Here is a 115,343-nt window from a genome sequence, read left to right as displayed (position 1 = left end):
TGCCGGGCTTCATCGTCGTGGGCGACGCGCTGAAGAACATTCCGAATCCGCTCGTCAACGCGGCGGTGTCGGTCAGCTCGCTCGCAGGGATCACGGGCTCCGCGTCGGGCGGGATGAGCATCGCGCTCGCGGCGATGTCCGATCTCTTCATCAAGGGCGCGCAGGCCGCGCAGATTCCGATGGACGTGCTGCACCGGGTCGTCGCGATGGCGAGCGGCGGCATGGACACGCTGCCGCACAACGGTGCGGTGATCACGCTGCTCGCGGTGACGGGCCTCACGCACCGCGAATCGTACCGGGACATCTTCGCCGTGACCGTCATCAAGACGCTCGCCGTGTTCTTCGTGATCGCCGTCTATTATCTGACGGGACTCGTCTGATCCGGCGGCGGGCGCGACACGCCCGTCTCGCGGCGGGCCGATCGCATCTTCACTCATACTTTTCGCCGTGACGCGCCGCCACAACATGCGGGTTTGCGCGAACGCCGAACGGCTGCCGCGCAACGCGCGGCGACGCTTCGGCAGGCCGCCCGCCCGCGCCGCTCGAACGCCTCGCGAAATTCTCATTGCTGCCGTCCGGTTCGGTTAAACTGCATTGAAGCAGTCCGCAAAGCAACATTTCCTACTTCACGACACGAGGACACGTTCAATGCGCACGACCGGTTCTTCCGGGGCCATGACCCTGCTGACCGAATTCGATCCGGCCGACGGCCGCGAGCTTCGCTCGCTGCGTCTTGCGGCCACCGAAGACGGTAAAAGCGTACTGCTCATCGAAGTCGACGAACGCAAGCCCGGCATCCATCGGGAAGTACGCTACGAAATCACCCCCGCCGAGTTGATCGCCGCGATTCGTTCGCACGGCGCGGAACTGCCCGGCGAAACGCACGGCACCATCCCGCTCGCCCGCACCACGACGCACTGATCCCGCCACGGTGAGGCCGCGCCCGCTCGCGCCCTCACCGTCCTCGCCGCGCGTCCATCCACGGCGTGATCCCCTTTCCGAAAATAGCCGATAATCGGCGCATCCACGCGCTCCATGCCGCGCGCTTTTCGCGGCGACCGTCCATTGTTTCGTCATGCTTCATGATCTCGTCGCCCGCTTCGGGCCGCTCATCGTGTTCGTCAACGTGCTCGCCGCCGCGATCGGCCTGCCTGTGCCGGCGATGCCGACGCTCGTGCTGTTCGGCGCGATGGCGACGCTGCATCCGGATGCGCTCGGCGCGCAGCTCGCGCCCGTGCTCGCACTCGCGGTGCTCGCGGCGCTGATCGGCGACACCGTGTGGTACGTCGCCGGCCGGCATTTCGGCGGCCGCGCGCTGAAAACCTTATGCAAGCTTTCGCTGTCGCGCGATAGCTGCGTGAAGAAGACCGAGCGCTTCTTCGGCCGCTGGGGCGTGCGCGTGCTCACGGTCGCGCGCTTCATTCCGGGGCTGTCGCTGATCTCGGTGCCGATGGCGGGCGCGCTCGGCACGCGCTACCGGACGTTCGTCGGCTACGACGGGCTCGGCGCGCTGCTGTGGGCGGGCTGCGGCGTTGCGATCGGATTCGCGTTCGCGAAACAGATCGACTGGCTGTTCACGGGCGCGAACCAGCTCGGCCGCGCGGTGCTCGTCGTGATCGGCGCGCTGCTCGCGCTCTATACGGCCGTGCGCTGGACGCGCCGGCGCGCGCTGATTCGCCAGCTCGCGAACGCGCGAATCGACGTCGACGAGCTCGACCGGCTGCTGCGAACCGATCCCGCGCCCGTCGTCTTCGATGCGCGCTCGCCCGAGCACCGCAAGCTCGATCCGTACGCGATCCCCGGCGCGCAATTCGCTGACGAACGCGATCTGCGCGACATCGTCGCGCGCTATCCGGCCACGCAGAAATTCGTGATCTATTGCTCGTGCCCGAACGAGGTGTCGGCGGCGCTGATGGCGCAGCGCCTCAAGCAGGCGGGCTTCGCCGATGCGCTCGCGCTGCGCGGCGGCCTCGACGCATGGCGCGACGCGGGCCGGCGATTGGCCGAGCTCGATCCGCAGCCGGTGGGCGAAGCGCCGGCGCTCGCGTCGGCGCCGAAGACCGCCTGATTCGTCCGATCGAACGGCGGCGCGCCCGCGCGCGAACGCGAACGCCGCGCGCGCGCAGCAACACCGACGCCGGACGGCGGCAGCCGAATCCTCGCCGCCGCCCGATTCGCTTCGGCATCCTCAGAACACCTTCACGGGGACGTTCACGACCAGCCGGTATTCCTGATTGGTGCTGTCCGAGTAGTGCGCCGAGCCGACGTGCCACATCGCGATGAACGTGATCTTCGTATCCTTGAGCTTGCCGCTCTGGATCGTGTACGACGGAATGAAGCCGAACTCGTGGTGACGGCCCTGCACCGGCGCGCCGTCCTTCCAGTAGATGCTCGAGCGCGTCGGATCGAGCGCCGCGCTCGCGGAGCCGTCCGCGCCCCAGCCCGTCACGCCCCACACCATCGCCTTGAAGCCGGGCAGCCCCGCCTCCTTGCCGTAGAACGTGTAGCGCAGTTGCAGCGATTTTTCGTGCGGCGCGTTGTAGTCGACGTCCATCGAATCGACGAGGAAGATGCCGTTCGTTTCATTCAGGTAATCGAAGAACTGGTCGCCGAGCACCTGCTGATAGCCGAGCAGCAGTTCGTGCGGGCCGTGCTGCGCGGCGAGCGACAGGCTGTATGCGTTGTTGTCGATCTTGCCCTGGCGCGCGTCGCCCGTATCGTGCGTCGAATAGAAGTTGCCGAAGCCCGTCCACTTGATCGCCTGCGGCGAACCGTAGCTCTGCTTGACCGAACCGTAGTACTGGCGCCAGACGTCGTCGGCCTGGCCCGCGTAGAACGACGCCGAGCCCGTCGACGAATAATCCCACGTGCCGCCAACGTACGTGAAGCGATCGACGCGCGTGCCGCCGTATTGCGTCGTCAGGTTCGTCAGCGTCGTATGACCGCGCGCGTTGGTCTTCGTGAAGCTGCCCGCTTCGAGCATCACGTTCTTGAATTCGTTGCTGACGATCGTCGCGCCGAGGAACGTCGGCGGCAGCGCGCGGTTGTCGTGCTGCTCCATGAACGGATTGTCGACCGCCTGCAGACCGTACTTGATCACCGTGTTCGAGATGCGCGCCTTCACGTCATAGATGCCGGGAAACGCCCACGCGAGCTGGTTCGAGCCGCCGCCGCCCTTCGCGATGTGCACCATGTTGCCGCCGCCCGCGCCGCCATCGAGCTTCAGCGCCGCATAGATCGACGCATCCACGCCGAAGCCGATCAGCCCGCCCGTGTAGCCGGACTCGAAGTTCGCCATCACGCCCTGAATCCAGGCATGGCGATGCGGTCCGCCCTTCGAATCGAGCACGTCCGCGTAGTTGCGCAACAGCACGTCGAAATGGCTGTCGGCAATGAAGCCGTTCGATTTCGCCTGGCTCGACACCGGCTCCGGCGGCATGACCGCCTGCGTGGCGTCGGCGTTGATGATGGCGTTCGGCGTCGTCGCCTGCTGCGCGAGCGTCGCGGCGGATGGCGCCTGAGCCGGCGCGGCAGGCGCCGCATCGTCCGCGCGCGCGGCGCCCGAAATCGACACGCCGGTGAGCATCGGCAGTCCCCACGCGAGCACGACTGCCCGCGCGACCCTCTTCATCGATCGATGTTGTGTCATTGCGCTTCTCTTTTTATGTTGACTACCCACTCGCCGGCCGCGCATCGCGGCCGGCGATACCCCGACGCGCCGCCGTGACGACGCGCCTTCCCACGGCGCGAAAATATTTCGCGCCGTCCACACCCCTGTTGGCTTGTTGTGTCTTTGTCGGTCCTGCTCAGTCCGGCGCGCCGCCCGTGCCCGCCCGGATGCACGCGACGCGCGCGGCCGTCGCCCCACGCACTTCGGGCTGCGGCACCTCGCGCGCGCACGCATCGATCGCGTCCGGGCAGCGCGTGCGAAAAGCGCAGCCCGACGGCGGATCGAGCGGCGAAGGCATCTCGCTTGCGAGCAACAACGGGCGCCGCGCGCGCTCGCGCGCGGGCTCCGGCGTCGGCGCGGCGGCGAGCAGCGCGCGCGTGTACGGATGCTGCGGCGCGCCGTACACGTCGCGGCGCGTGCCGAACTCCATCACGCGGCCGAGATACATCACGAGCACGCGCTGGCTGATCGCCTTGACGACGGCGAGATCGTGCGCGACGAACAGGTAGGACAGCGAAAGCTCGCGCTGCAGATCGCGCAGCAGATTGACGATCTGCGCCTGAATCGACACGTCGAGCGCGGACACGGGCTCGTCGCAGATCACGAGATGCGGCTCGCCGATCAACGCGCGCGCGATGCCTACGCGCTGGCACTGCCCGCCGGAAAATTCGTGCGGATAACGAAGCAGGTGGTGGGCGTTCAAGCCGACGCGCTCGAGCATCGTCAACACGCGGCGGCGCACTTCGTCGCGGCCGATGCCCGGCTGATGCGTGACGAGCGGCTCGGCGACGACCTGCTCGATCGTCATGCGCGGATCGAGCGACGCGAGCGGATCCTGAAAGATCATCTGCATTTCGCGGCGGATCTTGCGCGCGTCGCGGCGCACGCCGCTCACGATCGGCGCGCCGCGCCACTGCACGGTGCCCGCCGTCACCGGCGCGAGGCCGATCAGCGCGCGCGCGAGCGTCGACTTGCCGCAGCCCGATTCGCCGACGAGCCCGACGGTCTCGCCGCGCTTCACGTCGAACGACACGCCGTCTACCGCGCGCAGCGTGCCCTTCGGCGACCACGGATAGCCGCCGAGCGGCACGCGGAAATACACCTTGAGATCGCGCACCGACAGCAGCGCATCGATGCGCGATGACGCATCGACGCTTCGCGCCTCGACGCCGGAGGCAACGCCTGCGCCCGGCGCGCCCGGCGATGCCGATACGAATGACGAAGTGGAAGAAATGAGATCGGTCGCGGCGCTCATCGCAGCCCTCCCGTGATTTCCGCAATGGGTCGATGACACGCGCGCACGGCGCCCGCGTCCGAATAGGGGATCAGATCGGGGCGCTCGGCGCCGCATCGATCCGATGCGTGAGAACAGCGCTTCGCGAACGCGCAGCCGAGCAGCCCCTGGCCGGGCAGCGGCGGATTGCCGGGAATCGCGACGAGCGGCACGTCGTCGGGCGCGTCGAGGCGCGGCAGCGCGTTCAGCAGGCCGATCGTGTACGGGTGCGACGGCGCGGAGAAGATCGCGTCGGCGCTCGCGTATTCGACCGTGCGGCCCGCGTACATCACCATCACGTCGTCGGCGAGCCCCGCGACGACGCCCATGTCGTGCGTGATCAGCACGATCGACGTGCCGCGCTCGCGGTTCAACTCGCGCAGCAGCTCGATGATCTGCGCCTGCACGGTGACGTCGAGCGCGGTCGTCGGCTCGTCGGCGATCAGGACCTCCGGCTCGAGCAGCAGCGCCATCGCGATCATCACGCGCTGCCGCATGCCGCCCGAGAACTCGTGCGGATACATCCGGACCCGGCGCGCGGCGTCAGGAATCCTGACCGATTCGAGCGCCTCGATCGCACGCCTGACCGCGTCCTTGCGCGACATCTTCCGATGGAGCTGCAGGCTCTCGGTCATCTGCCGCTCGATCGTCAGGAACGGATTGAGCGACGTCATCGGGTCCTGGAAGATCATCCCGATCCGGTTGCCGCGCACCTCGTTCAACTGCCGCATGCTCATCCGCAGCAGGTTCTCGCCGTCGAACAGCGCCTCGCCGGACGTCGCCCCGTTTCCCGCGAGCAGGCCGAGCAGCGCCATCACCGTCTGGCTCTTGCCGGAGCCCGATTCACCGACGATGCCGAGCGTTCTGCCCGCTTCGAGCGAGAACGACACGCCCGACACAGCGTCGATCGGCTCGCCTTCCCTGCGCGTGAAGCGCACGCCGAGATTCTTGACTTCGAGCAGCGCCATCTCAGCGGTCCTTCGGATCGAGTGCGTCGCGCAAGCCATCGCCGACGAAGTTCACGCAATAGAGCGTCACGCACAGCATCACGGCGGGCGCGAGCAGCAGCCACGGCATCGCCTCGAGCTTCTGCGCGCCGTCCTGGATCAGCACGCCCCAGCTCGTCATCGGCTCCTGCACGCCGAGCCCGAGAAACGACAGCACCGATTCGGTCAGCACGATCGCCGGCACGCTGACGGTCGCGTAGACCACCACGACGCCGAGCAGATTCGGCACGATGTGGCGCCGCACGATCGCGGCCGGCGCGACGCCGATCGCGCGCGCCGCGTCGACGAACTCGCGCGTGCGCAGCGAAAGCGTCTGGCCGCGAACGACGCGCGCCATGTCGAGCCACGAGAACGCGCTGATCGTCAGCACGACGAGGATGAACGAGCGGCCGAACAGCGTCATCATCAGGATCGCGATCAGCAGATACGGAATCGCATACATCATGTCGACGACCCGCATCATCGCCGCGTCGACACGGCCGCCGGCAAAGCCCGCGACCGCGCCCCACGCGACGCCGAAGAGGCCCGACACGAACGTACCGAGCAGGCCGACCTCAAGCGACACGCGCCCGCCGATCAGCGTGCGCACGAGCAGATCGCGGCCGAGCTCGTCGGTGCCGAACCAATGCGCGTTCGCGGTGGTCGGCGCGAGACTGATCGACGACCAGTCGCTCGCGGCCGGATCGTTGGGCAACAGCAGCGGGCCGGCGAAGCACGCGAGCGCGATCAGCACGAGCACCGCGAGGCTCGCGAGCGCCGCGCGGTTGCGCACGAAGCGGCGCGCGGCGAGCTCGAGCGGCGTGCGCGAGCGCGGCGGCGCGGCGGCCGGCTCCGGCAGCTCGATCGAAGAGGTAACAGGCGTCATCGCGTCGCCCTCTCAATAGCGGATGCGCGGATCGAGCCACGCGTACGCGAGGTCGACCAGCAGGTTGAACAGCACCGCGCAGACGGTCGTCAGCACGACGAGGCCGAGCACGAGCGTGTAGTCGCGATTGATCGCGCCGTTGACGACGAGCTGGCCCAGGCCCGGCAGCGCGAACACCGATTCCGTCACGACGGCCGCGGTGATGGACGAGATGCAGACCGTGCCGAACAGCGACACGACGGGCATCAGCGCGGGCTTGAGCGCGTGGCGCAGCACGATCGTGTGACCAGGCAGCCCCTTCGCGCGCGCGGTGCGGATGTAGTTGCTCGACAGCGTCTCGATCATCGAGCCGCGCATCACGCGCGCGAGCAGCGATACGTTGATCAGCGTGAGCAGCGTGACGGGCAGCACGCGGTAGCGCCAGCCGCCGTCGCCCCAGCCGCCGGCGGGCAGCCAGCCGGCGCCCTCGGACGTCTTCAGCGCGATCGCGAAGATCAGCACGAGCACCGGGCCGAGCACGAACGGCGGAATCACGTTGCCGAAGTTGCCGATCAGCATCACGAAGCGATCGACGAAACTGTCGCGCCGCACCGCGGCGATCGTGCCGAGCAGCACGCCGAGCGCGATCGACAGCGGAATCGACACGCCGCCGACGCCGAGGCTCACCGGAAACGCCTTGCGCACCAGATCGTTGACGGACCAGTCCGTATAACGGAACGAAGGGCCGAGATCGCCGTGCAGCAGCGAGCCGAGATACAGCAGGTACTGCTTCCACAGCGGCTCGTCGAGGTGGTACTTCGCGTTCAGGTTCGCGAGCGTCGCGGCGGAGAGCTGCTTCTCACTGTCGAACGGCCCGCCGGGCGTGAAATGCAGCAGCAGGTAACAGACGGTGACGACGGCGAGGATCGTCGGCACCGCCCACAGCGTGCGTCGCAATGCGTAGGCCAGCATGATCGGCTCCGCTCCAGTCAGTGCTTGGTCAGGTACATGTCCTGCGAGGCGCGCATGTCGATGTAGTTCGTCAGCGTGTAGCCGCCGACGTACGACTTCACGAGGCGGTCCGCCGAATACTGGAAGAGCGGCACCATCGGATAGTCGTTCATCGCGAGATCGTGCGCCTGCGTGAGCAACGCCGCGCGCGCGCCGTCGTCGAGCTTCTGGTTCGCCTCGGCGACGATCGCATCGACCTTCGGGTTGCAGTAGCCGACCGTGTTCTGCGAGCTGCCGCAGCGGATCAGGTCGAAGAACGTCATCGCGTCGTTGTAGTCGGCGAACCAGCCGTCGCGCGCGACCTGCACCTTGCCGTCGTGGCGCTGCTTCATCAGCACCTTGAACTCGACGTTCTCGAGCTTCGCCGTCACGCCGAGCTTCGTGCGCCATTCGGACGCCGCGAACAGCGCGACCTTCTTGTGCAGATCGTTCGTGTTGTAGGTCAGCGTGAACGTGAGCGGATTCGCGTCGCTATAGCCCGCCTGCTTCAGCAGGTTCTTCGCGTAGTCGATGCGCCTGGCCATCGGCCACGACGCCCAGTCCGGCGTGAACGGCCGCTGCACGCCCTTCACGCCCTTCGGCATCAGCCCATACATCGGCACTTCGCCCGCCTGCGTGATCTTCGACGTGAGAATCTCGCGATCGAGCACCATCGCGAGCGCTTCGCGCACGCGCTTTTCCTTCAGCGCCGGATCGCTGTTCTTCAGGTAGTAGTAATACGTCGCTAGCTGCAGCCCCGGCCGCAGCTCCTTGCCGAACTGCTTGCTGACCTGGCCGAAGCCGCCCGCGGGAATCGAATACGTATAGTCGATCTGGCCCGCCTGGTACATCCGCAGCGCGGTCTCGTCGTTCTCGATCGGCAGGTACGTCACCTTGCGGACCACGACGTTGCGCGCGTTCCAGTACTTGTCGCTCTTCGCCATCACGATCCGGTTGTTCGGCTGCCAGTCGACGAGCGTGTACGGGCCGTTGCTCACGATGTTCTTCGGGCGCGTCCACGCATCGCCGAACTTCGCGACCGTGTCCTTGTTGACGGGCGCGAGCGGCGCCATCGCGGTGAGCTCGGGGAAGTACGACACCGGCACCTCGGTCGTCACCTCGATCGTGTACGGATCGACCGCGCGAATACCGAGATTGCCCGGCGGCTGCTTGCCCGCGATGATCGCCGACGCGTTCTTCACGAACTCGACGAGGATCGTGTATTTCGAGCCCGTCTTCGGATCGGCCAGACGCTGCCACGAATACACGAAATCCGCGGCCGTCACGGGCTGCCCGTTGCTCCACTTCGCGTCGCGGCGCAGCTTGAAGATCCACGTATCCGGCGCCTTGTGCTCCCACGCTTGCGCGACGCCCGGCACCACCGCCCCGCTCGCGTCGATGCGCGCGAGCCCCTCGAACAGATCGAGGCCGATCGTGTTGCCGGTCCACGATTCGATGTGTGCGGGATCGAGCGATTCGACCTCGGCGGGCACCTGCCGCGTCAGGTCCTGCTGATCGGCAAGAGCGACATTCGAGGGAACGGTGACGGCCGAAGCGGATTGCGCGGTCGTCAGGGCGAGCGCGGCCAGCACGGCCGCGAAGGCATGCGTGTGTTTCATCGTGTGCGATTGATAGCAGTAGCGGGTAGCGGAATGGCACGCGCGGCACGAGGCCGTGCGCGGCGCGAAGAACGCTTAGGGCTGCGGAGAAACGGGGGGCCCCTGGTGCCTGTATTTCATGTTAGTCATCCTTACGTTCCTTTCGGCAGGCACCCCATCCAGCACATGAAGGAATGCCCCGCCCTAGAACAATCTCGGCGTTCCCACCCAGACCACCACCGATTCGATCTTCGCGGTGTTGACCCAGCTATGCGGGACCGTCGACTGGTAGTGCGCGCTGTCGCCGGCATGCAGCGCGAACGACTTGCCTTCCAGCGTCAACGACACCTCACCCTCGATCACGTACAGGAATTCCTCGCCTGCATGCGTCGTAACCTCGGAGCGCTTCTGTCCCGGCGGCATCCGCACGAGAATCGCCTCGAGCTGACGCCCCTCCGGCACGTTCGTCAGCCGCGCGAACAGGTTCGCCGAGTCGGCGAAGCTGAAAAAGCGCAACTGTTCGCCGCGGCAGACCGAACGCTCTTCGCTCGGCGTCTCGACGAAGTACTGCACCGTAACGCCCAGCGCGTGCGCGATGCCGGCCAGCGACGTGATGGACGGCGACGCGAGCCCGCGTTCGACCTGCGACAAAAACGGCTTGGAAATACCCGCGGCGGTCGCTGTTTCGTCAAGCGTGCGCTTCAGCCTCTGCCGCAACGCCCGAATCTTGCTCCCGAGCGCCACACCCGCATTGGCTGGCCGCGTGTTTTCAGTGGAAGGAACCATAGCAGGCCGAAATCTGATCGTCAAAAAATGTTTGATGGAAAATAACGAAGTTTGATAGATATGACTTACTCTTCGTCGTCCCGAACTACGCCGCCGCCCTGACGCGGACACAGCGAACGGCGGCGGCAAGATCGGGACGGCACGCTATCTTGCCAGACTCGCCGCCTTCACAGGCAAGCTGCACGCGGGTTTGCGCGTGTTGCGACAGATCACGGCAACCGGCTTTCAATCAGCCCACGACCATGAGCAGCAAAGAAGACAGCCCTCTTTTTCGGGGATTACCCTGAGTGACGAAGAACAGACACGCCGCGCGAATCGCGGCCGCCTCGCTGGCCGCGACGATCTCGCGGCCCGCCCGTTTTTCACCGGCGACGTCGCACGGCCCATCCGCCGCGCGCCGCGCCTCGCCTTGCGCCCCGACCCGGGCGCTTGCCCGCTTGACGACATGACAACCACTTGCACTTTCCAGCGCGCCGCACGCGCATGCTTCGCCACCTCGCCACCTCCACCGCGCAATCCACGGGCAGGCGCCGATCCGCCGGGCCCCGCACGCCGCCACGCCACGGCCGGCGTCTCGCCCGCTATCCGTCGCGCCGTCGCGCGCGACGTTTCGTCTGTTCAATCCAGAGGTGCACAATGAATACTCACGTCTCCCAGACCCGCTCGTTCACGACGGTCTTCATGATCGAAATGTGGGAGCGTTTCGGCTACTACGGGATGGCGGCCCTGCTCGTCCTGTTCATGGTCGACAAGCTCGGCTTCACCGACGGCCAGGCGAACCTCACCTGGGGCGCGTTCACCGCGCTCGTCTACGCGTCGCCGTCGATCGGCGGCTGGATCGGCGACAAGGTGCTCGGCGCGCGCCGCTCGATGGTCATCGGCGCCGTCGTGCTGTGCGCAGGCTACCTGATGCTTGCGATTCCGAACGATCATCTCGCGTTCATGTACGCATCGCTCGGCGTGATCGTCGTCGGCAACGGGCTCTTCAAGTCAAATGCCGCGAATCTCGTGCGCCGCATCTACGAAGGCGACGACGCGCGCATCGACAGCGCGTTCACGATCTACTACATGGCGGTCAACATCGGCTCCACCGCGTCGATGCTCGCCACGCCGTGGATCAAGGATCACTGGGGCTGGCATGCCGCGTTCGCCGTCTGCTGCGCGGGGATGGCGCTCGGCATCCTCAACTTCGTGCTGATGCATCGCACGCTCGCGCACATCGGCTCGCAGCCCGATGCGCAACCCGTTCACTGGCGCCGCCTCGCGGCGGTCGCGGCGGGCGGCGTCGCGCTCGGCCTCGTGACGATGTACGTGCTCGGGCACAAGCGGCTCGCGGTCGCGAGCGTGTGGGTTGCCGCGTTCGCGATCCTCGCGATCTTCGCGTACATGATCGCGAAATCGAACCGCTCCGAGCGCTCGGGCCTCATCGCCGCGCTGCTCCTGATCGCGCAGGTGATTCTGTTCTTCATCTTCTACGTGCAGATGCAGACGTCGCTCACGCTGTTCGCGCTGCGCAACGTCGATCCGCGCTTCATGCTGTTCGGCACGACGCTCTTCACGTGGAGCCCCGCGCAGTTCCAGGCGCTCAACCCGATCTGGATCATGCTGCTGAGCCCCGTGCTCGTCGCGATCTACAACGGCCTCGGCAAGCGCGGCCGCGATCTGCCCGTCGCCGGCAAATACGCGCTCGGCTTCGGCGTCGTCGCGCTCGGCTACCTCGCGTTCGCGATCAGCGGGCACTTCGCGGTCGACGGCCGCGTGTCGTCGTGGTTCATGGTCGCGGGCTACGGCTTCTACTCGCTCGGCGAGCTGCTCGTGAGCGGCCTCGGCCTCGCGATGATCGCGCGCTACGTGCCGGCGCGGATGGGCGGCTTCATGATGGGCGCGTACTTCGTCGCGACGGGCGTATCTCAATATCTCGGCAGCGTCGTCGCGAACTTCGCGCAGATGCCGTCGAACGATCTGCCCGCAACCGCGTCGCTGCCGCTTTACATCGAGCTGTTCACGGGCCTCGGCTGGCTCGCGGCGGCCGGCATGGCGATCGGCCTGCTGATGCTGCCGCTGATGAACAGGCTCTCGCGCGAGCATCACCGCTGCGAAGCGCAGCGTCGCGGAGCGCAGGCCGCCGCCGCGCACTAGTGAAATCCCTCGACATGTAACTTGCGCGCCACATTCTCCCTACGGTTCGCCCGCAAGCGTCCTACACTGAAACCAATTCGCCGGCACGGGCGACATCGGCAGGGAGAGTGCGATGAAAAGCAAGACGACGAGGCTTTGGCGGATGCTGTCGGACATCCGCCGCGCGCAGCGGTGCGCGGCGCTGCGCGCGGCGGCTGCGGCGGCCGACGTCGACGCGCTCCTGACGGAGCGCGACGACGATCCCCGCGACGCGGACGAGGCAGCGCAGGACGACGCGTCGAGCGCGAAGCGCGCGAGGACCGACCTGCGCCATTGATGGCGCCACACCGTGCGCGCAGGCCATGCGCGCGCGGCTTCTTCGTCAGCCCGGCAACAGCATCAGCGTGTCGCCGGCGCCCCGCTCGCCCGTCGCATCGGACGGATGTCCGACCGCCTTCCCGCCGATCACCATGTTGCTCGATCCGCCACCGTCGAGATTGACGGCCGACATCGCGCCGAGCCACGCCATCACCGCCGCCGTTTCCGGAATGCTCGTGCCGACGCTCAGCGCGGGCAGCCGGCCGTCGATCTCGACGAGCAGGATCGTGCCGCCGGCCGCGACGCCGACCGCGGTGCGCCCGTTGCGCGCGACGTACCAGCCGTGTACCAGTTGCCGTTCGCTGTGCCGCCTTCGCCCGCTTCGACGCCGCCCACCGTCGGCGCGAAACCTTCCTGCGCGGCGCTTTGCGCGAGATTCGGCACGGACAGTGTCGGCCCCGCCTCGACGAGCGACGTGCCCGACGCGAGCGCGAGATCCGCGCCGTCGGCCGACAGCCGGCGCGATACCGCGAGGCGCGTGCCCGGCGTCGCGTGCGCCTGCAGCCACGCGGCGCTCGCGCCGAGCCCCTGCGGCACGTAGCCGTTCGGCGGCGGCGCCGCGCCGAGCGTCGCGTGGCCGGCGACGACGGCGCCGTTCGCATCGACTGCGAGCTCGTATCTCGCGCCCTGGTAGCCCGCGTCGACGAGTGTGTTCGACGCGCCGCCGCGCAGGTACAGCGAGTCATACATCACGAGGTCGTCATGGTTCGTGCACACCGTGTCCTGCGCCGGCGCGCTCGTCGGCGTGCGCGCCTGCACGCCGCAATTGACGACCGTGCCGAGGATCGGCCGGTTCAGCGTCTGGACCGCGATCGCGCTGCCTTGCGCGTCGGTCAGCGTGATCGTCGTCGCGAGATTGCGCACGACCGTCGCGCGCGAGCAGCAGGCCGGGGCGCTTGCCGATCGCCGCCGCGACGAGCCGCCCGTCGGCCACCGTCGCGCCGACAGGCGAGCGCGGCGGCAGCGCCGCGCCGCTCAACCCACCGCGCTCGCCTCTTCGAGCACGCCGCGCTGCTGGATCGCGTCGACGACATCCGTGATGCAGTTGCGCAGCCAATCGTGCGCGACGCTGTTGTCGTAGCGCCGGTGCCAGTACAGCGACCACGTCACCGGCTCGAGATCGAGCGGCAGTTCGCGAATCGCGAGGCGCGAGTCGCCGAGGCTCAGCGCGTGCCGCTCGGACATGATGACGGCGAGCGGCAGCGCGTCGAGCATGCTCGGCACGACGAGCCAGTGCGGCACGTTGAACGCGATGCGGCGCGTGAAGCGCATCTCCGCGAGCATGGTATCGATCAGGCTGCTGTCGACGGGATTGATCGATACGTTGAGAAAGTCGAGCGCCGCGAAGCGCTCGAGCGTGAGCGGCCTGTTCGCATCCGGATGGCGGCGGCTCAGCACGCAGACGAGCCGGTCCTGAAACAGCACGTGCGACGAAATCGAGCCCGGATGATCGAGCCCTGCGCAGACCGCCATGTCGAGCCGGCCGGAATCGAGCGCCTCGATGGTCTTGTCCGCATTCAGGTGCATCACGTTCATCCGGATGTGCGGAGCCGTCCCCCGAATATTGCGCAGCAGCGGCGGCAACAGCAGCAATTCGGTCAGGTCCGACATTCGGAGCGTAAAACGGCGATCTGACGTAAATGAATCGAATTGATTTTCCGGAACAAATAATTCTTCGATCTGTTGCAAGATCTGACGAATCGGGCAAGCGAGCGCTTTCGCCCGGGGCGTCAGCTCCATGCCGAGCGGCGTGCGCACCAGGATCTCGTCCTTGAACACGTAGCGCAGCCGCCCGAGCGCGTTGCTGACGGCCGGCTGCGTCAAGCCGACCCTTTGTCCGGCGCGGGTCACCTGCCGCTCCGCGAGCAGCGCATCCAGTATGACGAGCAGATTCAGGTCAATCGAACGTAGATTCATGATTGCGCCATTCCTTTTCCGAAATTGGCCGCCAAATGATCAGCCTTCGGAATTTTCGAAATACAAATAAAAATTGAATTTAGTAATTCGACGAAAAAGAATAGCCCAATTATTTAAATACCTCGCCTCAATTAGAATAAGAGCACGGTTTCCGTTACGGGCCGGAAAGGATCGTCATTTTTGTAAGCGTCCCGGATTCGCAAGCGGCGGCGCGCGAAAAAAACGCGCGGCGGCCGAAGCCGCCGCGCGTTCTCTCTCGGGTCGTCGCGATTCAGACGGTCGCGACCGGATTGACAGGAGAGCCGACCAGCCCGCGAATGTGCAGCGGCGGCGCCGTCAGCAGAAACCGGCTGCGCCCTTCCATACGCAACCACTCCGCCAGCGGCGTCAGCCTCCACAGCTCGCCCAGGTGAATCCCCAGCTTGAACAGGCACAGCTCATGCAACGGCATCAGCGCGCCGGGGACCTCCCGCGACTTCAACACCCCGGGCCGCTCTTCCACCGCGTGATTGTCCGCCGCCAGCACCGACAGCCCGCTCTCGTCCACCCACTTCAGCAGCCGCCCGTCCTCCCCGTCCAGCACGCAACACCCCGTCAACGCTCCCGCCTCCTCCCCCAGCAACCTCTCCGCGAACCCCGTGTGCACGCACACCATGTCCCCGCGCTCCACCTCCACACGGTCCGCCTCCAGCACCCGCATCAGCGCGTCGTAGCCCACCTTGCGCCGCCCGTCTCCGTAGTGGTGCCGCAGATCGATCAGCACTCCGCGTCCCTGTACCCCCGTCTGCGCCATCACCTCGATCCCCAGCGCATGCGCGCCGCCCTCGCTGTCCCCTTCCTTCGGCACCACCACGTGCTCCCCCAACCGGTAGCCGTTGTAGAACACCACCTCCGCATGCCCATCATCGTCCGCGTCGAACACCCCGCCCACGTGCGACAGCGCATCCCACTGCGTCGAGTACTGCGAGTGCACGCAGAACGCGTCGTCGCACACCACGTCCGTCGCGTTGCGCGCCGATTCGTCCGCCCTATACCCAAAGTACGGACGCCCCCCCAGTTGCGCCGCCATCACCCGCGGCGGCTGCCGCCGCGCGTTCAGCCCTCCACCCCGCGGCACGTCCAGCGGCAGGCTCAGCGAGAACACCTTCCCCACCTTCACCTCCAACAGCCCCTCCAGCACCTTCCCCTCCGTCAGCCAGTTCAGCCGCCCCTTCTGGTCCTCATCTCCAAATTCACCCCAGTTCGACCCAGCCGGGCGCCGTTTCCATCTTCGTTCAGTCAAGCGAGCCTCCCGTATCGGTCGACGACGCGCCGGCCGAGCCGGTCGTCAATTCCACGAGCGGCGCGAGCGACCCGCCGTCGACGAGCGCCGACACCGCATCGCGCAGCGCGAGCGCCAACGGCATGCCGAGCGTCGCGCCCGCGGCCAGCATGAACTTCGCCGTCAGCTCCTGCTCGGTCAGCGGCCGCGCATTGGTGCCCTTGCTCGATTCGATGCGCGCCTCGAGCGCATGCCCGTTCACGGTCGTCACGCGCATCACCGCCGGCAGCCCCGCCGGAAAGCGCGCATCGCACCACGGATCGGCGACGCAGCGCACCTTCGCGGCGAGCGCGCGCCGCGCGGGATCGTGCACGTGCGCATCGTCGAAGTCGTCGAACCAGACGCCGAGCCCGCCGCCGCCGAGCAGTGCGGCCGCGACCGTGTACGGCCCCGAGAACGCGGCCGCATAGCCGTTCGGCGGTCGCATCTTGATTTCGGCGGGCTCGCCGATCGTGCGCAACGTCGGGCCCGCGACGCTCAACTCGATCGACGCCACTTCGTCCGCGTGCAAGCCTCCGGCCTTCAGTTGCAGCGCGGCGTCGATGCCCGGGTGCGTGAAGTGGTTGCACGGATACGGCTTGAAGATGATCTGGCTCGTCTCCCATTCGTCGCCGAGATGGCTCAACACTTCGTTCGGATCGGCGAGATCGCCGCACCACGCATGGAAGAAGCCGAACCGGCCTTCGAGCGCGGTCGGCGGCGCGGTGACGCCCGCCGCCGCGAATTCCGCCGCGCTCACGCCCGCGTGCGCGGCCCAGCCGCAGTGAACGCGCTTGACCGAGCCGCCCGTGCGGTTCGCTTCGAGCAGACCGGCGCCCATGCTCGCGGCGATGCCGAGCGCCGACGCGATCCCCGCCGCATCGAGCCCGTACAGCATCGCCGCGGCCGCCGCGGCGCCGAGCGTGCCGCAGATCGAGGTCGCGTGCTGGCCGCGATCGAAGAACACCGAGTTGCCGAGCCGCTCGTTGTACGCGGCGACGCCGAGCCGGATGCAGATCTCGGTGCCGACCGTGATCGCGTCGAGAAGCGCCGCGCCCGAAGCGTTCGTTGCCTCGGCGACGGCGAGCGCCGCGGGAATCACCGACGCGCTCGGATGCAGCACCGACAGCATGTGCGAATCGTCGAAGTCCATCGCGTGCGCGAGCGTGCCGTTGACGAGCGCGGCGCCCGCCGCAGGCAGCCTGTCCCGCGCGCCGACGACGCCCGCCGGGCCGCGTGCCGCCCAGCCGCGCGCGACGCGCAGCACCGCCTGCGCGACGGACTCGCGATGCGCGATCAGGCTGTTGCCGAGCAGGTCGAGCACGCGCGCGGCGGCCTCTTCGCGCAGTTGCCGATCGAGCCCGTCGATGCGAACCGCGGCCGCGAAGCGGCCGAGCGCGCCGACGATGCCGTCGGCGGGCGGCGTGGCGACGGGCGCGGCGCGGCGCGCGGCCGCCCGTGTGATGGTCAGATCGGCTTCGTTCATGACAGGGCTCCGTTCGAACGCAGGTTGCCCGCGAGCGCGAGCGTGACGCGCGCATTCGCGATCAGCGGCGGCGCGACGACGCGCCCGTCGGGCAGCACGAACACCGACGACGCGGACGACGCGCCGGCGGCCGCCTCGACCGCGTCGAGAATCCGCTCGGCCGCCTCGATCTCGTCGGCGGACGGCGTGAACACCTCGTTGATCACCGGCACCTGCGACGGATGGATCGCGAAGCGGCCGACAAAGCCCATCGACTTCGCGCGCAGCGTCGATTCGCGCAGCCCGTCGAGATCGGTCAGCGTGTGATAGACGGTCTGAATCGGCCCGGCGAGCCCCGCCGCACGCGCCGCGACGACGCAACGCGCGCGGCACACTTCGAGCGTGAAGTTGTCGACGCCGATCTGCAGATCCGCGCGCAGATCGCTCTCGCCGAGCCCGATCCGCTCGAGCCGCGGCGAAGCGGTCGCGAGCTGATATGCGGTTTCGACGCCGTACGCGGATTCGATCAGGATCTGGATGCCGGCCGCGCTGCCGAGTGCGTCGAGCCACGCGGCCACTTCGCGGATCTCCCGCGGCTCGTCGCACTTCGGCAGGCGCAGCGCGGACAGCGCGGGCAGCGCGATCGCCGCGACGTCGTCGCGGCACCACGGGCTCGAATACGGATTGACCCGCACGTAGGTCGGCTTCGCCGGCCCCGCCGCGAGAATCTTCGCCGCGGCCTCGCGCGCGGCGGCCTTGTGGGTGGCCGGCACCGCGTCCTCGAGGTCGAGGACGATCGCATCGGCGTCGCTCGCATAGGCCTTGTCGACGACAGCCGCCTTGTGCGCCGGCACGTACAGGTAACTGCGGTGATTCGCGCTTCTCGTCATAGTGCGCCTCGTTGGGTCAAATCGGCGAGTTCGCCGGCATCGATGCCGAGCGCGCCGAACACTTCGTCGTTGTGCGCGCCGCGCCGCGGCCCGCCCCAGCGGATCGCGCCCGGCGTGTCGGACAGCCTGAACGGCACGTTGTGCGTGCGGAACGCGCCGAGCTCCTCGTCGCGCACCGTCACGATCGAGCCGAGCGCCGCGTACTGCGGATCGCGCAGCACGTCGGTCACGTCGTAGATCGGCGCGATCGCGGCCTCGGCGCGCTCGAACTCCGCGATCGCCTCATCGCGCGTGCGTTGCGCGATCCAGCCGCCCACCGCCGCATCGAGCTCGTCCGCGTGGCGCGCGCGCCCCGCGCCCGTCGCGAACCACGGCTCGTCGACGAGATCCGCGCGTCCGACGAGCCGCATCACGCGTTCCGCGATGCTCTGCGCGGACGTCGACAGCGCAACCCACTTGCCGTCCGAACTCCGGTACACGCCGCGCGGCGAATTGTTCGACGAGCGGTTGCCGGTGCGCGGCGGCACGACGCCCGTCTGGTCGTAGCTCGCGATCTGCGCGCCGAGCGCGGCGAGCATCGTCTCGATGATCGCGAGATCGACGACCTGGCCGCGCCCGGTGCGCTCGCGCGCCTTGAGCGCCGTGAGCGTCGCGAACGCGGCGTTCAGGCCCGCGATCGTGTCGGCGAGCGGAAACGACGGCAACAGCGGCGCGCCGCCCGCCTCGCCCGTGACCGACGCGAGCCCGCTCATCGCCTCGGCGAGCGTGCCGAAGCCCGGCCGGCTCGCATACGGGCCGAACTGCCCGAAGCCCGTCACGCGCACGAGCACGAGGCGCGGATTGACCGCCGACAGCACATCGTAGCCGAGCCCCCAGCGCTCGAGCGTGCCGGGCCGGAAGTTCTCGATGATGACGTCCGCCGTCGCCGCGAGCTCGCGGAACAGCCGCTGACCGTCGGCATGGCCGAGATTGAGCGTCACCGAGCGCTTGTTGCGCGCGATCACCTTCCACCAGAGCGGCACGTCGTCGCGCCGCGCGCCGTACTTGCGGGCGGGGTCGCCCGCCGGATGCTCGACCTTGATCACGTCGGCGCCGTAATCGGCGAGCATCGTCGCCGCGAGCGGGCCGGCGAACAGCGTCGCCGCGTCGATCACGCGGATGCCGTCGAGCGGCGGCGCATCGTGCGCGCGCGTTCGCGTCTCGGCTTGCCGCTCATCGATGTCCACGTTCGTCATCGTGTTCTCCAATCGGCTCGTCGGCCGGAGCGCGTCGCGCGATCCGGCCCGTTCATTTGGATGACTAATCGTCGTCCGGCGCGCTTCGCCCCGGACGGCGCCGTCCCGTCAGACGGGATTGACCCGATACAGCGGGAAATACGTCTTGATCTTCCCGTTGACGTAGTCGGAGGCGAGCGCCGGCACGTCGTCGAAATCGTAGATCTCGGTCGGCTCCGGCCCGACCCAGTCCGTCGATTCCTGGAAGTCGCGAATCGCCTCGCTGTCGTCGTATCGCCACGCGTGCGTGTGAATGTGCAGCCGGCGATTGATGCACTCGGTCGCGCGCAGGTTCCAGAGCCGCATGCCGGTCTTCCAGCCGACCGTCGCGACGATCCCGGTGCGGCCGATCACGCGCATCGTCGCGCGATAGAGCGCGCCGCCCAGATTGTCGAGGAAGATCGCGACGCCGCGTCCGCCGCTCAGCTCGCCGATGATCTCGGCGAACGCGCTCTCCGACGCGCGGTAGTTCGCCTGATAGTCCGGATCGCCGCGGTAGCGCTCCTCGTCGTACGCGAGATGCGGGAAACCGCGCCGGTCGACAGGCGTGATGCCGAGCGTCTCGATGTCGGCAAGGCGCTTGTCGCCGCTCGCCGTCATCGCGACGCGAAAGCCCTCGCGCTTCGCCAGTTGCAGCTCCGCGAGCGTCGTGCCGCCGCCCCAGCCGAACACCAGATAGTCGGCGGGATCGACGTCCGGCAGTTGCGCGCGCCAGCACTTCGACGCGACCTTCCAGTTGTCCCACGCGGTGAAGTAGCGGCCGTAGGTCGCCCATTGCAGCAGCGAATGGCGGCTGTCCTTCGGCACGGGCACGAGATTGTCCGCGCGGATCTTCGTGCGGCGCGCCATCACGCCGATCGTCCCCGGCGCGTCGTATGCGTAGACGAGCTCCGCGAAGCCGTTTTGATCGCGCTTGCCGAACGGCATCACCATGCAGATCTCGCCGATCTCCGGGCGCTTCGCGCCGCGACCGCGATCGACGACGCGCACGAGCGCGCCGTTGCCGAGCACGATCTTCTCTTCGCCGCGCTGGCGGCAGATGTCGACCGGATTGCGCGACAGCGCGTGGTCGAGATTCGCCTCCCACGAGCCGTACAGCGGCTCGACAAGCGCTTCGTCATCCTCAAGACCGGCGAACTGGAACGTCTCCCGGCGCAGCTCGCCGGGCACCGGCGCGTGCTTCTTCGTCTGTTCGGGGCCGGCATACAGCACCCATGCTTCAGTCGTGATCATCACTAGTCCTCGATGGATGGCAAACGTTGGGGAATGCGCGTTGCGCGGGCTGGCCGCTTCAGCGCGCCTGCTGCGTCTCCAGTGCCGCCTCGACGTCGGACGCCGTCGCGACTTGCCCGAGCTTCGGGAAGATCTGCGTGAGCGCGAAGGTCTGCGCGTCGGTCGACCAGGTGCTGACCGCGTCGCTGACGATGACGACGTTGTAGTTGTTTTCGTAAGCCTGGCGTGCGGTCGACTCGACGCCGATGTTCGTCGCGATGCCGGTCAGCACGATGTCGGTGATCCCGCGGCGGCGTAGCTGCACGTCGAGATCGGTGCCCGTGAACGCGCCCCACTGATGCTTCGTGACGACGACGTCGAGCGGCTGCACGCCGAGCGCCGGCGCGAACGCACTCCATTCGGGATCGAGGTTCGGCGGCGAAGGCGGCACGCCGGTCTTCACCTTCAGCGCGACGGCGCCGTCCGGCTGATAGCTCGTGTGCACGAAGATCACCGGCAGCTTGCGCGCACGGAACGCGCTCGCAAGCTCGGCCGTCTTCGCAACCACGTCGCCGCCCGATTGGGGCACCACGGGCAGCGAAACGATGCCGTTCTGCAGGTCGATCGCCACGAGGGCAACGGTCGGATTGAGCGTAGGAATGGACATGTCAATCGGTCTCACTTCTGTTGGGGAATGGGTTGAGAGGCCGCGTCGATGTGCGGGCTCGACGCCGCGTTGAACAGCAGCAGCGCGCTGACGGCGAGCAGCGCGAGCGCGAGCGCGTGCAGCCCGCGATCGCTCGCCGCATGGCCGAACGCGATGCCCACGAGCGCGAACGACAAGCCGCCGCCGACGTACTGCGCGGTCCGGTAGAGTCCCGCCGCCGCACCGATCCGCTCGCCCGGCGCGCTCCGGTAGAGCGTCGCCTGGTTGCCGAGATTGTTGAATCCGTTCGGAATCCCGAACACGATCGACAGCGGGACGATCACCCATACCGGCATGTCGGCCGACATCAGCGCCATCACGCCGCAGCCGACGCACAGCATCGCGGAGCCGAACACCAGCACCGGGCGCGAGCCGCGGCGATGCGTGAGCCGCGTCGCGACGAGCGTCGTGATCGTGCCGAACGCCGAGATCGGCAGCATCACGAGGCCGGCGTCGCGCGCGGCAAGGCCCTTGACGTCCTGCAGCCACATCGGCAGCGAATAGAAGATCGCGTAAAACACCATGTACGTGCCGATGCAGCGCAGATACGTCGCGACGAGCGGGCGATTGCCGGCGAGCATCCGGACGTCGACGAGCGGCTCGGCGACGCGGCGCTCGTGGCCGACGAGCAGCGCGCCGAACGCAATGCATGCGCCGAGCAGCAGCCAGTCGGGTGCATCGAACGCGGTTTGCAGGAACGACAGCAGGCTCGCGAGCGTCGCAACGAACAGCGCGGCGCCGAGCCAGTCCTGCTCGCGCAGCGTCGCACGGCGTTGCCCCGCGCGCGGAGCGTCGGCCGGCAGCCACCTCATGCCGAGCACGAACGCGACGACGACGAGCGGCACGTTGACCCAGAACACGCCGCGCCAGCCGGCGTACTGCACAAGCAGGCCGCCGAGCGGCGGGCCGAATGCGACGGCCACCTGCGCGGCGATCGAGATCGCGCCGAGGCTGCTCGTCGGCGTCGCGCCCTGCGCATGGCGCTGCGACCACGTGCGGATCATCGCGATGCCGGCCGGGTACGCAGCCGACGTGCCGATCCCGAGCATCACGCGCGCCGCGACGAGCCAGCCAAGCGACGGCGCCCACGGCGCCAGCGCGGCGGCGGCCAGCACGATCGCGAGCCCGGCGAGGAAGATCCGCTTCGCGCCGAAGCTGTCCGCAAGCCGGCCCATCATCGGCTGCCCGACCGCGGTCGCGAGATAGAGCCCTGACACGAGCCACATGACGTCGACATCGCCGCCGCCGGAAAACGCGCGCCGGATGTCGACGAGCGCGACCGCGATCATCGACGAATTCAGCGCGTTGAGCAGCGTGCCGAGCACGATCGGCAGCACGAGCGTGCGCGGCAGCGAGAGTCCGCTCTTGCCAGGCGCGCCGCCGTGCGCATCGGTCAGGGTATCACTTCGGTCCAGCTTCATGGTGGCTTCGCGTGGCGCCGCTTCGGACGCAATCGGAGTTGAACGTGGCGTTCACGATAGCGATTCGCACGCACCATTTGAAATGGATTGTTGCGATGCACACATTCATGCGGGGAATGCGCGCCCCGCGCCGGACCAGCGCCGCGCGCGGTTTAGTGCGTTTCCGGAACAGGCTTTCCGGGCCGCGCTGGCGCGCTGCAGCAGTGCATGCAGGCAACGAACGCGCGGCATGGACGCGCGTGATGAGGGGGCGTTCCGATCCCGAAACGCATGCCAAAAACGAAACAGGCGTGCGCAGGCATTACGCGAACGCTTCATCTATCGATCGCTGTGTCTCGCGTTTGCGCGCACTGCTCATGCATCGTTTTCGTGCATGACGATCGACGAACCCACCGAAGGAAACCGGTGCGATGCCGCGCAACGAACGGACCGCGGCCCCGCTTCGCGAGGCGTCGTCGCCGTGCCGTGTTGTGTTGTGCCGTGTCGCACACCGATGTGTTGCACATCGAGGTGCGACGGAGCCATTCGCCAGCCGGGCCAGCGCATCAACCGATCGTCTGCCGCGCATCGCCCGACGCCGCGCGGCGCTCGCCGCTCGCGGCGCGCCCGTCCGCGTGGCCGACGATGTCCTCGAGCGAGCGGTTGTTCGTCCGCGGCCCGAACGCGCCGATCGACAGCATCACGATCGCCATGCTCGCGCCGATCAGCACGAACACCGACGACACGCCGGCATGCTCGATCAGCAGCGCGACGAGAAAGCTGCTCGCGATGCCGGTGAGCCGCCCGATCGAATGGACGAAGCCGAGCGCGCGGCTGCGGATCCCGGTCGGGAACACCTCGGACTGGTATGCGGTCGCATTGCTCGCAAGCACCGTGTTGCACAGCGTGACGAGCACGCCGAACGCGATTACCGCGGCGGGATGCGCGGACATCGCAAAACCCGTGCCGAACAGCGCGACGCCGAACGCGCTCGCGACGATCAGCCATTTGCGCTCGATCCGGTCCGCAAGCACGGCGGCGGCGAACGGCGAGACCGGATACGCGAATGCGATCACGAACGCATACCAGAGGCTCTTCGTCACCGACGCGCCCTGCGCGGCGAGCAGCGTCGGCAGCCATTGGCTGAAGCCGAAGAAGCCGATGCTCAGGAATGCGTTGAACACGATCAGCATCGCCGTGCGGCCGCGATTGTCGGCGTCCCACATCGATGCGCGGCGCGACGATGCAATCGCGTGGCGCGGCACGTCGACGGGCGACAGCGGCCGGCCGGCCTCGCGCTCGACGGACGCTTCGAGCCGGCTCAGGATCGCATCGGCCTGCGCGGCGCGGCCGCGCTCCGCGAGCCAGCGCGGCGACTCGGGCAAGCGCGACTGCAGCCACCAGACGACGGCCGCGCCGCTGCCGCCGAGCAGCACGACCCAGCGCCAGCCGGAGATGCCGAGCGGCGCGTGCGGCACCCATAGCCACGACACGAACGCGAGCACCGGCATCGCGAGATAGCCGATCGCGAAGCACACGGCGAACGCGCGGCCGCGCACGGCTTTCGGCACGAGCTCCGACAGGAACGCGCCGATCGTGATCAGCTCCGCGCCGACCCCGCAACTCGCGACGAAGCGGCATACGAGCACGCCGAGCGCGGTCGACTGCACGCACATCGCGACGCTCGCGGCCGTGTAGAGCAGCAGCGAGCCCGTGAAGAGCGCGCGGCGGCCGAAGCGGTCGGCGAGCCGCGACACGAACATCTCGCCGACGAACAGGCCGGCGAACGTCACCGCGCCGAGCGCGCCCTGATCCGATATGCCGAACGCGCCGCGCGCGCCCGCATGAAAAATGCCGTCCCGTATCATGCCGGCGGGCAGGTAAGTCATCTGGAACAGGTCGTACACCTCGAAGAAGCCGCCGATGCTCAGCACCCAGACGAGCTTCCAGATCGTCGCGGTTGCGGGCAGGCGATCGATGCGCGCCGCGAGCGACGCAGCTTGAACGTCCGACATGGCGTCTCCTCCATGATCCGGCGTCGCCGAGCGCGCCGGGTTATTCGAAATCGAATGGGAATACTGACGATTCAGGCCGATGCCGCGAATTCAGACGGTCGCGACCGGATTGACAGGAGAGCCGACCAGCCCGCGAATGTGCAGCGGCGGCGCCGTCAGCAGAAACCGGCTGCGCCCTGCCATACGCAACCACTCCGCCAGCGGCGTCAGCCTCCACAGCTCGCCCAGGTGAATCCCCAGCTTGAACAGGCACAGCTCATGCAACGGCATCAGCGCGCCGGGGACCTCCCGCGACTTCAACACCCCGGGCCGCTCTTCCACCGCGTGATTGTCCGCCGCCAGCACCGACAGCCCGCTCTCGTCCACCCACTTCAGCAGCCGCCCGTCCTCTCCGTCCAGCACGCAACACCCCGTCAACGCTCCCGCCTCCTCCCCCAGCAACCTCTCCGCGAACCCCGTGTGCACGCACACCATGTCCCCGCGCTCCACCTCCACACGGTCCGCCTCCAGCACCCGCATCAGCGCGTCGTAGCCCACCTTGCGCCGCCCGTCTCCGTAGTGGTGCCGCAGATCGATCAGCACTCCGCGTCCCTGTACCCCCGTCTGCGCCATCACCTCGATCCCCAGCGCATGCGCGCCGCCCTCGCTGTCCCCTTCCTTCGGCACCACCACGTGCTCCCCCAACCGGTAGCCGTTGTAGAACACCACCTCCGCATGCCCATCATCGTCCGCGTCGAACACCCCGCCCACGTGCGACAGCGCATCCCACTGCGTCGAGTACTGCGAGTGCACGCAGAACGCGTCGTCGCACACCACGTCCGTCGCGTTGCGCGCCGATTCGTCCGCCCTATACCCAAAGTACGGACGCCCCCCCAGTTGCGCCGCCATCACCCGCGGCGGCTGCCGCCGCGCGTTCAGCCCTCCACCCCGCGGCACGTCCAGCGGCAGGCTCAGCGAAAACACCTTCCCCACCTTCACCTCCAACAGCCCCTCCAGCACCTTCCCCTCCGTCAGCCAGTTCAGCCGACCCTTCTGGTCCTCATCTCCAAATTCACCCCAGTTCGACCCAGCCGGGCGCCGTTTCCATCTTCGTTCCATCGATGCGTCTCCTTGATCGTGCCGCATCGCGCCGCGTACGCGGCACGATGCGCGGCAAGCGGCCTCATTCCGGCCGAATCACGCCGTTCCGGGCCAGCCGCGCGTACTCGTGCGCGCCGAGCAACGGCAACAGAATCTCGCGGTTGTGCTCGCCGAGCTTCGGCGCGGCCCGCCTGAAACCGCCCGGCGTGCCGGACAGGCGCGGCACGACACCGTGCATCGGCAAGCTGCCGACGTCGTCGTCGGGCAACTCGACGATTGCCTCGCGCTCGATCACGTAGCGATCCTGAACGATCTGCGCGATGTCGAGGATCGGCCCGACCGTCACGCCGGCCTTCTCGAAAAACGCGAGGTTGTCGGCGAGATCGCGCGCAGCGACGAACGCGCCGACGATCGCGTCGAGCTCGCCCGCGTGCTGCACGCGCTGCACGTTCGTCGCGTAGCGCGGATCATCGATCAGGTCCGCGCGGCCGATCGCGCGAAACAGCCGCTCCGCCATGCCTTGCGTCGAGCTCGACAGGCACAGCCACTTGTCGTCGCGCGTGCGGTACGCGTTGCGCGGCGCGGTGTTCGACGAGCGGCTGCCGGTGCGCTCCTTCACGCGCCCCGTCAGCACGTAGTTCGCGGCGGCCGGCCCGAGAATCGAGAACAGCGGCTCGAACAGCGACACGTCGATCACCTGCCCCCGCGCGCCGTCGCGGCACGCGTGCAGCGCGACCAGCACCGCGATCGCGCCAGACAGCCCGGCCGTCATGTCGCCGAGGAACATCGGCGGCAGCACCGGCTCGCGATCCGCGAAGCCGTTGATCGACGCGAAGCCCGCGTATCCTTCGGCCAGCGTGCCGAAGCCCGGCTTGTGCCGGTACGGGCCCGTCTGCCCCCAGCCGGAAATGCGCGCGATCACGAGCGACGGACGCAGCGCCAGCAGCACGTCCGGCCCGAGCCCCATCTGCTCGAGAACGCCCGGCTTGAAGCTCTCGACGAACACGTCGGCATCGCGCACGAGCCGCTTCACGATGTCGATGCCATCGGCCGAGCGCAGATCGACGCACACGCTGCGCTTGTTGCGCCCGTACACTTTCCAGTTCGTGCTGACGCCGCCCGCGCCGACCGCGCGCAGCGTGTCGCCGCGCTCGTTCTCCACCTTCACGACGTCGGCGCCGAAATCCGCGAGCTGCAGGCTCAGCATGTTGCCCGCCATCAGCCTCGACAGATCGACGACGCGCACGCCCGCAAGCGGGCCGCGCGCGTCGGCGTCGAAGCGCTTCGCGTGAATCGGCCCCGTGTCCGCGCGGCGGCGCGGCGACGCGCGTTCCTCGGCCTGCGTTTGTCGAACATCCATCGTTGCCCCCGATTCGAATCCGGTCCGTCACCGGCCGACGCCCGGCCGCATGCCGGCCGCCGCCGTTCTCATGTCATTCGTGCGCCGCGCCGAACAGATCGACGACCTGCGCGACGCCCGCCGCCGATGGCAGATCGCCGCCGAGCACATGCGTGAGCGCGTTCGCGGCGGCCTGCACGCGCGGCAGATAATCGGCCTGCACCTTCTTGTTGAAGCGAAAGCGCGGCACGCCGAGCGACAGCGCGCCGATCAGCGAGCGACCGACGCCGAACACCGGGCACGCGATCGCCGCGCTGTCCGGATCGCGCTCGCCGAGCGACACCGCATAGCCCTGCGCGGCCGTCTTGTCGAAGCCGCCGCCGCGCGCGCCGGAAAACGCGAGCAGCACGCGCCCCGCCGCGCCCACGTCGAGCGGATAGCGATCGCCCTCGCGCAGATAGGTCCGCACCGCGCGCCGCGGATGGATGCGGAACAGGCACACGCGCTGGTCGCCCTCGCGCACGTAGAACGCGGTCGTTTCGCCCGTCTCCGCGCCTAGCGCGTCGAGCACGGGCACGACGTGCTCGCGCAACTGGAACGACTCGCGATACATCATCCCGAGCTGGAACACCGCGGGCCCGAGCACGTAGCGGCCGTCGTTGAGCCGCTTGATGAAGCGAAACCGTTCGAGCGACTCGAACATCCGCAGCAGCGTGCTCATGTTGACGCCCGACGCTTCGCTGACCTGAGCGAGCGTCAGGCCGCCCGGCGCTTCACCGAACGCGACGAGCGCCGCGAGCGCCCGATTGACCGCGGCCACGCCGCCATCCGTCTGATTCGTCATGTCTGCCTCGTCGTCACGGCCTTTCCGGTCAGCGGGTCGGCCGCGATCAAATTTTTGAAAGTCACTTTCATTATACAAGCGAACGTCTGAAAAACAACGGATCAGGTTTCAGAAACACGTCGATGTTTACCCGATACTCATGATTATCAGGGTTAACGACAGACTTGACGTTACGCCACAATCGACAAAAATGAAAGTGACTTTCATTTTTTAGAACAGACATGAAAACATCGAACGAGCCGGTCTGGCGCTCGCTGCTCTACGTTCCCGCGCACGTGCCGCGCTTCGTCGCGAAGGCGGCCGACTGCGACGCCGACGCATTGATCCTCGATCTCGAAGACAGCGTGCCGCCCGAATGGAAGACGCCCGCGCGCGACGGTCTCGCCGATACGGTGGGCGGCCTCGCCGCCGCCGGGCGCGAGGTGCTCGTGCGCGTGAACGGGCCGCTCGAACCGCTCGTCGCGGACCTGCGCGCGGCGCTGGCGGCGGGCGTGCACGGCGTCGTGCTGCCGAAGGTGCGCGGCGCGTCGCATGTCGAGGCGATCGACGAACTGCTCGACACGCTCGAAGCCGAGCACGGCATCGCCGCGGGCCACACGCGGATCGTCGCGATCATCGAAACCCCCGGCGCATTCCAGGCGATGGAGCGGATCGCGCGCGCGTCGCCGCGCATCGCCGCGATGATGCTCGGCGGCGGCGATTTCGCGCTGCACTGCGGCGCCGAGGCGCGCGCGGACGTGCTGCGCGTGCCGAAGCAACTGCTCGTGATCGCCGCGCGCGCGGCGGGCATTCAGCCGCTCGGGCTCGTTGGCGGGCTCGACGAAATTCGCGACCTCGACATGTTCGAGCGGCTCGCGCGCGAATCGGCGGACCTCGGCTACGCCGGCGCGACCTGCATCCATCCTGCGCAAGTCGACGTGCTCAATCGCGCGTTTCGCCCGTCCGACGCCGCGGTCCGCGCCGCGCGCGAGGTCGTCGCCGCTTACGACGACGCGCGCGCGAACGGCCGCGGCGCGCTGCGCGTCGGCAACCGGATGGTCGACGCGCCGGGCGTCGCGCACGCGCGCAACGTGCTCGCGCGCGCCGACGCGATCGCGCGCCGCCCGCGACGAAGCGCGGCAGCGTGACGCGCGCCGCCATCCGATACGCGCCCGCGGCCAACGCACACGCCCGGTCCGGAGCGATGACCGGGCGGCGTCGCATCGCCGCGCGCACGACAGACCGTGTTCGATGCCGACCTGCCGGCCACCGGCAATCGCCGCCTCGACCGCGACGATGCAGGCGGCTGCGGCGGCCATGACCACGGCGAAGGCACCGGTCGCAAGCCGAAGTAGCAGCGACAGCAGCAAGCACGACGAAGAACGATCCCAAAGAAAGAAAAAGCGGAAACATAGGTGGAGACAACGATGGATAAACGACTGTCCGCGCTGTGCGGACTGGGCCTCGTCTCGGCCGGCGCATGCGCGCAAACGAGCGTGACGCTTTACGGCGTCGCCGACGCGTACATCGAGTACGCGACGAACCAGGCGAGTGCGAAAGGCGAGCCCGCCGCGCTCGCGCGGATGGGCTCGGGCGGCAAGAGCGGCTCGCGCTGGGGCATCAAGGGCGCCGAGGCGCTCGGCGGCGGCTGGCGCGCCGCGTTCCGGCTCGAGAGCGGCATCAACCTGAACAACGGCACCGGCACGGGCGCGGGCGGCTTCGACCGTTCCGCGTGGGTCGCGCTCGAGCATCCGCGCTGGGGCACGCTGCGCTTCGGCCGCCAGTACACGACGCTGTTCGACATCATGGAGCACTACTCGCCGACGGACGCGTATTCGACGCTGTACGAACCGGATGGTGCGATCATCGGCATCAACTTCCGCGAGAACAACGTCGTCAAATATCTCGCGACGGTCGGCCCGATGACGTTCGAGGCGCACTACGCGTTCAGCAACGAGCCGGGCGCATTCCAGGCGAGCGCCGCGCACGGCGCGGGCTTCGATTACACGGGCGGCGCGCTGTCGTTCGCGTTCGCGTACGACGACGTGCACACGCCGCAAGCCGGCAGCTTCGCGCATTTCCGCCGCTACGCGGCCGCCGCGATGCTGACCTTCGAGGCGACGCAACTGATCGCGGGCGTCGCGCATGGGCACGGCGGCGTCGCGACGCCGGCGGTCGTCACGCGCTACACGTTCTGGTGGATCGGCGTGCGTCAGGCGATCACGCCGGTCGTTCAACTGATCGGCGCGCTGTACGCGGAGCGCGTGCGCGCGCAAAACCCGGCGCGCACGCCGACGGCGCAGCATGCATCGGGCACGCCGCAACAGGCGACGCTGCAGCTCAACTACTTCGCATCGAAAACGACGACGCTGTACGCGGCGGCCGGCTACGCGCGCCACGCGGCGCTCGACTTCGACGATTACAACTACGGCTTCCTCCACTACTCGCTTGCCGGCGGCCGCTCCGGCAGCGCGGGCGTCGCCGTCGGCGTGCGCAAGCTGTTCTGAGCCGCGCGCCTCGATCCCTTCACCACAGGAGCCACGCCACCATGAATCGACGCCATTTCCTCGCCGCCGCAGCCGGCCTGCCGCTCGCCGCGACGCTCGCACCGCTTCGCGCGCGCGCACAACCGAACGCAGCGCCGGCGCCCACGCTCGCGCGGCAGCTCGCCGAATACGCGGCGGGATTGCGCTACGAGGATCTCGACTCGGCGACGATCGACACCGTCAAGTCGCATCTGATCGACGCGCTCGGCTGCACGCTCGCCGCGCTCGACGAGCCGCCCGTGCGCATCGCGCGCGACGCGGCGCGCAGCATCGGCGGCGGACCGTCGACGATCATCGGGACTGCAGAGCGAACGAGCCCCGATCTCGCGACGTTCGCGACGGGCACCGCGCTGCGCTATTTCGACTTCAACGACGCATACGCGGGCCGCGAAATCGGCCATCCGAGCGACAACATCGCCGCGTGCGTCGCGGTGGCCGAGGCGCAGCACGCGGGCGGCCGCGACCTGATCCTGTCGATCGCGCTCGCGTACGAGATCGCGTGCCGGCTGATGGACGCGGCCGCTATCAGCCCGCGCGGCTGGGACCACACGTGCTACTCGCTGCCCGCCGCCGCGCTCGCGGCGGGCAAGCTGATGCGCATGCCGGTCGACTCGCTCACGCAGGCCGTAAACCTGTCGCTCAACAGCCATCTCGCGCTGAACCAGACGCGCGTGCAGGAACTGTCGAACTGGAAAGCGCTTGCCGACGCGGACGCCGCGCGCAACGCGGTGTTCTCGACGCTGCTCGCGCGCGCGGGGCTCACCGGGCCGTCGCCGATCTTCGAGGGCGAGGCGGGTTTCTTCCGGCAGGTGTCGGGGCCGTTCGAGCTCGACACGAGCCGTTTCGGCGGACGCGGCGAACCGTTCAGGATCGCGCGCTGCTTCGTCAAGTACTACCCGGCGCAAGGCTTTACGCAGACCGCGATTCCGGCCGCGATCGACGTCGCGTCGCAAGCGGGCGACCTGAGCCGGATTCGCCGCATCGACGTGCACACGACACGCGTCGGCTACGTGACGGCCGGCAGCGAGCCGGAGAAATGGAAGCCGTCGACGCGCGAAACCGCCGACCACAGTCTGCCGTACGTCGTCGCGCGCGCGATGCTCGACGGCGATATCCGGACCACGAGCTTCTCGGACGCCGCGCTGCGCGATCCGGCGCTGCGCGCGCTGATCGCGAAGATCCGCGTCGAGGAAGATCCGGCGCTGACGGCGGGCTACCCGGCGCGCGCGGCGAATCGCGTGACCGCGCATTGCCGCGACGGCGCGGTCTATGCGCAGCAGATCGACGATCTGCCGGGCTCGCCGACACGGCCGATGCGTCGTGAGGATTTCGAAGCGAAATTCGTGAAGAACGGCGGCGCGCGCCTGAGCGCGCAGCGAATGCGCACGGCGCTCGACCGGCTGTGGCGGCTCGACGAACTGCAGGACGTCGCGACGCTGCCGCCGCTCTTCGCCGCGGGATGAGCGACGCGCGCGAGGCGGGCGACGAACGCGCGCGGAGCGGCCCTGTGGCGCGTCACGTTCGCCCGCTTCACGCGGCGACGCTCCTGCGCCAGCGCTGGAACAGCAGACCGGAGCGCGCGACGGTCAGCATCAGCGCGAGCGCGCAGGCGTCCGCGGCAAGGCCGACGCCGAGCTGCGGCATGCGCGCGCTGCCGTGCATGCCGTGCAGCACCGAATCGAGCGTCAGCGAGATCGCCGCGCCGACGACGAAGCACAGCATCCCGCGCTGCCCGACCGCGACGACGGGCTGCGCCGCTCGCGCGATCCTCGCAATCCAGCCGTACCGAACAAGTTCGGCCATCAGCCATGCGAACGCGACGAAATTCATCACGCGCGGCCATGCGAGATGGCGCTTGAGCTCGCCCTCCGGCAGCGGCAGCCCGGAGAACAGCTTGTAGTACGCGCATGCGAGCACGATCGCGAGCGCGACGGCGGTGATCGCCGCGCCGCCCGGCCGCGTCGCGACGTCGCGGTGCAGCGGCCAGCAGCGCATGAGCGCACCGAGCACGAACATCAGTTGCCACGCAAACGGATTGAAGCTCCAGCGAAACGAATCGGTGTCGATGAGTTGCGCCGCGAGCCACGGCGCGCAGCTCCACAGCAGCACGCTGCCGAACAGCAGCCACCACGGCCTGGCGCGCGCGAGCGGCACGATCGCGGGCGTCGCGAGCGCGAACAGCACGTACATCGGCAGCACCGCCGCGAGATACGGCTGCCGCTTGAACGTCAGCAGTTCGACGAGCCCGGTGAGCGGCGACGCGAGCAGCACGCTGATGTCGTCGAGCGCCATGTTCGGCGCGTCGATGCCGTAGTGATCGAGCACGGCCGATACGACAAGCATCAGCGTCGACGTCGCGAGAAACGCGCGGTAGATCTGCGCGGCGCGGCGCACGAAGCGCCGCCGCGCCGCGCCCGCGCCGTGACGCGCGCTGACGGCGAGAAACGCGCTCGCGGTCGCGAAGCCGCCGAGGAACACGAACACCTCGGCCGCGTCGCACAGCGCGAACGCGTGCAGCGTCACGCGCGACAGCACGCTCGCGCCGATGTGATCGACGACGATCGTCAGCAACACCAGGCCACGAAAGAAATCGACCTCGATCGAGCGGCCGGCCGGCGCGGGCGATGACATCGCGGAACCGCTCATCGCGCAGCCGGGCCGATGCGTGCGGCGAGCGCCCGGCGCCCGACGGGAAACAGGGAAATCAGGATCGCGAACCGTTTGGCCGCGACGGAACGCGAATGCCGGCGGAATGCGCGGCAATGCGCCGACGTGAAGGAGCAGCGCCCCTGCGACGTGAAGACATGACCGTTCATGGGCGGGCCCGTGGGCGAAAGAGGAAGCGAAGGAAATCGTCTTAAAAATTCTAATCGCCGCTCAGGGTATGCCCTAAGTAACAAAATGCAACGAAATCTTTAGGCGGATTACAGCGCGCGTCGCGGGACATCGATATGCGCGGGCATGCGGCGTGCTTGTCGCGGCCGGAGGCAATTCACGCGGGGAGAATCGGTCGACAACCGACCGCGCCCGCCTACCTCCGCGCGATCAGGAAGCCGTGCCACGCGGTCAGCGCAACGGCCGCCCAGATCGGCGCATATGTCGCGAGCTGCTGCCACGACAGCGCCTCGCCGAGCACGAGCACGGCGACCGCGACGAGCAGCACCGGCTCGACGTAGCCGAGAATCCCGAAGAGCGCCATCGGCAGCATGCGGCTCGCCTTCAGATGGCTCGCGAGCGCGAGCGTGCTGATCGCGCCGAGGCCCGGCAGCAGCATCGTCCACAACAGCGGCCGGCCGGCGACGCTCGTGCCGCCCGTCGCGAGCGTCGCGGCCGCCATGGGCAGCAGCACGAGCATCTCGACCGAGAACAGCGCGAGCGAATCCGCGTTCACGCGGCGTCGCAGCACGAAGTAAGGCGGATAGCCGAGCGCGACGACGAGCGTCGGCCACGCGAACGCGCGCGTCGCCCAGATCTCGTGCGCGACGCCCGCCGCCGCGCACGCGAGCGCAAGCCATTGCAGCCCGCTCAAGCGTTCGTGGTAATGGAAGCGCCCGACGAGCACCATCGTCAGCGGCAGCAGAAAGTAGCCGAGCGACACCTCGAGCATCCGGCCGTGCAGCGGCGCCCACAGGAACAGCCAGAGCTGCAGGCCGAGCAGCCCCGCGCTCGCGGCGAGCGACAGCGCGAACCGCCGGTTCGCGAGCGCGTGCGCGAGCAGCTCGCGCAACGCGGGCCAGCGGCCGCGCAGCACGACGACCGCGATCGCGCCGGGCGCGGTCCACACGATCCGCCATGCGAAGATGTCGAGGCCCGTCAGCGGCGCGAGCAGCTTCGCGTACGCGGACAACAGTGCGAACAGCGCCGACGCCGCGACCGACAGCGCGATCCCGCGCCCCGCCTGCGGATAATCGGCCGCAGCGCTCAATGCTGCTGGAAGCGCTCGAAGCGCTTGTCGGTCTGGCGCTCCTCGAACGTCACTTCGGTCACGTGCGCGGCGCTCGGGCCGTGACGCAGCCACGCGAGCATCCGGTCGATCTGCGGCGCGGGGCCCTGCAGCATCGCCTCGACCGAGCCGTCGTCGAGATTCGCGACCCAGCCGCGCAGCTTCAGCGCATGCGCCTCGCGCACGGTCGCGTGCCGGAAGCCCACGCCCTGCACCACGCCGCGCACCCGCACGTAATAGGTTTCGATCCGCTCGTCCAGATCGTCGCCGCTCATCGCATCCCCCGTGTCGTCCAGTCGATCCAAGCCCGGCATTGTAGTCGCGCGGCGCGAACGATGCTCGACGAAACCGCGCGCCGCGCATCCGGGGCGACCACGTACAATCTCGCACGACGTACAACACGCCGCGCCGCACGGCCGCGCGGCCATGAGGACCATGACTGACACACAACGCGATCTCGTTCTGGTGACCGGCGCATCCGGTTTTGTCGGCTCCGCCGTCGCGCGCGCCGCGCGGCGGCAAGGCTATCGGGTGCGCGTGCTCGTGCGGCAGACCAGCCCGCGCACGAACGTCGCGGATCTCGACGCCGAGATCGCGACGGGCGACATGCGCGACGAGGCGTCGATGCGCGCCGCGCTGCGCGGCGTGCGCTACCTGCTGCACGTCGCCGCCGACTACCGGCTGTGGGCGCCCGATCCGCTCGAGATCGAGCGCGCGAATCTCGAAGGCGCGGTCGCCACGATGCGCGCGGCGCTCGCCGAGGGCGTCGAGCGGATCGTCTACACGAGCAGCGTCGCGACGCTGAAGGTGACGCCGTCGGGCGCCTCGGCCGACGAATCGTCGCCGCTCACGGCCGAGCAGGCGATCGGCGTGTACAAGCGCAGCAAGGTGCTCGCCGAGCGCGCGGTCGAGCGGATGATCGCCGACGACAGGCTGCCCGCGGTGATCGTCAATCCGTCGACGCCGATCGGCCCGCGCGACGTGAAGCCGACGCCGACCGGCCGGATCATCGTCGAAGCCGCGCTCGGCAAGATTCCGGCGTTCGTCGACACGGGGCTGAACCTCGTGCACGTCGACGACGTCGCGCTTGGCCACCTGCTCGCGCTCGAGCGCGGGCGGATCGGCGAGCGCTACATCCTCGGCGGCGAGAACCTGCCGCTGCAGACGATGCTCGCGGACATCGCGCAATTGACGGGCCGCAAGCCGCCGACGATCGCACTGCCGCGCTGGCCGCTGTATCCGATCGCGCTCGGCGCGGAGGCGGTGGCGAAGCTGACGAAGCGCGAGCCGTTCGTGACGGTCGACGGGCTCAGGATGTCGAAGAACAAGATGTATTTCACGTCGGCGAAGGCCGAGCGCGAGCTCGGCTATCGCGCGCGGCCGTACCGCGAAGGCATTCGCGACGCACTCGACTGGTTCCGGCAGGCGGGATACCTGCGCTGAGAACCAGACGCCGGGCGCGCGCGGGCGGGCCGCACCGAACCGGCCCGGCCGCGCGTGCCGATGCTTCGCCGATCGTCGCGCGCCGCATCGCAAGCATTTTGTTACATGCGACGTTCGAACCTGCGTGAGGCCTGCGGGTAAAATCGCGGGTCTTACGTAGAGAATGCACGCATGAACCTGAACGATCAGATCGATACGCTCGACAGCCGCGTCGATCAGCTCATCCACACGGTGCGCGAAGTCGCGAGCGCCGCCCAGGAAGCCGCCGCAACCGCCATCGCAGACAAGGCCGCCGCGCAGACTGCCGTCGAAGAAGCCGCCGCGAAGCATGCGCAAGCCGCCGAAATGTCCGTCGAGCAAGCGACGCTCGAAGCCCTCGCCGCTCAGGCGGCCGCCGACAAGGAAGCCGCCGACGCGCTCGCCAGGCAAGCCGTCGCCGTCCAGGCGGCGGCCGCCGCGCAAGCGGTCACCGACAAGACCGCGGCCGAAGCGCTTGCGATGCAGGCGGCGGCGGATCGCGCCGCGGCGGAACGGGCCGCGGCGCAAGCGGCGGCGGACAAATCGGCCGCCGACGCGCTGGCTGCTCGGGCCGCAACCGATCGCGAGGCGGCGGAGCAGGCGTCGGCCGAGCGCGGCGCGGCGGATGCCGCAGCAGCGCAAGCGGCCGACGACAAGGCCGCGGCCGAAGCGCTCGCCGCGCGAGCCGCGGCCGATCGCGCCGCCGCCGAGCAGGCCGCTGCCCAGGCGGCAGCCGACCGCGCGGCTGCGGAATTGCTCGCCGCGCAGGCCGCAGCGGACCGCGCGGCCGCCGAGACGCGCGCGGCCGAACAGGCGGCGACGGCGCGCAGCGCGGCGGACGCCGCAGCAAGCCAAGCGGCCGACGACAAGGCCGCGGCCGAAGCGCTCGCCGCGCGAGCCGCGGCCGATCGCGCCGCCGCCGAGCAGGCCGCGGCTCGGGCAGCGGCCGACAAGGAAGCGGCCGAGTCGCTGCTCAATCAGGCCACGACCGAACGCTCGGCCGCCGAGACCGCCGCCGCGCGCGCGGCGAGCTACAAGGCGACGGCGGAATCGCTCGCGTCGCAATCCGAGCGAAACCGGACGATGGCCGAGCCCGCCGCGCCGATTGCGGCGACACAAACCGCGAACGGCACGCTTTCGCTGCACGTCGCACGGCCGTCGCAGGACGAGATCACGCTCGCGCTCGGCGAGCATTCGGTGTCACTGCCGCCGCCGCAGCTCAGCCAGTTGATCGAGGAACTGGCGCACGTGCGCGCATCGATGACGATCGAGCAGCCGAGCGGACTGCCGAACGGCTGGCGCTTCGTGACGACGCGCAATCCGCTGATGGCGGTCCAGAAGCAGGCGAACGGCGACCGCCTGCTGGTCGCGCGGCACAGCGGCTACGGCTGGGTACCGTTCACGTTCTCGCCGGATGTCGTGATCCAGTTGTACATGCTGCTCACGCAGAAGTGACGCGGCGGCGCGCAGTGTCCGACGCGGCCCTCGTGGCCGGCGACGGCACCGCGCCGCCGATTCGAAAGGGAAGTGCCCGGCAGGGAAATCGACGGGTGCGCCGCCCGCCCCCCGTCGCCGGCCGCCCTGTTGTCCCGCGAGCGCCAGCGCTCGCCCGCCCCGCCAGCCGGCCGATGCTCAACGATCCTGCACCGGCGCCTGCACGCGCGCCTTCCACTGTCCGCCCTTGCCGCGCCAGTAGCGCACGGCCGACGCGACCGTCGCACCGACGTAGAACAGCGCGACGAGCGGCAGCGCCGGCGCCCACCACGGCGAGCGGCGGTAGTAGCCGAGCATCGGCGCATACGCGGTGCACATCGACGCCCACGCAAGCCACGCCGGCCACGCGCGCGCGCCGTACGCGAGCGCCGCCGCGGGCGGCACCAGATAGATGATCGTCATCCCGACGAGCGTGCCGAGCAGCAGCACCGGCGAATACCGGAGCTGCGTGAACGCGGTGCGCGCGATCATGTTCCAGATGTCGCGCCAGCTATCGTACGGCCGCAAGGACACGCTGCGATCGGCAAGATCCAGCCGGATCGGGTGACGGCCGGCGCCTCGGTGCTTGATCTGCGCGGCGAGGCTGCAATCGTCGATCAGCGCGCCGCGGATCGATTCGATGCCGCCCGCCTCCTCGAGCGCGTCGCGGCGCACGAGCATGCAGCCGCCTGCCGCGCCCGCCGTCCGGTTGCGCGGATCGTTGACCCATGAGAACGGGTAGAGCTTCGCGAAGAAGAACACGAACGCCGGAATCAGCGCCTTTTCCCAGAACGAATCACAGCGCAGCCGCACCATCAGCGATACGAGGTCGCGCCGCTCGGCCTGCGCGCGCGCGACGAGCTGCGCGACCGCGTCCTCCGGATGGCCGATGTCGGCGTCCGTCAGCAGCAGGTAGTCAGCGGGCAGCCCGAGCGAGCGCACCGCGGCGATCCCCTGCGACTGCGCCCACACCTTGCCCGACCAGCCGGCGGGCAGCGGCTGCGCGGCGAGCACGGTCAGCCGGTCGGCGCGGCCGACGGCCGCCGCGGCCGCGCGCGCGGCCGCGGCGGTGCCGTCGGTGCTGTGGTCGTCGACGACGATCAGGTGGAACGCGCCTTCGTACGCCTGGCCAACCAGCGACTGGACGGCCTCGCCGATCACGTCGGCCTCGTTGCGGGCGGGCACGACGGCTGCGACGGCCGGCCAGCCGGCAGCGGCGGCCGCGCCCCGCGCGTCGGGCGGCAGCCGCCGCGCGGGGCGCGCGTGCCAGAAGCCGCCGCGCCCGAACAGCAGCACCAGCCAGATCGCGAGCGACAGGCACGACAGCAGAAACACGACGATGAGCGTCATGCGCGGCCCTCCGCCCGCACGCCGCGGCGGCCCGGCGCGCCGTCCGGACGGGCGGCCGCGCGCGCCGCCGCGCCCGTTTCGTTACGATCGACTTCCATGCGAATCAGCCCCTTCTTCAATGCATTCCGGCGTCAGCGAGCCGAAAGGTTCGGTGAAAACCGCCTAGTTTACTGGGTTTGACGCGCGCAGGCGCCGGACCTCCGGGGTTGCTCCAATTGCCACAACGTCAGGAACGGTAAAGCACGCAAAGGCCGATAGGGTTAAAATGCGCGACTACTTCGGGGTGCCGGGCCCGTTCCTGCATTCATAACATCCAAGTTGGGGCGATCGGCCCGGTCTGCCGGCCGCTCGCACCCCGCGTCAGTCGTCGGAGTTCGCCCAAATATGCGAGTCATCCTTGCCCAGCCTCGCGGCTTTTGTGCGGGGGTTGTCCGCGCGATCGAGATCGTCGAGCGCGCGCTGCAACAGCATGGCGCGCCGGTCTATGTACGTCACGAGATCGTCCATAATCGGCACGTCGTTGAAAACCTGAGAAATAAAGGGGCGCGATTCGTTGAGGAACTCGACGAAGTGCCGCACGGCGCCGTGGCCATCTTCAGCGCGCACGGCGTCGCCCAGACCGTCGAGAAGGATGCCGAGGCCCGCGGCCTCGACGTCCTCGACGCGACCTGCCCGCTCGTCACGAAGGTGCACGTGCAGGGGCGCCAGTACGTCGCGGCCGACCGCCGGCTGATCCTGATCGGCCACGCCGGCCATCCGGAAGTCGAAGGCACGATCGGCCAGATTCCGGCCGAGGTGATCCTCGTGCAGAGCGAGGCCGAGGTCGACACGCTGACGCTGCCGGCCGACACGCCCGTCGCGTACGTCACGCAGACGACGCTGTCGGTGGACGACACGCGCGGCATCATCGAGGCGCTGCACCGCCGGTTCACCGACATCGTCGGCCCGGACACGCGCGACATCTGCTACGCGACGCAGAACCGCCAGGCGGCGGTGCGCGAGCTGAGCGAACAGGTCGACGTGCTGCTCGTCGTCGGCGCGACGAACAGCTCGAACTCGAACCGGCTGCGCGAAATCGGCACCGAAAGCGGCGTGCCGAGCTATCTCGTCGCGGACGGCTCGGAAATCCGCGCTGAATGGTTCGCGAGCGCGCGCGCGGTGGGCCTCACGGCCGGCGCGTCGGCGCCCGAGGAAATGGTCGAGGATGTGATCGCCGCGCTGCGCGCGCTCGGCCCGGTCGAGGTCGCGACGATGTCGGGACGCGAGGAAAAAGTCGAATTCAAGCTGCCGGCGAAGCTCATGCAAGCTGTCGCCCGCGAAGTTTAAGGAGGACGTCTCTTGTCTATTCCGCTGCTCCAACAAGTGCGCGTCGGCGCATACATCGTGCGCCAGCACCTGTCCGGCAACAAGCGCTATCCGCTCGCGCTGATGCTTGAGCCCCTCTTCCGCTGCAACCTCGCCTGCAACGGCTGCGGCAAGATCGATTATCCGGACCCGATCCTGAACCAGCGCCTGTCCGTCGACGAATGCCTGCAGGCCGTCGACGAATGCGGCGCGCCCGTCGTGTCGATCGCGGGCGGCGAGCCGCTCCTGCACAAGGAAATGCCGGACATCGTCAAGGGCATCATGAAGCGCAAGAAGTTCGTCTATCTGTGCACGAACGCGCTGCTGATGGAAAAGAAGATGGACGACTACGAGCCGAGCCCGTACTTCGTCTGGTCGGTCCACCTCGACGGCGACAAGGACGCGCACGACCACTCCGTGTCGCAGGAAGGCGTGTACGACAAGGCGGTCGCGGCGATCAAGGAAGCGAAGCGCCGCGGCTTCCGCGTGAACATCAACTGCACGCTGTTCAACGACGCGATCCCCGAGCGCGTCGCGAAATTCTTCGATACGCTCGGGCCGATCGGCGTGGACGGCATCACCGTGTCGCCGGGCTATGCGTACGAGCGCGCGCCGGACCAGCAGCACTTCCTGAACCGCGACAAGACGAAGAACCTGTTCCGCGAGGTGTTCAAGCGCGGCGAAGGCGGCAAGCGCTGGTCGTTCAGCCAGTCGTCGCTGTTCCTCGATTTCCTGGCCGGCAACCAGACGTACAAGTGCACGCCGTGGGGCAACCCGGCGCGCACGGTGTTCGGCTGGCAGAAGCCGTGCTACCTGGTCGGCGAAGGCTACGTGAAGACCTTCAAGGAACTGATGGAATCGACCGACTGGGACAAGTACGGCGTCGGCAATTACGAGAAGTGCGCGGACTGCATGGTCCACTGCGGCTTCGAGGCCACCGCCGTGATGGACACGATCGCGCATCCGCTGAAGGCGCTGAAGGTGTCGATGAGCGGCATCCGGACCGAAGGCGCGTTCGCGCCGGACATTCCGATCGACAACCAGCGTCCGGCCGAGTACGTGTTCTCGCGCCACGTCGAGATCAAGCTCGAAGAAATCCAGCGCGCGGGCAAGGGCAAGCTGCAGAAGTCGCCGAAGCCGGCCGCGACGGCCTGACGATCGCCGCGACACGGAACGCGCTCGCGTTCTCCGTCGTCGGCCAAGGCGCCCCGGACGATGTTCGGGGCGCCTTTTGTTTTTGTTCGGGCGCATGGCTCGCGTGGAGCGACACGCGACGGCGATCGGGCAACGGCGAGCCGCCCGGCACGCTTTCCCGCGCCGGGTTACGATGCCCGCTGAGCCGGCGCCGAGACGATGCGCCGCCGCCGATAACGCTGCGCGCCGCGCCGGATGCCGCGACGCCGCCGCCGACATTCCGGGAACCGCCATGACATCATCCGACGTCGCCGCCATCACCGGCTGGCATGCCCACGTCTATTTCGACGCATCGAGCCGCGACGTGGCGTGGGCCCTTCGCGAAACCGTCGAACGCCGCTTCGGCGCGGCCGTGCAGCTCGGCCGCTTCCACGAGCGCCTCGTCGGCCCGCATCCGGCGTGGTCGTATCAGATCGCGTTCGGGCCGGCGCAATTCGCCGAAGTCGTGCCGTGGCTCACGCTGCATCACGGCGAGCTCGACGTGTTCCTGCATCCGAACACGGGAGACGAGCTGCGCGATCATCGCGACGCCGCGGTCTGGATCGGCCGCTCGCATGCGTTGAATCTCGATGCGCTGAAGTCTTAAAACGCGGAAGAGCCGACACGGCGCGCGCCGTCGCATGCCGGAATCGGCAAGCGAAACCGCCGATGCGTACATCCAGCGTTGCGCGCCGCGCAATCATCGAGTGCGTCTGGGTTGACACTGGACGGCGGACGCTCGCACTACCATTGCACCGCATGCACGTCATGACACGGAGAAGTCGATGGCACCCGATCTGAATCTGCTGATTGCGCTCGACGCGCTGCTCGAAGAAGGGAGCGTCGTCGGCGCCGCGCGCCGCATGAACCTCAGCCCGCCCGCGATGAGCCGCACGCTCGCGCGCATTCGCGAGACGGTCGGCGATCCGATCTTCGTCCAGGCCGGCCGCAAGATGGTGCCGACGCCGCGCGCGCTCGCGCTGCGCGGCCTCGTGCGCGAGACGGTCGAGCGCGCGTCGCAACTGCTCGCGCCGAGCGCCGAGGTCGATCTGCGCACGCTCGACAAGCAGTTCAGCGTGCGCGCGAACGACATCTTCGTCGGCATGCACAGCAGCCGGCTGCTCGAGGAGATGGCGCGCGGGATGCCGCGCGCGATGGTGCGCTTCATGCCCGAGGAGGACGACGTCGACGACGACGCGCTGCGCAGCGGCCGCATCGACCTGTTCATCAGCGCATCGCGCCGCCTCGGTCCGGAGATCCGCGTGCAGCCGCTCTTCACGACGAAGTTCGTCGGGCTCGCGCGCAACGATCATCCGATCTTCGACGACGACATCACGCCCGAACGCTTTGCGCACTGGCCGCATATCGGCGTGTCGCGGCGCGGCAAGTCGTCCGGGCCGATCGACACCGCGCTCGCCGAGCGCAGCCTCGAACGGCACGTGCTGCTGGTCCTGCCGACGCCGTATGCGGCCGTGTTCGCGCTGCAGGAGTCGGACCTGCTGCTGCCGCTGCCCGAGCATCTCGCGCTCGGCGCGGTGCAAGCGGGGCTCGGCGTGCGCACGTTCGAGCTGCCGGTGTCGCTCGAAACGGTGCTGATCACGCAGGCGTGGCATCCGCGCTTCCAGAGCGATCCCGCGCACCAGTGGCTGCGCCGGGTCGTGCGCGGCCTGTGCGCCGGCCCGTCGGCATTGCAGCTCGCGCACGCATGACGCGCGCGTGACGCGTAAGCCCCACGCTCACCAATGCCCCCACGCCCGATGCCCTCGTTCGGATCGACCAACTCGAACGAATATGCGAAGCTTTCGTCGACGTTCCGCGATCCCGCTTCATCCCGCACAAGGAGCCAGACTTGGAGAATCGCCACGGAGTCAACCTGGCGCGCGCCCGCGCGCTCGCCGCACGCGAACGCCACGCGTTCGAACGGGCGATGCCGAAATCGCGCGCGCTCTCGGCCGAAGCGGCGCAGCATCTGCTGTTCGGCGTGCCGCTGCACTGGATGCGCGACTGGTCGACGCCGTTCTCGCTGTACGTCGATCACGCGCGCGGCGCGCATTTCACCGACGTCGACGGCCATCGCTACGTCGATTTCTGTCTCGGCGACACGGGCGCGATGTTCGGCCATGCACCCGAGCCCGTCGCGCGCGCGCTCGCCGAGCAGGCGACGCGCGGCTACACGACGATGCTGCCGAGCGCGGACGCCGCGTGGGTCGGCGCCGAACTCGCGCGTCGCTTCGGGCTGCCGTACTGGCAGTTCGCGCTGAGCGCAAGCGACGCGAACCGCTTCGTGCTGCGCTGGGCGCGCGCGGCGACGGGCCGCAAGCACATCGTCGTGTTCAACGGCTGCTACCACGGCACCGTCGACGACGTGTTCGTCGATCTCGTCGACGGCCGGCCGGTGCAGCGCGACAGCCTGCTCGGCCAGGCGCACGATCTGCTCGCGTACACGCGCGTCGTCGAATTCAACGATCTCGCCGCGCTCGAAGCCGCGCTGAAGGACGGTGACGTCGCATGCGTGCTCGCCGAGCCGGCGCTGACGAACATCGGCATGGTGCTGCCCGATCCCGACTTCTGGCGCGAAGCGCGCGCGCTGACGCGCCGTCACGGCACGCTGCTCGCGATCGACGAAACCCATACGATCAGCAGCGGCCCCGGCGGCTACGCGAGCGCGCACGGGCTCGACGCGGATCTGCTCGTCCTCGGCAAGCCGATCGGCGGCGGCGTGCCGTGCGCGGTGTACGGCTTCAGCGCGTCGTTCGCCGAGCGCGCGCAGCACGCGAAGGCGAGCGCGCCGCCCGGCCATTCCGGCATCGGCACGACGCTGACCGCGAACATGCTCGCGATGCGCGCGATCCGCGCGACGCTCGCCGACGTGATGACGGACGCCGCGTATGCGCACATGTTCGATCTCGCGGCGCGGCTCGCGGCCGGGCTCGAGCAGGCGATCGCGCGGCGCGGGCTGCCGTGGTGCGTGACGCGGATCGGCGCGCGCACCGAATTCCAGTTCGCACCGACGCCGCCGCGCAACGGCACGATCGCCGGCATGCAGCTCGACGGCGAGCTCGAGCACATCGTGCATCTGTATCTGCTGAACCGCGGCGTGCTGATCACGCCGTTTCACAACATGATGCTCGTGTGCCCGGAGACGACCGCGGAAGACGTCGATCGGCTGGTGGCCGCGTTCGATGCATGCATCGGCGAGATGCTCGACACCGGGCCAATTATCTCACCTGAGTTAATTAAAACCTGACAACCGGATATTCCGTGCAAGGCAATGCGAAATCAAACGCCAGCTCAAACAATAAACAAGGCGCCCCAAAATCGCCCCACTCAGCCTTTCATTGCCAAGCCAAATTTATCTTTATAAAGATAATAGTAGCCTCAATGGTTGTCCGCGTTGGCGATGTGCCGCCGCACAATGCGGCCATGCCGACGCTCGAAGAAAAAACGGCGTTCGCAGAACGCCTGAAATTCGCCCTGCAGCGCAGTCCGGAGAAAATCGCCGGTGCGACCGCTCTCGCGCTGCACTTCAATCTGCGGCATCGCGGCGAACATCCGATTTCACCGCAGACCGCGCATAAATGGCTGACGGGCCGCACGGTCCCGACGCCCGACAAGCTGCGCACGCTCGCCGACTGGCTGCGCGTCGATCTGCACTGGCTCCATTACGGCCCGCCGCCCGGCGCGCCCGGCGGCAAAACGCAAGCGCCGCTGCGACGCGACGAGCAATATGCACCGACGCAGGAGACGATCGAGCTGGCGTCGAAAATCGAGGCGCTTTCGCCGCATCATCGTTATCTGATGCAGGAATTGATCGAGCATTTCTACGGCGATCCGTCGAAGCGGCGCTGAGCCGCGGCGGGCATGAAAAAAGCGTCACGGCTCGCACCGTGACGCTTTTTCCTGTTACGACAATCACGAAAGCGCCGCCGCCCGCGAACTACGCAATCAGCAGCACTTTCCCGCTCCCGAGCCGTATCGCGCGTTCTGCCGCTCGCGGAAGAACTCCTCGTACGTCATCACCGGACGATCGGGATGCGTCGCACGCATGTGCGCGACATAGCCGTCGTAGTCGGGCAGGCCGACCATCAGCCGCAACGCCTGCCCCAGATACCGGCCCGCGGTGCGCAATTCGCCGCCGAGATCGGAGAACATCGCGGCCTCCTCTAGCGTCCGCTGCCGAGCGCCTGCGCGGCCGGCATCGCCTCGTACGGCGTCTCGCGCGACGTCGGCTGCACGGCGCGCCGCGCGCGCACGACCGCGATCACGCCGTACACCGCAATGCTCGCGACGACCAGAATGAACAGCGCCGACAGCGCCGCGTCCACGTAGTCGTTGAAGATGATCCGCTGCATCTGCGCGAGCGACTTCGCGGGCGCAAGCACCTTGCCGTCGGCGGCCGCCGCCTGCAGCTTCGCCGCGTGCGCGAGGAAGCTGACCTTCGGATTCGCATCGAACACCTTCTGCCAGCCGGCCGTCAGCGTGCAGATCAGCAGCCACGCAGTCGGCACGATCGTCACCCATGCATAACGCTCGCGCTTCATCTTGAACAGCACGACGGTGCCGAGCACCAGCGCGATCGCCGCGAGCATCTGGTTCGAGATGCCGAACAGCGGCCACAGCGTGTTGATGCCGCCGAGCGGATCGACCACGCCCTGATACAGGAAGTAGCCCCACGCGGCCACGCACAGCGCGGTGGCGATCAGGTTCGCCGGCAGCGATTCGGTGCGCTTGAGCGCCGGGTGAAACGTGCCGAGCAGGTCCTGCAGCATGAAGCGGCCCGCGCGCGTGCCCGCGTCGACGGCCGTCAGGATGAACAGCGCCTCGAACAGGATCGCGAAGTGATACCAGAACGCCATCATCGCCTCGCCGCCGATCACCTGGTGCAGAATCTGCGCCATGCCGACCGCGAGCGTCGGCGCGCCGCCGGCGCGCGCGATGATCGTCGTCTCGCCGACCGCCTTGGCCGTCTGCGTGAGCATGTCGGGCGTCAGCATGAAGCCCCACTGCGTGACGGTGTTCGCGACCGCTTCCGGCGTCGTGCCGAGCACGGCGGCCGGCGCGTTCATCGCGAAATAGACGCCCGGCTCGATCACGCACGCGGCGACAAGCGCCATGATCGCGACGAACGATTCCATCAGCATTGCGCCGTAGCCGATGAAGCGCGCGTTGGTCTCGTTGTCGAGCAGCTTCGGCGTCGTGCCCGACGAGATCAGCGAATGGAAGCCCGACACCGCGCCGCACGCGATCGTGATGAACAGGAACGGAAACAGGTTGCCCGACCAGACCGGGCCCGTGCCGTCGATGAACTTCGTGAGCGCCGGCATCTTCAGCTCCGGCGCGACGATCAGGATGCCGATCGCGAGCCCGACGATCGTGCCGATCTTCAGGAACGTCGACAGGTAGTCGCGCGGCGCGAGCAGCAGCCACACCGGCAGCACCGACGCGACGAAGCCGTAGCCGATCAGGATCCACGTGAGCTGCGTGCCGCTGAACGTGAACCACGCGGCGAGCGTCGGCGAATCGTGCACGTGCTGGCCGTACGCGATCGACGCCATCAGCAGCACGAAGCCGATGATCGACACTTCGCCGATCCGGCCCGGCCGGATGTAGCGCGTGTAGATGCCCATCAGGAGCGCGATCGGAATCGTCGCGGCAACGGTGAACGTGCCCCACGGCGAGTTCGTCAGCGCCTTCACGACGATCAGCGCGAGCACCGCGAGAATGATCACCATGATCAGGAACGCGCCGAACAGCGCGATCACGCCGGGCACCGTACCGAGCTCCATCTTGACGAGATCGCCGAGCGAGCGGCCGTCGCGGCGCGTCGAGATGAACAGCACGATGAAGTCCTGCACCGCGCCCGCGAACACGACGCCCGCGAGAATCCACAGCATCCCGGGCGTGTAGCCCATCTGCGCGGCGAGCACCGGGCCGACGAGCGGCCCCGCGCCGGCGATCGCGGCGAAGTGATGGCCGAACAGCACGTACTTGTTGGTCGGCACGTAATCGAGACCGTCGTTGTACTTGACGGCGGGCGTCATCCGCAGGCCGTCGAGCTGCACGACCTTGCTCGCGATGAAGCGGCTGTAGAAGCGGTACGCAATCAAATACACGCAAACGGCGGCGATCACGATCCATAGCGCGCTGACCCGCTCGCCGTGCGCGAGCGCGATCGTGCCGAACGCGAATGCGCCGAGCAGCGCGACGGCGATCCAGATCAAATAACCGGAAGCCCGATTCATGGCGTCTCCTGTCTATTTTTTTGGAAATATGCGCGGCGGGCGGCCGCGCGCAACGACGGCAAGCGTCACGCTCCGTCGGGACGTAGCGATGGGGCCTTATTGTTCGCCTTCGACGCAAACCCAACAAGCGCATAACTACGTACAGCGGCTACGTGGCATTGCGTAGGGGTTTGCGAGAGGTGAGCGCCGTTCAATCCCTCGGAATATAGAACCGAACGGCGAGAAAGAAAACCACGTGCGCGCCACGCCCGCCGCGCTCGCCGGGCGCGGCGCGGACCCGGACCGAGTGTGAGCGAATCCGCCCAGACCGAGATCCATCAGGCCGATGCCCGCCAGCGTGGTGCCGATCAGCCGGTGGCGCCGGGCATTGATGAGATGCGACATGATGAGCCCTCCTTCAGGATTGTCAGAAAGCGCTGCGCCGTCGATGACGGGCCGGATGCGGCGCCTCGCCCCGGTCGACGATCGATTCGCGAGCCGACGCATGGCCGCATCGCATCGGCAAAAAGCAGGCACGAGCCGGACCGGCCGGCGGACATCGGTCACGCCGGCGGCTTGCCATCGAATGGGAATTGAAACGGACTAACGGGGCTGACGCATCGCCGCGCGAATCGACCCGAAGGTCGGTCCGTTCGGCCGAACGCGGATGTCGGGATCGAGGCGCGCCCACGCGAGATCCGCGGGATCGGCGGCCATCGGCCCCGGCGATTTCGCGATGAGGATCGCGCCAGCGATCGCTTCGAAGTCCGCACGAAAATGCACCGAGCTCTTGCTCACGACGATCTTCGTCCGCTCGGGCTCGATGCCCGCGACGCGAAACTGCGTAGCGTGTCGTTCAAATATGACCATTGAAACCAGTACAGGGCGCAAATATCGCCGCGGCGCTCGATTGCTGATTACGTAGGCAGGTCGATAAGGAATTCGTCGCGCGGCATGCCAGACATCCATTTCGGCGCTCGGCCTCGACCGTTCCACGTCTCCCCTGTCATCGGGTTTCGATATTTTGGAGGAAGCGGATTACGCCGCTTGTCAGGTGAGCGCAGGCGCGTCCAACTCGGAAAGATCTGCTCAGGACGAATTTCATATTTCAGAATGGCTTCGCGAATCTTTGATAGAGATCCAGCTATTTCTCGTTGGCGCGCAGCTTCAGCCTCCTTATTAAGCTCATCCAGTCGTGCCTTCAGCTCATCGTATGTTGACACCATGCCCCTCTCAAATTTTGCCCCCTTAAAAAGCCGGCTCATCACTGAGCAATACCTTTCAAGGACCACGAAATAAAAAGGCGATCGCAGGATATTGCGATCGCGAAACCGCCTGCTCGGAGGCAGAATGAAAAACGAGCAGGCGTTGATCAAATAATAATTTACGATTCAATCGATATCACAATACTGAAACTATCAGTCGAACTGCTCAGTGTGCGGCAGCCCAGAAATAATCAGGTACATATCTGCCTCCGATTTCTCCACTAGACATTGTCGTTCGATTTATATTTCCCGTATGGTGGGCCACAGCGCGACAACCTCGTCGGCCATTAAGGTGATCCAGAAAGAGGCGATGCCAAATCAAATTTATGAAGGCGAATTTGAAAATTGTATGCCATTCACCACCATAAAAACCCGCCCAACAATATCCACAAGAATCGCCACAAGCAAACGAACACAGCAGGAATCGTTACGAACAAACTTCATTGATAATTTTTATGTTAACAAAAAGATCGATAGTATATACGTGAAATTACAATATGTTAGAGTGTTTAGCGACATGCCTATTCTCAGTGTTTCACCATACATTCCATCGATACCGGTAAATCCGCCCACTTGAAGCAATTCGCCCACAACATGGAGATCGTCTTGTCGAGTTTGAATGTTGATATGAAGGCATCATGTACCGGCCAGTCCCGTTTGGGATGTTTTTAAATTCCTCAAGCGAACCATCTTTTTTGCGGCTATTTTTCCCTTCGGCTTCCCGTCAGTCAAACAACTAATATTGCAACGCGTCATCAATCTCAATGATAGCCGCCACATTTCATATTGTGAAAGCACGCAACGACATGCAATTCACCCTCGGAGAATCCGATCGTCGCCTCTCTACCGTATGACTGTGGACCTCAATGAAACGCTGACTCATCATGCAACGCCGCTAACCGTCGACGACGCCAGCACGATCGCGCGCGCCGTTTATGGTCTGCAGGCCGAGGCGACTCCATTGAGCGGGGAGCGCGACCAGAACTTCCTACTCCAGCTCGAAGACGGTAGTACTTATGTATTGAAGGCTACGCATCCGGCGGAAACACCCGGCGTCACCGACTTTCAGACGCGTGCACAACTCCATATTAAGCAGGTCGCACCGTCTCTTCCGGTAGCCAGACTGGTTCCCGCACTGAACGGAGAGGTCGTTCATTGGCACGTTACGGCAGCGTCGGAACGTCGAGCGATCCGGCTATTCACGCGGCTTCCAGGCACACTGATGTGTAACGTCGCACGCACGCCATGCCTGCGTCGCGCCCTCGGCATTGCACTCGCGCGCCTTGATCTTGCGCTGCGTGACTTTACCCATCCGCAGGCGGAACACGTGCTGCTCTGGGATTTGCAACACACGCATCGACTGCGCGGGCTATTGCCATTTATCGGGGACGACGCAAAGCGCAAGCTCGCTGCTCGCTATATGGATCGATTTGAAGTCGATGTGCTGCCACGTCTTCCGTCATTACGAAGGCAAGTGATTCACAACGACTTCAATGCGCATAACGTGATGGTCCATCCTCACCAACATGATCGCGTGACCGGGATCTTCGACTTCGGTGATATGGTGGAAGCACCGCTCGTTCAAGATCTCGCCGTTGCATGCGCATATCAGCTCTCGGAGGCCGGCAACCCTTTGACGACTGCAGCGCAATGCGTCGCCGCCTACCATGGAATTTCCCCCCTTACTGCCGGCGAAATCGAGCTTCTACCGGCCCTCATCGCCGCGCGCCTGCTCGTTACCGTCGCGATAACAGGTTGGAGGGCCACACGATATCCCGAAAATGCTGCGTATATCCTTCGAAATAACGCCTTGTCGTGGAACGGACTGCAAAACCTGGCTACGCTCGACGAGTCGCGCGCAAAAGATACGTTTCATAGTGCCTGCGAAAATCGCTCCATCGCTAAGGATAACTCCCCTTGAATGCCGACAAATCCGCGCTTGCCGCAACCGACCAGACCTCGCTCGATGGCGCACCGGTTGGTCATCGTGATCTTATCGACCGTCGGCTTCGTGTTCTCGGACCGACGTACCGACTCTTTTATGACCAACCTCTTCACATAGTGCGGGGCGACGGGGTTTGGCTCTATAGCCATGATGGAACACGGTATCTGGACGCCTACAACAACGTCGCGTCGGTTGGTCACTGCCACCCGCATGTGGTCGCGGCGATTGCACGGCAAGCGGCTACCCTCAACACGCATACTCGCTACGTGCACGAAGGGATCGTGGACTATGCGGAACGGCTACTCGCCACATTTCCGAGCGAGTTGTCCCAGATGATCTTTACCTGTAGCGGTAGTGAAGCGAACGACCTGGCGCTACGGATCGCCCGCCGCTACACCCGTAGTACGGGGGTCATCGTAACCAAGTTGGCATACCACGGAGTCACATCATCGGTGGCTGCCGTTTCGCCGTCGTTGGGCGCCGACGTGCCGCTTGGTCCCGATGTCCGGACGGTCGAACCACCAGACGGCTATCGGCAAGACCCCGCGCACGTAGCGGAAAAATTCGCGGCTGCCATACGGGGCGCCATTGAAGATCTTGCTCGCCACGGCGTCCGTCCAGCAGCATTGCTCGTAGATACCGTATTTTCGAGCGACGGCGTATTTACCGCGCCCGCTGGATTTCTCGCACCAGCAGTCGCAGCCATTCGCGAGGCCGGGGGAATCTTCATCGCAGACGAGGTGCAGGCAGGATTCGCGCGCACCGGTTCGCAGATGTGGGGGTTCCGACGACATGGTGTCGTGCCTGATCTCGTGACGATGGGGAAGCCGATGGGCAACGGCCACCCCATCGCCGGCCTCGCGGCACGATTCGAATTGCTTAAGGAATTCGGTCGGGAGTCACGCTATTTCAATACATTCGGTGGCAACCCGGTGTCGTGCGCTGCCGCGGCTGCGACGCTCGACGTCATTGAACGCGAGGCGCTACAGGCAAACGCGGCGCGGATTGGCTCCTATCTCCAGGCAGGATTACGGCGGCTCGCTAGCCGGTACGATCATATCGGCGACGTGCGCGGCGACGGGTTGTTCCTAGGCGTCGAAATCGTCAACACTCGTTGCGATCGTGTGCCCAAAGCCGATCTCGCCGTTCGCATCGTCAACGCCATGCGCGAGAGGCACGTATTGATCAGCGCAACGGGCGTGTACGGAAACGTGCTCAAAGTGCGTCCTCCGCTATGCTTTAGCCAAGACAACGCAGACCACCTGTTGGAAACGGCCGACGAGGCGTTACGAACGCTGGGTTGAACCTGATGGACGAGCGCACATCGGCGGTTGGCGATCATAGGCGGATCGCTCGCGTGCCCTTGCCTCTCGATCTCATTCGGGTACGCGCGCTCGCTCGAATGCCCGCGCGAGACGTTTGACTCCGTGCTCAATGTGTTCGAGCGACACACCGCCATAGCCGAGCACAACCGCTGGCGTCTGGGCATCCTCCGGAATGGCAACGAAATGCGGCAAACCGACCACGATCCCCTCCGACAACGCCGTGCTAGCCAATCGTCTGGGCGAGATCTGCTCGGTCAGCCTTGCAAAGACATGAAGCCCCGCCTTCGCTTGCGACAACTCAACCGCCCCACCGATTTCTCGGTTGAGCGCGTCCCTGAGTAGCAATTGACGACGGGCATACTCCTCGCGCATGCGGCGGATGTGATGCGCCAAGTGACCGTCAGCAATGAAGTCGGCGAGCGCGGCTTGCTGATGTAGCAGCCCGGGACGGTAAATTTCCGCGCACGCGTTGGAAAAAGCGCTCGCGATATGTGGGGGCACCACCAGATACCCCATCCGCATCCCTGGAAACGTCGCTTTGCTGAACGTCCCCATGTAGATTACACGGCCTTTATCATCCAGTCCCTGTAACGAGGGAATTGGCATGCCGTCGTAACGAAACTCGCTATCGTAGTCATCCTCGATTATCCAAACACCGCGCCGGCTGGCCCATCGCAATAACTCGAGGCGCCGCACGAGCGGCATTACCAGTCCCGTTGGATACTGGTGGGACGGGCTCGTTACCACCAAGCGCAAGTGCCTTGGAAGGCGACTCGCCCCCGGATCCAGTCCTGCATCATCCAATTTACCAGCGCCAATGCGTAAGCCTGCGGAGGATAAAACAGAGGGGAATGCCCAATGACAGGGATTTTCCACGACCGCGGCGTCGCCAATATCCGCTACCATTCGTGCACAGAGATCGATCGACTGATGCGTTCCTGAAGTGATGATGACTTGCTCAGTGGAACAGACGACAGATCTCGAAATTCTGAGATAGTTGGCGATCGCCTCTCGTAATGGGAAGAAGCCAGCACCATCTTTCGAATAACCGGCAAGCGATAAATCCGATTTATCGAGATAGCGCGTCACAAGGCGTCGCCAAATGTGGAATGGAAACCACGCGGCATCGGCTACGCCAGGCACGAACGCACCACCGTGCTGCCCGATTCCACCTCGCCCCCTCCCAAGAATGTCGCCGCGGCGCGATAGCGTTGACGCGGACGCGGAAGGCGCAAGTTGTTCGGGCGCCACACGGGGCCGGATCCCGATATCCGCCACGAAGGTTCCGCTCCCGCTTACCGTGACCAAATAGCTTTCAGCCGCTAGCCGTTCGTATACCAGCGATACAGTAAGCCGGGAAACTCCAAGTTCAGTTGCCAGAACTCGGGTGGCCGGCAATTTCTGTCCTGCGATCAGCAGTTGATCCAGAATGCCTCGGCGGATTGTCTCGTATATCTGGCTTTGCAGTGACCGGTCAGATTTCCTCGACAGTGTTTGTGCCAACAGATCAGACAGCAACACTTCCTTCATCGAAAGCGGCCTTATAAAGTGAGCGATTATGGCTATATATCGTATAGCCAGTCGTAGCTAGTATGCTCCAAAAGGCCAACGCGTCGAGAGGAAGACGAAATTATCAAGGCCAGCACTATACCGGGAACCATGCACAAAACCGTGGAAGGAGTCAACTAACTGGCTGACAATTTCCCATCGATAAATAATAGATGGGTATCTCTTACAAATGCGAGCAATAGAGATGAACTATTTTTTTTCCGAGATGCTGACGATAACCGTCCACTCTCACTGTTTAGCGCTGGCCCCACTCTGGCGCTCCGCCTGCCGTAGATGTGGCCCTCGGATGTAGGCGGACTTGCCGTGCATTAATATGTACGGCTCTTTTTTATTCAGTGCTCCTGCGAACGATATCACAGGAGCTGGTCTAGAGTTTGTATCGCACGAGAAAGCACAAGCCCATCCGTCCACAACTTGAACGCAGAATGCTAGTGAACAAAGCGATACTGGCGTTTACACGAGGCTGGGATGCCCATTACCGATCGTTTCATCATGGATCGCATTGATTGGAATCTCTTGCGGACCTACAGAGTTATTATGCAGGAGAGGAGCATTAGCCGTGCGGCGATTCGCATGCATCTCACGCAATCTGCAATTAGTGCTTCGCTTCGTCGCCTCGAAGAAACTGTCGGTCATACTCTTATTTATCGCCAGAGAGGGCAATTCAATCCGACTCCCGCCGGCCAGCGAATTCATGATATCGCCAGTGATATATATGAACAGATGTCGCTTATCGAAACAGACCTTGACACTCATAATAATGAGACAGTTTCAGGGGTAGTAAGAATTCTATCTATCGGCGATTTGATAGCTCCAAAATACGAAAATTTCCTCGCCGATTTTCGAAAGGCGTATCCGCATGCGATGGTAAGCATCGAGCTCTTTCCATCAGATGACATTAGTACTGCGGTATCTCAGCGCACCGCAACTTGCGGGCTAACGTTTGATCGAGGGCCCAGGCTGTCGGTCGAATATGCTCCGCTGAGCAGAGAGAGGTACTCGTTCTATTGTGGCAGAAATCACCGGCTGTTCGGCATAAATGAAATCACAGTGACCGAGATTCGAAGAGAAGGACTGGCTGCGATTTCCGGTGATAAGATCGGACGAAATTCGTGGCCGCTGCAGGTCGCAAAAAATAAGTTTGATCTCGTCGGCGATGTGGTTGCCAGATCGGAAAGCATCAATGAAGTCCGACGTCTCATTGTTGCCGGATACGGTATCGGGCTTCTTCCCAATCATATTGCACGAGAAGATGTCGAAAATCGTCTATTATGGCGACTGCCTATTGAAAATGGACAGATTGATATTGAAGTAAACTTCATCTGGAACAGCAAAAAGCGCATGAACAGAAGTGAAAAAATATTTATCAATCAGTTTTCCAGCTTCCTTACACACAGTCAGGCAATATGAGGCATGTGCATCCGAGTCGCGATGATGGCAGATCGCGGCACTTATGCACGGGTGGACAACACCCCTCCAGGAAATGTGGCACATCAAAACGGCGGCCAATGACTGCTCACCATGAGGAACAGGTCGACTACTCTTTCAATATTATTTGGATCGCAAAGGAACCACGGTTCGCCGGGTACAGATCGCATCGCGATGTCAACATGGAACAAGGTTGATTGAGAAGCGGTGTTTTATGTTTAGTGGTATAATAACATAGTTGGATATTGCATTCCATGAGCTTCAAATTCGCGCCCACGGCAGGTATCATTTCCGAACATTATGTAGGGTTGCCTGTTATCGCCCCTCAACCGCAGAATGCGTCGGTGGGCAAGATTGGAGCGATTCGGGCATTTGCCCTGATGCAAATCTGAAGTCGCTCATACGCATGGTTTTCGGAATATCGACAAATCGAGCTGCACATTAATTGACGGCACCGTAGTTTATCGCCCTAATCCTTTTGACAATCGCGATGAACCAAAGAGATATAATCGTAAATTTCCGATGTGTGCGTAAAACTTATGACGGAAAAACTCTCGTTGTCAAACACCTGGACCTGGATGTCTACCGAGGGGAGTTCTTGACATTACTTGGGCCGTCTGGTTCGGGCAAAACGACCTGCTTGATGATGCTCGCCGGATTCGAGTTTCCTACTAGCGGCGAAATCTGGCTTGACGACGTCTTGCTCAACACGATACCTCCGCAAAAGCGGGGTATCGGCATGGTGTTCCAAGACTATGCATTGTTTCCGCATATGACGGTCGAGCAAAACGTCGCTTATCCGCTCGCAGCGCGTCGAATGCCTATCCGCGGTCGTATAGAGCGCGTGCAAGACGCTTTAAGGATGGTTCGCATGGAGCATCTTGCCAAGCGCTATCCGTCACAGCTCTCCGGCGGGCAACAACAACGCATCGCGCTTGCCCGCGCGCTGGTGTTCGAGCCGAAGCTCGTTCTGATGGACGAACCACTAGGCGCCCTGGACAAGCAATTGCGTGAGCAAATGCAATATGAACTGAAATCGTTACATGCTGAGCTTGGAGTTACATTCATATATGTGACACATGACCAGAGTGAAGCATTGACCATGTCTGATCGCGTTGCGGTTTTTGACAACGGGAGCGTGCAGCAAATTGATTCGGTCGAGCGACTGTATGAAACGCCGAGTAATCCGCTTGTCGCATCGTTTGTTGGTGATAGCAACAGATTTTCCGGAACCGTGGTCGAAGCAGATGGCCGATTCTGTGAATTGCGTTTAAAAGATGGTATCAGCGTACGCGGCGTAAAAATTGGCAATATTCATGCAGGTGAAACCGTGACTGCAATTATTCGACCGGAGCGGATGTGGCTTGTCGATGAGTATCGCGAAAATGAACGCAACATCATCAGCGGTAAGATCAGGCGTTCCGTTTACTTTGGCGATCATATCAGAGTGCATTTTTCTCATTCCGGCCTGGATGATTTGTTTGTGAAGATTCCACTCAACGCGCACGCACTGAACGAGTTGCTTCCCGGCAAGAAAATTCATATCGCCCTTGATCCTTGCCATTTCATGATATTCGGCTGATTTCGTCTAGATATATCCATCAATACATTATTTTTACAAAGAGAGGGCCTTGCAATGATGCATTTTATTAAGCGTTGCCTTATTAACCCAGGTGTGGCGGGTGTCATCGTATCAATGTCGACTGGCGCGACGGCCGAGGGATTGACCGTTGTGAATTTCGGTGGAGCGAATGGAGCGGCTCAAGGAATGGCATTTAATCGGCCTTTCGAAGTTGAAACTGGCGTCAAGGTGAGAGCCATTGCATACAATGGCGAGCAGGCCAAAGTGAAGGCGATGGTTGAAGCGAAGCACGTCGATTGGGACGTCGTTGCCGTCGAGTCGGGAGACCTGGGGCGAGGCTGCGACGAAGGACTATACGAGAAACTCGATTGGTCCAAAATTGCGAAAAAGAGTGACTTGATTTCCGTTGCTCCACAAACCTGCGGCGTAGGGATCTTCGTCTGGTCCACCGCGCTTGCATATGACGCTGATAAGCTGAAAGTTGCACCAACGGGCTGGGCCGACTTCTGGGACGTAAGGCGCTTTCCAGGGAAGCGTTCGCTGCGTAAAGGTGCTCGCGGGAATCTCGAGTTCGCGCTGATGGCGGACGGCGTCGCGCCGAAGGACGTCTACAAGGTGCTCGCGACGAAGGCGGGCCAGGATCGCGCGTTCAAGAAGCTCGACGAGCTGAAGCCGAACATCCAGTGGTGGGAAGCAGGCGCGCAGCCGCCGCAATTCCTCGTCGCGGGCGACGTTGTCATGGCATCTGCGTTCAACGGTCGAATTGATGCGGCGCAACGCGAAGGCAAGAACCTGAAGGTGGTGTGGAACGGCAGCATCTACGATCTGGACTACTGGGCGATTCCGAAGGGCTCGCCGAACAAGGCGCTCGCCGAGAAGTTCATTTCATATACGATCTCGCCGGGACCTCAAAAGGATTTTGCAAGGCGCATCGCATACGGCCCAGTCAATCTCGCCGCGATCAAGTCACTCGATTCCAAGATCCTTGCCAATCTGCCCAATTCTGCGGCGAACGGCAAGAACGCGGTGCTGCAGAACATCACGTTCTGGACCGATCACGGCGACGAGCTCGAGCAGCGCTTTGCCGCTTGGGCGTCGAAGTGACGGCCGCATGAGCCGATGAAGCAAACGGCCGCGCGCGTCATGACGGCGCGCGCGGCGTTCCTCCGAACGGCGTTTCGGCTGGAGACAACCGTTGAATACGATGACGATCGCTACACAGTCGGCGCCGCCGACTCCATCGCTCAAGCGTGAACTGAAGGCGGCCGAGGCCAGGAAGCGTGCGATGGCGCTGCTGCTCGTCGCGCCGCTCGCGATATTCCTGCTGCTCGTGTTCGTGGTGCCGATCGGCGCGCTGCTCACGCGCGCCGTGCAGAATCCCGAGATCGCGGCTGCGCTGCCGCGCACCGTCGCCGCGCTGTCGAACTGGGACCGCAAGGCGCCGCCCGCCGATGCCGCTTACGCGGCGCTCGCCGCCGACCTCACGCAGGTCGCCGACGGCGAGGCGATGGGCGCGCTCGCACGGCGCCTGAACACCGAGATTCCCGGCTATCGGTCGCTCGTCGCGAAGACCGCGCGCGCGATGCCGCTGACGGGCGACGCGAACGCGCCGCTCGCGCCCGCGCAGACGCGCGCGAAGCTGCTCGAGCTCGATGCGCGCTGGGGCGACCCCGCGTACTGGCAGGCGATCGCGAAGAACAGCGGCCGCTATTCGCCGTTCTATCTGCTCGCGGCGCTCGATCACAAGCAGGACGGTTTCGGCAGCATCGTGCCCGCCGATCCCGATCAATCGATCTATCTCGCGGTGTTCGGCCGCACGCTGCTGATCGGCTTCGCGGTCACGCTGTTCGCGCTCGCGCTCGGCTACCCGCTCGCGTACTGGATCTCGACGCTGCCCGAGCGCCGCGCGAATCTCGCGATGATCCTCGTGCTGATTCCGTTCTGGACGTCGGTGCTCGTGCGCGTCGCCGCGTGGATCGTGCTGCTGCAAAGCGAAGGGCTCGTCAATCGCGCGCTGATCGACGTCGGCCTGATTTCGCAGCCGCTCGCGCTGCTGTTCAATCGCGTCGGCGTGTACATCTCGATGACGCACATCCTGCTGCCGTTCATGATCCTGCCGCTCTACAGCGTGATGAAGTCGATTCCGCCGAGCTATCAGCGCGCGGCGGTGTCGCTCGGCAGCCATCCGTTCGCGGCGTTCTGGCGCGTGTACGTGCCGCAGACCTATCCGGGCGTCGGCGCGGGCGCGCTGCTCGTGTTCATCCTCGCGATCGGCTACTACATCACGCCCGCATTGCTCGGCGGTCCGAACGATCAGATGGTCAGCTACTACGTCGCGTACTTCACGAACGTGATGATCAACTGGGGAATGGCGTGCGCGCTCGGCGGCCTGCTGCTCGCCGCGACGCTCGTGCTGTACGCGATCTACGGACGCTTCACGCGCTCGCAGCCGAGCCTCGGCTGAGCAAAGACGGGACCAACAGGGGGAAACGAACATGAAACTGCTGGCGAAGCCGCTTTTCGCGCCGCACATGTCGGGGATCGAGCGCGCATGGTATTTCGCGCTGCGCGGCCTCGTCGCGCTGACGCTGCTGTACCTGATCCTGCCCGTGCTCGCGATCGTGCCGCTGTCGTTCTCGTCGAGCACGTTCCTCGTCTATCCGATTCCGGGCTTTTCGATGCGCTGGTACGAGAACCTGCTCGCGTCCGACGAGTGGCGGATGGCCGCGAAGAACAGCTTCATCGTCGCGCCGGCCGCGACGCTCGTCGCGACCGTGCTCGGCACGCTTGCCGCGATCGGCCTCACGAAGACCGATTTTCGCGGCAAGGGGCTGCTGATGGCGGTGCTGCTGTCGCCGATGATCGTGCCCGTCGTGGTGGTGGGCGTCGGCATGTATCTGTTCTTCGCGCCGCTCGGCCTCGCGAACACGTACGCGGGGCTCATCTGCGCGCACGCGGCGCTCGGCGTGCCGTTCGTCGTGACGACGGTCGCCGCGACGCTGCAGGGCTTCAACCAGAATCTCGTGCGCGCGAGCCTGTCGCTCGGCGCGAATCCGGTGACGACGTTCTTTCGCGTGACGCTGCCCGTGATCGCGCCGGGCGTGATGTCGGGCGCGCTGTTCGCGTTCGCGACATCGTTCGACGAAGTGGTCGTCACGCTGTTCCTCGCGGGCGCCGATCAGACGACGCTGCCGCGCCAGATGTTCACCGGCATTCGCGAGAACATCAGCCCGACGATCGCCGCGCTCGCGACGATCCTCATCGTGTTCTCGACGTGTCTGCTGCTCGCGCTAGAATGGCTGCGCGGGAGAGTTGCTGATCGAGTGGCAGTCTGAGACGATGTACGGGTCAGCGCTTTTTTTCAGGTGCGAGCATCGTTCCTCGACATTCCTCGGTGCCACAGCGGCAGGCATATTCGCAACGGGTCAGTCCACGATGAGCATCCCCTGATTGCCCGGCGCTACCCATCCGCCACGCGATTCGGTCAGTCTTGGCGCTTACGGCATGCGGCATTCAACCGGTCGTAACCGGTTCGATGTGGCGAACGCATCGATTCGCGAAATACGTGCAACGCAAGGCTTCCGCTCGAATACCATGACGACTGTGGACGCGCCGCTGCGCCTCGTACCGTCCTGCGCGATCGATTATCGACGTGCAAGCAGTACACAAGCCTCACCCATGCTTCGAATTAGAAAACGGAATTGAACGAAAGCAATTCGGCGACGGACATGGCGAAGGCAACACGGCAAACCGCTTCACACGTCCGCCGCCCGCCCGTCCCGGCAATCCCGAAGCCCCGGCATCACGCAGCATCCGAACCCAAAGGACCCGCCCATGCCAACCCCGACGCCCCGCATTCCCCGCACTCCCCAACCCGTGCGCGCCGCGACAGCCGCCTTCATCGGCACCACCGTCGAGTTCTACGACTACTACACGTACGCCACCGCCGCCGCGCTCGTGCTCGGCGACGTATTCTTCCCGAGCAGCGACCATTCCGTCAGCACGATGGCATCGTTCGCGACATTCTTCGTCGGCTTTGTCGCGCGCCCGCTGAGCGGCGCCGTGTTCGGCCATCTCGGCGACCGGATCGGCCGCAAGAAAATGCTCGTCCTGACGATGTTCCTGATGGGCATCGCGACGACCGGCATCGGCCTGTTGCCCGGCCACGCGACACTCGGCGTCTGGGCGCCCCTCCTGCTCGTGCTGCTGCGCATCCTCCAGGGCATCGCCGTCGGCGGCGAATGGGGCGGCGCCGTGCTGATGGCGAGCGAGCACGCGAGCGCCGCGCGCAGGACATTCTTCGCATCGTTTCCGCAGATGGGCAGCCCGGCCGGGCTGATCCTGTCGCTGCTCGCATTCCGCTGCGTCACGTCGCTCGATCACGACAGCTTCATCGCATGGGGCTGGCGCCTGCCGTTTCTCGCAAGCTTCGTGCTGTTGCTGATCGGCGTCGCAGTCCGGCTCGGCGTCAACGAGTCGCCGGAGTTCGAGCGCGTGCGCGACAGCCACGCGGTCGCCCGGTTTCCGGTCGCCGAGGCGCTGCGCACCGCGTGGTATCCGATCGTGCTCGCCGCGGCCGCGACGACGATCGGCTCCGCCGGCTTCTTCTTCACGAACACGTTCATGATCTCCTACGTAACGACGTATCTCGGGATGTCGAAATCGTTCATCCTCGATTGCCTGTTCGTCGTCACGATCATCCAGCTACTGTCGCAGCCCGTCTCGGCGCTGCTCGCGCAACGCTTCGGCGAAACGCGTTTCCTGACCTGCGCGGCGCTGCTGTCGATGCTGACGCCGTATCCGATGTTCGTCCTCGTGCGCACGCACGATCCGGCCGCGATCGTCGCGGGCATCGCGTTCGCGGTCGTCACGCTGTCCGCCGTCTACGCGGTGATTGCCGGCTTCATGACGTCCGCGTTCCCGACGCGCATCCGCTATTCGGGCATCTCGATCGCCTACCAGCTATGCGCGCTCGTCGCGGGCGGCACCACGCCGCTCGTCGGCACGATGATCGCGCAGCGCTATCGGGGCGAATGGCTGCCGCTCGCGCTGTTCTTCTCACTGCTGTCGTTCGTGTCGCTCGTCGGCATCGTCGGGCTCGGGCGGTATCGCCGGAATCCGGACATGGCCGGGCCGCACGCATGGGCAGCGAATTCGTGAGCCCGCGCGCCGCGCGAAACTCGCCAACGCGCCGAGCCGGATTGGACCGGACCGGACCGAAGCGGCATGGGCCGCGATCCGCGGGCGACGGCTCGGCTTCATGTCCGGCGAATATTCGTCTGATGAAATGAAGGACCGCCGATATCCGGCTCCTTCGAGATCACGAGATCACGGGATCGCGCGATCGCGCCGCTCATCGCCGCATCGCGCGCTGCCACAAGGAAATCGGTCGATTAGAATCGCCGGATGAACCCCTCCGATCTCCGCGACCTTCGCCTCCCGTCCCTCGACGGCCTGCTCGCCTTCGTCGCCGCCGCGCGCCACGGCACGTTCGAGCGCGCGGCCGAAGAGCTGTGCGTGACGGGGAGCGCGGTCGCGAAACGCGTCGCCGCACTCGAACAGTTGCTCGGCGTGCAGTTGCTCGTGCGCAGCGGCAAGGCGCTGGCGCTGACCGCGGCCGGCAACGAATACCTGCATCAGGTGCACGCGCCGCTGCATCTGCTCGCCGCGGTGCCGTTGCACCGGCGCGACGCCGGCAGGACGGAACGGCTGCGGATCTGCGCGCCGCCGACGTTCGCGCGGCAGATCATGGTTCCGCGCCTCGACGCGTTCACGCTCGCCCATCCCGGCGTGGAGCTCGAGGTCATGCTCGCGAGCCCCTTTCCCGACGCGCCGCCGACGGGCGCCGATCTGTGGATTCGCGGCGGCGGCCCGATCGTGTCGGGCGCGACGGTGCTGATGGTCGATGCGCTGACGCCGCTCGCCGCGCCGTCGCTCGTCGAACGCTTCGCGCCGTTGCGCGAGCTCGCGGACCTCGCGGCGCTGCCGCTCTTGTGCACGCCGCTCGAACCGTGGACGTCGTGGTTCCGCGTTGCCGGCCTCGACTGGCCGGAGCCCGCGAACGGACCGAAACTGATGGATCTCGGGCTGCTGCTCGAAGCGGCGGTCAGCGGCCAGGGCGTCGCGCTCGGCAGCCCCGCGCTCGCGCGCCACTGGCTCGCGACGGGCGCGCTCGTGCCGCTGTTTCCGCATATCGTGCGGCCGGCGGCGCCGTATTACCTGATGCCGCACGCGTCGCGCGCCGCCGCCGACGCGTTCGCCGCGTGGCTCGCCGGCGTCTGCGAGCGCGCGGTGCACGACGGCGCGGAATTTCTTTCGCGCCGCGCCTGAAGATATTTCCGGGCGCGCGGCCAGCCACGGCGGTAGCATCGTCGCCACCTTCCGGAGTCGCCCATGTCCGTCCCGATCACCTGCATCGAAGATCTTCGCGTTCTCGCGAAAAAACGCATCCCGCGGATGTTCTACGACTATGTCGATACGGGCTCCTACACGGAATCGACGTATCGCGCGAACGAAGCGGACTTCCAGAAGATCAAGCTGCGCCAGCGGGTCGGCGTCGACATCTCGGATCGCAACCTGCGCACGACGATGGCGGGACAGGACGTCGCGATGCCGGTCGCGCTCGCGCCGACGGGCCTCGTCGGCATGATGCGCGCCGACGGCGAGATCCTCGCCGCGCGCGCCGCGCGGCGCTTCGGCGTGCCGTTCACGCTGTCGACGATGAGCATCTGCTCGATCGAGGACATCGTGGCGCACGCGAGCGGCCCGTTCTGGTTCCAGCTCTACATGATGCGCGACCGCGCGTTCATCGAGCGGCTGATCGGGCGCGCGAGCGCGGCGGGCTGCCCCGCGCTCGTGCTGACGATGGATTTGCAGGTGGCCGGCCAGCGGCACAAGGACGTGAAGAACGGCCTCTCGACGCCGCCGCGCATCACGCTGCCGAACCTGCTCGACATGATGCGCAAGCCGCGCTGGTGCATCGGCATGGCACGCACGCGCCGCCGCCATTTCGGCAACATCGTCGGGCACGTGAAGGGCATGACCGACATGTCGTCGCTCGATTCGTGGACCCGCGAGCAGTTCGATCCGGCGATCGGCTGGCGCGACGTCGAATGGGTCCGGCAGCGGTGGAGCGGCAAGCTGATCGTCAAGGGCGTGCTCGATCCGGACGATGCGGTCCGCGCGGCCGATGCGGGCGCGGACGCGATCGTCGTGTCGAACCACGGCGGCCGTCAACTGGACGGCGCGATGTCGTCGGTCGAGGCGCTGCCGGCCATCGTCGAGGCGGCCGGCAAGCGCGTCGAAGTGTGGCTCGACGGCGGCGTGCGAACGGGCCAGGACGTGCTGAAGGCGGTCGCGCTCGGCGCGCGCGGCACGATGATCGGCCGCGCGTTCCTCTACGGCGTCGCCGCGCTCGGCGAGGAAGGCGCGCTGCGCAGCCTCGAGCTCATCGCGCGCGAGCTCGATACGACGATGGCGCTGTGCGGCTGCACCGACATTCGATCCGCGAATGCCGGCATGCTCGCGCGGCGGCTCTGATTCGATCCGCTTCCGCGCGGGCGCTCGCACGGTTTCAGGCAGCGCCGCACGCCCGCTGTGCGCGACGGCGTTGCGGCATCGCCGCCGCGCGCCGCGCATTACGCGATATGCGCGGCAAACCCCGACCGATCCGGCGCGACGTCGTCCCGCAGCGTGAGCTGCGGAATCTCGTAATCGCCGGCATTCTGCGGACGAAACGATATCGGCGCGGTCTTCCACAGATCGTCGAGGCGCTGCCCGAGCGAATCGCAGATCGCCGCGAAGCGCGCTTCGTCGATGCGGCTCGTCCGATGCACGAGGAACGGCGGCAGCACGTCGAAGCCGGGGTAATACAGGATGCCGTGATGGATCGGGTACAGCACGTCGCCGATCGGCCCGTTGATCCCGCGCGGCCCGTAATGCGATTCCCAGCCGCCCGTCGTCACGATCAGCATCGCGCGCTTGCCCTTCATCGAGCCCTCGCCGTACCGATCGCCCCAGTGCGTGTCCGAGTGCTCGCCGACGCCGTAGGCGAAGCCGAACGCGTACACGCGCTCGACCCAGCCCTTCAGGATCGCCGGCATCGAGAACCACCACAGCGGAAACTGCAGGACGAGCGCATCGGCCCAGCGCAGCTTGTCCTGCTCGCGCGCGATGTCGGCCGCCTGCGTGCCGTTCTCGAACGCATGCTTCGAGTCGAGCGACGGGTCGAAGCGCGCATCGGGCTGGCGCCCGGTGTTGTCGTCGGCGTCGAGCGCGGCCTTCCACTGCATCGCGTACAGATCGGACACCTGAACCGTGTGTCCGGCGTCCTCGAGGCGCTTGACCGCGAAGTTCCTGAGCGATCCGTTCAGCGATTTCGGTTCGGGATGGGCATAGACCAGCAAGACGTTCATGTCGGCACTCGCGATTGTCTGGAGCAGTGACCGCAGGATAGCGGCCGCTCAGGTATATTGGAAATTGATTTCTGATATTCCAGGTATTGCGATGAACAATCTCAAGCGGCTGGATCTCAACCTGCTGATCACGCTCGACGCGCTGCTGTCGGAGCACAACGTGACGCGCGCGGCCGAGCGGCTGAACCTGTCGCAGCCGTCGGTCAGCATCCATCTCGCGAAGCTGAGAGACATCTTCGGCGATCCGTTGCTACTGCCCGGGCCGCGCGGCATGCGGCCCACCGCGCGCGCCGACGAATTGCGCGAGCCGCTGCGCCGCGCGCTCGAAGCGCTCGGGCGCGCGGTGTCGCCGGGCGCGCCGTTCGATCCCGCCGCGGCCGTTCACACGTGGCGCGTCGCCGCGTCCGACTACAGCGAATCGACGGTCGTGCTGCCCGCGTTGGCCGGCTTGCGCGCGGCCGCGCCCGGCACGCGGCTCGCCGTCGTCGAGACGGTGCCGTCGCGCATCGCGAAGCAGGCCGAGCAAGGCGACATCGACCTCGCGTTCCACATCACCGAATGCGCGCCCGGCAATCTGCGCCACCGCGCGCTCTTCACCGAGCGATACGTGCTCGTCGGGCGCGCCGGCCATCCGCGGCTGAAGCGGCGGCCGACGCTCGCGCAGTTCTGCAGGCTCGATCACGTGATCGTGTCGCCGGACGGCGGCGGCTTTCAGGGGATCACCGATCATGCGCTCGCGAAGGTCGGCCTCGCGCGGCGCGTCGTGCTGTCCGTGCCGCACTTTCTGTTCATGATGTCGGCCGTCGCGAACAGCGATCTCGTCGCGATGATGCCGTCGCGGCTCGTTCGCGACAGCCGCGCACTACAAGTCGTCGAGCCGCCGATCGACGTGCCCGGCTTCCAGATGGCGATGCTCTGGCACGAACGCTCGCATCGCGATCCCGCGCATCAGTGGCTGCGCGAGCATGTCGCGGCTTCGGTGTGACGCGCTTCGGTTTCGCGCGCACGCGCTCGCCGCCGCTATTGCGCGAGTTGCAGATCCGCGATCGCCGCCGCGAGAAAGCGCGCGGCCTCTCCGCCCGTGACGACGCGATGATCGAACGTGAGGCTGAGCGGCAGCATGCGATGCACGGCCGGCGCGCCGGCCACCGCGACGACCGCGTCGTGCACGCGCCCCGCGCCGAGAATCGCGACGGTCGGCGGCACGACGACGGGCGCCGCGTACTTGCCGGCGATCATCCCGAAGTTCGACAGCGTGATCGTGTTGCCGCGCAGCTCGTCGGGCGGAATCCTGCGCGCGCGGATGTCGGCGCGCATCCGGTCGAGCCCGTGGCGCAGGTCGGCGGCGTCGCGATGCGCGACGTCGCGCAGCACCGGCACGAAGAGGCCGTCCGGCAGATCGACCGCGATGCCCACGTCGATCTTCGCGACGACGTGCCGGCGCCCCGCCTGCCCGTCGAACCATGCGTTGAGCCCCGGCTCCGCGCGGCAGCCGGCGACGAGCGCGCGGATGAGGCGCATCGTCACGTCCGTGCCCGCGGGCCACGCGTGGATGTCGGCGTCGTCGATCACGGTCGCCGCGGCCACCTCGCTCTGCGCGCGCGCCATGTTCTGCGCCATCGCGCGCCGCACGCCGCGCAGCACCTCGGGCGGCCCGAGCTCGGCCAGCACCTTCGCGACGCGCTGCACGTCCGCCGCGGTGATCACGCCGTCCGCGCCGGACGGCGTCACCATCGCCAGATCGACGTCGAGCTTGCGCGCGAGCGCGCGCACCGCCGGGATCGCCTTGACCGCGCCCGCGCCGCGCCCGCCGGCTCCCGCGCCGAGCGCCGTGGGCGGCTCCTGCACGACGTGCTCGCCAACCGTCATGTGGCCGACGACCGTCCCCGCATCCGCCTCGTCGGCGTCGCCTTCGAACGCGGCGAGCGGCGCGCCGAGATGAACGATGTCGCCCGGCTGCCCGAACAGCTTCGCGACGCGGCCGGATTGCGGCGACGGAATCTCGACGATCGCCTTCGCGGTTTCGACGGACACGAGCGGCCGGTCCGCGTCGATCGTGTCGCCCGCCTTGACGTGCCATTCGACGATCTCCGCTTCCTGCAGGCCTTCGCCGAGATCGGGCAATTTGAAGATCTTCATGTCGTTACGCTGCCTCCAGCGTTTTCCTGACCGCATCGACGATCCGCGCGACGCTCGGCACGTACTGGCTTTCGAGCCTGAAGAGGGGCACGACGACGTCGTAGCCCGTCACGCGCTGCACGGGCGCGAGCAGCGAATAGAGACAACGCTCGGCGACGAGCGCGGCGATCTCAGCGCCGAAGCCCGCGGTGCGCGGCGCCTCGTGAACGATCACGCAGCGCCCCGTCTTCGATACCGATGCGACGATCGTGTCGGCGTCGAGCGGCTTGAGCGTCGCGACGTCGATCACTTCGGCCATCACGCCCTCCTGCGCGAGCTGATCGGCGGCCGCCTGCGCGTCCTGCAGCGCGGCGCCCCAACTGACGAGCGTGACGTCGGCGCCGTCGCGCAGCGTGAAGCACGTATCGAGCGGCAGCGCTTCGCCGTTGTCCTCGACGGGCTGCCTGAACAGCCGATACAGCCGCGACGGCTCGAAGAACATCACCGGGTCCGGATCGCGTATCGCCGCGAGCAGCAGCCCGTAGGCGCGCGCGGGCGTCGACGGAATCACGACGCGCAGGCCCGGGATGTGCGCGAACATCGCCTCGGGGCTCTCCGAATGATGCTCGGGCGCGTGAATGCCGGCGCCGCACGGCGCACGGATCACGAGCGGGCACGACAACCGGCCGCGCGTGCGATGGCGCAGCCGCGACGCATGATTGAGCACATGATCGATCGCCGGATAGACGAAGCCTGTGAACTGGATCTCGGCGACGGGCTTGAGCCCCATCGCCGCCATGCCGATCGCGGCGCCCGCGATCGCCGTTTCCGCGAGCGGCGTGTCGATCACGCGCTGCGCGCCGAAGCGCGCCTGCAAATCGACGGTCGCGCGAAACACGCCGCCGTTCACGCCGATGTCCTCGCCGAGCAGCACGACGGACGGATCGTGCGCGAGCTCGTACGCGAGCGCCAGATTCACGGCTTCGACCAGATTCAGGTCAGCCATGATGATTCTCCGCGGCCGGCGCAAACGCGAGCGCCGTCGCCAACTGTTCCTGCATCGCGTGCGGCAGGCTCGCGTACAGATGATCGAACATCGCCGACGCGGCCGGCTGCGGCACCGCGAGATAGGCGCGCACCGCTTCCTCGACCTGCGCGTAGCACGCCTTGCCGAACGCTTCGTCCTGCGCGTCGTCCCATACGTTGCGACGCATCAGATGCTTGCGCAGCCGCAGCAGCGGCTCGAACGCCCATTGCTTGCCGAGCGCGTCGGCATCGCGATAGCGCGTCGCGTCGTCCGCCGTCGTGTGATCGCCGAGCCGGTAGCTGAGCGCCTCGACGAGCGCCGGGCCGCCGCCGCGCCGCGCGTTTTCGATCGCTTCGCCAACGGCCTGCCGCACGGCGACGATATCGTTGCCGTCGATCTGCCGCCCTTCGATGCCGGCGGCGATCGCCTTTTGCGCGAGCGTGCGCGCGGCGGTCTGCCGCGCGCGCGGCATCGAGATCGCCCACTGGTTGTTGTTGACGACGATGACGAGCGGCACGCGCCACGCGCCCGCGAGGTTCATCGCTTCGTAGAAATCGCCCTTCGACGTGCCGCCGTCGCCGAGCACGGCCACGGCGACGCGCGCTTCGCCGCGCAGCGCGAACGCATAAGCGGCGCCCGCCGCATGGCACACCTGCGTGGCGATCGGCACGCAATTCGGAAAATCCAGCCGCGCGGCCGTGAAATCGCTGCCGCGCTCGTCGCCGCCCCAATACAGCAGGCTTTCCGTCATCGTCACGCCGCGCAGGAATTGCGCGGCGTGATCGCGATACGACGGAAACAGCACGTCGTCGGCGCGCATTGCACTCGCGACGCCCACGCCGATCGCCTCTTGCCCGATCGACGACGCGAACGTGCCGATCTTGCCGGTGCGCTGCAGCGCGACCGCTTTCGTGTCGAACGCGCGTGTGAGCACCATCGCGCGGTAGAGCGGCAGCAGCGCGGCCGCGTCCTGCGCGAACGCGGGCAGCGGCTGGACCGGCTCGCCGTCCGGGCCGAGGTATTGCGTGTAATCGATATCGAAGCTGGCGACCGTGGTCATCGCGGGTCTCCCTGTTTTTCTGGATGCCGAACCATCGATCGAACGCCGCGCCATGTCCACCGGCTGGCCGGCTCGCTCGTTGCTTTTCCGCGCCGCCGGATGCGTTCGCGTCAATGCGATCGGCATCGTCTTGTGCGTAACTGGATTTTAGGCAATGGGATCGGCGGCAAAGGCAGGGGTTTGCACGCGGGTCGGCGGCGGGATCGGCAGGCGCGCGCTCGCGCCGAATCGGATGAAGTGACCGGCGAAGCAGTCAACCGGAAAAATTGACCCGCCGCGCCGCGACATTCATGATGCGGTGCGGCAGGTCGATCAGCAATACAACATGGGCCGATTGCTGCATTTTCTTGAGATCGGAAAAGGCAGGACGTCGAATGGCCTTTCCGACTTAAAAGTTAGACGATTCCGCGCGAAACGTCTGTTAATTTTGGTCAGATCGGCGCGGAAAATCCGCCGCGCTTTTTTCCGGCGGATTCACGATCGCCGCACGCCGAAGACGGCGCTTTCCGCGCTTTCACGCAAACGCTGCCCGCGCGCATCTCAATCACAGATTCAGCACGATCGTCTGGCTCGGCGAGCTGCCCGAGCCGGTCGTATTGTCGTTGTTCTGCTGCGTCGGATCGGTCATCCGTGTGACCGGCATGCCGGCAACCAGCGTTTTCGGCGCGCCCTGGGGGTTGCGCGAGTTTCCGGACACGGTTTGCGACGCGACGCCGCCCATCGATCCGCCGCTGTCGCCGCTCGACGAGGGGATGATCGTCGCGACGTTGTGAACCGGCCCGCCGCCCACGAAGATATGGCTGACGTTCGGAATCGCGTTCGCGCGCGACGCGCGGTTCGGATAGGGGACGGGCACGCCCGGCGGCGTCAGGTTGACGCTCGTCGCCATGTTCATGCCTCCTGCACTCGAATTCACCATCACCATGAACGTCTTCCTCCTAACCCAGATGAATCTGCGCGGCGTCGATCTTCGACAGCTTCTCTGCCGTGAGCAGCGTGTGCTTCGCATGCAGACGCATGCTTTCGGTCGCGGCGTGATCGATATGCGACGCGCGAAGATGCTCGACGGTTTCCACCGAGCGAAAACTGCTTCGGCACGATTGCGCGACGTGATCCATTACCGTCTCCAGCAGCCGGCCGATCAGACGGACCTTGCCGAGCCGGCCGTCGAGCGCCGCGCTCGTCAGCGTCGTCTCGTCGGAAGACAGCGACGCCTGTTGCGCCGACATCGTCAGCCGTTGCGTCTCGATCGACACTTGCTCGCGGCTCGCGACGCGAAGCGCATCGCCGCTCTTCAGGCATACGTCCCGCGTGGCATCCAGCACGAGGTCGCCGTCGACGCGCAGATGCACGCCGTGCGCATTCGGCCGCTCCAGAATCGCCGTCACGTAGACGCATCGGCTGTCCGCGCCGGACACGACGACGCGATCGCCGATCCGCGGCTCGACAAGACAGCTAAACGCGCGCCGGCAACGCATCTTCACGCCGCCGCATGCGACCACATACACGCCATCCGGCAGCGCGCCGACCACGGTGCCCGCCTTGTCCCGCGCGGACGACTGGCCGTGGATATCCGCTTCCGCTTCGATTGTGCTCATCCTCTTTCCTTCTATTTCGAATGACTGAATAACAACGCGCCGATGCGCCCGGCGCCACGTCCGCACCGCGCTCAACGGTCCTCACGCCGCCCTTGCTCATCCCTTTGCCGCGACCACGCCTGCGCCGCCGACAATTCCGGATCGCACGCGACGGCGCCCGGATGATCGCGCCATGCGATGTCGGGCGCCGTCGCGCCATGAAACGCCGTCCGCGCGAAGCCGGCTTCGTCGAACACGGCCTCGGTCAGATCCGCGTACGAAAAATCCACTCCCTCGAGGTTCGTCCGCGAAAAGCGCGCGCCCGTGCACGTCGCGCGCTGAAACACCGCTCCGTCCAGCGCCGAGCCGGTGAAATCGGCGCGCCGCGCATCGGCCTGAACCCAGATGCTGCCGCGCAGCGCAGCGCGGCGGCACATCGCGCCGGCGGTGTCGGCTTCGAAGAAAACGGTATCCGGCGCATCGGCGTCGTCCAGTCGCGCCCCCGCCAGCCTGGCGCGCTGAAAATTGCAGCAGGCAAGGCTCGCGCCGGTGAAATCGACATCGCGAAGATCCGCGCCGACGAACTGGCAGCGATGCATCCGTTGGCCGCGCAAACGCTGGCCGGCCAAATTCGCTTCGGCAAAAACGGCGTCGTCGAACGTCGCATCGGCGAGAACAGCCGACGTCAGATCGAGCTGATAGAAGACCGCCTTGCGCACGACCGCCCGCGTGAAGTCGGCGCGCGCGAGCCGCGTGTCGCTGAACACCGAGGATTCGATCCGCGCGCCATCGAACCGGCACTCGCCGATGTCGCTCTTCACGCAATGGAAACCGCTCGCGCGTGCACCGGAAAAGTTCGCGCCGGCCGCGTGAGTCGAATGCATCATGCACTCGTGAAGTTCGCTTTCCGAAAGATCGACGCGTTCGAGCCGGCACTTGTCGAACGTGCATCGCGACAAGTCCGCATGCCGCATGTCGACATCGCGAAACAGGCATTCGCTGAAAACAGCTTCGCCGAGCCGCACGCGCTGCATCGAGACGCCGATGAACCGGACGCGCTCGAATACGCCGCCCGACCAGTCGTGCCCGTCGAGGCGGGCCGACTCGATCGCGACGTCGCGGATCGCGTGGCCGCGACGAATCTCGTCGAGCAACTGCGCCGCGCGCGTGCTCATGTGCGCACCTGCGCGAGCGGAAACCGCACCGCCCGGCCGAGGTAGGCGTCTTCCCAGCGCGTCTCGGCATCGGCCAGGATCTGCGAGAGGTTCGCGCGAAACAGGTTGGCCCGCCGCAGATCCGCGCCGTCCAGCGTCGCGCCGCGCAGATAGGCGGCGATCAGATCGGTGTCCCGAAGATCGGCTCGCGTGAAATCGGCGCGCACGAAATGACTGCCCTGCGCTTTCGCGCCGCGGAAATCGGCTGCGCGCAGGCACGCGTCGGTGAAATCGCAACTGCCGATGCGCGCGCCGCGAAAGCTCGCTTCGCCGAGCCGCGCTTCGCGAAAATTGACTTCCGTCAGCGTCGCGAACGAGAAATCGGCACGCCCGATGTCGCAGTGCGCGACGAAACACGCCTTGCTCATGCTCGCGCGATCGAAGCGAAGCTGGCCGCTCGCCTGTGCGCCGACGATCCCGAATCCGTCGATGCTCGCCGACGAGAACCGCACGTCGGCAAGCGGGCAGTTCATCAGCAGCATCTTCCGGATCGTCGCATCCGAGAAGCTCACGCTGTCGAACGATTGCTCGATGAAGATCAGATCGCGCAGCACGGCGTGACCGAAATCGACGGCATCGAAGCGGCACGCGTCGAAGCGCGTGTTCGCCAGCAAGCCGCCGTTGAAGCGGCAGTCTCGCAAGTGCACGCGCTCGAAAATGCCGTCGCTCGAATCGGCGCCGGAGAAGTCCGTCTGCTCGCAGCCTGCGAGCGAAAGATTGGCCGCCGTCAGGTCCGCGTCGACGAGCTTCGTCCGTGCCAGGTTGGCGCGCACGAGCACCGTGCGCGACAGCACCGCGCCCGTCAGATCGGCGCCGCTCAGATCGGCGTTTTCGAGCATCGCGCCGGCCAGCCGCGCGCCGCGCAAGTCCATTCCGGAGAGATCCGCGCCCGTCAGATCGACGCCTTCCAGCGATCGCCCCGCGGCGGCGGCGGCCGCGACGAATTCGCGGCGCGATTGCGCGGCCGCGCCGTTCAGCCGGGCCGGCGCGTCCTGATGTTGCGCGGACCGCCGGTACAGCTCGCGAAGACGTTCGTCCGCATCGCGCTGGATTTGCCGGATGCCGGGCGGATCGGACGAAGCGCCCGCATGCCGTGCGCCATCCTCTTCGACGGGCGCCGTGCGGGCCGGCGGACCGCGCCGCCGCCCGGCCGAAAACACTTCGCTGGTCGCCAGTTCGTGCCGCATGGCCTCCAGCGCGGCGCGCTTCTCGTCGGCAAGCGCCTCCTGACGCTCGACGAACTCGGCCAGTCGGCCGGGGCTCGGCGTCTGCGCTTGCGGGGCGTCCGGAAAGACGCTCAGCCGCTCCCGAAGCTGCCGTTGCCTCACGCTCTGCGGCATCGCATCGGCCATCGCCGGAACATCGGGCGGCAGAGCGTGCTCGGGCAACAGATCCTGATCGCGCAGCGCGTACAGCGCCGCCTTGTCGTGCCGCGTGCGCCACTCGATCACCTGACGATACCAATCGAGCGGCCTCGCGTGCCCGCTCGCATCCGCGCCGAACAGCACCGTTTGCACGTCGCTCGCATCGAACGCGCGGACGACCGTGACGCCGTGATAGATCAGCAGCACGCGCTCGCGATGCGGAACGAACCAGGCGGTCGTCAATCGCATCGGAATTTCCTCGGGCATGTCGCTGCCGTTGCGGACCACGAACGATCTCGCCCGCAGCGCGGGCAGGCTGCCGGCGAGCCGCGCGCGCTCCGGGTGCAGGTGCGTCAGCACATAGGTCGCGCCGTCCGGGAATTCCACTCGTCCGGGCAGTTGCTGATCGCTCGGCGCGATGTTGAAGTAGCGCGGATCGAGCGTGCGCGGGAAACCCGGGCAATCCTCTTCCCGCCATTGCTGATCGAGCTCGCCGTACAGGGCCGCGCGCTCGGGCCACGTCGCGTCGATCGGACAAAAGCCGGCGGGCGTGGGTCGCTCGTCCGGGAAGCGCATCGGGCTGTGCGCGTATTCGATGTTCGGCAGATCGCGCGGCGCGCCCTCCCGCGCGTGCGCGCCGCGGCCTCGCGGGTTGTCCGCGCAATCCGCGCCGCCGTAGGCGCGATCCCAATCGATCGGCAGCCGCTCGAAAGGCTGCGGCGCGGTGATGTGCGCGCCGGCCCATTGCCTGTCGCCAGATACGCGCAGCCGCTTCTCGACGCCGGCGATGCGAATCCCCACTTCGCACGCGCCGGCGTCCGAATCGTTCGCATACCTTCCATACGCGTATCCGGACACGAGAAATTCCGGGCACGCCTTCGGCAACGCCATGTCGAGCGTGTAGCCGCGCAGCTCGTCGCCGGCCAGACGCCAGAGCTCCGCTTCGGCCAGCAGTTTCGGCGTGTCGCCGAGCGTCGCGACCATCAGCGCGGCGACGCCGAGATGCTCTTGGCCGTGCATCCGGTAGACGCGGGTCAGCGGGCTGATTGCAAGTGGTTTGACGATTTTCATGGGGTGCGGTGGCGTTCGCGCGCGTGCGCGTTCACATCGAGATCTTGATGCCCTTGATGAATTCGCATTCCTGCGTCTTGTTGGCGATCTGCACGACCGTTTCGGCTGCGCTGAATCCGGTCGTCGTCACGCTCGCGCCGTTCGTTGCGACATAGAGCCCCGTCGTGTTGATGCTCGCACCGGTTTCAGAAGTGCTGATTCCCGTGAGACTGGTCGCCGTGCCTTTCAGCGAGACGCTGTTCACGTCTTTCGACGACGCCGTTCCGTTGACCTCCGAATGCGCATTCCCGCTCGTGACCGTGACGGTGTCTCCAACGTGCACGCCTTTCGCATCGCCGAACACGACCGACGTCGAAGCCCCCTGCACGGTGCTCACCGATGCGGTCGTGAACGGGTCCGTGAGCACCGCGACGATCTGCTGCAACGCCATCGCCACGTTCGCCGCGAGCGCCTGAAACCCGCCCGCGCGCTGCATCTGGCGCTGCTGCTTCAATTGCTGATAAGGCTGCCGCTGTTGCGGCAACGGGTGCTCGCGGGCGGCCGCCTGCCGCTCCGTCGAAGCCGGGCTCGCCGCGCCGCCCGTGCGCAGCAGATCGATCAACCGATCCAGCGGCGATCGCGTCGACATCACCGGCATCAGGTCCACGCCGACGAGCGTCAGATGCTTGCGTCCGACGGTGGTCGTCGCGTCCCGCTCGACCGACACATCGTAATTGCGCTCCGCGTGCAGCTTGACCTGCTCCGCGCCCGCCTTGTCCTCGAAGCGCAGCATGTTCGCGTTCTCGCCGCTGCCGGCCGGCGAGCGCGTCATGAAGCCGCTTTGCGTCGCGTTCTCTGGCAACCGCCACGGCGGCATGTGCAGCGCGTTATACACCTGCCCCGTCACGAGCGGCCGATCCGGATCGCCGTGCTCGAAATCGACGATCACTTCCGAGCCCACGCGCGGAACGTTGACGCCGCCGTAGTTGTTGCCCGACCACGCATACGAAACGCGCACCCAGCACGACGAATTCTGGTCGTCGACGGGCGAGCGGTCCCAATGGAACTTCAGCTTCACGCGGCCGTACTGGTCCGTCCAGATGTCCTGCCCGCGCGGGCCGGTCACGATCGCCGTCTGCGGCCCGCGCGTGCGCGGCTTGCGCACCGTGCGCGCCGGCCGGAACGCGGTGGTCGCCGGCTGCGCGACGAACGACGTATTGATCCGGTATTCGTCGGGGCCCGACGCGCCGCCCGTCTCCGTCGCCGTGAACGTCGCGCCGAGCACCAGATACTCGCGGTTCGCGCTCGCGTGCGGACAGCCTTCGAGCGAGAACGTCGTGCCGCACACGATGTCGCGCACATTGCCGCCGCCCGATGCGCGCTCGCCCCGTGCGCGCACTTCCTCCATCCGCACGCGCACGAAGTGCTCGCCGTGCTCGCGGTCCGTGTAGTCGCCGGGCCACTCGTAACGTTCAAGCTCGTTATGCGCGGTGTCCCGCGGCAGCGCGTTCTCGACGCCGAGGTCCGCGTTCGGCTTCTCGAAATCGAAATCGTCCGTCGTCCAGCGGCCCGGCTGGATGCGCTCCTCGGTGCCGAACGTGTCGATGTATTCGGCGTCGATCTTGTGTCCGGGCGGGTAATAGCGCAGCGTGCGGTACGCAACGCTCTCCACCGGCTTGTGCGCGCCCAGATGATCGACAAGCACCATCCGGTGCACCTTGTTCGAATGCTCGAAGAACCAGTAGATGCCGTGCTCCTGCATCAGCCGCTGGATGAACGCGAAATCGGTCTCGCCGTATTGCACCTGGTAGCCGAGCTTCGGATACCGGCCGCTCAGGCGCTTGTCGTACGAGTACGAATACGCGTTCAGCACTTCGTCGACGATCTCGTCGACGCTCCGGTTCTGGAAGATCCGGTAGTCCGATCGCTGGTCGGCCAGATAGATCCACGGCCGCATCGTGAGCCGGTAGCGGCACTGCCGGTTCAACTGGCCCTCGAAGCGCGCGCCGGTCACGATGCCGCTGATCTCGCGCCTGCCCTGGCCGATGTTGGCCGCGCCCGCCATGCCCGGCATGCCGGGCACGAACGAGCCCATGCCTTCGAGCCGGACGGTCACGGTCAGCGCCTTGCCGATCATCGCCTTCAGATCGAGATTCGCGGCCCGCTCGCCGGTGAGCATCGGGTCCGGCGGCGTCAGGCAATCGAGCGTGTACGAATAGATCTCCGACAGCGTCTCGTTGCCGCGGATCGCGCTCAGTTCGAGCGCGGGTTCGCCGGCGGGCGACATCGGCACGGCGGGGCCGCTCACCGACACGGTACGGGCGGCGGAAAAATTCGGCATGGCTGATCTCTCCACAAACGGTATGAACCGATGAATCGTTCCGGCCGCGCGCTTCGCGCACCGGCTGCGCTCACGCTTCGTCCGCGCTCCATAGCGCAAGCAGCTCGGCGGGGATCGCCTGTACCACGTCCGCATAGCGCTTGCCGACGAAATGCTCCGCACGCCTGAGCAGTATCGGAATCGGGCTGCTCGGCTCGTGCTGCTCGAACCACTGGCGCGCCTGCCGGATCAGCTCGCGCGCGGCGTAACGATCTGCCGGCGTCGCGGCGGCGGCGCGCGCGACAGGCGCCGCGTTCGGCTCCGCCGCGCGTTCGCGCTGCGCCGCCGGCGGTTCGTCCGCGTGCGTGGCCGCCGCTTCGTTCGCCGGCGACACGTCGGCCTCGGCCGGCGCGATCGGCGCGGCGGCCGTGCGATCGGCGCTCGCGCCCGCGATCTGGCGAAGCAGCGCTTCGAGCGCCGACAGGTCGGGTGCGTAATCGCCGAGATGTTCGCCGCTCCACGCATCGATCGCGGCCAGCCCCGCTAGCGCATCGGCGAAGCCCGCCAGGACCGCCGGCTGCTGCGCGTGCAGATCGTCGAGCTGACGCACGACCGATTCCGGCGCGAGCGCATCGCCGGGCCGCGGTTGCGCGAACGCGCGCTCCACGTCGCGCACCTGCAGGCGCGTCGCGGTCGACCGGGTCAGCGCGATCTCGCGCACGTCCGCCATCAGCCCGTCGGCATCGGTGAGCGCCTGCAGCGCATTGCGCCGGATCTCCAGCGCCGCGTCGCGATCCGCATCGACGTCGGGTTGCGGGTGAATCGCATCGGGAAACGCGCCGAGCCACGCGGCGAGCAATCCGACGCCTTCCGCGAGCCCCGCCGCGCCGGCCAGCCGGGTCCGGCTCCGGGCGAACAGCACCGCGAGGCGCATGTCCTTGCTGCGCATCATCAGCCGCCGGCAATCGCGCTCGACGTCGCTCCAGTTCACCGGCTCCGGCGAACCGACGAAATCCCCGTACTGCGCCTCGGCGCGAGGCGCGGCCTTCGCCGACAGCACGACGAACTCGGGATCGTATTCAAGGTCCGCGCCGCACGGCGCCGCCGGATCGACGGGCGCCATCCAGTCGTCGGGCTTCGGCGTGCGCGCGGCGGCCGCCTTGCCGGCCGGTTTTCTGCTGCTGGTCATCGTTCACCTCGCATGCCGCGCGATCGGGCGGGCCGGGCCGCGCCGCGCGCGAACCGGTCCGCATACTGCTCGGGCTCGAAGCGCATGCCCGTCACTGGCTCGCCGGACGGCGAGCGGCCGAGCCAGCCGGACCAGCCGAGCTGATGCGGGCCGCCCATCACGGCGGGCGGCGCGCCGTTCGGCTTGATCCGCAGTTCGAGCTCCCATTCGAACTCGTAGCCGACGAACGCCCGCACCCATTCGACGAGGCGCGGCAAATCCTCGCCCTGCGGCGTGAAGCGCAGGTAGGCGTCGATGTCGAGCGGCCCGAACACGAGCCGGAACTTGTGTTGCCGGTCCGGCACCAGCTCGCCGAGCATCGCGCCTTCGGCCATCGTCGACGCATCGCCCGGCTTGCCGAGATGGCTGTGCTCGAGCGGATCGACGGCAATCCAGTGAAATACGTTTTCCTCGAGCGTCACCGGCACGCCGAAGTAACGCTCGAGCGTCATCCGCAGGCCGTCCGCGTTGCGCGCCTCGCGCACCAGGTGCGGCGATGCGGCGAGCCGCGCATGCGCGGGCAGCGGCCGCGCGCCGATCTCGTCGACGTCCTGGCCGGTGAGGCTCGCGACGTAGAACGAAAACCGTTCGTCATCCGGACGATCGAGGCCGGCCGCCGCCTGCGCCGACGCCCACGCGCGATACAGCAGCGTCAGATAGCGGTGATGGAAGATGTCGAGAAAATTGCCGAGCGTCGGATCGCGCCGGCTCTCCTCGCGGTCGCGCGCGATCTCGGTCACGTGGATCGGCAGCGGCCCGTTCGGCCCCAGCATCCCGAGCCCGAAGAGCCGCACCTTGAGGCGCCCGTTCGCGTCGCCGACGCTCGCGATCTCGCGCGGCGCGAATGCGAGGCTCGGCTGCTGGCCGAGACGAAACGGCTCCGCCTGCGGGCGCCGCGCCTTGCCGATCGGATCGATGCGCGCGTCCGCGCCGATGCATCGCAGCAGCGTCAGGAAGCCGTAGCGCCACGGCTCAGCGCGCAGCCGTTCGAGCATCCGCGGCGACAGCGCCGCGTCGCGGACGACATTCTCCGTCCTGTCGTGCGCCATCACGCGCCTCCCCGCGCGCCCATGCGCACCGGCCAGCGCGCGACGCGCCCGCGCTGGATCGAGTTCAGCTCGGTCTGCGTGAAGACGTTGATCGACACGTGCCGCGCCAGATAGTGCTCGAGCACGAGCCCGAACAGATACGGGCTCACGCCGGAGAATCCCGTTTCGTCGACGGTCAGCGCGCATTCGACGCCGCGCCCGAACATGAGCGGGCCCGCGCCGGGCAGCTTGCGCGTGACGGGCCGCGTCTTCACGCCGACGAGGCTTTCGACCTGCCGCCGGTTGTCGGCCTCGTCGCCCGCGAGGAACAGCCGCAGCAGGCCGCGCAAGCCCTGCCCGCCCGCGCGATGGTCGAGCTCGTCGAGCGGAAGGTAGTTGAAGTTCAACTGGCGAATCAGCCGCCACGCGATCTCGCGCTCCGCATACGGCGCCTTCGGCGCGGACGGCGCGCGGATCAGGCCGACGCTGTCGATCGGCGCGGATTCGACCACCGTCAGATCGCGCACGCCGTCGCGCGGCACGAGGCTCGGCAAGTCGCGGTTCGTCAACAGCGCGTCGACCGACAGGTAGCGGATGTCCTCGCTGTAAGGCGCCTCGTTCTGGTCGACGAGCGACACGAACATCTCCGTGCCGACATACGGCGTGCGCGTGCCGTAGCGGCGCGCGGAATCCGACACGAGCCGGCGCTCGCGCCGCGTCGAGAAATAGCGTCCATAGTTGCTCTCGTCGTCGTTCAGCGTCTGGTACAGCGGCCGGAATTCGAGTTCGGCGGACGTCGCGGCGACCTGCCCGTACATCGCCTCGACGGAAAACACTTCGTAGTCGAGCGGTGCGAGGCGGGCCGGCACCAGATGGAACTCGGTCTGTCCCGTCGACAATTCGATCCGGTCCGTGTGGCGCGCAAACAGGTTGATCACCGGCGTGCAGAACAGCGCGAAGCGCGACGCGTCGACGACGTCCGCGAGCCGCTCGGGCGACTGGTCGAGCAGCACGACGATCTCGGCCTCCTGGCCGGCGATGCGCCGCAGCCCTTCTTCGAGCCCCGTCAGCGCGACGAAATAGAAGCGCTCCGGGCACGCGAAGTATTCGTGCAGCAGGTTGTGCCCATGAAACTTCGACCACGTGAGCGGCAGCAGCCCCTCGTCGACGCCGAGCCCTTCGTGAGCGAGCGCGCCGACGGTGACGGCCGCAAGCGGCCGGCCCGGCGCGGCGAACTCGCCGGGCGCGGCCGTGAGCGTCGCGACGCCGGCCACGTGCAGCAGCTCGAACAGGTGCGACGCGACTTGCGGGTCGCCCGCGAGATACAGCGGCAGCCGGTCGAGGCCCTTCAGATCGGCGATGCGCACGTTGCCGGTCGTGCGCAGCCGCAGGCGCAGCGCGCCGCGCACCTGCGCGTTGGCCGGCACGTAGCGGTCGAGCGCCGGGATGTCGGGCGGAATGCCCGTCAGCCGCGCGTCGGCGATCTCGAGCGGATAGAGCGTCACGTCCTGGCCGCTGCGAAACTGGCACGCGGTCTTCTCGCCGGCCGGCACGCGCGCCGTGAACGCGGTGCCGCGCGCGACGCGAAAGCCCTCCGCGAGATTGCCCTCGGTGCGGCTCGGGTACAGGCGCGCGACTGCCATCGACGGCGTCGGCGCGACGTAGTTCGGGTACAGCACTTCGAGCAGGCGGCCCGTGAAGCGCGGGAATTCCGCGTCGAGCTTGATCTGCATGCGCGCGGCCATGAAGCAGAACGATTCGATCAGCCGCTCGACGTACGGATCGGCCACTTCGCCCGCCTGCATCCCGAGGCGCCGCGCGATCTTCGGGTGCGCGTGCGCGAACTCGGCGGCGAGCTCGCGCATGTAGATCAGTTCCTGGTTGTAGTAGTCGAGCAGTTGCGGTTCCACCGTGTCCCCCCGTTTTTCCGGCCCGCGCGTCAGCTCGCGCGCATGCCGGTGACGTTGACCTGGCTCGTTTCGAGATCGATCGCGCTCTGCACCATGAATTCGATCGGATAGGGGTCCATACGAATCATGCCGCGCACCTCGAACGACAGCACGTTCGAGCGCTCGCCCGCTTCGACGCCCTTCGACGGCGCGACGACGAGCGTCCCGGCGATCAGCCGCGGCTCGAAATCGAGAATCACGCGGCGGACGATCCGTTCGATCTCGGCCCATTTGCACGACGCGAGGAACGCGCCGGCAAGCGGCGGCATGCCGAAGTTGACGGTCGACGCGGCGGCGGCCGGGTAGCGCTCGCGGTCGATGCGCTCGTCGATGCTCGTCGTATTGAGCAGGAACGCGAGATCCCGCTGGACGATGCCGCGCATCTGCATGCGCGTGACCGCGTATTCGCCGGGCGCTTCGGTCTGGCGTTGCGGCGCGTCGTCGCGCAGGCGGTCGATCAACGTCGGCAGCAGATGCGTGTTCGCGCGGCGCGGCGCCGCGACGCCTTCGCCGCGCACAGGCGCATCGTGGCCGCCGCGTGGCGCGGCCGGGCGCTTGTCATGCTCGTCCATCGGAATCCTCCCCGCCGCGCGCGCGATGCGCCGCGGCGCCTGTCGCTCCGCCCATTGCCTCGCCCGCGGGTGCGCGCTCGCCGAATGCGCACGCGTCCAGCTCGATCAGATCGAGCAGCGTGCCGGGGCGCGCGAGCCGCCATCCGGCCGGGTCCGAAAGCGGCAGCCAACGATAATGCCCGGCGGTCACGACTTCGCAGACCGGCCCGAATCGCGAATCGCTGTCGGCGATCCAGTCGAACGGCGCATGCGGCGCGCGCCCCACGACGAGCGGCCTGTCCTGCAGCCGGCCTGTCGCGCGTGCGCCGGACGAATCGGGAGAGATCGGCATCGTCATCGTGCGTCGTGCTCCGGGGTCGCGACGGGCGCCGGCAGCGGGCTGTCGATCGCGAGCGTCTGATGCTCGCGCCGCGCGAGCGCGGGCGGCAAGCCGGCCGGCCTGCGCGCCGACGCGACGTGGTATTCGGCCGGCGCGAAGAGCCGCAGCACCTCCGGAACCGGCTCCGCGTCCGCCGGATCGGGCGTCTCGCCCGGCCCGAGCGGGCCGAAGACGTCGTCCAGCACGCGCGCCTGGGTCAGCAGCGCATCGATCGAATCCGCGCCTTCGACCGGCCGGTGCAGGTCACTCGGCGGCTGCGCCTCGCGCGTGCGCTCGATCGCGATGCGGGCCGCGTCGTCGCTCGCGAGCGACGCCCGCGGATCGTCGAGCACGCGGCAATACTGCTCGTACAGCGCGTGCAACAGGTCCCGGGCCTGGGCCGGACCGCCCGGAGTCGGCACGCCGGCGGACGTATCGTCCTGCCGCACACAGAGCGCTTCGGTGGCGATCGCGGCGCCGATCAGGCCGAAAACCGCGTCGCCGTCATCCGTGGCGTCATGCCGGCCGGCTTCCGGCGCGCACGCCGGCCGCGCTTCGGCGATTCGCGCGCCCGTATTGCAGTCCGTATTGCGGCCCGTGCCGCAATCGGCGGAAAACGGCGCGGCATCGCGCGGCGGCGGCGCGTCCGCGCGCCCGGAATCCGGCCGGCCGAGGCGAAACAATTTAAAAGTACGCATGATGAATCCGATTAGCCAAAATGATTATCAAGCCCACCCCCGGAATATTCCCGGACCCACTATCTCATTAAAGCAGATTCAACGCACCCCGCCTTATCTCATAAATCCCAATATCGGATTCTCGCGCATTATTCAGCTCCACCGGCTTGCGGGCCGGTTTATTTACGGGCCCGACGCTGTTTTCATTGGACGTCTCGCGGCGCACGGCGAATGCGCGAAAACAGTGTGCGCCTGGAGAAATACGGCTGTCCATCACCGCCAATACGGTCTTTGCAATTTTTAACAGTTTGACGATTCGCCGGATAGAACAGTTTGTCTTTCTATTTTTAGGCGAGAGATCGCCTTACCATTTATGGTAGTTGACCGAAGCCCCACCGCCTCAAAATAATTCAATCGACCAAAGTCAATTCAATAAGACCAAACAGGCGCAATTGAACGGATCGAATTTCGCCGATTGCCGCGCTGGATAAATTGATTGATGCTCGTCGTTTATCAGGAAAACGGCGACGCAGACAAAAAAGGATCTGTACATGGCGATCTCGCGTCAGGCGCTGTTCGGGAAACTCGGGGGCACGCTCTTCAGGGCAATCGAATCGGCTACGGTTTTCTGCAAGCTGCGCGGCAATCCGTATGTCGAGCTGGTTCACTGGCTGCAGCAACTGCTGCTGCAGGCCGACTCTGACCTCCACCGGATCGTGAGGCATGCCGGCATCGACCGCGACACGCTCGATCGCGACATCGCGCGCGCGCTCGCCGCGCTGCCGGCCGGGGCAAGCTCGATCAGCGATTTCTCCCATCACGTCGAGACCGCGATCGAGCGCGCGTGGGTGCTCGCGACGCTGCGCTTCGGCGACCGGCGCATCCGCGGCGCGTGGCTCGTCGCCGCGCTCGTCGATACGCCGGAACTGCGGCGCGTGCTGCTCTCCATTTCGCCGACGTTCGCGAGGATTCCTCAGGACGAGCTCGACGACGTGCTGCCCGCGTGGACGGACGGCTCCCCGGAAGCGGCGGACGCGCCGTACGACAACAGCGGTTTCTCGCCCGCGTCGCCGGGCGACGCATCCGGTGCGGCGCGCGCCGAGTCGAAGGGCTCGCCGCTCGAGCAGTACTGCGCGGATCTGACCGCGCGTGCGCGCGGCGGCGACATCGATCCCGTCGTCGGGCGGGAGCTTGAAATCCGCACGATGATCGACGTGCTGTTGCGGCGCCGGCAGAACAATCCGCTGCTCACGGGCGAGGCGGGCGTGGGCAAGACGGCGGTCGTCGAGGGCCTCGCGCTCGCGATCGCGAGCGGCGACGTGCCGCCGAAGCTCGCCGACGTGCGCCTGATGAGCGTCGACGTCGGCGCGCTGCTGGCCGGCGCGAGCATGAAAGGCGAATTCGAATCGCGGCTGAAAGGCGTGCTCGAGGCCGCCGCGAAATCCGGCGCGCCCGTCATCCTGTTCGTCGACGAGATTCACACGCTGATCGGCGCGGGCGGACAAGCCGGCACGGGCGATGCGGCGAACCTGCTCAAGCCCGCGCTCGCGCGCGGCGCGATCCGCACGATCGGCGCGACGACGTGGGCCGAGTACAAGCGGCACATCGAAAAGGACCTCGCGTTGACCCGCCGCTTCCAGGTGTTGCAGGTGCCCGAGCCGGAGGAGCCGGCCGCGGTCCACATGGTGCGCGGCGTCGCGCGGACGTTCTCGCAGCACCACCGCGTGACGGTTCGCGACGAAGCGATCCGCGCCGCCGTCGCGCTGTCGCATCGCTACATTCCGTCGCGCCATCTGCCGGACAAGGCGATCAGCCTCCTCGACACCGCGTGCGCGCGCGTCGCGCTGTCACAGCATGCGGCGCCCCGCGAACTGCAGCACGTGCGCCAGCGCTTGCTCGCCGCGCGCGCCGAGCACGATCTGCTCGAACAGGAAGCGCGCATCGGCCTCGACGCCGGGCAGTCGCTCGCGGCCGCGCGCGAGCGCATCGAGGCGCTCGTGGCCGAAGAAGCAGCCGTCGACGCGCGCTGGAAAGCGCAAGCCGACGCGGCGCGCGCGCTGCTCGCCGCGCGCGAGGCCGCGCTAGCCAGCGACGGCGAAACGCGCGCCGCGTCCGCCCCCGCGCTGCGCGAGCTCGAACGCGCGCTCGCAACGTCCCAGGGCGACGCGCCGCTCGTGTTCCCGGAAGTCAACGAGGCGATCGTCGCGGAGATCGTCGCCGACTGGACCGGCATCCCGGTCGGCCGCATGGTGACAGACGAAATCGCCGCCGTGCGCGCGCTGCCCGCGACGCTCGAAGCGCGCGTGATCGGCCAGCCCGACGCGCTGCGCCAGATCGGCGAGCGCGTGCAGACCGCGCGCGCGGGCCTCGCCGATCCGAAGAAACCGCTCGGCGTGTTCCTGCTCGCGGGCCCGTCGGGCGTCGGCAAGACCGAGACGGCGCTCGCGCTCGCCGAGGCGCTGTACGGCGGCGAGCAGAACCTGATCACGATCAACATGAGCGAGTATCAGGAAGCCCATACCGTGTCCGGCCTGAAAGGCGCGCCGCCCGGCTATGTCGGCTACGGCGAGGGCGGCGTGCTGACCGAGGCCGTGCGGCGGCGGCCGTACAGCGTCGTGCTGCTCGACGAGATCGAGAAGGCGCATCGCGACGTGCACGAGCTCTTCTTCCAGGTCTTCGACAAGGGCTACATGGAAGACGGCGACGGCCGCTACATCGATTTCCGCAACACGACGATCCTGCTCACGAGCAACGTCGGCGCGGAGCTGACCGCGAGCCTGTGCGCCGACGCATCGCTCGCGCCCGACGCCGCCGCGCTGCGCGACGCGCTCGCGCCCGAACTGCTGAAGGTCTTTCCGGCCGCGTTCCTCGGGCGCGTGAGCGTCGTTCCGTACCGGCCGCTCGAACCGCGCGCGCTCGCGCGCATCGTGCGCCTGCATCTGAATCGCGTCGTCGCGCGCATGGCCGACCAGCACCGGATCGCGCTCGCATACGACGACGCCGTCGTCGACTACGTCGTCGGGCGCTGCCTCGTGCAGGAAACCGGCGCGCGGCTGCTGATCGGATTCATCGAGCAGCACGTGCTGCCGCGCCTGTCCGCGCTGTGGCTCGACGCGATTTCGTCGAAAGCGGCGCTCGCGCGCATCGACATCGGCGTGGCCGATCCGGCCGCGCCGGCACCGCAGGCGCTCGTCTTCCGGCCCGGCGACGCGAACCGCGCGGCGGCGCCGGACGCGCCGCTTACCGTCGTGCAGGCCGGCTAGCCCTGCCGTTTCCTCTCTCTCATGGAGTCTCGCATGTCCGCATCCAGCAGCTCTCAAAAATTCATCGCGCGCAATCGCGCGCCCCGCGTGCAGATCGAGTACGACGTCGAAGTCTACGGCTCGGAAAAGAAGGTCGAACTGCCGTTCGTGATGGGCGTGCTCGCCGACCTGTCGGGCAAGCCGGTCGCGCCGCTGCCCGCCGTCGCCGATCGGCGCTTCCTCGACATCGACATCGACAACTTCGACGAGCGGATGAAGGCGATCAAGCCGCGCGTCGCAGTCGCGGTCGACAACACGCTGTCGGGCGACGGGCAACTGATGGTCGACATGACGTTCGAAAGCATCGAGGACTTCTCTCCCGCCGCGATCGCGCGGATGGTCGGGCCGCTGCGCCAGTTGCTCGAGGCGCGCACGCAGCTCGCGAACCTGCAGACCTACATGGACGGCAAGTCGGGCGCCGAGACGCTCGTCAACCGGTTGCTGCAGGACCCGGCGCTGCTCCAGTCGCTCGCGGCCGCGCCGAAGCCGCAGCTCGCTGGCGGCTCCGACGCGCAGGACACGCACGACGCGCACGACGCGAAGGACGCGGCGGGCCGCGACAGCGACGCGGCCTGACCGGCCGCCCCACACCATACCGGGGAACGAACCATGAAAAAACAGCAAGCCCAGACGGCCGTCGCCGACGCCCAGCCGCAAGCGGATTCGGATTTCGCGCAACTGCTCGCGCAGGAGTTCAAGCCGAAGACCGAGCAGGCGCGCGAAGCGGTCGAATACGCGGTGCGCACGCTCGCCGAGCAGGCGCTCGCGCAATCGGCGACGATCAGCGACGACGCATACAAGAGCATCGCCGCGATCATCGCGCAGATCGATCACAAGCTGTCCGAACAGATCAACCTGATCCTCCATCACGAGGATTTCCAGAAGCTCGAATCGGCGTGGCGCGGGCTGCATCACCTGGTGTCGAACACCGAGACCGACGAGCGCCTGAAGATCCGCTTCATGGACATCTCGAAGGAAGAGCTGCGCCGCACGTTGCGGCGCTACAAGGGGCAGTCGTGGGACCAGAGCCCGCTCTTCAAGCAGATCTACGAAGAGGAGTACGGGCAGCTCGGCGGCGAGCCGTACGGCTGCCTCGTCGCCGATTACTACTTCGACCACACGCCGCCCGACGTCGATCTCCTCGGCTCGATCTCGAAGGTGGCCGCGTCCGCGCACACGCCGTTCATCTCGGGCGCGTCGCCTTCGGTGCTGCAGATGGAATCGTGGCAGGAGCTCGCGAACCCGCGCGACCTGACGAAGATCTTCACGCAGAACCTCGAATACGCGTCGTGGAACTCGCTGCGCAACATGGACGACGCGCGCTACATCGGCCTCGCGATGCCGCGCTTCCTCGCGCGCCTGCCGTACGGCGTGCTGACGAATCCCGTCGACGAGTTCGACTTCGAGGAAGACACGAACGGCGCCGACCATCGCCGCTACGCATGGACGAACGCCGCATACGCGATGGGCGTGAACATCAACCGGTCGTTCCGGCTCTATGGCTGGTGCTCGCTGATCCGCGGCGTCGAATCGGGCGGCACGGTCGAGAACCTGCCGTGCCACACGTTCCCGACCGACGACGGCGGCGTCGACATCAAGTGCCCGACCGAGATCGCGATCTCCGACCGGCGCGAGGCGGAGCTGTCGAAAAACGGCTTCATCCCGCTCGTGCATCGCAAGAACACGGATCACGCGACGTTCATCGGCGCGCAGTCGCTGCACAAGCCGGCCGAATACGACGATTCCGACGCCACCGCGAACGCGAACCTGTCGGCGCGCCTGCCGTATCTGTTCGCATGCTCGCGCTTCGCGCACTACCTGAAGTGCATCGTGCGCGACAAGGTGGGCGCGTTCAAGGAGCGCGAGGACATGCAGCGCTGGCTGAACGAATGGATCATGAACTACGTCGACGCGGACCCGGCGAACTCGTCGCAGGACACGAAGGCGCGCCGGCCGCTCGCCGCCGCCGAGGTGGTGGTCGAGCAAGCGCAGGGCAACCCCGGCTACTACCAGGCGAAATTCTTCCTGCGCCCGCACTTCCAGCTCGAGGGCCTGACCGTGTCGCTGCGACTCGTCGCGAAGCTGCCGTCGATCAAGGAAGCCGCCTGACGCATCGCCGGGCGGGCGTCCTCGGCTGGCCGGCATCGCGCCTTCGTCGCGCGCGGCGCGCCGCGCGGGGCCGGCTGTTTTTGTCATCCACGCAATCCACGTAAGAGAGCAATGAAATGGCGCAGGACATTTTTCTGAAGATCGACGGCATCAACGGCGAATCCCTCGACGACAGTCACAAGGACGAGATCGAAGTCCTGAACTGGAACTGGGAAATCCAGCAGGAATCGACGATGCACACGGGCAGCGGCGGCGGCGCCGGCAAGGCGAGCGTCAAGGATCTCGCGTTCGAGCATGCGATCGACCGCGCGAGCCCCAACCTGATGAAGTACGCGCTGACCGGCAAGCACGTCGACCAGGCGGTGCTCGTGATGCGCAAGGCGGGCGGCAATCCGCTCGAATACCTGAAGCTCACGATGAGCGACGTGATCGTCACGCGCGTGAGGCCGTCGGGCAGCCGCGACGATACCGAGCGCAGCCGCGAGACGGTGTCGCTGTCGTTCGCGAAGGTGAAGCAGGAGTACGTCGTGCAGAACGCGCAGGGCGGCAGCGGCGGCGCCGTCACGACGAGCTTCGACATCAAGGGCAACAAGGAAGCCTGAGCGGCGGCGGCGCGGGCCCGGCGGCGGTTGTCGACGCCCGCCGGGCCCGCGCCGCCCGCGACCGATTCCCCTCTCACAGCAAACGCGTGCCTCGAATGCGTCCGACCACCATCGCTACCGCCCTCGCGTTCGCGCTCGCGTGCGCCGCGTGCGCGAGCGGCGCGGCCAGGCCGAAGGAGCCGGCCCGGCTCGACCTCGCCGTGAACGCCGCGCTCACGGTCAATCCGGACGACCGGAGCCGGCCGGCCCCGATCGTCGTGAGCGTCTACGAGCTGAAGACCGACGGCGCGTTCAACGCCGCCGATTTCTTCACGCTTCAGGACAAGGACAAGACCGTGCTCGCCGACGATCTGCTCGCGCGCGAGCGCTTCCAGTTGCGCCCGGGCGAGCGCCGGACGATCCGGCGCAACGCCGATCCGGAGGCGGGCGCGCTCGGCGTCGTCGCCGCGTACCGCGACCTGCCGAATTCGGTGTGGCGCGCGGTCTATCCGCTGCCGGCCGCGCGGGATGCCGCGTGGTATCGCTTCTCGTCGCCGAAGCTGAAGCTGACCATCGACCTCGACACGCACGCGATCAGGATCACCGAAACGGGAAAATGACATGCACGGCGGAACGAAACCATGAGCTGGCATAACAAGGTCGTCTGGAGCGAGGGGCTCTTCATGCGCCCGCAGTTGTTCCAGCAGCAGGAGCGCTACCTCGAGCACTACGCGCACAAGCGCGCGGCGCCGCTGTCGCCGTTCTTCTTCGGCTTCAGCCACTTCAGCCTCGACAGCGAGGCGCCGGCGCTCGGCAAGATCATCGTGAAATCGGCGAGCGGCGTGTTCGCCGACGGCACGCCGTTCGACGCGCCGGGCAGCACGCCGCCGCCCGCGCCGCTCACGATCCGGCCCGAGCACCTGGACCAGGTGATCCATCTCGCGGTGCCGATCCGCGTGCCGAACGGCGAGGAGACCGCATTCGGCCACGTGGCCGAGTCGCTCGCGCGCTACGCCGTGTTCGAAACCGATCTGCGCGACACGAACTCGATCGGGCAAGGGCCGAAGACCGTCCAGTTGTCGAACCTGCGCCTGCGGCTGATTCCGGAAAAGGAACTGACGGATGCGTGGATCGGGCTCGCGCTCACGCGCGTGAAGACGATCCGCGCGGACGCGAGCATCGAGCTCGACGACACGCTGATTCCGCCCGTGGTCGGCTACGGCGCGAGCGACACGCTCGCGAGCTGGCTCGCGAAGATCCACGATCTCACGCGCCTGCGCGCGAACGCGCTCGCCGAGCGCCTGACGGGCGCGGACGGCCGGGCGGGCACGACGGCCGAAGTGTCCGACTACCTGCTGCTGCAGACGCTCAATCGCTACGAGCCGCTGCTGCAACACCTGCAGCGCGTGCCGACGACGTCGCCCGCCAATCTGTACGCGCTCCTCATCGGCATGGCGGGCGAGCTGTCGACCTACGTGCGCACCGACACACGCCGGCCGCTCGATACGCATCCGCCGTATCAGCACGTCGCGCCGCACCTGTGCCTGAAGCCCGTCGTCGACGATGCGCACCGGCTGCTCAACGCCGTGCTCGTGCGCAGCGCGCAGAGCATCGCGCTCGCCGATCAGGGGCACGGGATGCTCAATGCGGTCGTCGATCCGGTCGACATGCAGGGCTTCACCGCGGTCGTGCTCGCGGTGCACGCGCAGATGCCGCCCGATCTGTTGCAGCAGCAGTTCGCCGCGCAGGCGAAGGCGGGGCCGTCCGAGCGGCTGCCGGACCTCGTGCGCAGCCATCTGTCGGGCATCGCGCTGCAGGCGCTGCCGGTGCCGCCCCGGCAGATTCCGTTCAACGCCGGCTACGTCTACTACGAGCTCGCGCGAAGCGGACCGCTGTGGGACGAAGTGGCGCGGCACGGCGGGCTCGCGTTGCACATCGCCGGCGAATTTCCGTCGCTGAAGCTGGAGCTGTGGGGCATTCGCGGATAGCGGCGACTGCGGGAGCGGCCGGGCCGTGCGCGCCGGCCGCCATGACGAATCCAACCAGAGTGGGGCATACCAGTGACCTCAGAAGCCGTGCATCATCCGGGCGTATCGGGTCCGCAACCGGGTCCGCCGCCGGGTCCGCAACCGTCCGATCCCGCCGCGGCCACGTTCGCGCGGCGCGATCCGCCGCCGCTGCCGGCCGGCGAGCCGCCCGCCGCCCGCCTCGCCGCGATCAGGCTCGCCCGCAATCCGCTGCTCGAAGCGGCGCGCCCGCTGCTGCGGGCGCTCGCCGACATGCCCGACCGGCTCGATCGCGGCGACATCCCGCAACTGCGCCTGCTGCTCGAACAGGAAGTGCGCCTGTTCCAGCGGCTCTGCGAGCAGGCGAACATCCGGCGCGACCACATGCTCGGCGCGCGCTACTGCCTGTGCACCGCGCTCGACGAGGCGGCGATGCAGACGTCGTGGGCGAAATCGGCGGGCGGCAATCTCGGCACGTGGATCAGCGAGGGGCTCGCGACGTCGTTCCACGAGGATCGCCAGGGCGGCGACAAGGTCTACCTGCTGATCGGCCGGCTGATGAATTCGCCGCACGAGCACGTCGATCTGCTCGAAGTCATCTATCGCATCCTGAGCCTCGGCTTCGAGGGCCGCTACCGTTACGAAGCCGACGGCCAGCGCAAGCACGAGACCGTGCGCCAGCGGCTCTACAACGAGATCGCGTCGCAACGCGGGCCGGTGTCGGTCGCGCTGTCGCCGCACTGGCAGCCGGGCCCCCGGAGCAGGAGCGCGCCGTTGCGCGATTTCCCCGCGTGGATCACCGCCGTCGTGCTGTCGCTGATCGCATTCGGCCTGTTCGGCTACTTCAAGTACGCGCTGTCGATGCGCAGCGCCGACGTGCAGCAGCGGATCGCCGCGATCGCGCGGATGACGCCGCCCGCCGCGCCGGCCGAGCTGCGCCTGAAGGCGCTGCTCGCCGACGAGATCGCGGCGGGCACGGTCAGTGTCGACGAGGACGCGCGCCACAGCTCGGTGACGTTCCGCGGCGACGCGATGTTTCCGCCGGGCGCGGCCGGCGTGAACGCGACGATGGGGCCGCTCGTCAAGAAGATCGCGGCCGAGATCGCGAAAGTGCCGGGCAAGGTGATCGTGCTCGGCTACACCGACAACCAGCCGATCAAGAGCCGTCAATTCGCGTCGAACGAGGCGCTGTCCGAAGAGCGCGCGACGCAGGTCATGCAGATGCTCCAGAGCGCGGGCGTGCCCGCGAGCCGCCTCGAGGCGCTAGGCAAGGGCGACGCGAACCCGATCGGCGACAACCGGACCCCGCAGGGCCGCGCGCTGAACCGCCGCGTCGAAATCACGGTCGCGCGCTGATCCGCGGCCCGCTCACTCGGAACCCCGACATGAACAAGTTCCTGTCCTTTCTGGTGTCGCGACCGTTCCTCGCGTTCGTCGCGCTGCTCGTCGTCGCGCTCGTCATCTGGTTCGCCGGCCCGTTCGTCGCGTTCGGCGGGCTCACGCCGCTCGCGGGCGCGGGCATGCGCGTCCTCGCGATCGTGCTGCTGCTGGCGGGCGTGCTGCTGTGGCTCGCGGGCTGGCCGACGAGCGTGGTGTTCGTCGCACTGCTGTGCGTGCTGATCTGGCATGCGTCGCCGCTGCTCGCGTTCGGCCGCGCGACGCCGTTCGCGCCGGAATCGGTCCGGGCGATCGCGATCGCGGTCGTGCTCGCGGCGTTCGCGCTGCACCTCGCGTTCCGGCTGCTGCGCAAGATGCGCACGGACCCGGACTTTCTGAAGAACCTGCTCGAGTTCGGCAGCAAGCAGCACGAATCGCCCGCGGCCGGCCGGCTGATCGCGGTCAACGCGGCGATCGCCGGCGCGATCGCGCGCCTGAAGGGCATGCGCACCGGCGCGCGCGGGCTCGGCCGTCTGTTGCGCGGCAAGCGCTATCTGTACGAACTGCCGTGGTACGTCACGCTCGGCTCGCAGGCGTCGGGCAAGACGAGCGCGCTCGTCAACGCCGGGCTGTCGTTTCCGGTCGCGGCGCAGATGCAGCGGGCGGCGGCCGGGCTGCCGGATCACGGCGGCTCCGTCGACTGGTGGCTGACCAACGATGCGGTGCTGATCGACACGGCCGGGCATTACACGCGTCACGGCACGTCGACGCAGGCCGTGCCGCAATCGCCCGCCGCCGCGATGGCGACGGCGCCGAACCTCGCGTTCGTCGACGAACGGCAAGCGCAATGGCGGCAGACCGTCGATCAGGCCGAATGGCTCGGCTTTCTTCGGATGCTGCGCAAGCACCGCCCCCGCGAGCCGATCAACGGCGCGCTGCTCGCCGTCGACGTCGCCGCGCTGACGAGCGCCGACGAAAACGCGCGCCATGCCGAAGCCGCCGCGCTGCGCGCGCGGCTCGCCGAACTGCGCGCGGAGCTGGGCGTGCGCTTTCCCGTCTATCTGCTCGTCACGAAGATGGACCGGCTGCCGGGCTTCGCCGAGTACTTCAGCTCGCTGACCACCGAGGGCCGCGCGCAGACGTGGGGCTTCACGCTGCCATACGGCAAGGAGACCATCGCCGACGAAGGCATCCATGCGCGCTGCGCCGACGAGCTGGGCGAGCTGGCCGCGCGGCTCGCGGCGGGCGTCAACACGCGCCTGCAGGAAGAGCACGACACGCAAAGACGCCGCCGGCTCGCCGCGTTGGCGGAGGAATTTCTCGTGCTGACGCGCCCGCTCGGCGAACTGATCGATCGCGTCTTCGTCGATTCCCGCTACGACGACACGCAGCACCACGCGACGCTGCGCGGCGTGTACTTCACGAGCGCCGCGCAGACGGGCGGCGAAATCGTCGCCGAAACGCGCACCGTCGCGCAGCGCCTTGCCGCCGCGACGGGCCGCGCGCCGGCCGCGGCCGCGCGCGCGGCGCAGCAGGAAACCAGCCAGAGCTTCTTCCTGCACGATCTGCTGACGAAGATCGTCATTCCGGACGCGCGTCTCGTCCAGCCGAATCTCCGGTGGGAGTACCGCTCGCGCACGCTCGGCCTCGCCGGTCACGCGCTCGCGCTGCTGCTGTTCGCGTGGGCCGCGATCGGCCTGCGCGTCAGCATGGGCAACAACGGCGATTATCTCGACGCGGTCGCGCGCAAGACGACGGCGCTCGCGTCCCAGGTCGGCCAGTTGTACAGGACGCCGAAGCCCGAGGCCGTGCCCGACGTGCTGACGCAAGCGCGCGCTCTGCCCGCGTACCCAGGGCTCGACCTGTCCGCGCCGGACGGCGGCTGGCGGTTCGGCTTGTACACGCCGCCCGGCATCGTCGCCGAAAGCCAGCGCACGTACAGCGCGCTCGAGGACAACCTGCTGCTGCCGCAGATCGTGAGACGCATCGAGGCGGTGCTGTCGCAGGCGATCGCCGATCGCGATCCGAAGGCCGCGTATGACGCGCTGCGCGTCTACCTGATGCTGTACGACAAGGCCCGCTTCGACGCCGCGCAGGTCGAGGCGTGGGTTCTCGACGACTGGGCGCGGACCGACAGCGCCGCGGTCTTCGGCGGCCGCGCGTCGATGATCGCGCACGTCGGGCAGTTGTTCTCCGGCGAGCGCGTCGTGCAATCCCCGCTGATCCGCAACGACGCGCTGATCCGGCAGGCGCGCGCGTTTCTGGACGGCAGCAACGCGACCGAGCGGCTCTACGAGCGCGCGAAGGCGGCGATGGAGAAAGAAGCGCCCGACGAGTTCACGCTGATCCGGGCCGTCGGCCCGCAGGCCGGCACGGTGTTCACGCGCGCGAGCGGCGCGCCGCTCGCGCGCGGCGTGCCCGGCCTCTTCACGTTCGACGGCTACCGGCGCGTGTTCGACAAGCGTCTCGCCGAATTCGTGCAGGCCGCGCGCGAAGACGACGCATGGGTGATGGGCCGCGCCTATCTCGGCGGCGCTCAAAAAAAAACGGCTGAGATCGCGAATGCGATCGCGCTCGCCGACGATCCGCTGACCGAAGCGATCCGCCGGCAATACCTGATGGAATACGCGCAGCAATGGGACGCGTTTCTCGGCGACATCCGGACGATCGGCGGCACGAGCCTCGCGTTCGACCTCGTGGTGCTGCGCAGCTTCGCGGCGCCGGATTCGCCGCTCGATCGGCTCGCGCGCGCGGCGGTTCGCGAGACGACGCTCGCGCAGCCCGTCGCGAGCGCCGACCGCTCGTTCCTGCAAAAGGCGTCCGACCAGTTGAGCCAGAAAGCGGACAAGGTGCTCGGCGTGCGCGCGGAGGAACGCGTCGAGCGCGAGCTCGTCGACAACCGCTTCGCGGGCCTGCGCGAAATGGTGACGGGCCGAGCGGACACGCAGACGGGCACGCCGCCGCCGGCCGCGCCGGCGGGCAAGAGCGGGCTCGATGCGGTCGCGAACCTGCTGAACGACTATTACACGGCGCTGACCGTCGCGGACGACGCGCTGACGAACAACAGCATGCCGCCCGCGAACGACACCGCGGCGAAGCTGAAGATGGCGGCGCAGACGATGCCCGCGCCGTTTCGCGCGGTGCTGACCGAGCTCGCCGCGCAGGGCTCGCGCGAAGTGAACCGCGGCATCGGCCAGTTGCTGTCGCGACAGTTGCAGGCGACGGTGGGCGACGTGTGCCGCCTCGCGATCGAGGGCAACTATCCGTTCGCGGCCGACAGCAGGCGCGACGTCGGCATCGAGGATTTCACGCGCGTGTTCGCGCAGGGCGGCGTGATCGACGACTTCTTCGCGAAGACGCTCGCGCCGTTCGTCGACACATCGACGCGGCCATGGCGCTACAAGACGCTGCCCGGCGCGACCGAGCCGGTGCAGGGCCCCGATCTCGAACCGTTCCAGCACGCGAAGGCGATCCGCGAAGTGTTTTTCGGCGCGCCCGGCCAGAAGCAGATGGCGTGGAAGGCCGACATCCGGATTCCCGAGCTGGACCCGACGATCACGGGCCTCGCGATCGACATCGACGGACAGACGACGCTCTATCAGCACGGCCCCGTCGCACCGTTCACGGTGAGCTGGCCGGGGCCGCGCGGCGGCGTTCACGCGGAGCTCACCGCGAGCCCGCGGATTCGGCCCGACACGTCGACGGTGTCGACGGACGGCCCGTGGGCGCTGCTGCGCCTGTTGCAGAAGGGGCGCGTGGCCGAAACGGCGACGCCCGGCCGCACGCGCGTCACGCTCGACTTCGACGGCCGCAAGGCGGTGCTCGACATCGCGAGCACCGGCAGCGTCGCGAATCCGCTGACGAGCGACGTGCTGAAGACGTTCCGGTGCCCGGGCGCGATGCCGATGTTCAATCTCGCGGACACCGGCGCGCCGCCCGGACTGCCGCCGGCGAGCCCGCCCGCGCCGCCCGCCGCGGACGCCGCGCATCATGGGCAACAGGCGCGGGCGACACAGGCGGTTCGCTCGCGCGCGCTGTGAACGTTGCGAACGTCGTGCCGCAGCAAGTGTCGCCTCGGCGTGAGGCGCAGGCGTAAGCGGCATCGACGGCGCGCGGCGAAGCGACTCGCGCGGCAAGCGCCGCGGCCGCTTCAGTCGAGCCAGTCGCGATAGCAGCGCCAGCCCTCGTAGCCGCCCGAACGGCTGCGCTGCACATACTCGTAGAGCGCGCTGGATCGCGACGGCTCGGCGTCGTCCGGCTGATCCTTTCCGACCGTGACGAGCGTGACGGTGGCGATCAGCGTGCCTTTCGGCTCCTCGGCGATCGACGGCATGACGTCGACGTAAGAACACGTTTCGCGCGCGCGCTTCAAGGTTTTCTCGAATCGCTTTTCGAAGTGATCGAGCAGTTCTTGCCGAAGCCGATTCATCGTGTATTCGTTGCGCATGCGGTCCCTCGTTTCTTCGAGTCATGTCGTGTGGAACGGGTTATCGGCACGGATCGCCGCGCCTTTAGCGACGCGGCGATCCGGCGTCACGATGTTCGATTAATAGATCGGCCCATGATCAAAGGCGTTCCACTGACGTCACGCGCGGCGCATCGGCGCTTCGTCCGCGACAGGGCGAGCGCCGCCCGGAATTTCGAACCGAGGTGGGGATAAGAAATTTGAATCACCTGCGCGTTTTCATGGCGATTGGTTTCTTCGTCAATGAAATGAAGGGTGCCGTAATGTTTTTATCATATTTACTAAACAATGCGAAACAGCGTGCAACACGGCGTTCTTATTTCAAATGTCCGCGCGGCGATGCGCGCGGACGCCGTCACGGCCGCCAGCGATAGACGACGATGCTCGATCCGTTGTAGTTGTCCTTCGTGACCACGTATTCGCCGGTCGATCGCAGATACGCCCTGAGGCCGTACATCGAATCGACGTCGTTGCCGACGTCCATCATGCCGGTGTTCGAGTTGGTCAGCGTGGTGACGAGCTGGCCCGTGTTGAGATCGAATACGTCGATATTCGGCACCGTGTGCACGTAGCCGACGAACAGATAGTTGCCGGCCGCCGCGATCGACTTCGGATTGGGGCTCGCGAGCGTGATGACCGGATTCGGCTGCGCGACGTTGCCCGCGTTCCAGCCGTGATACACCTCGATCCGCCCGTTCATCGCGGTCCAGTCCCAGCTCCCCGCGATGCCCTGCGCGAGGATCATCGTATCGCTGTCCGACAGGTAGAGAATGCGCGTGGTCGGCTGGACGCTCGCCGGCGTCGGGATCGACACGGGCGCGCCCCACGACGGCTTGCCGTTCGCATCGAAGCCCGTCAGCGGGTAGTGCGAGATCGCGTTCGTCCCGTTGAGGCCCGCCCACACGTCGCCCTTGTTGTCGATCGAGAAACCCGCCGTCACCTGCAGCGACGTATTGAACCCCTTGCCCGGCAGCGACGCGTCGGGAATCGCGATGTAGCCGCTCGCCGCGTTGAAGTGATAGAAGTTGAAGTTGCCTGGGTTCTGCCCCGACGCGACGAGTATCTTGTTGCCGCCGACGCTGACGAGCTGGCCGAAATGCTGGCCGCGCTGATAGTCGTTCATGTCGAGACGCGGGTCGGACGGATACGTGAACGGATCGACCGTGTTCGCGATGAAGGTGCCGCCCGCCGTGCCCGAGTAAATGTTCATTCCGCTGTAGAACAGCGTGCCGTCTGTCGTCGGATCAGGCGCCGCGATCGCCTCGAAGTTCAGCGCCTGCAGCTTCCACAGCGAATTGCCGAGCGCGCCGTATGCGTGAATGTCGGTCGCGCCGTTGCGGCCGAGATCCCAGCCGCCGCCCCACGGATTGTTGAGCACGTACAGCGTGCCGGCCGAATCCTTGCCGATGCCGACCACGCGCGTGAAGCGCCTGTCGCCGACCTGGCCCCTGATGCCCGTCGTCGTGTCGAGGTAGCCGCCCTGCACGCCGAACGTGCCGACCTGCGTCGGCGCGCCCGCGATCGCGTAGAGCTTGATGTTCATGTCGGGCCCCTGATCGCCGACCATCAACTGCCGCTTCGACGCGTCGTAATACAGCGAAGCCGGCCGCGACGCGGTCGGCATCTGGATCGTGTTCAGCAGCGCGCCGGCCGGGCCGAATTCGACGATCTTCGCCGCATTCTTTTGCGCGACCCACAGGTTTCCGGCATCGTCGAGCGCGAGCGCGCCGGGGTTCGTGATGCCGATGTCGCGTTGCCAGACGCCGTCGGTCGTGAATACGCGCACGCGATTGCCGAAGTAGTCGCTCGCATAGAGCAGCGTGCCCGCGGTCGCGAGGCCGGTGATCACGTCGGCCCGGCTGACCGCGTTCCACACGCTGACCGGAATCGTGAGGTCGCGCTGCAGCGTCGCCCGGTTGTAGCGCCCCACCGTGCCGCTGCCCTGCGGGGTGCTGTACTGCATCGCCGCGAAGACCGACGTTGCGTTGCCGGTGATCGCCCCGCCCTGAAACTCCGCGTGCGTGCCGATCGAGCCGAGGGTCTTGCCGTTCTGGTAGATCGCGACGCCGCCCGCGTTTTCGTCCCAGAAGGACGCCGTATAGATCACGCCTTCTGGCGAGACCCACATCGACCGCGCGTTGTTGCCGACGTGCGATGCGATGGTGCCATAGGTGTTCGCGATCCAGTCCGTCGTGTATTGCGCGTGCGCTGCGTGCGCGGCCAGCCCGACGAACGCGGCGGCGAACACGGCACGGATTCGTTTCTTGACCATGAATCATGCTCTCCCGATCTGCCCCGTCGAAACTATAAGTCGCCGGGTATGACATAGGTGAGTACGACGAACGAATCGTCGCAGCCCTCGTTGATTGGTCGCCCGCCACTGCCGCCGCGCTGCGTTTGTTTCGCGCCGACGCCATTCACTCGTCAGGCCGGCTGCCGACGCATTCGGCATTCAATTCCCGGCTGAATTGCTGTGCGAATGCCTGCGTAATCGGCTCCATCGGGCGTGAGTTTCGAAGACGGCTTCGAAAAATCCGGCGAAAGCGCGCCGCCATTCGACGGTTTGCATCGCCGGGCCGGCGGATTCGCCGAATCGTTTTCACTTCGCATTCGGCATGTCATCGACGATTCGGAGTCAAGGCTAGCATGCAATCGTGTCATGAAGAAATTCGTCAGAAATTGCCCAGGCTTTAATCGCAGACGGGCGACCTCGCCAAAAAACGGATTGCATGAGCGGAACGTTTGCGCCAAGCCGGCGCCGACGTTACGATACCGGCTCGTCCGATCGTCGCGCCGCGCGCCGGCCCGCGGGCGGACAAACGCCGCTCGAATCCGTCACCGACGCATGCCGCATCGCGCACCCCGTTCCCTTCATTTTTCGCATCGACATGGCCACTTCCCCTTCTCCACTGCCCGCCGTTCGCGCGATCGTCACCGGCCACACGCGCGGGCTCGGCGCCGCGCTCGCCGCGCAACTGCTGCAGCGGGACATCGCGGTGCTCGGTCTGTCGCGCAGCCGCCATCCGTCGCTCGGCGCGCAGGCACGCGGCAGGCTCGTCGAGGCCGAGCTGGATCTGTCGGACCCGGCGCGCGTTCAGGCCTGGCTCGGCGGCGATGCGCTCGGCGAATTCGTCTCCGGCGCGAGCCGCGTGCTGCTGTTCAACAACGCGGGAACCGTCGAGCCGATCGGCCCGCTCGACACGCAGGACGCGGCGGCGATCGCGCGCGCGGTCGGCCTGAACGTCGCGACGCCGCTGATGCTCGCGAGCGCGATCGCGAAGATCGCGCCGGAAACGGCCGAGCGCCGCATCGCCCACGTCTCGAGCGGCGCGGCGCGCAACGCGTATGCGGGCTGGAGCGTCTACTGCGCGACCAAGGCCGCGCTCGATCATCATGCGCGGGCGGTCGCGCTGGACGCGAATCGCGCGCTGCGGATCTGCAGCGTCGCGCCGGGCGTCGTGGACACCGGCATGCAGGCGACGATCCGCGCGACGAGCGGCGACCGGTTTCCGTCGCGCGAGCGGTTCGAGCAACTGAAGTCGAGCGGCGCGCTGACAACGCCTGACGACGCCGCGCGCCAATTGATCGACTATGTGCTGAGCGACGATTTCGGCACGACGCCGACCGCCGACATCCGCAACCTGGGGTGACGCCGGAGCGGCCGCCTTCCGTGCCGAACAGGATTGCGAACGGCCGCGACACGCGGTAGTGTCCAACGCACGAAGATCCGCCTCGCCCCCGTCATGCGCCTGCGCCACATCGAAGTCTTCCATGCGATCATGCGCACCGGCTCGCTGTCGAAAGCCGCGCAGTTGCTGTGCGTATCGCAGCCCGCCGTCAGCAAGGTGCTCGCGCACGCCGAGCAGAACCTCGGCATCCGTCTCTTCAACCGCGCGCACGGCCGCCTGCTGCCGACGCGCGAAGCCGAGCTGCTGTTCGGCGAGACGCAGAAACTCCAGTCGAGCCTCGACCGCATCCGCACGCTCGCGCGCAATCTGGCGCTGCAGCCCGAGGGCCATCTGCGCGTCGGCTGCCTGCCGAGTCTCGGCCTGAGCCTGATCCCGCAGGCCGTGAAGGCGTTCCGCGGCGATTACCCGCGCGTCGCGCTGAAGATCCAGACCTTGCACACCGACGCGCTGCTGAACGCGTTGCTCACGCGCGATCTCGACGTCGCCGTCGCGATCGATCCGCCGACGCGGCCCGGCATCACGTCGACCGAGCTCGGCCGCACGGCCGTCGTCAGCGTCGGCCCGCCCGACGACGACGCGCAGGACGCACCGCTGTCGCTGCACGAATTCATGGAAGGCGAATCGATCGGCATCGGCACCGAAGACCCGCTCGGCGACGCGATCGGCAATGCGCTCGAAGCGTTCGGCGAAGATCGCGTGACGATGGTCGAGGCGCATACGTGGTACGTCGCGCGGGCGCTCGCCGCGCGCGGCGTCGGCCGCGTGCTGCTCGACGAGCTGACGGCGCGCGCGCCCGGCGAGCCGGTCGCGATCCGGCCGATCGAGCCGGCGCTGTCGGTCGGCGTGTTCGCGCTGTGGCGCGACGGCGGCCTCGACTCGCACGCGGGCGCGACGTTCATCGACGCGCTGCGCGCGCCGTTCGGCGCGCGCCGACGCCCTTAACCCAGGGTTATGGGGCCGCACATCTGCTCACTTGCCCGAACCATTTCGGCCGGCAAGACTGAACCGCATCGACAACCCTTCAAGGACGGCCGGCATTCATGCGGATCTGCGTATTGGGCGCGGGCGTCGTCGGCCTGACGACCGCCTACTATCTCGCGCGCGAAGGCCACGACGTGACGGTGCTGGAAGCGCGCCCGGACGCCGTGCTCGACGCCAGTTTCGCGAACGGCGGGCAGTTGAGCTACAGCTATGTCGCGCCGCTCGCCGATCCCGCGGTGCTAAGCAAGCTGCCCGCGTGGCTCGCGAAGCCCGATTCGGCGCTGCGCTTCGTGCCGCGGCTCGATGCCGATCAATGGCTGTGGTGCGCCGCGTTTCTCGCCGCATGCCGCACCGCCCGCGCGCGGCAAACCGCCGCCGAAATGCTCGAGCTCGGCGCGCTCAGCCGCGCGGCGCTGCACGCGCTCATCGAGCAGGAAGCGCTCGACTTCGACTATGCGCGCAACGGCAAGCTCGTCGTCTACCGCAACCGGCATGAATTCGACCGCGCGCGCCGCGCGATGGACCATCTGATCGCGGCCGGCGCGCGGCAGCACGCGCTCGACGCGGCCGCGTGCGTCGCGCTGGAGCCCGCGCTCGCGCCCTCGGCCGGCCTGCTCGCGGGCGGCATTCATACGCCGTCCGAAGAAGTCGGCGACTGCCGCCGGTTCGGCGTCGGGCTCGCCCGCGTGCTGCGCGAGCGGCTCCACGTCACGATCCACTACGAAACGCCGGTCGACGCGCTGCGCACCGAAGGCGCGACGATCGTCGCGGCGCGCACCGCACGCGGCGACATCGGCGCCGACGCGTTCGTCCTGTCCGCGGGCAACGGCAGCGCGCCGATGCTGCGCCGGCTCGGCATGCGGCTGCCGATCTATCCACTGACGGGCTACAGCCTGACGCTGCCCGGGCGGCACGATGCGATGCCGCGCGTGAGCGTGACGGACCTGCATCGCAAGATCGTTTATGCGCCGCTCGGCGCGCGCTTGCGGATCGCGGGCATGGTCGAGATCGCCGGCCTTCGTTCGTCCGGCGCCGCGCGCCGGCTCGCGTTGCTCGCGCGGCAGGCGCAGGAGATCTTTCCGCACGCGGGCGACTATGCGCACGGCGAAACGTGGTGCGGGCATCGCCCCGCGACGCCCGACGGCAAGCCTTTGATCGGCGCGACGCCGTTGCGGAATCTGTGGCTCAACACCGGCCACGGCGCGCTCGGCTTCACGCTCGCCTGCGGCAGCGCGCGCGTGCTGGCCGACCTGATCGCGGGCCGCAAGCCCGCACTGGACACCCGCGCATATGCGCTGCATCGTTGAGCCCGATGCGCGCGTTGCACGACCCGATTTGCCCCCCCACTATCCGTACCGTCAGGAGACCTCGATGATGAAACCCCTTCGCCCGTTGCTCTCGATCGCCATCGGCTGCGCGCTCGCCGCCGCCGCGCACGCGGACGACGCCAGCCCGACGCTGAAGAAAATTCGCGATACGGGCGTCGTCACGCTCGGCGTGCGCGAATCGTCCGTTCCGTTCTCGTACTACGATCAGCAGCAACAGACGATCGGCTACTCGCAGGAGATCGCGCTGAAGATCGTCGATGAAATCAAGAAGGAGCTGAACCGGCCGAACCTGACGGTCCGCGAGATTCCGATCACGTCGCAGAACCGCATTCCGCTCGTGCAGAACGGCACCGTCGATCTGGAGTGCGGCTCGACCACGCACACGAAGGAACGCGCGAACCAGGTGTCGTTCTCGAACAGCATCTTTCAATACGGGATGCGCCTGATCGTGAAGAAATCATCCGGCGTGAAGGACTTCCCCGATCTTGCAGGCAAGACCGTCGCGACGACGGCCGGCACGACCGAGGAACGGCTGCTGAGGCAATGGAACGCCGAGAAAGGCATGTCGATGCAGATCATCAGCGCGAAGGATCACGCCGATGCGTTCCTGAACGTCAAGAACGGCCGCGCGGTGGCGTTCTTCATGGACGAGCCGCTGCTGTACGGCGCGAAGGCGAAGGAGGCGAATCCGGGCGACTACGCGATCACGGGAAATTCTCCGGTATCCGAAGCGTATGGCTGCATGCTGCGCAAGGACGACCCCGGCTTCAAGCAGCTCGCGGATCGCGTGATCGCGCGGATGCAGCGCTCGGGCGAGGCCGAGGCGCTGTACGTGAAGTGGTTCAACCGGCCGATTCCGCCGAAGGGCGTCAATCTCGACTATCCGTTGTCGGCGGACATGAGGAAGTTGTTCGCGAATCCGAACGACAAGGCGCTCGATTGAGCGGGCGGGCGATCGTGCCCGCGAACGCGGGATGACCTCGATCGGGCCCGCCTCGCCGATCAGTGGCGGTGATGATGCTTGCCGTGATGCTTGCCGCCGCGATAGCCGCGATCGTAGTCGTCGTTGTAAGAGTTCGAGCGCGAGATGTTGCCGCCGAGCGCAGCGCCCGCGCCGCCGCCGACGGCCGCGCCGATCAGGCCGCCGCTGCGGCCGCCCATCGCGTTGCCGGCCGCGGTGCCCGCGCCGCCGCCGAGCGCGCCGCCGATGATCGCGCCCGTGCGCTCGCGGCGATTCGACGTGACCGCGCCGCCCGCGCCGCCGCCGACCGCCCCGCCGATCACAGCCCCCGTGCTGCCGCCCACGGCGCCGCCGACCGCCGCGCCGGCCACGCCGCCGAGCGCGCCGCCGAGCGCGTTGTTCATGTCGCCGGCGACGGCCGGCAGCGACGCCGCAGCGGCCAGCGCCGCGACAGCCATGATCTGGATGAGTTTCTTCGACATAGTTGACAGGTCTTGTTTCGTTTTGGATTTGAAGCAGCGCCGAGTATACCGGGGCGACGAAAGGCATCTGTTGCCTTTCGGCACGAAGCTGGTAAGAGATGTAACAAAGTGATCGGGCCGCGTTGCGGCGGCGTGGGCGCGGTGACGGGCGGGCGCCGTCGCCTTTCGCGTCCGCTTCCGCGCCAACCCGACCCGCGCGTTCGTTCGAACGCTCGTCAACCGCCGGTCTGAACGCAGTCGTCGATCACCGCGACGCGCGCCCGCTGCGACGCGTGCCCGGCTGCGCCGCCCCCGGCGAACGGATGCACGGGCGAATCGGTCTCGCGCCACGCATGGCGTTTCAGCAGTTCCCAATAGCCGCCGCGAATCACGAAGCCGCCGCATTTCCGCGCGTAAGCGCCGCGCCGCATCCGATATGCGCGCGGCAGGTGATACCACGGCAGCTTCGGCAAATCGTGATGCACGAGGTGATAGTTGTTGTTCAGGTACAGCATGCGCATTGCGAGGCCCGCCTCGTTGATCGCGATGCGCGCCTTCGGATGCTCGGCCGCGCGATGCTCGTACAACGAACGAATCATCGCGAGCGACTGCGCGGGCCACGTGATCGCGAGCAGGTAATACCACCACGGCACGCCGATCGACCATTGCAGCCACGCGAGCAATGCGGCAACCGACGCGACGTGCGCGGCCCACATCGGCGCATGGCGCCAGTCGCCGCGGCACCACGCGCGCAGCGCGTCCGCGCCCATCGCGGCGACGCTCGCGGGCGGCCCGACGACGAGCCGCCCGACGAAGCTCTTGCGCGCGCGCCACAGCGCGCGCCGCCAGCGCGGCAGCCGCGCCCATTGCGCGAGCAGCACGTAATTGCTTTCGGGATCGATGCCCGGCGCAGTCAGATCTTCGTCGCGATGATGTTCGAGATGCATGTCGCGATACAGCGTGTACGGATACCAGACCGCGAGCGGAGGATAGCCGAGCAGCTTGTTCACGCACGCGGAACGCGTCGGATGGCCGTGCAGCAGCTCGTGCTGCAACGACATGTGCCACGCGCACAGCGCGATCAGCAGCGGCGTCGCGGCCGCGAGCGGCAGTTGCCCGGCGCGCACGCCCAGCAGCACGCCAAGCCAGCCGCCGTAGATCACGAAGATCAGCAGCCAGGTCGGCCACTCGGTGCGCGCGGCGAAGCGATCGCCGAGCGCCTCGATCTCGCGCGCATGATCTACATCGAAATATTCGGCCATGTTCCGGTGGTGACAGCGGCCGAACGTCGACAAGCGCGCGGACGACAACGACGTCTCCCGCGGCACGCACAGCCCAAGCGTGCACCGTAACCAGTCGCCGCGGCCGGACCAACCAATGGATTCGCATTTGCTTATGCGTCGCGGCGAGCGTTCGATGTGGCGAAATCGCAAAAGGCGGCGCGGCGAATCGGTTCCGCCGGACGCGACCGGGGCGGCGATGCGTTTGCGGCGCCCGGCAAGCGGCGGGCGAGCCGCGCGCGTGATGTCCGTAAATCCGTAGAATGGCCGCATGACTCGATGGCTCGCCGGATTGCCGATGTACAACGTGACGCCGCGGCACGCCGCGCTGTGGCAATCGCTGCTGCGCGACGCGCTGCGCGCGTTCGCGCGCGCGGGCGGCCCGGCCGGCGTCGCGCTGCTCGGCGAGCCGTCGGGCGCGCCTTTCGGCGAGTTGCTGCCGCTGTGGCGCCGCGACGATCTGCTGCTGTCACAAACGTGCGGCTATCCGTACCGGATGCTCGGCGTCGGCGATGCGGTCCATCTGATCGCGACGCCCGTCTTCGACGCGCCCGGCTGCGACGGGCCGCGCTATCGAAGCATGCTCGTCGTGTCGGCCGATGCGCACGCGCGCGGCGCGACGACGCTCGCCGCGTGCCGTGGCCTGCGCGCCGCCTGCAACGGCGACGATTCGCACAGCGGAATGAACGCGTTACGTCATGCGGTCGCGCCGCATGCGCGCGGCGGGCGCTTCTTCTCGGCGGTCGTGCGTACCGGCTCGCATCTGGATGCACTGCGCGCGCTCGACGCGGGCGGCGCGGATCTCGCCGCGATCGATTGCGTCACGCTCGCCTACGTGCGCGATGCGCTGCCCGGATTGCTGCGGCGCGTGCGGACCATCGGCGCGACGGCGGCCGCGCCGGGCCTGCCGTTCGTCGCATCGCGCGCGCTTGCCGACGAACACGCCGCCGCGCTGCGCGATGCGCTCGATGCGGCTGCCGCGATCGATGCCGAACGCGCGCGCGTGCTGCGGCTGCGCGGCTTTGCGCGACTCGCGCCCGATGCCTATGCGCAGATCGAACGATTCGAGCGCGAGGCGGCCGCGCTCGGTTATCCGGTGCTTGCGTGACATGTAACGTGCGACGTGCAATGCCCGGCGCGCGCTGCCGATCAACACGGTGAACATGACCGTGATCGCCCGCGCCGCGGCCGCGTGACGCACAGCCGCTGCGCGTCAACGCAGCCCATGCCGGCGCGCCGCGTCGCGCATGCAATCGACGAGCATCGCCGCAGCCGGCGTGAGCGGGCTGTCGCGGCGCGTCACCACCTGCACGGACACGGCCGGCAGCGCCTCGCGTATCGGCAGCACGGCGATGTGATCGCGCGACCATTCGACGCCGAGCAGTTGCTCGGGCATCGACGCAATCAGATCGGAGCCCTGAATGAGACAGTGCGCGATCGCGTAGCTCGGGCACTCGACGACGCGCGCCGGCGCCGGCAGGCCGTGCTCGGCGAAACAGTTGAACATCAACTGCGTCGAGCTTTCGGGCGACGGATTCATCAGCCAGTCGGCATCGACGAGATCGGCGAGCGACGTCGCAGATGCGAGCGGATGACCCTTGCGCGCGACGATCACGTGCCGGCTCGCATACAGCGCCGAGTGATCGAACTCCGCGGCAAGCAGCTCCGGCACCACCACCGACACGGCGAAATCGAGTGACCCGTCATGCAGCTTCGGCAACGCGACGCCGGGAAATCCTTCGACGATGCTCACGCGCGCGCGCGGAAACCGCCGGCGAAACGCACGAAATGCGTCCGGCAGGATCGTCACCGCGGCGGCCGGCGTGATCGCGGCGGCGACGGCGCCCGTCGTCGCGCCCTGCGCCTGCTCGATATCGTCACGCGCGCGCTGCATCTCGGCAACGATCAGGCTCGCGCGCACCTGGAGCTGCTGGCCGAAGCCGGTGAGCTGCACGCCGCGCGCGGTGCGCACGACAAGCGACACGCCGAGCGCGAGCTCGAGCTCCTTCACGGCCTTCGTCAGTGCGGCGGGCGACACGTTCAGCCGGCGCGCCGCCGCGCGGATGCTGCCTTCGTCGGCCACGGCGACGAACGCTTTCAACTGATGATATTTCATGGGAAAACGCGCGGTTCGAAGAAGCCGCTCATCGGCTGCGCCCCAGCGGATCAGGGTGTTCCCTAGAGGCAACCTGCGGTGAGCACCGACGCAATTTATCAGCTTATGGTGCGCAAAAAAAATTCATATGCTTCGTCGACCTGTCCGCGCACGCGCGCCCCCACGCTCCACGAGGAAACAACATGCATTCCGACCCGTCCGAGAATCCCGTCATCGCCGGCATCGCCGCGATCGCGCCCGAGCTGATCGACGTGCGCCGCCGGATCCACGCGCACCCCGAGCTCGCGTTCGAGGAGACGCTCACGAGCGATCTCGTCGCCGAGCTGCTCGCCGGTTGGGGCTACGACGTGCATCGCGGGCTCGGCAAGACGGGCGTCGTCGGCGTGCTGCGCGAGGGGCAAGGCGCGCGCACGCTCGGCCTGCGCGCGGACATGGACGCGCTGCCGATCGCCGAGGCGACGGGCCTGCCGTATGCGAGCCGCCACGCGAACAAGATGCATGCGTGCGGACACGACGGGCATACCGCGATGCTGCTCTGCGCGGCGCGCCACCTGGCCGCGACGCGCCGGTTCTCCGGCACGCTGAACCTCATCTTCCAGCCTGCGGAAGAGAACTTCGGCGGCGCCAAGGCGATGATGGATGACGGCCTGTTCGAGCGCTTTGCCTGCGATGCGATCTTCGCGATCCACAACATGCCCGGGCGCGCGGCGGGCGACATGGCGTTCCGCGCGGGCGCCGCGATGGCCTCGTCCGATCGCGTGACGATCACGCTGCGCGGTGTCGGCGGCCACGGCGCGATGCCGCATTTCGCGCGCGACCCGATGTCGGCGGCGGGCAGCATCATCGTCGCGCTGCAGACGATCGTCGCGCGCGAAATCGACGCGCAGCAGGCGGCCGTGATCACCGTCGGCAGCGTGCAGGCCGGGGAGACGTTCAACGTCATTCCGGAGACCGTCGTGATGAAGCTGTCGGTGCGCGCGCTGAACCCCGACGTGCGCGCGCTGCTCGCGCGCCGCATCGAAGCGCTCGCGAAAGGCCAGGCGGAGAGCTTCGGCGTCTCGGCGGACGTTCAGTATGACTACGGTTATCCGGTGCTCGTCAATCACGCCGAGCCGACCGCTTTCGCGACCGACGTCGCGCGCCGGATGCTAGGCGCGGCGCGCGTCGACGCGGAAGCCGCGCCGCTGATGGGCAGCGAGGATTTCGCATACATGCTCGAGGCGCGCCCCGGCTGCTATGCGTTCATCGGCAACGGCGTCGGCAGCAAGGGCGGCTGCATGGTCCACAACCCCGGCTACGACTTCAACGACGACATCCTCGCGATCGGCGCGAGCTACTGGGTGCGGCTCGCCGAAGCCTGGCTCGCCGCCTGATGCCTTATTGCCGCGCCGTCTCGCGCTCCTCGGGGGTCACATGGAAACGTCCGCTCTCAATTTCGCCGGCGCGCCGGCCGATGCACGCGCCGCCGCGAAGAAGCGGCGTCTGATCGCCGCGGCCGCTGTCGGCAACGCGCTCGAGTTCTACGATTTCACGGTCTACAGCTTCTTCGCGATCCTGATCGGCAAGCTGTTCTTCCCGGTGCACTCGTCGTTCGGACAACTGATGCTCGCGGTCGCGAGCTTCGGCGTGGGGTTCGTCACGCGGCCGCTCGGCGGGCTCGTGATCGGCATCTACGCGGATCGCGCCGGACGCAAGCGCGCGATGATCGCCACGCTGCTCATCATGGCGCTCGGCACCGTGACGATCGCGGCTGCGCCGACCTACGCGCAGATCGGCATCGCGGCGCCTCTGCTGCTCGTGGCCGCGCGATTGCTGCAGGGATTCGCATCCGGCGGCGAAGTCGGTGCGTCCACCACGCTGCTGATCGAGCAGGCGCCGCAGGCGCAACGCGGCTTCTATGCCTCGTTCCAGTTCTCGAGCCAGGGGCTCGCGGCGCTCGCCGGCGCGCTCACGGGCGTGCTGCTGACGTCGACGCTCAGCGCCGCGCAGCTCGAAAGTTGGGGCTGGCGCGTGCCGTTCATCATCGGCACGCTGTTCGTGCCGCTCGGCTACTGGCTGCGGCGCACGATCGACGAAGCGCCGGCGGCCGCGTCCACATCGCAAGGGGACGCTGCGCCGCTGCCGCTCGCCGACGTGCTGCGCCATCACGGCCGGGCCGTGTTCGCCGGCCTCGGCATCACGATCGGCGGCACGTCGATTCACTACATCATCGTGTTCTACATGGCGATCTACGGCGTACAGGTGCTGCATCTGCCGGGCTGGCTATCGATGTCGGCGGGTTGCCTCGCCGGCGCGATCCTCGCGGTCGTCACGCCGATCGGCGGCCATCTGTCGGATCGCTACGGTCGCAACCGGATCGTCTGGTGGACGCGCATCGCACTGATGCTCGCGATCTATCCGGCGTTCATCGCGCTGAACCACTGGCCCGGCGCGGCCTCGCTGCTGTCGATCATCGCGGCGCTCGCGACCGTGCATGCGATCAACATCGGCGCGACGGGCGCGATGCTCGGCGAACTGTTCCCGCGTGCGGTGCGCGCGACGGGCGGCGCGCTCGTCTACAGCGTCGGCGTCGCGATCTTCGGCGGTTTCGCGCAATTCTTCGTCACATGGCTGATCGCCGCAACGGGCAACGCGAACGCGCCCGCGTGGTACGCGATCGGCTGCGGCGCGCTGACGCTGATCGCGCTGGGCTCGATGAACGACAAGGCGGGCAAGCCGCTCGACTGACGTCGCGAGCCTTCGCGCGCGTCCATCGTAACCGTTTCCCCCATCGGCAAACATCGGCCAATCCGGAACGCACTCTTCCATCACGGGCGACTCACGCAACAAATACGGCTAATTACACTGCGCCCGTCGCGTCGCCGCAGACGCCGGGCGCAACCCGGGCCTCCAGCGCACGCATCTGATCGGCAATGGGAAGATTCGGGAGATCGACATGAACAAGCGCTGGGGGATCGTCGCGCCGGCCGTCGTGCTGGCCGCGGCCGCGCACGCACAGAGCAGCGTGATGCTGTACGGCAAGATCGAGGACGGCATCAACTACACGAGCAACGCGCGCGGCCACGGCACGGTGCAATTGCAAAGCGGCTACGACTACGGCAGCCGCTGGGGGCTGAAGGGCACCGAGGATCTGGGCGGCGGATACAAGGCGATCTTCCAGTTCGAGAACGGCTTCGACGTCAACAACGGCAGGCTGGGCCAGGGCAATCGCGAATTCGGCCGGCAGGCGTTCGTCGGCATCGCGTCCGAGCGCCACGGCACGCTGACGTTCGGCCGCCAATACGATCCGAGCGTCGACATGTTCTCGCCGCTCACCGCGAACGGCAACTGGACGGGCTACCTGTTCGCGCACCCATACGACAACGACAACACCGATTACTCGTTCCGCGTGAACAACGCGGTCAAGTACGTCTCGCCGACGTGGTACGGCTTCACCGCCGAAGGCATGTACGCGTTCAGCAATCAGGCGGGCGGCTTCGCGAACAATCGCCTCTACAGCGCGGCGCTGCAATACCAGCACGGCGGCCTGACAGTCGGCGCGTCGTACGTGAAGATGAACAACGCGCGCAGTGCGGATTCGGCGGGCGCCGTCACGGGCGACAACACGTTCGACGCGTCGTCGCAGCAGAACATCGGCATCGGCGCGACCTACGAATTCTCGAAGGCGCTGATCGGCTTCGCGTATTCGCACGTCGACGTCTACGATCCGACCGCGAACGCGTATTTCACCGGCACGACGCAACCCGCGGGCGGGCGCTGGAAATCGTGGAAGTTCGACAACTTCGAGATCAACGGCCTCTATCATGTGACGCCCGCGTTCTACGTCGGCGCTGCGTACACGTATGCGCAGGCGCGCGCCGATTCGACGGTCGGCGCGTTCGATCCGAAGTGGCATCAGCTCAGCATGAAGCTCAACTACGATCTGTCGAAGCGCTCGTCGGTGTTCGTCGAAGGCGTCTACCAGCACGCGATGAACGCGCACACGGGCACCGATTTCGACTATGCGTACATCCCGGGCGCGGCCGACATCGCATCGGGGCCGAACCAGTACGCCGTGCGGCTCGCGCTGCTGCATCAGTTCTGACGGGCGTGGCCGCGAACGTGTGGCGTCGCCCCTTCGCGCAGCTTCATGCGACGTCGTGTGGCGTCATGCGGCGTCGTGCACTCGATGCCGCAATCTTGCGCCTGCGACAAAAGTGCATATCCGACATCGGGATTTTTCGTCGGACGATCGATACCCGGAGAAAAAGATAAACAAGACGACGATTCGTTTGGCCATTGCGAGCGTGCTGTTCGGCGCAAGCGTCGCGGCTCACGCGCAGGCCGCCGGGCAACCGCTGACGCGCGAGCAAGTGCGGCAGGATCGGGCGCGCTCGGCGCGCCGGCGGTCATCGACCGCGCGACCTACGCGCATCATTGATTGACCTCGGCGCGCACATTGCCTGCGCGCCCCGCGTAACGAGCGCGCCTCCGACGCTTCAGCGTTGATGGTCGCTCGCGTTCACTCGGCGATTCGTTCGGCATCCTTCCCGACAACATCCGCGAGACATCCGCATCGCGCACGACGGCGCGATGCGTGACACATCGCCCGCTCCCGCCGATCCGCCTCGCACCTGCTCCCGCGGATGTAGTATCAATACATAGTCGACTACAAAACATTGAAAATATTGACTCTTTCGACTTCGCGTGAGATACAGCGGGTGTTGTTTTGCTACAAGAACGATAACGAACACACTCATAACGGAGACGAAAAAATGTCGGCAAAGCACTTCGGATTCAAACAGGCGATGCTGGTTTGCAGTCTGGCCGCGCTCGCGGGCGCGGCGCTCCCGCCGGCGAATGCTTCGGCTGCCGAAGCATTTGGCTCGCCCGGCGCGACGCCCGTGCGCGGCCCCTCGGCCAAGTCGTTCCTCGGCACGGCGGTCGGCGGCGCGTCACGGGTCTACTTCACCGGCTATCGCGGCATTCTGTCCGAGGTCTACTATCCGGTTCTCGACACGCCGGAGTCCGTCGACCTGCAGTTCCTCGTCGGCGATGCCGGCAAGACCTTCGTCGACGAAGAAAAGCTGCAGGCCTACTCGGCCGCGCAAACGGACGCGCGCACGATGAGCTGGCAGGTGACGACCAGCAACAGTTCGCATAACTGGCAAATCCGCAAGACCGTCTTCGCCGATCCGAACTACAACGCGATCGTGCAGCGCGTCACGTTCACCGCGCTCAACGGCCACAAGGTCGGCGACTTCAATCTCTACATGCTGTCGAAGCCGTACCTCGACAACGCCGGCGGCAACAACACCGCGCAAACGGTGTCCAGCAGCGGCGGCACCGCGCTCGTCGCGAATCACAACAGCCGCTATTCGGCGCTCGTCGCGAGCCGCCCGTGGAAAGTGGTCAACGGCGCCGGCATGACGTCGAACGGCTTCGTCGGGCAGAGCGACGGCTGGACCGACCTGCTCGGCGGCACCGCCGACAAGACGATGGACTGGACGTTCTCGTCCGCGACCAACGGCAACGTCGCGCAGATGGGCTGGATCGATCTCGGCGATCCGGGCGCGACGAGCGTGTCGTTCGACGTCGTGCTCGGCTTCGGCGGCACGCAGGATCAGGCGCTCGGCGACGCGAACACGGTGCTCGGCAGCGATCTCGCCGGCGAGCAGCAGCAGTACGACACCGCGTGGCACACCTACGCGGCGGGCCTGTCGTCGCAGAACGGCGCGGCGGACGACGGCTACTATCTGGCCGCGATGACGCTCAAGACGATGCAGGACAAGAGCAACGGCGCGATGATCGCCGGCATCGGCACGCCGTGGGGCGAAACGCAGGGCGATTCGAACGCGGGCGGCTATCACCTCGTATGGCCGCGCGACCTGTTCAAGTTCGCGAACGCGCTGACGACGGCCGGCGACACGTCGAGCGCGACGAGCGTCGTCAACTATCTGTTCAACACGCTGCAGCAAACGACGGACTGCGGCACCGCCGAATACAACGCATCCGGCTGCGCGCAGGGCTACAGCCGCATCGGGCGCTTCCCGCAGAACGCGTGGGTGAACGGCTGGCCGTACTGGCAAGGCACGCAGATGGACGAGCAGGCGATGCCGATCATCCTCGCGTGGCGCCTCGGCCCGAGCGTGTTCAATCCGTTGTGGCCGAAGATCAAGCTCACCGCCGACTACATCGTCAACACCGGCCCGTGGACGTACCAGGAGCGCTGGGAAGAGAACGCCGGCTATTCGCCGTCGACGATCGCCGCCGAGATCGCGGGCCTCGTCACGGCAGCCGACATCGCCGCGCAAAACGGCGACACGGCGAGCGCCGCGCGCTACCTCGCCGCGGCCGACTACTGGCAGGAGAACGTCGCGGCGTGGACGTACACGTCGAGCGGCACGTTCGGCAACGGCAGCTACTACATCCGGATCAATCCGGCGGGCCGCGCGGGCGCCGGCACCGATCGCGCGAGCTTCGCGCCCACCGCGGGCCCGGACACGCCGCAGACGCTGACCGTGAAGAACGGCGGCGGCAGCCACGATGCGCGGCGCGTCGTCGACGGCGGCTTCTTCGAGCTCGTCCGGATGGGCGTCAAGCGCGCGACCGATCCGACGATCGTCAACACGATCTCGGTCTACGACAGCGTGCTCGGCCAGACGCTGAGCATCGCGAACGCGCCGGCGCTGTCGCCGAACGCGTGGTTCCGCTACAACTTCGACGGCTACGGCGAGCACAACGACGGCAGCGACTTCGACGGCACCGGCGCCGGCCGACTGTGGCCGATCTTCACCGCCGAGCGCGGGATGGTGGAGATCGCGCGCCAGGGCAGCGGCAACGCGGGCAGCGCGTACTTCTCGACGCTCAAGCAACTGACGACGCCCGAGGGCTTCGTGCCGGAGCAGGTATGGTCGAATTCGACGACGCTGCCCGACGGCTGGGCAGTGACGACGCCCGCCGGCTACGCGCCGGGGCAGCCGACCAAATCGATGGCGCCGCTCAACTGGGCGATGGGCGAGTACATCAGCCTGCTCGCGTCGATCCAGGCGGGGCGCATCGCCGACGTGCCGTCGGTGGTCTGCGCGCGCTACAGCAACTGCGTCGCGCCGCTGCAGAGCGGGCAGGTGTCGGTGGCGGTCAACGTGAACGCGAGCACGCAGCTCGGCCAGCAGATGTACGTGACGGGCAACGTCGCCGCGCTCGGCAACTGGAACACCGATCTCGGCATTCCGGTCGACCCGGCCCGTTACCCGGTGTGGAGCAACACCGTCAACATGCCGGCCGGTCAGGCGATCCAGTACAAGTACTATCGGAAAAACGCGGACGGCAGCGTGACGTGGGAGAACTGGTCGGGCAACCGAGCGCTTCAGACGCCCGCGAGCGGCACGTTGACGCTGAACGATCAGGTGAACTGGCGATGACGTCGCGCACGCGCCGGATCGTGCTCGTTTCGGGCGCGCTGCTGGGCGTGGCGGCGGCGGGCTGGCGCGCAGGACTGCTGTCGAACCGGCATCCGCCGCCCGCCGCAACGCCGGCGCCCGTGCCTGCGCCCGCCGCGCCCGCGGCCGATCGCACGCGGACGGCGCCGCCCACGCCCGCGCCGCCTAGCCGGCCGCTCGTCAAGGCGCTGCCGCCCATGAAGGTCAAGCCGGGCGGAACGAGCTGGAATCCGGAACCGGCGGCGAAGCCCCCGCCTGTCGAAGCGCAGCGCGGCGGCCCCGACATCGCCGGCGCGCAGCCGCTGCGGCCGCCGTCGGCTTCGCCGTGATGCCGGAGGCAACGCGCTCGCTCCCGTTCTCACGCGTGCCGCACACGCCCTTCGGCACACGAACAAGGATCGTGGCTACCCGTGCTCGGCCACGACTCCGCTCGATGCCCTCCGCGCTCTTCCGTTTCGGATGACGAAGCAGCCGGCGCACCGCCGGCATGACGCCCGTTCGCGCAAGCCAAGCGCCGCCGGATCGCTCGACGGCCGCATACAGCGCGAACATCTTCGGCAACGCATGCACCACTGAAAGCTGTTTGTCATTCGCCCGCCG

At 67.1% G+C, this 115,343-nt stretch carries 92 protein-coding genes and 8 pseudogenes (1 of these 100 cut by a window edge); 49 read left to right on the top strand and 51 right to left on the bottom strand.

Annotated features, from left to right (window positions below; translation table 11 throughout):
• The 4 genes and pseudogenes from WT16_RS24770 to WT16_RS24760 form a co-directional block, all read left to right on the top strand.
• Nucleotides 1-380: the final stretch of a GntP family permease gene (locus WT16_RS24770; protein WP_009915973.1), read on the top strand. 1,024 nt of this gene lie to the left of the window's left edge; the window shows 380 of its 1,404 coding nt (coding positions 1,025-1,404); its start codon lies beyond the left edge, outside the window; the stop codon is at nt 378-380.
• Between the two features lie 67 nt (nt 381-447).
• A pseudogene (locus tag WT16_RS35715) lies at nt 448-679 on the top strand (hypothetical protein).
• Nucleotides 649-921 carry a hypothetical protein gene (locus tag WT16_RS24765; protein ID WP_009915974.1) on the top strand — a complete coding sequence of 91 codons (273 nt, stop codon included), beginning with the start codon at nt 649-651 and terminating at the stop codon, nt 919-921. The pseudogene WT16_RS35715 and the gene WT16_RS24765 overlap by 31 nt, the downstream one beginning before the upstream one ends.
• A gap of 154 nt (nt 922-1,075) precedes the next feature.
• Nucleotides 1,076-2,068, top strand: coding sequence for a DedA family protein/thiosulfate sulfurtransferase GlpE (locus WT16_RS24760; protein WP_063534448.1), 993 nt, complete (start codon nt 1,076-1,078; stop codon nt 2,066-2,068).
• A 120-nt stretch (nt 2,069-2,188) separates the two neighbouring features.
• Here WT16_RS24760 and WT16_RS24755 read toward each other — a convergent pair whose 3' ends face one another.
• The 8 genes and pseudogenes from WT16_RS24755 to WT16_RS35710 all read right to left on the bottom strand — a co-directional run bounded on the left by WT16_RS24755 (nt 2,189) and on the right by WT16_RS35710 (nt 10,397).
• Nucleotides 2,189-3,649 carry an OprD family porin gene (locus tag WT16_RS24755; protein ID WP_063534447.1) on the bottom strand — a complete coding sequence of 487 codons (1,461 nt, stop codon included), beginning with the start codon at nt 3,647-3,649 and terminating at the stop codon, nt 2,189-2,191.
• A 157-nt stretch (nt 3,650-3,806) separates the two neighbouring features.
• A complete protein-coding gene (locus WT16_RS24750) occupies nt 3,807-4,925 on the bottom strand; it encodes an oligopeptide/dipeptide ABC transporter ATP-binding protein (protein WP_063534446.1) in 1,119 nt (372 codons plus the stop codon).
• Nucleotides 4,922-5,911, bottom strand: coding sequence for an ABC transporter ATP-binding protein (locus tag WT16_RS24745; RefSeq protein WP_015603193.1), 990 nt, complete (start codon nt 5,909-5,911; stop codon nt 4,922-4,924). Before WT16_RS24745 ends, WT16_RS24750 begins: the two co-directional genes overlap by 4 nt.
• Nucleotide 5,912: 1 nt before the next feature.
• The gene (locus tag WT16_RS24740) at nt 5,913-6,815 is read right to left on the bottom strand and encodes an ABC transporter permease subunit (RefSeq protein ID WP_006029129.1); all 903 of its coding nucleotides are present in this window, start codon (nt 6,813-6,815) and stop codon (nt 5,913-5,915) included.
• Between the two features lie 12 nt (nt 6,816-6,827).
• Nucleotides 6,828-7,766 (bottom strand): ABC transporter permease subunit, encoded by a 939-nt coding sequence (locus WT16_RS24735; protein ID WP_015603158.1) that lies wholly within the window; start codon nt 7,764-7,766, stop codon nt 6,828-6,830.
• A 17-nt stretch (nt 7,767-7,783) separates the two neighbouring features.
• Nucleotides 7,784-9,403, bottom strand: a complete 1,620-nt coding sequence (locus tag WT16_RS24730) for a peptide ABC transporter substrate-binding protein (RefSeq protein ID WP_063534445.1) — start codon at nt 9,401-9,403, stop codon at nt 7,784-7,786.
• 183 nt (nt 9,404-9,586) lie between these two features.
• Nucleotides 9,587-10,168, bottom strand: coding sequence for a cupin domain-containing protein (locus WT16_RS24725; RefSeq protein ID WP_015602757.1), 582 nt, complete (start codon nt 10,166-10,168; stop codon nt 9,587-9,589).
• Nucleotides 10,152-10,397: pseudogene (locus tag WT16_RS35710) on the bottom strand (hypothetical protein). Before WT16_RS35710 ends, WT16_RS24725 begins: the two are co-directional and overlap by 17 nt.
• On the opposite strand from WT16_RS35710, the pseudogene WT16_RS35705 reads away from it, so the two are divergent.
• The 3 genes and pseudogenes from WT16_RS35705 to WT16_RS24715 all read left to right on the top strand — a co-directional run bounded on the left by WT16_RS35705 (nt 10,365) and on the right by WT16_RS24715 (nt 12,623).
• A pseudogene (locus tag WT16_RS35705) lies at nt 10,365-10,617 on the top strand (hypothetical protein). The pseudogenes WT16_RS35710 and WT16_RS35705 sit on opposite strands and share 33 nt — an antisense overlap.
• Before the next feature lie 187 nt (nt 10,618-10,804).
• Complete coding sequence (locus WT16_RS24720; RefSeq protein ID WP_063534444.1) at nt 10,805-12,307, top strand: oligopeptide:H+ symporter; 1,503 nt, start codon at nt 10,805-10,807, stop codon at nt 12,305-12,307.
• A 112-nt stretch (nt 12,308-12,419) separates the two neighbouring features.
• Entirely contained in the window at nt 12,420-12,623 is a 204-nt protein-coding gene (locus tag WT16_RS24715; RefSeq protein WP_015602633.1) for a hypothetical protein, read from the top strand.
• Between the two features lie 45 nt (nt 12,624-12,668).
• On the opposite strand, the pseudogene WT16_RS24710 reads toward WT16_RS24715, so the two are convergent.
• From WT16_RS24710 to WT16_RS24670, 9 genes and pseudogenes are all read right to left on the bottom strand, one after another.
• Nucleotides 12,669-13,637 (bottom strand): annotated as a pseudogene (locus WT16_RS24710) (phosphodiester glycosidase family protein); the annotation flags it as partial.
• A gap of 2 nt (nt 13,638-13,639) precedes the next feature.
• Nucleotides 13,640-14,581: a LysR family transcriptional regulator gene (locus WT16_RS24705; protein ID WP_059933438.1), complete on the bottom strand. Its 942-nt coding sequence runs from the start codon at nt 14,579-14,581 to the stop codon at nt 13,640-13,642.
• A gap of 271 nt (nt 14,582-14,852) precedes the next feature.
• Nucleotides 14,853-15,863, bottom strand: coding sequence for a cyclase family protein (locus tag WT16_RS24700; protein ID WP_045554703.1), 1,011 nt, complete (start codon nt 15,861-15,863; stop codon nt 14,853-14,855).
• A complete protein-coding gene (locus tag WT16_RS24695) occupies nt 15,856-17,367 on the bottom strand; it encodes an MmgE/PrpD family protein (RefSeq protein WP_063534443.1) in 1,512 nt (503 codons plus the stop codon). The genes WT16_RS24700 and WT16_RS24695 overlap by 8 nt, the downstream gene beginning before the upstream one ends.
• Nucleotides 17,364-18,236: a CoA ester lyase gene (locus tag WT16_RS24690; protein ID WP_063534442.1), complete on the bottom strand. Its 873-nt coding sequence runs from the start codon at nt 18,234-18,236 to the stop codon at nt 17,364-17,366. The genes WT16_RS24695 and WT16_RS24690 overlap by 4 nt, the downstream gene beginning before the upstream one ends.
• Complete coding sequence (locus WT16_RS24685) at nt 18,233-19,483, bottom strand: CoA transferase (protein ID WP_041861981.1); 1,251 nt, start codon at nt 19,481-19,483, stop codon at nt 18,233-18,235. Before WT16_RS24685 ends, WT16_RS24690 begins: the two co-directional genes overlap by 4 nt.
• A 96-nt stretch (nt 19,484-19,579) precedes the next feature.
• The gene (locus WT16_RS24680; protein ID WP_063534441.1) at nt 19,580-20,743 is read right to left on the bottom strand and encodes a zinc-binding dehydrogenase; all 1,164 of its coding nucleotides are present in this window, start codon (nt 20,741-20,743) and stop codon (nt 19,580-19,582) included.
• Nucleotides 20,744-20,801: 58 nt separating this feature from the next.
• Nucleotides 20,802-21,389 (bottom strand): isochorismatase family protein, encoded by a 588-nt coding sequence (locus tag WT16_RS24675; protein ID WP_009915991.1) that lies wholly within the window; start codon nt 21,387-21,389, stop codon nt 20,802-20,804.
• Between the two features lie 11 nt (nt 21,390-21,400).
• On the bottom strand, nt 21,401-22,849 hold the full coding sequence (locus tag WT16_RS24670; protein WP_063534440.1) for an MFS transporter: 1,449 nt from the start codon (nt 22,847-22,849) through the stop codon (nt 21,401-21,403).
• 44 nt (nt 22,850-22,893) lie between these two features.
• On the opposite strand from WT16_RS24670, the gene WT16_RS33945 reads away from it, so the two are divergent.
• A complete protein-coding gene (locus WT16_RS33945; RefSeq protein WP_197486537.1) occupies nt 22,894-23,226 on the top strand; it encodes a hypothetical protein in 333 nt (110 codons plus the stop codon).
• 168 nt (nt 23,227-23,394) lie between these two features.
• On the opposite strand, the gene WT16_RS24665 is transcribed toward WT16_RS33945, so the two are convergent.
• From WT16_RS24665 to WT16_RS24650, 4 genes are all read right to left on the bottom strand, one after another.
• Nucleotides 23,395-24,843 (bottom strand): MFS transporter, encoded by a 1,449-nt coding sequence (locus WT16_RS24665; protein ID WP_006029852.1) that lies wholly within the window; start codon nt 24,841-24,843, stop codon nt 23,395-23,397.
• 90 nt (nt 24,844-24,933) lie between these two features.
• Nucleotides 24,934-25,941 (bottom strand): cyclase family protein, encoded by a 1,008-nt coding sequence (locus WT16_RS24660; protein ID WP_063534958.1) that lies wholly within the window; start codon nt 25,939-25,941, stop codon nt 24,934-24,936.
• Nucleotides 25,942-26,005: 64 nt separating this feature from the next.
• The gene (locus WT16_RS24655) at nt 26,006-27,283 is read right to left on the bottom strand and encodes a CoA transferase (RefSeq protein WP_059933455.1); all 1,278 of its coding nucleotides are present in this window, start codon (nt 27,281-27,283) and stop codon (nt 26,006-26,008) included.
• Between the two features lie 73 nt (nt 27,284-27,356).
• On the bottom strand, nt 27,357-28,106 hold the full coding sequence (locus WT16_RS24650) for an IclR family transcriptional regulator (RefSeq protein WP_015604095.1): 750 nt from the start codon (nt 28,104-28,106) through the stop codon (nt 27,357-27,359).
• 221 nt (nt 28,107-28,327) lie between these two features.
• On the opposite strand from WT16_RS24650, the gene WT16_RS24645 reads away from it, so the two are divergent.
• From WT16_RS24645 to WT16_RS24635, 3 genes are all read left to right on the top strand, one after another.
• Nucleotides 28,328-29,233: a CoA ester lyase gene (locus tag WT16_RS24645; RefSeq protein WP_015604109.1), complete on the top strand. Its 906-nt coding sequence runs from the start codon at nt 28,328-28,330 to the stop codon at nt 29,231-29,233.
• A 279-nt stretch (nt 29,234-29,512) separates the two neighbouring features.
• Nucleotides 29,513-30,592 (top strand): porin, encoded by a 1,080-nt coding sequence (locus WT16_RS24640; protein ID WP_063534439.1) that lies wholly within the window; start codon nt 29,513-29,515, stop codon nt 30,590-30,592.
• A 41-nt stretch (nt 30,593-30,633) separates the two neighbouring features.
• Nucleotides 30,634-32,094 carry an MmgE/PrpD family protein gene (locus tag WT16_RS24635; RefSeq protein ID WP_063534438.1) on the top strand — a complete coding sequence of 487 codons (1,461 nt, stop codon included), beginning with the start codon at nt 30,634-30,636 and terminating at the stop codon, nt 32,092-32,094.
• A gap of 67 nt (nt 32,095-32,161) precedes the next feature.
• Here the strand turns inward: WT16_RS24635 and WT16_RS24630 are convergent, their stop codons facing one another.
• From WT16_RS24630 to WT16_RS24620, 3 genes are all read right to left on the bottom strand, one after another.
• Nucleotides 32,162-33,277: an OpgC domain-containing protein gene (locus WT16_RS24630; RefSeq protein ID WP_009915998.1), complete on the bottom strand. Its 1,116-nt coding sequence runs from the start codon at nt 33,275-33,277 to the stop codon at nt 32,162-32,164.
• A gap of 385 nt (nt 33,278-33,662) precedes the next feature.
• On the bottom strand, nt 33,663-34,556 hold the full coding sequence (rarD, locus tag WT16_RS24625; RefSeq protein WP_006029682.1) for an EamA family transporter RarD: 894 nt from the start codon (nt 34,554-34,556) through the stop codon (nt 33,663-33,665).
• Nucleotides 34,553-34,849, bottom strand: a complete 297-nt coding sequence (locus WT16_RS24620) for an acylphosphatase (RefSeq protein ID WP_006029683.1) — start codon at nt 34,847-34,849, stop codon at nt 34,553-34,555. Before WT16_RS24620 ends, rarD begins: the two co-directional genes overlap by 4 nt.
• A gap of 160 nt (nt 34,850-35,009) precedes the next feature.
• Between WT16_RS24620 and hpnA the strand changes: the two genes are divergently transcribed.
• Nucleotides 35,010-36,017 carry a hopanoid-associated sugar epimerase gene (hpnA, locus tag WT16_RS24615; RefSeq protein WP_009916003.1) on the top strand — a complete coding sequence of 336 codons (1,008 nt, stop codon included), beginning with the start codon at nt 35,010-35,012 and terminating at the stop codon, nt 36,015-36,017.
• A gap of 171 nt (nt 36,018-36,188) precedes the next feature.
• Nucleotides 36,189-37,490, top strand: a complete 1,302-nt coding sequence (locus WT16_RS24610; RefSeq protein ID WP_063534437.1) for a hypothetical protein — start codon at nt 36,189-36,191, stop codon at nt 37,488-37,490.
• 177 nt (nt 37,491-37,667) lie between these two features.
• Here WT16_RS24610 and WT16_RS24605 read toward each other — a convergent pair whose 3' ends face one another.
• Nucleotides 37,668-38,858: a glycosyltransferase gene (locus WT16_RS24605; RefSeq protein ID WP_063534436.1), complete on the bottom strand. Its 1,191-nt coding sequence runs from the start codon at nt 38,856-38,858 to the stop codon at nt 37,668-37,670.
• Nucleotides 38,859-39,242: 384 nt separating this feature from the next.
• Between WT16_RS24605 and ispH the strand changes: the two genes are divergently transcribed.
• The 6 genes from ispH (at nt 39,243) to WT16_RS24575 (ending at nt 45,224) form a co-directional block, all read left to right on the top strand.
• Complete coding sequence (gene ispH, locus WT16_RS24600) at nt 39,243-40,184, top strand: 4-hydroxy-3-methylbut-2-enyl diphosphate reductase (RefSeq protein WP_009917431.1); 942 nt, start codon at nt 39,243-39,245, stop codon at nt 40,182-40,184.
• A gap of 12 nt (nt 40,185-40,196) precedes the next feature.
• Entirely contained in the window at nt 40,197-41,357 is a 1,161-nt protein-coding gene (gene hpnH, locus WT16_RS24595; protein WP_009917432.1) for an adenosyl-hopene transferase HpnH, read from the top strand.
• Between the two features lie 271 nt (nt 41,358-41,628).
• Nucleotides 41,629-41,982 carry a DOPA 4,5-dioxygenase family protein gene (locus tag WT16_RS24590; RefSeq protein WP_063534435.1) on the top strand — a complete coding sequence of 118 codons (354 nt, stop codon included), beginning with the start codon at nt 41,629-41,631 and terminating at the stop codon, nt 41,980-41,982.
• A gap of 178 nt (nt 41,983-42,160) precedes the next feature.
• A complete protein-coding gene (locus WT16_RS24585; RefSeq protein WP_063534434.1) occupies nt 42,161-43,084 on the top strand; it encodes a LysR family transcriptional regulator in 924 nt (307 codons plus the stop codon).
• A gap of 140 nt (nt 43,085-43,224) precedes the next feature.
• Nucleotides 43,225-44,622: an aspartate aminotransferase family protein gene (locus tag WT16_RS24580; RefSeq protein WP_063534433.1), complete on the top strand. Its 1,398-nt coding sequence runs from the start codon at nt 43,225-43,227 to the stop codon at nt 44,620-44,622.
• A 176-nt stretch (nt 44,623-44,798) separates the two neighbouring features.
• Nucleotides 44,799-45,224, top strand: a complete 426-nt coding sequence (locus WT16_RS24575) for a transcriptional regulator (RefSeq protein WP_006029693.1) — start codon at nt 44,799-44,801, stop codon at nt 45,222-45,224.
• A 96-nt stretch (nt 45,225-45,320) separates the two neighbouring features.
• Here WT16_RS24575 and WT16_RS24570 read toward each other — a convergent pair whose 3' ends face one another.
• The 5 genes and pseudogenes from WT16_RS24570 to WT16_RS32650 form a co-directional block, all read right to left on the bottom strand.
• Nucleotides 45,321-45,527: a YbdD/YjiX family protein gene (locus WT16_RS24570; protein WP_006029694.1), complete on the bottom strand. Its 207-nt coding sequence runs from the start codon at nt 45,525-45,527 to the stop codon at nt 45,321-45,323.
• A gap of 11 nt (nt 45,528-45,538) precedes the next feature.
• Nucleotides 45,539-47,617: a carbon starvation CstA family protein gene (locus WT16_RS24565; protein WP_063534432.1), complete on the bottom strand. Its 2,079-nt coding sequence runs from the start codon at nt 47,615-47,617 to the stop codon at nt 45,539-45,541.
• A 240-nt stretch (nt 47,618-47,857) separates the two neighbouring features.
• Nucleotides 47,858-48,001: pseudogene (locus WT16_RS35455) on the bottom strand (alpha/beta hydrolase); the annotation flags it as partial.
• A 198-nt stretch (nt 48,002-48,199) separates the two neighbouring features.
• Nucleotides 48,200-48,460: pseudogene (locus WT16_RS24560) on the bottom strand (MlrC C-terminal domain-containing protein); the annotation flags it as partial.
• 53 nt (nt 48,461-48,513) lie between these two features.
• Nucleotides 48,514-48,819, bottom strand: coding sequence for an H-NS histone family protein (locus WT16_RS32650; protein WP_082875083.1), 306 nt, complete (start codon nt 48,817-48,819; stop codon nt 48,514-48,516).
• An 892-nt stretch (nt 48,820-49,711) separates the two neighbouring features.
• Here WT16_RS32650 and WT16_RS32645 point away from each other — a divergent pair.
• Together WT16_RS32645 and WT16_RS24550 are read left to right on the top strand one after the other, a co-directional pair.
• On the top strand, nt 49,712-50,782 hold the full coding sequence (locus WT16_RS32645; protein WP_082874985.1) for a phosphotransferase: 1,071 nt from the start codon (nt 49,712-49,714) through the stop codon (nt 50,780-50,782).
• 74 nt (nt 50,783-50,856) lie between these two features.
• Complete coding sequence (locus tag WT16_RS24550) at nt 50,857-52,110, top strand: aspartate aminotransferase family protein (protein ID WP_197486529.1); 1,254 nt, start codon at nt 50,857-50,859, stop codon at nt 52,108-52,110.
• A gap of 72 nt (nt 52,111-52,182) precedes the next feature.
• Here the strand turns inward: WT16_RS24550 and WT16_RS24545 are convergent, their stop codons facing one another.
• Nucleotides 52,183-53,661 carry a PLP-dependent aminotransferase family protein gene (locus WT16_RS24545; RefSeq protein WP_063534428.1) on the bottom strand — a complete coding sequence of 493 codons (1,479 nt, stop codon included), beginning with the start codon at nt 53,659-53,661 and terminating at the stop codon, nt 52,183-52,185.
• 507 nt (nt 53,662-54,168) lie between these two features.
• On the opposite strand from WT16_RS24545, the gene WT16_RS32640 reads away from it, so the two are divergent.
• From WT16_RS32640 to WT16_RS24510, 9 genes are all read left to right on the top strand, one after another.
• The gene (locus tag WT16_RS32640) at nt 54,169-55,110 is read left to right on the top strand and encodes a LysR family transcriptional regulator (protein ID WP_082874984.1); all 942 of its coding nucleotides are present in this window, start codon (nt 54,169-54,171) and stop codon (nt 55,108-55,110) included.
• A 272-nt stretch (nt 55,111-55,382) separates the two neighbouring features.
• The gene (locus WT16_RS33935) at nt 55,383-55,520 is read left to right on the top strand and encodes a hypothetical protein (RefSeq protein WP_156521489.1); all 138 of its coding nucleotides are present in this window, start codon (nt 55,383-55,385) and stop codon (nt 55,518-55,520) included.
• Between the two features lie 98 nt (nt 55,521-55,618).
• Nucleotides 55,619-56,710, top strand: coding sequence for an ABC transporter ATP-binding protein (locus WT16_RS24540; protein ID WP_063534427.1), 1,092 nt, complete (start codon nt 55,619-55,621; stop codon nt 56,708-56,710).
• 114 nt (nt 56,711-56,824) lie between these two features.
• Complete coding sequence (locus WT16_RS24535) at nt 56,825-57,814, top strand: ABC transporter substrate-binding protein (RefSeq protein WP_231892138.1); 990 nt, start codon at nt 56,825-56,827, stop codon at nt 57,812-57,814.
• A 100-nt stretch (nt 57,815-57,914) separates the two neighbouring features.
• The gene (locus WT16_RS24530; protein ID WP_063534426.1) at nt 57,915-59,174 is read left to right on the top strand and encodes an ABC transporter permease; all 1,260 of its coding nucleotides are present in this window, start codon (nt 57,915-57,917) and stop codon (nt 59,172-59,174) included.
• Nucleotides 59,175-59,205: 31 nt separating this feature from the next.
• Nucleotides 59,206-60,045: an ABC transporter permease gene (locus WT16_RS24525; RefSeq protein WP_063534425.1), complete on the top strand. Its 840-nt coding sequence runs from the start codon at nt 59,206-59,208 to the stop codon at nt 60,043-60,045.
• Between the two features lie 499 nt (nt 60,046-60,544).
• Complete coding sequence (locus WT16_RS24520) at nt 60,545-61,870, top strand: MFS transporter (RefSeq protein ID WP_043283387.1); 1,326 nt, start codon at nt 60,545-60,547, stop codon at nt 61,868-61,870.
• A 246-nt stretch (nt 61,871-62,116) separates the two neighbouring features.
• Nucleotides 62,117-63,040 carry a LysR substrate-binding domain-containing protein gene (locus tag WT16_RS24515; protein ID WP_006029709.1) on the top strand — a complete coding sequence of 308 codons (924 nt, stop codon included), beginning with the start codon at nt 62,117-62,119 and terminating at the stop codon, nt 63,038-63,040.
• Between the two features lie 63 nt (nt 63,041-63,103).
• On the top strand, nt 63,104-64,249 hold the full coding sequence (locus tag WT16_RS24510; RefSeq protein ID WP_063534424.1) for an alpha-hydroxy acid oxidase: 1,146 nt from the start codon (nt 63,104-63,106) through the stop codon (nt 64,247-64,249).
• Nucleotides 64,250-64,347: 98 nt separating this feature from the next.
• Here the strand turns inward: WT16_RS24510 and WT16_RS24505 are convergent, their stop codons facing one another.
• A complete protein-coding gene (locus tag WT16_RS24505; protein WP_063534423.1) occupies nt 64,348-65,124 on the bottom strand; it encodes an NAD(P)H-dependent oxidoreductase in 777 nt (258 codons plus the stop codon).
• 91 nt (nt 65,125-65,215) lie between these two features.
• Here WT16_RS24505 and WT16_RS24500 point away from each other — a divergent pair, with 91 nt between their 5' ends.
• Nucleotides 65,216-66,109 carry a LysR family transcriptional regulator gene (locus tag WT16_RS24500; protein WP_015603287.1) on the top strand — a complete coding sequence of 298 codons (894 nt, stop codon included), beginning with the start codon at nt 65,216-65,218 and terminating at the stop codon, nt 66,107-66,109.
• Nucleotides 66,110-66,144: 35 nt separating this feature from the next.
• On the opposite strand, the gene WT16_RS24495 is transcribed toward WT16_RS24500, so the two are convergent.
• From WT16_RS24495 to WT16_RS24430, 14 genes and pseudogenes are all read right to left on the bottom strand, one after another.
• The gene (locus WT16_RS24495) at nt 66,145-67,263 is read right to left on the bottom strand and encodes a dihydrolipoamide acetyltransferase family protein (protein ID WP_006029713.1); all 1,119 of its coding nucleotides are present in this window, start codon (nt 67,261-67,263) and stop codon (nt 66,145-66,147) included.
• Between the two features lie 4 nt (nt 67,264-67,267).
• Nucleotides 67,268-68,248, bottom strand: a complete 981-nt coding sequence (locus WT16_RS24490; protein ID WP_015604141.1) for an alpha-ketoacid dehydrogenase subunit beta — start codon at nt 68,246-68,248, stop codon at nt 67,268-67,270.
• Nucleotides 68,241-69,329: a pyruvate dehydrogenase (acetyl-transferring) E1 component subunit alpha gene (gene pdhA, locus WT16_RS24485; RefSeq protein ID WP_009914162.1), complete on the bottom strand. Its 1,089-nt coding sequence runs from the start codon at nt 69,327-69,329 to the stop codon at nt 68,241-68,243. The genes WT16_RS24490 and pdhA overlap by 8 nt, the downstream gene beginning before the upstream one ends.
• Nucleotides 69,330-69,873: 544 nt before the next feature.
• Nucleotides 69,874-70,254 carry a PAAR-like domain-containing protein gene (locus WT16_RS24480; RefSeq protein ID WP_043283388.1) on the bottom strand — a complete coding sequence of 127 codons (381 nt, stop codon included), beginning with the start codon at nt 70,252-70,254 and terminating at the stop codon, nt 69,874-69,876.
• A 13-nt stretch (nt 70,255-70,267) separates the two neighbouring features.
• Nucleotides 70,268-70,927: a DUF3540 domain-containing protein gene (locus WT16_RS24475; RefSeq protein WP_006029717.1), complete on the bottom strand. Its 660-nt coding sequence runs from the start codon at nt 70,925-70,927 to the stop codon at nt 70,268-70,270.
• Nucleotides 70,928-70,998: 71 nt separating this feature from the next.
• Complete coding sequence (locus WT16_RS24470) at nt 70,999-72,081, bottom strand: pentapeptide repeat-containing protein (protein WP_063534422.1); 1,083 nt, start codon at nt 72,079-72,081, stop codon at nt 70,999-71,001.
• On the bottom strand, nt 72,078-74,555 hold the full coding sequence (locus WT16_RS24465; RefSeq protein ID WP_063534421.1) for a DUF2169 domain-containing protein: 2,478 nt from the start codon (nt 74,553-74,555) through the stop codon (nt 72,078-72,080). Before WT16_RS24465 ends, WT16_RS24470 begins: the two co-directional genes overlap by 4 nt.
• 31 nt (nt 74,556-74,586) lie before the next feature.
• On the bottom strand, nt 74,587-76,875 hold the full coding sequence (gene tssI / locus WT16_RS24460) for a type VI secretion system tip protein TssI/VgrG (protein WP_063534420.1): 2,289 nt from the start codon (nt 76,873-76,875) through the stop codon (nt 74,587-74,589).
• A 70-nt stretch (nt 76,876-76,945) separates the two neighbouring features.
• Complete coding sequence (tssA, locus tag WT16_RS24455; protein WP_063534419.1) at nt 76,946-78,043, bottom strand: type VI secretion system protein TssA; 1,098 nt, start codon at nt 78,041-78,043, stop codon at nt 76,946-76,948.
• On the bottom strand, nt 78,040-79,131 hold the full coding sequence (gene tssG, locus WT16_RS24450; RefSeq protein WP_009914155.1) for a type VI secretion system baseplate subunit TssG: 1,092 nt from the start codon (nt 79,129-79,131) through the stop codon (nt 78,040-78,042). The genes tssA and tssG overlap by 4 nt, the downstream gene beginning before the upstream one ends.
• Nucleotides 79,131-81,020 (bottom strand): type VI secretion system baseplate subunit TssF, encoded by a 1,890-nt coding sequence (gene tssF / locus WT16_RS24445; RefSeq protein ID WP_063534418.1) that lies wholly within the window; start codon nt 81,018-81,020, stop codon nt 79,131-79,133. The genes tssG and tssF overlap by 1 nt, the downstream gene beginning before the upstream one ends.
• 29 nt (nt 81,021-81,049) lie before the next feature.
• Nucleotides 81,050-81,631, bottom strand: coding sequence for a type VI secretion system baseplate subunit TssE (gene tssE, locus WT16_RS24440; protein WP_063534417.1), 582 nt, complete (start codon nt 81,629-81,631; stop codon nt 81,050-81,052).
• A gap of 103 nt (nt 81,632-81,734) precedes the next feature.
• Nucleotides 81,735-81,911 (bottom strand): annotated as a pseudogene (locus WT16_RS35180) (type VI secretion system accessory protein TagJ); the annotation flags it as partial.
• A 53-nt stretch (nt 81,912-81,964) separates the two neighbouring features.
• Complete coding sequence (locus WT16_RS24430) at nt 81,965-82,687, bottom strand: TagK domain-containing protein (RefSeq protein ID WP_063534415.1); 723 nt, start codon at nt 82,685-82,687, stop codon at nt 81,965-81,967.
• Between the two features lie 530 nt (nt 82,688-83,217).
• Here WT16_RS24430 and tssH point away from each other — a divergent pair.
• The 8 genes from tssH to tssM all read left to right on the top strand — a co-directional run bounded on the left by tssH (nt 83,218) and on the right by tssM (nt 96,081).
• Nucleotides 83,218-85,929 carry a type VI secretion system ATPase TssH gene (gene tssH, locus WT16_RS24425; RefSeq protein WP_063534414.1) on the top strand — a complete coding sequence of 904 codons (2,712 nt, stop codon included), beginning with the start codon at nt 83,218-83,220 and terminating at the stop codon, nt 85,927-85,929.
• Nucleotides 85,930-85,962: 33 nt separating this feature from the next.
• On the top strand, nt 85,963-86,544 hold the full coding sequence (tssB, locus tag WT16_RS24420) for a type VI secretion system contractile sheath small subunit (RefSeq protein WP_006029727.1): 582 nt from the start codon (nt 85,963-85,965) through the stop codon (nt 86,542-86,544).
• A 33-nt stretch (nt 86,545-86,577) separates the two neighbouring features.
• On the top strand, nt 86,578-88,077 hold the full coding sequence (tssC, locus tag WT16_RS24415) for a type VI secretion system contractile sheath large subunit (protein WP_015603710.1): 1,500 nt from the start codon (nt 86,578-86,580) through the stop codon (nt 88,075-88,077).
• 116 nt (nt 88,078-88,193) lie between these two features.
• Nucleotides 88,194-88,679 (top strand): Hcp family type VI secretion system effector, encoded by a 486-nt coding sequence (locus WT16_RS24410; protein WP_006029729.1) that lies wholly within the window; start codon nt 88,194-88,196, stop codon nt 88,677-88,679.
• A 95-nt stretch (nt 88,680-88,774) separates the two neighbouring features.
• Entirely contained in the window at nt 88,775-89,278 is a 504-nt protein-coding gene (gene tssJ / locus WT16_RS24405) for a type VI secretion system lipoprotein TssJ (RefSeq protein ID WP_063534413.1), read from the top strand.
• A gap of 21 nt (nt 89,279-89,299) precedes the next feature.
• A complete protein-coding gene (gene tssK, locus WT16_RS24400) occupies nt 89,300-90,646 on the top strand; it encodes a type VI secretion system baseplate subunit TssK (protein ID WP_063534412.1) in 1,347 nt (448 codons plus the stop codon).
• Between the two features lie 72 nt (nt 90,647-90,718).
• Nucleotides 90,719-92,020 (top strand): type VI secretion system protein TssL, long form, encoded by a 1,302-nt coding sequence (gene tssL, locus WT16_RS24395; RefSeq protein WP_063534411.1) that lies wholly within the window; start codon nt 90,719-90,721, stop codon nt 92,018-92,020.
• 29 nt (nt 92,021-92,049) lie between these two features.
• Nucleotides 92,050-96,081, top strand: a complete 4,032-nt coding sequence (tssM, locus tag WT16_RS24390) for a type VI secretion system membrane subunit TssM (RefSeq protein ID WP_063534410.1) — start codon at nt 92,050-92,052, stop codon at nt 96,079-96,081.
• Nucleotides 96,082-96,191: 110 nt separating this feature from the next.
• On the opposite strand, the gene WT16_RS24385 is transcribed toward tssM, so the two are convergent.
• Both WT16_RS24385 and WT16_RS24380 read right to left on the bottom strand, forming a co-directional pair.
• Complete coding sequence (locus WT16_RS24385; protein WP_015602686.1) at nt 96,192-96,488, bottom strand: hypothetical protein; 297 nt, start codon at nt 96,486-96,488, stop codon at nt 96,192-96,194.
• 373 nt (nt 96,489-96,861) lie between these two features.
• Nucleotides 96,862-98,778 (bottom strand): SMP-30/gluconolactonase/LRE family protein, encoded by a 1,917-nt coding sequence (locus tag WT16_RS24380; protein WP_015603475.1) that lies wholly within the window; start codon nt 98,776-98,778, stop codon nt 96,862-96,864.
• Nucleotides 98,779-99,415: 637 nt separating this feature from the next.
• Here WT16_RS24380 and WT16_RS24375 point away from each other — a divergent pair.
• From WT16_RS24375 to WT16_RS24360, 4 genes are all read left to right on the top strand, one after another.
• On the top strand, nt 99,416-100,156 hold the full coding sequence (locus tag WT16_RS24375) for an SDR family oxidoreductase (protein ID WP_043283392.1): 741 nt from the start codon (nt 99,416-99,418) through the stop codon (nt 100,154-100,156).
• 93 nt (nt 100,157-100,249) lie between these two features.
• Nucleotides 100,250-101,137, top strand: coding sequence for a LysR family transcriptional regulator (locus WT16_RS24370; protein ID WP_063534409.1), 888 nt, complete (start codon nt 100,250-100,252; stop codon nt 101,135-101,137).
• A 98-nt stretch (nt 101,138-101,235) separates the two neighbouring features.
• The gene (locus WT16_RS24365) at nt 101,236-102,483 is read left to right on the top strand and encodes a D-amino acid dehydrogenase (protein WP_063534408.1); all 1,248 of its coding nucleotides are present in this window, start codon (nt 101,236-101,238) and stop codon (nt 102,481-102,483) included.
• A 64-nt stretch (nt 102,484-102,547) separates the two neighbouring features.
• Nucleotides 102,548-103,447: a glutamate/aspartate ABC transporter substrate-binding protein gene (locus WT16_RS24360; protein ID WP_075645154.1), complete on the top strand. Its 900-nt coding sequence runs from the start codon at nt 102,548-102,550 to the stop codon at nt 103,445-103,447.
• Nucleotides 103,448-103,506: 59 nt separating this feature from the next.
• On the opposite strand, the gene WT16_RS24355 is transcribed toward WT16_RS24360, so the two are convergent.
• Nucleotides 103,507-103,947: a hypothetical protein gene (locus WT16_RS24355; protein WP_015602942.1), complete on the bottom strand. Its 441-nt coding sequence runs from the start codon at nt 103,945-103,947 to the stop codon at nt 103,507-103,509.
• A 215-nt stretch (nt 103,948-104,162) separates the two neighbouring features.
• A pseudogene (locus WT16_RS24350) lies at nt 104,163-105,300 on the bottom strand (fatty acid desaturase).
• 177 nt (nt 105,301-105,477) lie between these two features.
• Between WT16_RS24350 and WT16_RS24345 the strand changes: the two are divergent.
• Nucleotides 105,478-106,314 carry a PhnD/SsuA/transferrin family substrate-binding protein gene (locus WT16_RS24345; RefSeq protein WP_059933531.1) on the top strand — a complete coding sequence of 279 codons (837 nt, stop codon included), beginning with the start codon at nt 105,478-105,480 and terminating at the stop codon, nt 106,312-106,314.
• Nucleotides 106,315-106,419: 105 nt separating this feature from the next.
• Here the strand turns inward: WT16_RS24345 and WT16_RS24340 are convergent, their stop codons facing one another.
• The gene (locus WT16_RS24340) at nt 106,420-107,322 is read right to left on the bottom strand and encodes a LysR substrate-binding domain-containing protein (RefSeq protein WP_015603290.1); all 903 of its coding nucleotides are present in this window, start codon (nt 107,320-107,322) and stop codon (nt 106,420-106,422) included.
• A gap of 182 nt (nt 107,323-107,504) precedes the next feature.
• On the opposite strand from WT16_RS24340, the gene WT16_RS24335 reads away from it, so the two are divergent.
• From WT16_RS24335 to WT16_RS24310, 5 genes are all read left to right on the top strand, one after another.
• Nucleotides 107,505-108,695, top strand: a complete 1,191-nt coding sequence (locus tag WT16_RS24335; protein WP_059933534.1) for a M20 aminoacylase family protein — start codon at nt 107,505-107,507, stop codon at nt 108,693-108,695.
• A gap of 40 nt (nt 108,696-108,735) precedes the next feature.
• On the top strand, nt 108,736-110,049 hold the full coding sequence (locus tag WT16_RS24330; RefSeq protein ID WP_063534406.1) for an MFS transporter: 1,314 nt from the start codon (nt 108,736-108,738) through the stop codon (nt 110,047-110,049).
• Nucleotides 110,050-110,257: 208 nt separating this feature from the next.
• Entirely contained in the window at nt 110,258-111,406 is a 1,149-nt protein-coding gene (locus WT16_RS24325) for a porin (RefSeq protein ID WP_063534405.1), read from the top strand.
• A 670-nt stretch (nt 111,407-112,076) separates the two neighbouring features.
• Nucleotides 112,077-114,725 (top strand): glycoside hydrolase family 15 protein, encoded by a 2,649-nt coding sequence (locus WT16_RS24315; RefSeq protein WP_063534404.1) that lies wholly within the window; start codon nt 112,077-112,079, stop codon nt 114,723-114,725.
• The gene (locus tag WT16_RS24310; protein ID WP_063534403.1) at nt 114,722-115,072 is read left to right on the top strand and encodes a hypothetical protein; all 351 of its coding nucleotides are present in this window, start codon (nt 114,722-114,724) and stop codon (nt 115,070-115,072) included. The genes WT16_RS24315 and WT16_RS24310 overlap by 4 nt, the downstream gene beginning before the upstream one ends.
• The last annotated feature ends 271 nt before the right edge of the window (nt 115,073-115,343 follow it).

The sequence above is a fragment of the Burkholderia sp. MSMB1589WGS genome (assembly GCF_001636105.1).
GTDB lineage: Bacteria > Pseudomonadota > Gammaproteobacteria > Burkholderiales > Burkholderiaceae > Burkholderia > Burkholderia humptydooensis.
The sequence above is the reverse complement of the archived record's forward strand: the minus strand, read 5'-3'. Positions and strand labels throughout refer to the sequence as shown.

Bases quoted from the DNA above. Each gene is read 5' to 3' on its own strand.
- WT16_RS24630 (WP_009915998.1), bottom strand. From the start codon at position 33,277: ATGAGCGGTTCCGCGATGTCATCGCCCGCGCCGGCCGGCCGCTCGATC.
- WT16_RS24755 (WP_063534447.1), bottom strand. From the start codon at position 3,649: ATGACACAACATCGATCGATGAAGAGGGTCGCGCGGGCAGTCGTGCTC.
- WT16_RS24720 (WP_063534444.1), top strand. From the start codon at position 10,805: ATGAATACTCACGTCTCCCAGACCCGCTCGTTCACGACGGTCTTCATG.
- WT16_RS24475 (WP_006029717.1), bottom strand. From the start codon at position 70,927: ATGAGCACAATCGAAGCGGAAGCGGATATCCACGGCCAGTCGTCCGCG.
- WT16_RS24640 (WP_063534439.1), top strand. From the start codon at position 29,513: ATGGATAAACGACTGTCCGCGCTGTGCGGACTGGGCCTCGTCTCGGCC.
- WT16_RS32640 (WP_082874984.1), top strand. From the start codon at position 54,169: ATGCCCATTACCGATCGTTTCATCATGGATCGCATTGATTGGAATCTC.
- tssB (WP_006029727.1), top strand. From the start codon at position 85,963: ATGTCCGCATCCAGCAGCTCTCAAAAATTCATCGCGCGCAATCGCGCG.
- WT16_RS24605 (WP_063534436.1), bottom strand. From the start codon at position 38,858: ATGACGCTCATCGTCGTGTTTCTGCTGTCGTGCCTGTCGCTCGCGATC.
- tssA (WP_063534419.1), bottom strand. From the start codon at position 78,043: ATGACCAGCAGCAGAAAACCGGCCGGCAAGGCGGCCGCCGCGCGCACG.
- WT16_RS24345 (WP_059933531.1), top strand. From the start codon at position 105,478: ATGACTCGATGGCTCGCCGGATTGCCGATGTACAACGTGACGCCGCGG.
- WT16_RS24500 (WP_015603287.1), top strand. From the start codon at position 65,216: ATGAACAATCTCAAGCGGCTGGATCTCAACCTGCTGATCACGCTCGAC.
- tssK (WP_063534412.1), top strand. From the start codon at position 89,300: ATGAGCTGGCATAACAAGGTCGTCTGGAGCGAGGGGCTCTTCATGCGC.
- WT16_RS24480 (WP_043283388.1), bottom strand. From the start codon at position 70,254: ATGGTGATGGTGAATTCGAGTGCAGGAGGCATGAACATGGCGACGAGC.
- tssC (WP_015603710.1), top strand. From the start codon at position 86,578: ATGAAAAAACAGCAAGCCCAGACGGCCGTCGCCGACGCCCAGCCGCAA.
- WT16_RS33935 (WP_156521489.1), top strand. From the start codon at position 55,383: ATGAGCTTCAAATTCGCGCCCACGGCAGGTATCATTTCCGAACATTAT.
- WT16_RS24665 (WP_006029852.1), bottom strand. From the start codon at position 24,843: ATGTCGGACGTTCAAGCTGCGTCGCTCGCGGCGCGCATCGATCGCCTG.
- WT16_RS24340 (WP_015603290.1), bottom strand. From the start codon at position 107,322: ATGAAATATCATCAGTTGAAAGCGTTCGTCGCCGTGGCCGACGAAGGC.
- WT16_RS24590 (WP_063534435.1), top strand. From the start codon at position 41,629: ATGACATCATCCGACGTCGCCGCCATCACCGGCTGGCATGCCCACGTC.
- WT16_RS24490 (WP_015604141.1), bottom strand. From the start codon at position 68,248: ATGGCTGACCTGAATCTGGTCGAAGCCGTGAATCTGGCGCTCGCGTAC.
- WT16_RS24410 (WP_006029729.1), top strand. From the start codon at position 88,194: ATGGCGCAGGACATTTTTCTGAAGATCGACGGCATCAACGGCGAATCC.
- WT16_RS24510 (WP_063534424.1), top strand. From the start codon at position 63,104: ATGTCCGTCCCGATCACCTGCATCGAAGATCTTCGCGTTCTCGCGAAA.
- WT16_RS24750 (WP_063534446.1), bottom strand. From the start codon at position 4,925: ATGAGCGCCGCGACCGATCTCATTTCTTCCACTTCGTCATTCGTATCG.
- pdhA (WP_009914162.1), bottom strand. From the start codon at position 69,329: ATGACCACGGTCGCCAGCTTCGATATCGATTACACGCAATACCTCGGC.
- WT16_RS24355 (WP_015602942.1), bottom strand. From the start codon at position 103,947: ATGTCGAAGAAACTCATCCAGATCATGGCTGTCGCGGCGCTGGCCGCT.
- WT16_RS24745 (WP_015603193.1), bottom strand. From the start codon at position 5,911: ATGGCGCTGCTCGAAGTCAAGAATCTCGGCGTGCGCTTCACGCGCAGG.
- WT16_RS24680 (WP_063534441.1), bottom strand. From the start codon at position 20,743: ATGATCACGACTGAAGCATGGGTGCTGTATGCCGGCCCCGAACAGACG.
- WT16_RS24635 (WP_063534438.1), top strand. From the start codon at position 30,634: ATGAATCGACGCCATTTCCTCGCCGCCGCAGCCGGCCTGCCGCTCGCC.
- WT16_RS24365 (WP_063534408.1), top strand. From the start codon at position 101,236: ATGCGGATCTGCGTATTGGGCGCGGGCGTCGTCGGCCTGACGACCGCC.
- hpnA (WP_009916003.1), top strand. From the start codon at position 35,010: ATGACTGACACACAACGCGATCTCGTTCTGGTGACCGGCGCATCCGGT.
- WT16_RS24645 (WP_015604109.1), top strand. From the start codon at position 28,328: ATGAAAACATCGAACGAGCCGGTCTGGCGCTCGCTGCTCTACGTTCCC.
- tssE (WP_063534417.1), bottom strand. From the start codon at position 81,631: ATGGACGAGCATGACAAGCGCCCGGCCGCGCCACGCGGCGGCCACGAT.
- WT16_RS24335 (WP_059933534.1), top strand. From the start codon at position 107,505: ATGCATTCCGACCCGTCCGAGAATCCCGTCATCGCCGGCATCGCCGCG.
- WT16_RS32645 (WP_082874985.1), top strand. From the start codon at position 49,712: ATGACTGTGGACCTCAATGAAACGCTGACTCATCATGCAACGCCGCTA.
- WT16_RS24495 (WP_006029713.1), bottom strand. From the start codon at position 67,263: ATGAAGATCTTCAAATTGCCCGATCTCGGCGAAGGCCTGCAGGAAGCG.
- WT16_RS24610 (WP_063534437.1), top strand. From the start codon at position 36,189: ATGAACCTGAACGATCAGATCGATACGCTCGACAGCCGCGTCGATCAG.
- WT16_RS24695 (WP_063534443.1), bottom strand. From the start codon at position 17,367: ATGAACGAAGCCGATCTGACCATCACACGGGCGGCCGCGCGCCGCGCC.
- WT16_RS24515 (WP_006029709.1), top strand. From the start codon at position 62,117: ATGAACCCCTCCGATCTCCGCGACCTTCGCCTCCCGTCCCTCGACGGC.
- WT16_RS24520 (WP_043283387.1), top strand. From the start codon at position 60,545: ATGCCAACCCCGACGCCCCGCATTCCCCGCACTCCCCAACCCGTGCGC.
- WT16_RS24380 (WP_015603475.1), bottom strand. From the start codon at position 98,778: ATGGTCAAGAAACGAATCCGTGCCGTGTTCGCCGCCGCGTTCGTCGGG.
- WT16_RS24370 (WP_063534409.1), top strand. From the start codon at position 100,250: ATGCGCCTGCGCCACATCGAAGTCTTCCATGCGATCATGCGCACCGGC.
- WT16_RS24620 (WP_006029683.1), bottom strand. From the start codon at position 34,849: ATGAGCGGCGACGATCTGGACGAGCGGATCGAAACCTATTACGTGCGG.
- WT16_RS24430 (WP_063534415.1), bottom strand. From the start codon at position 82,687: ATGCGTACTTTTAAATTGTTTCGCCTCGGCCGGCCGGATTCCGGGCGC.
- WT16_RS24690 (WP_063534442.1), bottom strand. From the start codon at position 18,236: ATGACGAGAAGCGCGAATCACCGCAGTTACCTGTACGTGCCGGCGCAC.
- WT16_RS24565 (WP_063534432.1), bottom strand. From the start codon at position 47,617: ATGAATCGGGCTTCCGGTTATTTGATCTGGATCGCCGTCGCGCTGCTC.
- WT16_RS24655 (WP_059933455.1), bottom strand. From the start codon at position 27,283: ATGGATGTTCGACAAACGCAGGCCGAGGAACGCGCGTCGCCGCGCCGC.
- WT16_RS24660 (WP_063534958.1), bottom strand. From the start codon at position 25,941: ATGGAACGAAGATGGAAACGGCGCCCGGCTGGGTCGAACTGGGGTGAA.
- WT16_RS24385 (WP_015602686.1), bottom strand. From the start codon at position 96,488: ATGCGCAACGAATACACGATGAATCGGCTTCGGCAAGAACTGCTCGAT.
- WT16_RS24545 (WP_063534428.1), bottom strand. From the start codon at position 53,661: ATGAAGGAAGTGTTGCTGTCTGATCTGTTGGCACAAACACTGTCGAGG.
- tssI (WP_063534420.1), bottom strand. From the start codon at position 76,875: ATGCCGAATTTTTCCGCCGCCCGTACCGTGTCGGTGAGCGGCCCCGCC.
- WT16_RS24360 (WP_075645154.1), top strand. From the start codon at position 102,548: ATGATGAAACCCCTTCGCCCGTTGCTCTCGATCGCCATCGGCTGCGCG.
- WT16_RS24540 (WP_063534427.1), top strand. From the start codon at position 55,619: ATGAACCAAAGAGATATAATCGTAAATTTCCGATGTGTGCGTAAAACT.
- WT16_RS24765 (WP_009915974.1), top strand. From the start codon at position 649: ATGCGCACGACCGGTTCTTCCGGGGCCATGACCCTGCTGACCGAATTC.
- WT16_RS24675 (WP_009915991.1), bottom strand. From the start codon at position 21,389: ATGTCCATTCCTACGCTCAATCCGACCGTTGCCCTCGTGGCGATCGAC.
- WT16_RS24575 (WP_006029693.1), top strand. From the start codon at position 44,799: ATGCCGACGCTCGAAGAAAAAACGGCGTTCGCAGAACGCCTGAAATTC.
- WT16_RS24325 (WP_063534405.1), top strand. From the start codon at position 110,258: ATGAACAAGCGCTGGGGGATCGTCGCGCCGGCCGTCGTGCTGGCCGCG.
- WT16_RS24650 (WP_015604095.1), bottom strand. From the start codon at position 28,106: ATGACGAATCAGACGGATGGCGGCGTGGCCGCGGTCAATCGGGCGCTC.
- ispH (WP_009917431.1), top strand. From the start codon at position 39,243: ATGCGAGTCATCCTTGCCCAGCCTCGCGGCTTTTGTGCGGGGGTTGTC.
- tssJ (WP_063534413.1), top strand. From the start codon at position 88,775: ATGCGTCCGACCACCATCGCTACCGCCCTCGCGTTCGCGCTCGCGTGC.
- WT16_RS24525 (WP_063534425.1), top strand. From the start codon at position 59,206: ATGAAACTGCTGGCGAAGCCGCTTTTCGCGCCGCACATGTCGGGGATC.
- WT16_RS24570 (WP_006029694.1), bottom strand. From the start codon at position 45,527: ATGTTCTCCGATCTCGGCGGCGAATTGCGCACCGCGGGCCGGTATCTG.
- WT16_RS24725 (WP_015602757.1), bottom strand. From the start codon at position 10,168: ATGGTTCCTTCCACTGAAAACACGCGGCCAGCCAATGCGGGTGTGGCG.
- WT16_RS24530 (WP_063534426.1), top strand. From the start codon at position 57,915: ATGACGATCGCTACACAGTCGGCGCCGCCGACTCCATCGCTCAAGCGT.
- tssM (WP_063534410.1), top strand. From the start codon at position 92,050: ATGAACAAGTTCCTGTCCTTTCTGGTGTCGCGACCGTTCCTCGCGTTC.
- WT16_RS24705 (WP_059933438.1), bottom strand. From the start codon at position 14,581: ATGAATCTACGTTCGATTGACCTGAATCTGCTCGTCATACTGGATGCG.
- WT16_RS24585 (WP_063534434.1), top strand. From the start codon at position 42,161: ATGGCACCCGATCTGAATCTGCTGATTGCGCTCGACGCGCTGCTCGAA.
- WT16_RS24470 (WP_063534422.1), bottom strand. From the start codon at position 72,081: ATGAGCACGCGCGCGGCGCAGTTGCTCGACGAGATTCGTCGCGGCCAC.
- WT16_RS24730 (WP_063534445.1), bottom strand. From the start codon at position 9,403: ATGAAACACACGCATGCCTTCGCGGCCGTGCTGGCCGCGCTCGCCCTG.
- WT16_RS24465 (WP_063534421.1), bottom strand. From the start codon at position 74,555: ATGAAAATCGTCAAACCACTTGCAATCAGCCCGCTGACCCGCGTCTAC.
- WT16_RS24715 (WP_015602633.1), top strand. From the start codon at position 12,420: ATGAAAAGCAAGACGACGAGGCTTTGGCGGATGCTGTCGGACATCCGC.
- WT16_RS24735 (WP_015603158.1), bottom strand. From the start codon at position 7,766: ATGCTGGCCTACGCATTGCGACGCACGCTGTGGGCGGTGCCGACGATC.
- WT16_RS24505 (WP_063534423.1), bottom strand. From the start codon at position 65,124: ATGAACGTCTTGCTGGTCTATGCCCATCCCGAACCGAAATCGCTGAAC.
- WT16_RS24315 (WP_063534404.1), top strand. From the start codon at position 112,077: ATGTCGGCAAAGCACTTCGGATTCAAACAGGCGATGCTGGTTTGCAGT.
- WT16_RS24310 (WP_063534403.1), top strand. From the start codon at position 114,722: ATGACGTCGCGCACGCGCCGGATCGTGCTCGTTTCGGGCGCGCTGCTG.
- WT16_RS24330 (WP_063534406.1), top strand. From the start codon at position 108,736: ATGGAAACGTCCGCTCTCAATTTCGCCGGCGCGCCGGCCGATGCACGC.
- WT16_RS24760 (WP_063534448.1), top strand. From the start codon at position 1,076: ATGCTTCATGATCTCGTCGCCCGCTTCGGGCCGCTCATCGTGTTCGTC.
- tssG (WP_009914155.1), bottom strand. From the start codon at position 79,131: ATGGCGCACGACAGGACGGAGAATGTCGTCCGCGACGCGGCGCTGTCG.
- WT16_RS24740 (WP_006029129.1), bottom strand. From the start codon at position 6,815: ATGACGCCTGTTACCTCTTCGATCGAGCTGCCGGAGCCGGCCGCCGCG.
- tssH (WP_063534414.1), top strand. From the start codon at position 83,218: ATGGCGATCTCGCGTCAGGCGCTGTTCGGGAAACTCGGGGGCACGCTC.
- WT16_RS24535 (WP_231892138.1), top strand. From the start codon at position 56,825: ATGTCGACTGGCGCGACGGCCGAGGGATTGACCGTTGTGAATTTCGGT.
- WT16_RS24670 (WP_063534440.1), bottom strand. From the start codon at position 22,849: ATGAAGCTGGACCGAAGTGATACCCTGACCGATGCGCACGGCGGCGCG.